The following is a 115,343-nucleotide window of genomic DNA, read 5'->3' as shown; positions in this document are numbered from 1 at the left end:
AAGCTGACCGGCGAGCAGCTGCGCAACCGCGTCATCACCGATACGTTCGAGCCGGGTTCGACGATCAAGCCGATCACCATCGCCCTGGGCCTGGATACGGGCCGCATCACGCCCGACACCGTGTTCGACAACAACCCGGGCTGGATGACCATCACCGGCAAACGCATTCGCGATACCCACAACTACGGCGTGCAGACGGTCAGCGGCATCATCCAGAAGTCGTCGAATATCGGGGCCGTCAAGGTGTCCCAGAAAATCCCGGCGCAGGAAATGTGGGAGATGTACACCAAGGTCGGCTACGGCCAGGCGCCGCGCTTCGGCTTCCCGGGCGCGACCGCCGGCCGCGTGCGGCCGTGGAAATCATGGCGCCCGATCGAGTACGCGAACATGGCTTTCGGCCACGGCCTGTCGGTCTCGCTGCTGCAGATGGCGCGCTCGTACATGATCTTCGCGCGCAACGGCGACATCATTCCGCTGTCGTTCGTGAAGGTCAACGAAGAACCGGTCGGCCAGCAGGTGATTTCGCCGAAGACCGCAGCGCAGGTGCGCACGATGCTCGAATCGGTGGTCGGCCCGCAGGGCACGGCGTCAAAAGCGCAGGTGGCCGGCTACCGCATTGGCGGCAAGACCGGTACGGCTGAGAAGATCGTCAACGGCCGCTACTCGCGCACCAACAATATCGGTTACTTCGCCGGCATCGGGCCGATGTCCAAGCCGCGCTTCATCATTGCCGTGATGGTCGACGATCCGAGCGGCGCCCTGCGCACCGGCGGCAGCGTGGCCGCACCAACGGCCGCCGACCTGTTTGCCAGCGCCCTGCGCGCGGCCAACGTGCCGCCCGATTCCTCCATCACGGACATCATCATTCCGGAAGTCCCCCTAGAGGAGAGCATGTGATGCGCCCCAGCCTGAACGACATTCGCTCCTGGATTGCCGCCGCCGCACCGGGCGGGGGCCTCGTTTCCGACTCGCGCCGCGTGCAGCCGGGCGACGTGTTCTTTGCCTACCCGGGCGACGCGCAGGACGGCCGCCGCTTCATTGGCGCCGCTGTCGCCGCGGGCGCGGCCGCGATCGTGTATGACGACCAGGACTTCGCCTGGCCTGAAACAATCGCGACGCCGCACCTGGCCGTGGCAGGCCTGAAGCAACAGGCCGGCCCGATCGCGCATGCGGTGCTTGGCCATCCTGACCGCGCCATGTTCACCGTCGCCGTCACCGGCACCAACGGCAAGACCTCGTGCGCGTTGTGGACCGCGCAGGCGCTGGCGCGCCTGGGCGAGACCGCCGGCGTGATCGGCACATTGGGCGTGGGCGTCATTGCTCCCAAGGCAAAAACCGAAGCACAGTTCGACGTCACCGGCTACACGACGCCGGACGCCGTGCTGCTGGCGCAAACGCTGGCGAACCTGAACGGCAAGGGCGTCACGGCGCTGGCGATCGAAGCCTCGTCGATCGGCCTGGTGCAAGAGCGCACCGCCGGCATGCATGTCGACGTGGCGATCTTCACGAACCTGACGCGCGACCACCTCGACTTCCATGGCGACATGGCCAGCTACGAGGCGGCCAAGGTCAAGCTGTTCGAGTGGGCGGGCCTGAAGCATGCGATCGTGAACCTCGACGACGCGGCCGGTCAGCGCCTGGTGGCACATCTGCGCGCGAACTTCCCGGCGCTGGCCGTGACGGGCTATACGCTCGACGCGGCTGCAACTGCGGCGGCAGCGCCGCTTGGTGTGGCCGTACTGCGCGCGAGCGGCATGCGCAGCAAGAACGCCGGCACCGAATGCCAGGTCGAGACGCCGGCGGGCAGCGCCACCATCCGCAGCCGCCTGGTGGGCAACTACAACGTGAGCAATATGCTGGCGGTGCTGGGCGCCTTGCTGGCGCGCGGCGTGCCGCTCAAAAGCGCGGTCGAGGCAATCGAAGCGCTGGTGCCGGCGCCGGGGCGCATGCAGCAGATGGGCGGGCAGGATGCACCGATGGTCGTGATCGACTACGCGCACACGCCGGACGCGCTGGAAAAAACCCTGGACGCGCTGCGTCAGGTAGCGAATGACCGCGGCGGCCAGTTGTGGTGCGTGTTCGGCTGCGGCGGCGACCGCGATCCGGGCAAGCGCCCGCAAATGGGCCGCATCGCGCAGGCAGCCGACCACGTGCTCGTCACGAGCGACAACCCGCGCAGCGAAGAACCCGGCGCCATCATCGCCCAGATCGTAACGGGGATGGATGCCAACGCCCCGGCATCGCGCCTGCAGACCGTGGAAGACCGCGCGTCGGCCATTCTGCTGGCCGTGAAACAAGCGGCCAAGCAGGACGTGATCCTGCTGGCCGGCAAGGGCCATGAGCCCTACCAGGAAATCAAGGGACGCAAGATGCCGTTTTCGGATACGGACCACGCTTCGCTCGCATTGACGGCGCGGCTTACCATGTTGAGGGCGCATTGATGCAAGGTACCTTGGCAAAACTCGTGGCGGCCATTCCCGGCGCACGCCTCGTCGGCGCGGATGTCGCTTTTGGCGGCGTGTCGACCGACAGCCGCAAGGTCGACGCCGGCGCGCTGTTCGTCGCGCTGCGCGGCGAGTCGTTCGACGCCCATGACTTCCTCGACCAGGTCGCGGCGCGCGACGTCGCAGCCGTGGTGGTGTCGTCGCTCCCCGAAGGCTGGACGCTGCCGGCGATTGTCGTGCCTGACACGCTGGTTGCGCTGGGCCGCATCGCGCATGCCTGGCGCACGGGGTTCGAGCTGCCCGTCATCGGCGTCACCGGCAGCAACGGCAAGACGACGGTCAAGGAAATGATCGCAGCGATCCTGGCGGCGGCAGTGGGCGAGAATGCGCGCCTGGCCACGCAGGGCAATCTGAATAACGAAATCGGCGTGCCACTCACGCTGTTCCGCCTGACGGCATCCCATCGCGCGGCGGTCGTGGAGCTGGGCATGAACCATCCGGGCGAGATCGCCCGCCTGGCGGCCATCGCCGCGCCGACGGTCGCGCTGGTCAACAATGCGCAGCGCGAGCACCAGGAATTCATGCATACCGTGGAAGCGGTGGCGCGCGAGAATGGCGCGGTGCTGCAAGCCTTGGGCCCGCACGGCGTGGCCGTGTTCCCGGGCGACGATGTTTACACCGACCTGTGGCGCGGCATGGCCGCCTGCGACGTCATCACTTTTGGCCTGAATAGCACCTGCGACGTGCGCGCCGATTACGCGAGTAACGGTTTTGGCAGTGACTTGCAGGTGAGCGCACGCGGCGCGCAGTTTGCCATCAAGCTTGCCGCCGCCGGCGAACACAATGTCCGCAACGCGCTGGCCGCGATTGCCTGCGCCGTCGGCGCCGGTGTCAAACCGGACGCGATCGTGCGCGGTCTTGAGGCCTTCGCGCCGGTTGGCGGACGCCTGCAGCGCAAGCAGTCTGCCAGCGGCGCGACCGTCATCGACGACACCTACAACGCCAATCCTGATTCGATGCGCGCCGCCATCGACGTGCTGGCCGCGTACCCGGCGCCGCGCATCCTGGTGGTGGGCGACATGGGCGAAGTCGGCGCGCAGGGCAAAGAATTTCACGAAGAAATCGGGGCTTACGCACACACGCGTGGCATCGACACCGTGCTCGCGACGGGCGAGCTGGCGCGCCACCTGGCCGCGTCGGGAGCACAGCATTACGAGCAGTTCGACGAGTTATTGGCAGCACTGGATAAAAAACTGGGCAGCAATACGGACGCGACTGTGCTGGTGAAGGGCTCGCGTTTCATGAAGATGGAACGCGTGGTCCAGCACCTGACCGGATCAACCCCCCTTGGCAAGGACGCCCACTAATATGCTTCTCTGGCTCGCACAATACTTCCAGGACTATCTCGGTCCGCTGCGCGTGTTTAACTACCTCACGTTCCGCGCGGTATTCGCCACCATCACGGCCATCACCATCGGCCTGGTGGCCGGCCCGATCGTCATCCGCAAACTGACCGAACTGAAAGTCGGCCAGGCCGTGCGCACCTACGGCCCGCAAAGCCACCTGACCAAGCACGGCACCCCGACGATGGGCGGCGTGCTGGTGCTGATCTCGATCGGCATCTCGACGCTGCTGTGGTGCGACCTGTCGAACCGCCTGATCTGGCCGGTGCTGGTCGTGACGATGGGCTTTGGCGCCGTCGGCTGGGTCGACGATTACCGCAAGGTGGTCTACAAGGACCCGGAAGGCATGCGCTCGCGCGAAAAATACTTCTGGATGTCGCTCATAGGTATCGCATCTGCTCTTTATTTGGCGTTCTCGGTCTCGGCCGCCAACCCGTGGGAAGTCGCGCAACTGTTCTACGCCTGGGTGCAGTCGGGCTTTTCGATGAGCCTGCCGCCCAAGGCCGACCTGATCGTGCCGTTCTTCAAGACCATCAGCTATCCGCTGGGCGTCTGGGGCTTTATCGCGCTGACCTATTGCGTGATCGTGGGCGCGTCCAACGCCGTGAACTTCACCGACGGCCTCGATGGCCTGGCGATCATGCCGACCGTGATGGTCGGCGCAGCCCTGGGCCTGTTCGCCTACCTCACCGGCAGCGTGACGTTCTCGAAATACCTGTTGATCCCGTACATCCCGGGCGCGGGCGAACTGTTGATCTTCTGCGGCGCGATGGCCGGCGCCGGCCTGGCCTTCCTGTGGTTCAACGCGCACCCGGCCCAGATGTTCATGGGCGACGTCGGCGCGCTGGCCCTGGGCGGCGCGCTCGGTACCATCGCCGTCATCGTGCGCCAGGAAATCGTCCTGTTCATCATGGGCGGCGTGTTCGTGGCCGAAACGCTGTCGGTGATCATCCAGGTGACCTGGTTCAAGTACACGAAGAAGCGCTATGGCACCGGCCGCCGCGTATTTTTGATGGCGCCGCTGCACCACCACTTTGAACAAAAGGGCTGGAACGAAACCAAGGTCGTGGTCCGCTTCTGGATCGTGACCATCGTGCTGATTCTGGTTGGTCTGTCCACATTGAAACTGCGCTGATGAATTACGACGGCAAACTCGCACTGGTACTGGGCCTGGGTGAATCCGGGCTCGCGATGGCGCACTGGCTCGCGCGGGGCGGCGCACGCGTGCGCGTGGCCGATACGCGCGCTGACCCGCAACGCCTGCCGGCGCTGCGCGCGGCCGCCCCGGATGCGCAATTCGTCGCCGGCGAATTTGCCGCCGACCTGCTCGATGGCGTCGACTTCGTCGCCGTCAGCCCGGGCCTGGCACCTGGCCGCGAGCTGGCCGCCATCATGCCTGCCGCTGCTGCGCGCACTATCCCTGTCTGGGGCGAGATCGAACTGTTTGCCCAGGCGCTGGCGCAGCTGCGCGACAGCAGCGGCTATGCGCCGAAAGTCATCGCGATCACGGGCACCAATGGCAAGACGACGGTAACGAGCCTGACCGGCCTGTTGTGCCGCCGCGCGGGCCTGTCCACGCGGGTGGCCGGCAATATCAGCCCGGCCGCGCTGGACGTGCTGCGCGAGTCGATCGATGCCGGCGAATTGCCGCAAGCCTGGGTGCTCGAATTGTCCAGCTTCCAGTTGCACACGACCTTCAGCCTGCATGCCGACGCCGCCACGGTGCTGAACCTGACCCAGGATCACCTCGACTGGCACGGCACGATGGATGCCTATGCGGCCGACAAGGCGCGCATCTTCGGGCCGGACACCGTGCGGGTCCTCAATCGCGACGATGCGCGCGTGATGCGCATGGCGGTCGATGCACCGCTGTTCACCTTCGGCCTTGATGAACCGGTCGACGCCGACAGCTTCGGCCTGATCGACGAGCGCGGCGTGCTGTGGCTGGCCAATGCCGTGGCGGGCGAGGCAAGCGACAAGAAACTCAAGCGCGGCGAAATCCGCGAGAAGGTCGATGCCCTCGTGGGCCGCCTGATGCCGGCAGACGCCCTCAAGATTCGCGGCCTGCACAATGCCGCCAACGCGCTGGCTGCGCTGGCCCTGTGCCGCGCCTGCGGCCTGCCGCTCGCGCCGCTGCTGCATGGCTTGCGCGAGTATGCGGGCGAACCGCACCGCGTCGAACTCGTGGCCACGATCGACGGCGTCGACTATTACGATGACAGCAAGGGCACCAATGTCGGCGCCACTGTCGCTGCGCTGCAGGGTCTGGGCAAGGCCTTTGCCGGCGCCGACCAGCAGATCCTGTTGATCGCCGGTGGCGACGGCAAGGGGCAGGACTTTTCGCCGCTGGCCGAGCCGGTGGCAGCGTATGCCCGCGCCGTGCTGCTGATCGGCCGCGATGCCCCAAGCGTGCGCGCCGCGATCGATGCGACCGGCGTGCCGGCCTTTGATCTCGACGACCTGCCGCAGGCAGTGCGCCGTGCGGCCGGTCTGGCGCGTGCCGGTGACGCCGTGCTCCTGTCCCCTGCGTGCGCCAGCCTGGACATGTTCATCAATTACGCACACCGCGCGCAGGTGTTCGTCGAGACCGTGCGCGACATCGCGCTCGACAAAGGGCAGGAGATCTGATGGCCTTCCAACTGCCCTTCAAGTTTTCTGGCAACGCCGCTGACGCCACCGTCGACGGGCGCAACCGGCCGTCGAAAATGATGGACTACGACCAGCCGCTGGTCTGGGTCACGCTGCTCCTGATGCTGTTCGGGATGGTGATGGTGTACTCGGCGTCCATTGCGCTGCCCGATTCGCCGAAATTCCGCTACCTGCAGGACCGCAACGAATACTTCCTGTACCGCCAGGCGGTGTATATCCTCGTCTCGATGGTGGCCGCTGCTGTTGTGTTTCGCGTGCCGATCGCGATCTGGCAGCGCTACGCGCCGATGATCTTCATCGGCACGCTGGTGCTGCTGGTGCTGGTGTTGATTCCCGGCCTGGGCGTGTCGGTCAACGGCGCGCGCCGCTGGCTGTCGCTCAAGGTGTTCATGGTGCAGCCATCCGAGATCATGAAGATCGCCGTGGTGCTGTACGCGGCCGACTTCACGGTGAGAAAGCAAGAATACATGCACAAGCTGACCAAGGGCTTCGTGCCGATGGTCGTGGCGATTGGCCTGGTGGGCGGCCTGCTGCTGATGGAGCCGGATCTGGGCGCCTTCGGCGTGATCGTCTGCATCGCCATGGGCATCCTGTTCCTGGGCGGGATCAACATCATCTGGTTCGGCGGCATCGGCGCGCTGCTGGTCGTGATCTTCAGCGCGATCATCGCGCTCTCGCCATTCCGGCGGGCGCGCATGTTCGCCTACCTGAACCCGTGGGAAGAGGGCAATGCACTGGACAAGGCATACCAGCTGACGCACTCGCTGATTGCATTCGGGCGCGGCGAATTCTTCGGCGTGGGCCTGGGCGGCTCGGTCGAAAAGCTGTTCTACCTGCCCGAAGCGCACACCGACTTCATCATGGCCGTCATCGGCGAAGAACTGGGCCTGGTCGGCGTGCTGATCGTGGTGGCGATGTTCTACTGGCTGGTCAAGCGCGCCTTTGACATCGGCCGCCAGGCGATCGCGCTCGAACAGGTGTTCGCCGGCCTGGCCGCCAAAGGCATCGGCATCTGGATCGGCGTGCAGACGTTCATCAATATGGGCGTGAACCTGGGCCTGTTGCCCACCAAGGGCCTGACCTTGCCGTTGATGAGCTTTGGCGGTTCGGGCGTGCTGTTCAACTGTGTCGGCCTGGCGATCCTGCTGCGCATCGATTACGAGAATCGCGTGCGCATGCGCGGAGGCCGCACATGACCAAAAAACTGATGATCATGGCCGCCGGCACCGGTGGCCACATCTTCCCCGGCATCGCGATCGCGCAGACGATGCGCGCGCGTGGCTGGGAAGTGAGCTGGCTGGGCACGGCCCACGGCATGGAAACCGATCTGGTGCCGAAGGCCGGCATCGCCATGGACACGATCGACTTCGCCGGCCTGCGCGGCAAGGGCCTGGCGCATACGATCAAGGGCGCGGTCAAGATGGCGGCCGCGTTTGCGACCTGCAGGCGGCATCTGGCCGCGCGCCGGCCCGACGTCGTGCTGGGCATGGGCGGCTACGTGACGGTGCCGGGCGGGGTGATGGCGCGCGCGGCCGGCATCCCCCTGGCCCTGATCAATGCCGACGCGGCGCTGCTGCTGTCGAACAAGACGCTCACGCCACTGGCGCAGCGCGTGCTGTTCGGCTTCCCGGCCGATTTCGGCAAGGCCGCCGGCAAGGCCGTCGTCACCGGCAATCCGGTGCGCCAGCAGATCCTCGATCTGCCAACGCCCGCTGAACGGTTTGCCGGTCGCACGGGCGTGCTGCGCGTGCTGGTCGTCGGTGGCAGCCTGGGCGCGAAGGTGCTCAACGATGGCGTGCCGGCGGCGCTGAGCCTGATCGACCCGGCTGCGAGGCCGATCGTCACGCACCAGTCGGGCAAGAAGAACATCGATGCACTGCGCGCGGCGTATGCGCAGGCGGGCGTAGAGGCCAATGTGGTCGACTTCATCGACGACATGGCGGCGGCGTATGCCGAGGCCGACCTGGTGATCTGCCGCGCGGGCGCGATCACGGTGTCCGAACTGACGGCGGCCGGCGTGGCCAGCGTGCTGGTGCCGTTCGTGGCCAGCACCACCAGCCACCAGCGCGACAACGCGATCTGGATGGCGGGGCAGGGCGCGGCCATCCACTTGCCGCAGGGCGAACTGAATCCAGAGCGTATGAAAGCGCTCATGCAAACGACGCGCGAAGCATGCCTGGGCATGGCGCAGGCAGCCGCCCGCGTGGGCCAGCGTGACGCCAACGAGGCGATCGCGCGCGAACTCGAACAACTGGCAGCAAGGGTAAAAGCAGCATGAAACACAAGATCAAGAACATCCACTTCGTGGGCATCGGCGGCAGCGGCATGAGCGGCATCGCCGAAGTGCTGCTCAATCTCGGCTACAAGGTGTCGGGCTCGGACCTGGGCAGCAATGCCGCCAGCCAGCGCCTGGCCGAGCTGGGCGCGACCGTGCACCTGGGCCACCACGAAGACCACGTGACGGGCGCCGACGTGGTCGTGACCTCGACCGCCGTGAACGAAGCGAATCCGGAAGTGGTTGCCGCGCGCGCCCACAAGGTGCCGGTCGTGCCGCGCGCGATCATGCTGGGCGAATTGATGCGTTTGAAGCGCGGCATCGCGATCGCGGGCACGCATGGCAAGACCACGACGACGAGCCTGGTCGCATCGGTGCTGGCGCAGGGCGGGCTCGATCCGACCTTCGTCATCGGTGGCCGCCTGACCGCCGCCGGCGCCAATGCGGCGCTGGGCAGCGGCGACTACATCGTGGCCGAAGCCGATGAATCGGACGCATCGTTCCTGAACCTGTCGCCGATGATCGAGGTGATCACGAACATCGACGCCGATCACATGGAAACCTACGAGCACGACTTCGAAAAACTCAAGAGCGCGTTTGTCAATTTCACGCACCGCCTGCCGTTCTACGGCCGCGTGATGCTGTGCATCGACGACAAGCACGTGCGCGAGATCCTGCCGCAGGTGACCAAGCCGGTGACCACCTACGGTTTTTCGGAAGAAGCCGAAGTGCGCGCTTTTGACGCCTACGCTGACGGCACGCACATGCACTTTTCCGTGCGCCAGGAAGGCTATGCGGACACCAAGTTCGTGCTGAACCAGCCCGGCATGCACAATGTGCTCAATGCCTGCTCGGCGATCGCCATCGCGCGCGAAATCGGTATCGACGATGCGGCCACCGCGCAGGGCCTGCTGGAATTCCGTGGCGTGGGCCGCCGCTTCACGCGCTATGGCGACGTGGCACTGGCCGCCGGCGGCAGCTTCACGCTGGTCGACGATTTCGGCCACCATCCGGTGGAAACCGAAGTCACGCTGGCCGCCGCGCGCGCCGCCTACCCGGGCCGGCGCCTCGTGCTGGCGTTCCAGCCGCACCGCTACAGCCGCACGCGCGACCTGTTCGAAGACTTCGTCAAGGTGCTGGCCACGCCGGACGTGCTGCTGCTGGCCGACGTGTATCCGGCCGGTGAAGCGCCGATCGTGGCCGCCGACGGGCGCGCACTGGCGCGCGCACTGCGCACGTCCAGCAAGATCGAACCGATCTTCGTCGAGTCGATCGCCGACATGCGCGCCGCCATCCTGAACGTGGCGCGCGACGGCGACGTCGTGCTGACCATGGGCGCCGGCTCGATCAGCGGCATTCCACAACAACTGACCACAGCGAAAGGCTGACCATGACGACGACCATTCAACTTCTCGATGCCACCGTGTTCGGCAAGGTCGGCGTGCTGTTCGGCGGCCGCTCGGCCGAACGCGAAATCTCGCTCATTTCCGGCAACGGCGTGCTGCAGGCGTTGAAAAGCCGCGGCATCGACGCGCACCCGTTCGATCCTGGCACGCACAGCCTGGCCGATCTGGCCGCGCAGGGTTTTGATCGCGTGTTCATCGCGCTGCACGGCCGCTACGGCGAAGACGGCAGCCTGCAGGGCGCCCTCGAGCAGCTGGGTATTCCGTACACCGGCAGCGGCGTGATGGCCTCGAGCGTCGGCATGGACAAGATCACCACCAAGAAGCTGTGGCTGATGGAGGGTGTACCGACGCCGAAGTACGCGACGGTCGACGCCGACACCGATCTGGATGCGCTGGTCGCCGAACTGGGCCTGCCGCTGATCGTCAAGCCGCCGCTCGAAGGCTCGAGCATCGGCATCACCAAGGTCACCGACCGCGACGGGCTGGCCGACGCGATCGCGCTCGTGGCCAGCATGGACGACGCGGTGCTGGCCGAGCAATTCGTCACCGGCCGCGAATTCACGGTCGCCGTGCTGGGCCACGGCGCCGCCGCCCGCGCGCTGCCGATCGTGGAAATCGTCGCGCCCGAAGGCAAGTACGACTACCAGAACAAGTACTTCACCGACGACACGCAATACCACTGCCCGGCGCCGCTGCCCGACGAACTGACGCAGGAAATCCAGCGTCACGCGGTGAACGCCTACCGCGCGCTCGGCTGCGAAGGCTGGGGCCGCGTGGATGTGCTGGTGCGCGAGAGCGATATGCGCCCGTTCCTGCTCGAGGTGAACACGTCCCCGGGCATGACGACGCACTCGCTGGTGCCGATGGCGGCGCGCGCGGTGGGCATCGGCTACGAAGACCTGTGCGTCGAGATCCTGCGTTCGGCGCGGCTCAAGATGGGCAACCGGGGTGCTAAACCCGAAGTGAAGGACTGAGCACAATGTGGCATGACGTCCGCTCCCTCAACGCAACCGCCAGCTTCCTGACGGCGCTGACGGTGCTCGCCGCGCTGGTGTCCGGCGTCTGGTGGCTGTCGCAGCGCCCCATGTTCGCATTGGGCTCGGTGACGGTGGAGAGCATGTACGGGATCGACCTGAAACACGTGAATGAACTGACCGTGCGCAACGGCGTGGTCGGCAAAATTCGCGGCAACTTCTTCACCGCCGACCTGGAGCAGGTGCGCGCGACGTTCGAGACCGTGCCCTGGGTGCGCCGCGCCACGGTGCGCCGCGAGTGGCCCAATGCGCTGGTGGTCGAGGTCGAGGAACACGAGGCGCTCGGCACCTGGGGTGACGAAGGCCGCCTGCTGTCGGTCAAGGGCGACGTGTTTACGGCCAATATCGCCGAAGCCGACGATGAACAGACGCTGCCGGAATTCGATGGACCGGTGGGCAGCGAGAAGGACGTGCTGGCGCGCTTCAATCAATTGCGCACGTCGTTTGCCAAGGTGGCGCTGGTGCCGCACGCGCTGTCGCTATCGAATCGCTATGCATGGACCGTGAAGCTGGATAATGGCATGAGCGTCGAACTCGGACGCGAACAGGATCGCAACACGTTGAACAAGCGCGTCGCGCGTCTGGTCGGCGTGTACCCGCAACTGGTGGCCCGGCTGCAGGAGGGCCGTATCGACACGATCGATATGCGCTATCCGAACGGACTGGCCTTGTCGTCGGCGGCGCTGACCGTGCCGTTGGATGCGACGAAGCCGGTCAAGGCAGCCAAGAAACCCAAAGCCGCACCGAATACAAAAACCAATACAACAACCAAGCAAATCTGAGCAGGCTACAGCAATGACAAAAGACGCGAAAAACCTGATCGTCGGCCTCGACATCGGCACCTCCAAGGTGGTGGCCGTGGTCGCCGAAGTGATGTCCGACGGACGCCACGAGGTGATCGGGCTGGGTCAGCACGAGTCCAGGGGATTGAAGAAGGGCGTGGTCGTCAACATCGAGGCCACCGTCGAATCGATCCAGCGCGCGCTGGAAGAGGCCGAGCTGATGGCGGATTGCAAGATCCGCAACGTCTACGCCGGCATCGCCGGCAGCCATATCCGCTCGTTCAATTCGAGCGGGATGGTGGCGATCAAGGACAAGGAAGTCACGGCGACCGACGTGGCGCGCGTGATCGAGACGGCCAAGGCGGTCAACATCCCGACCGACCAGCAATTACTGCACACGGTGCCGCAGGAATTCATCGTCGACAACCAGGAAGACGTGCGCGAGCCGATCGGCATGAGCGGCATCCGTCTCGAAGTGCGGGTGCACATTGTCACCGGTGCGGTCTCCGCGGTACAAAACATTGTAAAGTGCGTGCGCCGCTGCGGTCTCGAGGTCTCGGACCTGATCCTGCAACCGATGGCGTCCGCCGACGCGGTGCTGACGGTCGACGAAAAGGAACTGGGCGTGGTGCTGATCGACATTGGCGGTGGCACCACCGACATCGCGGTGTTCTCGGACGGCGCGATCCGCCACACGGCCGTGATCCCGATCGCGGGCGACCAGATCACCAGCGATATCGCCATGGCGCTGCGCACGCCGACCGGCGAAGCCGAAGATATCAAGATCCGCTACGGCGTGGCCAAGCAGGTATTGGCCGACCCGGGCGAGACACTCGAAGTGCCAGGTCTCGGTGACCGCGGCCCGCGCGCCTTGTCGCGCCAGGCGCTGGCGGCCGTGATCGAGCCCCGGGTGGAGGAGCTGTTCGCGATGGTGCACCAGGCGGTGCGCGAATCGGGCTACGAAGGCGTGCTGTCGTCCGGCATCGTCCTGACTGGCGGCAGCGCGATCATGCCCGGCATGATCGAAATGGCGGAAGACATCTTCCTCAAACCGGCACGCCTCGGCACGCCGGACTACCGCGGGCAGTTGGCCGATGTGGTGCGCAGCCCCCGCTACGCCACCGTGCTTGGCTTGCTGCTCGAAGCAAAGAAACAGTACCTGCGCGGCCATATCGTTACACGTCAGGATGGTTCGGTGAAGGCAGTCTGGCAGCGCATGAAGGAGTGGATCGCGGGGAACTTCTGACGCACATGCAATCGCACTAGCACTTGGTAACAAATTAGGTAGTGAAATTCCATCACCAATTACAGTTTTTTACATACAATCGCAGATACCGGTTTGAGGCGGCGGACCTTATACGCACAGGCCTCGTTCCCGGAACTGCACTTTGAAAATTAGGGAGCACATCATGGAGTTCGATATGGTCGATAACGCAGCACTGGGAACGGTGATCAAGGTCGTTGGCGTCGGTGGCGCCGGCGGCAACGCGGTTCAGCACATGATCAATAAAGGTGTATCCGGTGTCGAGTTCATCGCCGCGAACACCGACGCCCAGGCGCTGGCGGTATCGGGCGCGAACAACATCATCCAGATCGGCGACTCCGGCCTGGGCGCAGGGATGCGTCCTGAAGTCGGTCGCCAGCTCGCCGAACAATCGCGCTCGCGCATCGAAGACGCACTGCGCGGCGCGCACATGGTCTTCATCGCCGCCGGCATGGGCGGCGGCACCGGCACCGGCGCCGCACCGATCGTGGCCGAAGTGGCCAAGGCCATGGGCGCGCTGACCGTGGCGGTCGTCTCCAAGCCGTTCTCGTACGAAGGCCAGAAGTGCATGGACGTGGCCGAAGCGGGCCTCGAAGAACTGACCAAGCACGTCGACTCCCTGATCGTCATCCTGAACGAAAAACTCGAAGACATCTACGAAGACGAAAGCATGCTCGACTGGATGCAGCACGCCGACGATGTGCTCAACAACGCGGTTGCCGGTATCGCCGAGATCATCAACGTGCCAGGCCATATCAACGTCGACTTCAACGACGTCAAGACGATCATGGGCGAGCAGGGCAAGGCCATGATGGGCACCGCCACCGCCGCAGGCGTGGACCGCGCACGCATCGCAGCCGAACAGGCCGTCGCATCGCCGCTGCTCGACGGCATCGACCTGTCGGGCGCCAAGGGCGTGCTGGTCAACGTGACCGCAAGCCGTGGCCTGAAAGGTAAAGAGATCAAGGAAGTCATGGCCGCCGTGCGCGCCTTCGCCGCGCCGGACGCGTCGATCGCACAGGGTATCGCCTACGACGACAGCATGGGCGACGAGATCCGCGTGACCGTGGTCGCCACGGGCCTGGGCAAGAACAAGAAGTCGATCCAGCTGGTCCAGCCGCAGCAGGTCATGCGCACCGGTACCTACGACGCGCCAGTGATGCAGGGCGCCGCAGCGGTGGCCGGCGGCCTGACCGCCGGCAAAGTCAGCGCCGACGCGCTGGGCGGCATGAAGCAGCCGGCCGTGTGGCGCCGCGAGCAGGCCTCCGAGCAGGTGCAGGCGATGCAGCGCAATGGCGTCGAGACCTACGATATCCCGGCGTTCCTGCGCAAGCAGGCTGACTGAGTTGCACCCATGACGGCTGGCGCGAGCTGGCCGCCGTTGAAAGGGCCGGCGCGAGCTGGCCCTTTTTACATTCTCGCCCCGGATCGGCGATAATGGCAGGATTCACACAACCTCCACAGGAGCGAACATGAGCATCCAGATTGGCGAACGCCTGCCCGACGGCACGCTGGCCGAATTCATCGAGAACGAAACTGCAGGCTGCAGCCTGGGACCGAACACGTTCCAGGTCGCCGATCTGGTCAAGGGCAAGAAGATCGTGATCTTCGGCCTGCCGGGCGCGTTCACGCCGGGCTGCTCGGTGCAGCACGTGCCGGGTTACGTCAAGCACGCCGACGCGCTCAAGGCCAAGGGTATCGATGAGATCTGGTGCATCTCGGTCAACGACGCGTTCGTGATGGGCGCCTGGGGCCGCGACCAGAAAGCCACCGGCATCGTGCGCATGATGGCCGACGGTAACGCCACGTTCACCAAGGCGCTGGGCCTGGACAACGACTACTCGGCCCACGGCATGGGCGTGCGCTCGAAGCGCTACGCGATGCTGGTCGACGACGGCGTGGTCAAGACGCTGGACCTCGATGCCAAGGGCGTCGAAGCCTCGAGCGCCGAAGCGATGCTGGAAAAGCTGGGCTGATTTTTGTTGTAACGACCGGCGCGGCATCAAGCTGGCCGTAGCGTGGATGGCTGTGCCATCCACGCGTTCAGATCAAGCTGGTTTTGAGGCGCGTTCAACAAACTCTGACTGAACGACATCGGCGCCACGGCGCCGTTTTTTTTACCGCCAACCAGGAAACCTTACCGTGAAGCGCCCATCAGGAAACCTGTACAGCATCTACGCGATGCTGCTTGCCGTCTTCATGTTCGCCTTGATGGACACGACCATGAAGCTGCTGTCGGCGCGCTATCCGGCGCTGCAGGTCGCGGCGCTGCGCGCCATCTGTTCGCTGCCGCTGATTGCCCTGTACGTGGCCTGGCGCGGCGCGTTTGCCGGCATTTTGCAGGTGCGCTGGCCGATGCACCTGTTGCGCGGTGGACTGGGCATCCTGATGCTGGCGCTGTTTGCGTTCGGCCTGCAAAAGCTGTCCCTGGCCGAAGCCTATTCGATCTTCTTCATTGCGCCAGCCCTGATCACGGCCTTGTCGGTGCTGCTGCTGCGCGAACGCGTCGACCTGGCGCGCTGGCTCGCCATCGGCGTGGGGCTGGTCGGCGTATTGGTCGTGCTGCGTCCCAGCGGCGCGGGCTTCCTGACGGTGGGTGGCCTGGCGGTGCTGGGGTCGGCCGCCTGCTATGCCGTCTCGGCGATCACGGTGCGTGTGCTGTCAAGGACTGACCGCAGCGAGCACACGGTGTTCTGGCTGATCGTGCTGATCGCCATCGGCGCGGGCGCCCTGGCCGCGCCCGACTGGGTGCCGATGCCGGCCGCTGAAATCCCCCTGCTGTGCGGGCTGGCGGTATCGGGCTTCATCGGCCAGCTGGCGATCACCGAGGCGTTTTCGCACGGCGAAGCGTCGAGCGTGGCGCCGTTCGAATACTCGGCGCTGGCCTGGGGCGTGGGCCTCGACTGGCTGCTGTGGCGCGCGCTGCCCGACAGCTACACCTTGCTGGGTGCGGCAATCATCATCGGCAGCGGCCTGTATCTGATCCGCCACGAGAAAGAGCACGTGGAAGCCGAGCATCCTTGACAAGCAGGGGCGGCCGCAGCAGGGCCAGAGACGCTGGGCTATAATCGATCCATGCTGAAACAACGAACCATCAAGGAACTCGTCCGCGCCACCGGCGTCGGGCTGCACTCGGGCCGCAAGGTCGAACTCACGCTGCGCCCGGCCGGTCCGGATACGGGCATCGTGTTTCGCCGGGTCGACCTCGACCCGATCGTGTCGATTCCCAGCTCCGCGCACGTCGTGGGCGACACGCGCATGGCGTCGGTCCTGATCAAGGACGATGCGCGCGTCTCGACCGTCGAACACGTGATGTCGGCCTGCGCCGGCCTGGGCATCGACAACCTCGTCATCGACGTGACGGCCGAGGAAATCCCGATCATGGACGGTTCGGCATCGTCGTTCGTGTTCCTGCTGCAGCAGGCCGGCGTGCAAGAGCAGCCGTCGGCCCGCAAATTCATCCGCGTGCTGAAAGACGTCGAAGTGCGCCAGGGCAGCGGCGCGGCCGAAAAGTGGGCGCGCCTGTCGCCGCACAACGGCTACAAGCTCGACTTCTTCATCGAATTCAATCACCCGGCGGTCGATGGCACGATGCAGCGCGCAAGCGTGGACTTCGGCGACATCACCTATGTGCGCGACGTGGCGCGTGCGCGCACCTTCGGCTTCATGCAGGACGTCGAAAGCCTGCGCGGCATGGGCCTGGCGCGCGGCGGCTCGTTCGAGAACGCGATCGTGATGGACGAATACCGGATCCTCAATGCCGACGGCCTGCGCTACGAGGATGAATTCGTGCGCCACAAGATCCTCGACGCGATCGGCGACCTGTACCTGGTCGGCCATCCGCTGCTGGCCAGCTACACGGCCCATAAATCGGGCCATGCCCTCAACAACGACCTGCTGCGCGCCTTGCTGGCCCAGCCCGATTCGTACGAGATCGTCAGCTTCGATGCGCTCGATGCCGCGCCGCCGTCGTACGTCAAGCAGATGACGCGGGAGTGGGCGCAGAGCTGATCCTGGCTCTGCCTGCGCTTGTTTGCTCTTATTTTCTCTTTGCCGCCAGCGCCCTGAGCGCGGCCACCAGGTCGCGGTTGTGCTTGTCGTCCGGCAGCGATGCGGCCAGTTCCTCGAACGCGCGCACTGCCGTCGGTGGCAGTTCCAGCGTGCGCATCTCGGGTTTGTCGGGCAGCGCGCGCGTGACCTGCACCTTGATGCGGGTGGACTCCACCTGCCAGCCGCGCCCGATCAGCGTGCTCTGCAGCTTGGGCAGCATCTGCTTGAGCCGCGCCGCCAGCGCCGAGCTGGGTACGGCGAGAATCAACACCCCTTCCTGGAACGACAGCACATCGCAGTTGTGAAACACGGCCGGCAGCGCTGCAGCGCAATCGGCCTGCAGGCGCGCCATGCGCGTGATGGCCGGCATCAGGCTGGCCAGGCGGTCGTTCGAGCGCAGGAAGTCGGTGGCGGCGTGCGAGGTCTGCCGGTTCTTGGTGCCGAAGATATGGACCGGGCGCTTTGGGGGAGGTTGCTGCATGCTCGGAACATACCACAGCGCGCCGCAGATGGGGAAACCCCGGCACGGCGCCGGGCCCCGGACAATGCAGGGTGGGATTTTGCACGGCGCACGAGGCAGTCTGATAACGTTTCTGTCCTTGCGGGACTTGTTATCCTGCCCACGATCCCCAAGTGTGGCCGAATCGCATGATAAAATCAGTGGTTATTTGCCTAACGCGGTCTTTGGTGAAATCTTCGATCTCATCTTGGCTCCCTCATTGGCGTCTATTGCGGCGTATTTAATACTAGAAACCAAGCATGTCATTCCTGACCCAGATTTTCGGCAGTCGCAACCAGCGACTGCTCAAGCAATATCAAAAGACCGTGCGTGTCATCAACGCGCTCGAGCCACAGATGGAGCAGCTCTCGGACGCGGAACTGCAAGCCAAGACGCCTGAATTCAAGGACCGGCTGGCCAAGGGCACGACGCTCGACGAGATCCTGCCGGAAGCGTTTGCCGTCTGCCGCGAAGCGGCCAAGCGCGTGATGAAGATGCGCCACTTCGACGTCCAGCTGATCGGCGGCATGGTCCTGCATCAGGGCAAGATCGCGGAGATGGGCACGGGCGAGGGCAAGACCCTGATGGCCACGCTGCCGGTCTACCTGAACGGCTTGTCGGGCAAGGGCGTGCACGTCATTACCGTCAACGATTACCTGGCACAGCGCGATGCCGACCAGATGGGCGAACTGTACGGCTGGCTAGGCCTCACGACCGGTGTCAACCTGTCGCAGCTCGACCACGACAGCAAACAAAAAGCCTACAGCTCGGACATCACGTACGGCACCAACAACGAATTCGGCTTCGACTACCTGCGCGACAATATGGTCTACGACCTGCGCGAGCGCGTCCAGCGCGGCCTGAATTTCTCGGTGGTCGATGAAGTCGACTCGATCCTGATCGATGAAGCGCGCACGCCGCTCATCATCTCGGGCCAGGCCGAGAACCACACTGACCTGTACATCCGCCTGAACGCGGTGCCGCCGCAGCTGGTCCAGCAAATCGGCGAAGAAACCCCGGACGGCAAGGGCAAGATCGAAGTCCCGGGCGACTACCTGAAGGACGAGAAAGCGCACACCGTGCTGCTGACCGAATCGGGCCACGAGCACGCCGAAGCGATCCTGACCGAGATGGGCCTGCTGCCTGAAGGCGCGTCGCTGTACGACGCCGGCAACATCACGCTGATCCACCACCTGTACGCGGCGCTGCGCGCCCACGTCCTGTACCACAAGGACCAGCACTACGTGGTGCAGAACAACGAAGTCGTGATCGTCGACGAATTCACCGGCCGCCTGATGACGGGCCGCCGCTGGTCGGACGGCCTGCACCAGGCCGTCGAAGCGAAAGAGGGCGTGCGCATCCAGAACGAGAACCAGACGCTGGCCTCGATCACGTTCCAGAACTACTTCCGCATGTACGGCAAGCTGGCCGGCATGACCGGTACGGCCGATACCGAAGCCTTCGAATTCCAGGAAATCTACGGCCTCGAAACCGTTGTCGTCCCGCCGAACCGGCTGTCGCAGCGCAAGGACCGCCAGGATCAGGTCTACAAGACGTCCGACGAGAAGTACAACGCGATGGTCATGGACATCCGCGACTGCTACGAGCGCGGCCAGCCGGTCCTGGTGGGTACCACCTCGATCGAGAACTCCGAGCTGCTGTCAGGCATCCTGACCAAGGCCAACCTGCCGCACAACGTCCTGAACGCGAAGCAGCACGCACGCGAAGCGGAGATCGTGGCGCAGGCGGGTCGGCCCAAGATGATCACCATCGCCACCAATATGGCCGGCCGTGGTACCGACATCGTTTTGGGCGGCAATATGGGCAAGCAGATCCAGCTCATCGAAGCCGACGGCAACTTGAGCCCGGAACAGAAAGCGACCCAGTCGCAGACGCTGCGCGACGAATGGCAATCGCTGCACGACCACGTGGTCAATGCCGGCGGCCTGCACATCATCGGCACCGAGCGCCACGAATCGCGCCGCGTCGATAACCAGCTGCGCGGCCGCTCCGGCCGTCAGGGCGATCCGGGTTCGTCCCGCTTCTACCTGTGCCTGGACGACGCGCTGCTGCGCATCTTCGCGGGTGACCGCGTGCGCGCGATCATGGACCGCCTGAAAATGCCGGAAGGCGAACCGATCGAAGCAGGCATCGTCTCGCGCTCGATCGAGTCGGCCCAGCGCAAGGTCGAGGCGCGCAACTTTGACGTGCGCAAGCAATTGCTCGAGTACGATGACGTCGCCAACGACCAGCGCAAGGTGATCTATACCCAGCGTAACGAACTGCTCGAAGCGACCGACATCAGCGAGATGATCAATTCGCTGCGCGTGGGCGTGTTCACCGACCAGGTGCGCATCCATGTGCCGGCCGAATCGGTCGAAGAACAGTGGGACGTCAAGGCGCTGGAAACGACGCTGGCGGGCGAGTGGAGCCTGAACGTGCCGCTGCAGCAGATGCTGCAGGACGAGCCAAACCTGAACGACGACGAACTGCTCGAGCGCGTGCTGGTTGCGGCCGAAGCGTCGTACACCGGCAAGGTCGGCGTCGTGGGCCGCGAATCGTTCGGCGGCTTCGAGCGCAATGTCATGCTGCAAAGCGTGGACACCCACTGGCGCGAACACCTCGCGGCGCTGGACCACCTGCGCCAGGGTATCCACCTGCGCGGCTATGCACAGAAGAACCCGAAGCAGGAATACAAGCGCGAAGCGTTCGAACTGTTCTCGAACATGCTGGACCTGATCAAGAACGAAGTGATTCGCACCGTCATGACGGTCCACATCCAGTCGCGCGAAGAAGTCGAAGCGGCCGAAGCAGCAATGGCAGCGCAAGCGGCCCAGCTCGAGAACGTCAACTACCAGCACGCCGACTACAACCCGTCGGCAGCGCCGGAAGAGCTGTTCAATCCGAACCCGAACAAGGGCGGCGAAGGCGACGCGGTCTCGGCCGAAGACCACAGCAGCTATATGGGCGTGAAGGTCGGCCGCAACGACCCATGCCCTTGCGGCAGCGGCAAGAAGTTCAAGCAGTGCCACGGCAAGCTGGCGTAAGCGCAGCAGGCAGGTAGCAGGTAGAGGCGGCCGGGGAAACCCGGCCGTTTTTTATTGTGGGCGCTGATATTCTGGCGGTCTGGCGGGCGTAGGGTGGACGGCTATGCCGTCCACGCGGTGATCGTTACCGGTCGATACCACGAGAAGGCCCTTCGTTTTACTGCCGGATGACCCGGCTGCCAACCATCACCGCGTGGACGGGAAGACCCGTCCACGCTACGCATCAAGAAAAAACGGAGGGGAGCGCGGCCGGTTTATTTTGGCCCGCAATTTCGTACCGGAGGATCGTGCCGTTACAATAAGAGATTCGCAATTTTTCCAACGAGATCACCATGGCCGTCAATTCCCCCCTGCCTGTCGCAGCCGACCTGAAACCCGTCAACGGCATCGAGATCGGCTTTGCCGAAGCCGGCATCAAGAAGCCCAACCGCAAGGACATCCTCGTCATGCGTCTGGCCGAAGGCGCCACTGTCGCTGGCGTGTTCACGCTGAATCGCTTCTGCGCTGCGCCGGTGCAGGTCAGCAAGGCCAATCTGGCTGCTGTGAAGCATGGCGGCGCGCCGATTCGCGCGCTGGTGGTCAATACTGGTAACGCCAACGCCGGCACGGGCGAAGAAGGCCTGGCCAACGCGCAGGCCACCTGCGCCGAGCTGGCCAAGCTGCTGGACATCGAGCCGGGCCAGGTGCTGCCGTTTTCGACCGGCGTGATCCTGGAGCAGCTGCCGTTGCAGAAAGTCGTCGCCGGCCTGCCGGCTGCGGTGTCGAACCTGAAGGAGGACAACTGGTACAACGCCGCCGAGGCGATCATGACCACCGACACGCAGCCGAAGGCCGCGTCGCGCACCGTCACCATCGGCGGGCATACCGTCACGATGAGCGGCATCAGCAAGGGCGCCGGCATGATCAAGCCAAACATGGCCACGATGCTGGGCTACCTGGCGTTCGACGCCAAGGTCGCGCAGCCGGTGCTCGATGAACTGGTCAAGCATGCAGCCGACCACTCGTTCAATGCGATCACGATCGATGGCGACACGTCGACCAATGACTCGTTCATCATCGTCGCCACTGGCGCCGGTTCGCTCGTGATCGACAAGGCCGAAGGCGCGGATTACGAAGCTCTCAAGGACGCGGTCACCGACATCTCGCGCAACCTGGCGCAGCAGATCATCCGCGATGGCGAGGGCGCTACCAAGTTCATGACGATCACGGTCGACGAAGGCGCCGACGTCGCAGAGTGCCGCAAGATCGCGTATGCGATCGCGCATTCGCCGTTGGTCAAGACTGCGTTCTTCGCATCCGACCCGAACCTGGGCCGCATCCTGGCCGCCGTCGGTTATGCCGGCGTGGACGACCTGGATGTGACGAAGCTCGACCTGTACCTGGACGACGTCTGGGTCGCCAAGGCGGGCGGGCGCAATCCCGACTACAAGGAAGAAGACGGCCAGCGCATCATGAAGCAGTCCGAGATCACGGTGCGCGTCAAGCTCGCGCGTGGCGACGCCACGGCCACGGTCTGGACCTGCGACCTGTCGCACGACTACGTCTCGATCAACGCCGATTACCGGTCCTGATCTTGACGTCGCCACTGGACCAGTTCCTGCGCCGCGCCGAAGGGCTGCTCGAGCGCCTCGAGGCCGTGCTGCCGGCCGCGCATGCCCGTGAACCGGACTGGAAGCGCAGCACGGCCTTCCGCTGGCGTCGTCGTGCGGGCGGTGCCGGCAACTACCTGCAGCCGGTACTGCACGCCTCCACCATCAACCTGGACGACCTGCACCACGTGGCCGCGCAAAAGCGCCAGATCGAGCAGAACACGCGCCAGTTTGTCGCGCGCCGCCCGGCCAACAACGTGCTGCTGACCGGCGCGCGCGGCACCGGCAAATCGTCGCTGATCAAGGCGTGCCTGAACGGCTACGCCGACCAGGGCCTGCGCCTGATCGAAGTCGACAAGGCCGATCTGGCCGACTTGCCCGACATTGTCGATCTGGTCGCGGGCCGGCCCGAGCGCTTCGTGATCTTTTGCGACGATCTGTCGTTCGAAGAAGGCGAGGCTGGCTACAAGGCGCTCAAAGTCGCGCTCGATGGCAGCATCTCGGCGCAGTCCGACAATGTGCTGATCTACGCGACGTCGAACCGGCGCCACCTGATGCCCGAGAAAATGTCGGACAACGCCAGCTACCAGCATGGCGCCGATGGCGACCTGCATCCGGGCGAGACGGTCGAAGAGAAAATCTCGCTGTCCGAGCGTTTTGGTGTGTGGCTATCCTTCTACCCATTCCGCCAGGACGACTACCTTGGCATCGTCGGCCACTGGCTGGCCAGCTTCGGCTGCACGCCGGAGCAGATCGCGGCGGCGCGGCCCGAAGCGCTGCAGTGGGCCTTGCAGCGCGGCTCGCGTTCGGGGCGCGTGGCCTGGCAGTTCGCGAAAGACTATGCGGGCAAGCTGCCGGATCAAGCCGCATGAGTGACGTGAACATTAAACCCGTCGATGTCGCCGTCGGCGTGCTGATGCGCCCGAATGGCGACGTGCTGCTCGGCCAGCGCCCGGACGGCAAGCCATACGCCGGCTACTGGGAATTCCCGGGCGGGAAAGTCGAAGCGGGCGAAGACATCTTCGCGGCGCTGCAGCGCGAGTTCATGGAAGAACTCGGGGTGCAGGTCGTAAGCGGGGAGGCCTGGTGCTGCGTTGAACACGTCTACGAGCACGCCCACGTGCGCCTGTATTTCTACATCTGCCGCGAGTGGACTGGCGAGCCGCAAAGCCTGGAAGGGCAGGCCTTTGCCTGGCAGGGTGCGTATGGCGTCAGTCCGCTGCTGCCGGCGACGATTCCCCTGCTCGAATGGCTCGACCGCGTCCGTTTTGCGGATTCTGTCACCTAACGTTCACCGCATCAAGATCCGTCCAACGCTGGATGGGCGAATTGCCCACAGCGCCAGGCGCGTGTCGGTGGAATGCGGCGCCGGGCGCCTGTCAGCGCTGTGGTGGCTGTGGCGGTGGCGGTTCGTCAAACGGGTCGAGCGGGTCGGCCGGCACGGCGCCTGGGATGACGAATTTTTCTTCGGCCCAGGCGCCCAGGTCGATTTGCTTGCAGCGCTCGGAGCAGAACGGGCGATACTTGTTCGCCTCGGTCCATTCGACTTTCTTGTTGCAGGTAGGGCAGGAGACAACGGTCATCGTACGGTCAGTCTAAAAATTACACAGCGTCAGGTCGAACGGCACATCGATTTCGAGCGGCTTGGGCTTGCAGTCGCCCTCCTGGCTGGTAAAGCGCACCCACAGCATGTACTTGTTGGCCGAAATCTCGGGGATCGCGCCAGTCGTCTCATCGAGCGTCAGGCGCAGCATCTGGTAGATTTTACCCTGCAACATCTGCTGGTAGCTGCCGGCGGCGGCGAACATCTTGACCGATGCGCCTGAATTACGCAGCAGGCGCAGGACCAGCGACAGCGCCTCGAGCAGCGGCGAGAGCGGGCCGAACCAGCCCATGACGTCCTCGAAGCGCTTCTCGAACGGACGCTTTTGCCAGGCGAAGTACGACGGCAGATCGAATTCGCAGGCGCCGCCCGGGATGATGGTGCGGCCGCGAATGCTCATGAGCCATTCGTTCTCGCGCACGTTCTGCCCGGTCTTGCCCTGGCTTGCGACCAGGGCGCTGCTGGCCGCATCGAGTTCGGCCAGCACGGCGTCGAGGGTTTCGGCCATGACGGCCGGATTGCTGCGGTAGGCCAGCAACGACTGCTTCTGGCGTTCGAGTTCCTGCAGCAGGTCGGATTTGAGGTCGGCGCGGCCGGCCACTTCCAGCATGTCGAAGATCGTCGCGAGCGCGACATGGTGCTGCATCGGGTGTTCCTGATGCACGAAGAACTTGAATTTCTCGTACAGGTCTTCCAGCCGCAACAACGTGCGAATCCGCTCGTTGAAAGGATATTCGTAGACGATCAAAATGACATTCCTCTGAATGTAGGCGGGAAGGCAACTGCGTGATTCTGAACCATGCGGCCCGAAATTACAAACACTGCATCACTCTTGTTACACACTTAACGCGAGATACTGTTCATGCAATGCCTGCACCTGCTTTTGCAGGGCGTCCAGGCCGGCATCATTGTCGACGACGTCGTCGGCCTCGGCCAGGCGCCGGGCGCGCGTGACCTGGGTTGCCATGATCGCGCGCACTTCGTCGGCGGAGAGCCGGCTGCGCTGCATGACGCGCGCCACCTGCGTGTCTTCGCTGCAATCGATGGCCAGCACGCGCGTGACGCGTTCGCGCCAGCTACCCGATTCGATCAGCAGCGGCACGACATAGATGACATAGGCGCCCGTGGCCGCCTGGCCGGCCGCCTTGGTTGCGGCGCGGATGCGCGGATGCAGGATGGCTTCGAGCCGCACGCGGGCGCTGGCATCCGAAAACACGAGGGTGCGCATGCGCGCGCGGTCAAGCGCGCCGTCCGGCTGCGCGAAGTCGGGCCCGAATTCGGCCACGATGGCCGGCATCGCCGCGCCCTGCGGCGCGGTCAAGGCATGGGCGATGACGTCGGTGTCGACGATCGTCGCGCCCAGCGCGGCAAACAGATCGGCCACCGTACTCTTGCCGCACCCGATGCCACCGGTCAGCCCCACTGAAAACGTCGGGCTCATCCCAGCAGGCCCGCCGTGAAGCCGCCCAGCTGCGCGCCATACAGCATCGTCAGCAGGCCCGCCGCCGCCAGGTAAGGGCCGAACGGGATCGCCTTGTCGCGTGCGCGCTTGGCGAACACGATCAGGCTGATGCCCACGAGCGCGCCGACCACCGACGACAGCAGGATGATCGTCGGCAGCGCGGTCCAGCCCAGCCATGCGCCCAGGCCGGCGAGCAGCTTGAAGTCGCCATAGCCCATGCCCTCCTTGCCGGTAGTGAGCTTGAACAGCCAGTACACCGACCACAGCACGAGGTAGCCGGCGGCGGCGCCGATGACGGCGTCCTGCAGCGGCACGAAGGTGCCATGCAGGTTGATGAGCAGGCCCGCCCACAGCAGCGGATAGGTCAGGTCGTCCGGCAGCAGCTGGGTGTCGAAGTCGATGAAGGTCATCGCGATCAGGAGCCACGCGAAGACCAGGCTGGCCATGCCCATCGCGCCGCTGCCGAAGGTCCAGACCAGCAGGCCAGAGACGATGGCGGTGAACAGTTCGACGGCCGGATAGCGCGGCGAGATCGGCGTCTTGCACTTGCGGCACTTGCCGCCGAGGACCAGGTAGCTGATGACCGGGATGTTTTCCATCGCCGTGATCCGGTGCCCGCAGCACGGGCAGGCGGAGCGGGGCACCGTCAGGTTGAAGCGGTCCGTGTGCGGTGGCGGCTGGCCGCTTTCTTGCGCAACATAGTTGTCGGACTCGCGCTGCATCATCTTCGGGATGCGGTAGATGACGACGTTCAGGAAGCTGCCGACCAACAAGCCCAGCAGGGCCGCTACCAGCGTGGGTGCGAGCTGCGCAGGAAGCGCAAACAAAAGGAATTCCAGGGGCATGTCGGTCGTTTCGGGTCGGGTGGCGTGCAGTACGGGCAAGCTGCACGGTAGATTCTCTACAACAACCTTATTGTAGGGCGTTTCCCCCGTTTGGCGAAGCGCTTTGCCGGTCCCCGCGCACGATTGCGACGCCTCACGCGTGGTGCGCTGCCGCGCGCCAGACTCGATCTATCGACGCTCTGTTCCACCACGCCCATGCCAAGCCCGACCTTCACATTCCTGAACCACGCCAGCTGGTTGCTGCGCACCGATAGTGCGCTGTTGCTGGTTGACCCGTGGCTTGAAGGCACCGTGCACAACGACGCCTGCCGCCTGCTCGACGGCACTACCGGCAGCGCGGGCCTGATCGCTGCACTCCATGCCAGCGGCTTGCCGGTGTTTATCTGGTGTTCCAGTAGCCGGCCCGATCACCTGTCGCGCCTGTTCATACAGCGTTTTCGCGCCGAGTTTCGCGGCATCGCCACCTTTCTCTGCCGCGAGGGCGACTGGCGCCTGGCCCACGAACTGCGGCGTTACCGGCTGGCCGTCGCCGAATGCCCCGCTGGCGCGCCGCGCGCGCTGGCCCCCGGCCTGCACCTGACGGCCCATGCCGATGGCGAGTGCGAGTCGTATTGCCTGATCGCCTGCGGCCGATACACGCTGCTGCACCTGGGCGAACGGGTGCTGGCCACCGCCGCGGCATGCCGTCGCGCCGCCGCGCAACTGCGCATGGCGCAGGTCCGTGTCGATCTGCTGCTGACCAGCTTTGCCGACCTGGCCTGGCATGACAATCCAGACGATGCCACCGGGAGCGACGCCTTGGCCAAACGCGGCATCGCGCGCATGGCATGCCAGGCTGAAGCCTTCCGGCCACGGCTGGTCGTGCCGGTTGCCTCGTTCGCGCAGTTCAGCCGCATCGACAACGCGTGGCGCAATCACGGCCGCAGCACGCCGCTGGACGTGCTCGAGGCACCAGGGCTGGCCGGGTTGCATGGCGTCATCCGGTTCATGGCGCCCGGCGCGCAGTTCGATCTGACATCGGTGACGCCGGCCACCTTGCGCGCGCAGCACGACACTGCGCTGGCCTACTGGATGACGCGCTGGCGCGAGCAGCCCGCGCCGCTGCCACGCCCGCCCCAGGCCACGCTGGCCGCGCTCAAAGAGGCGTTCGCGAGTTACCTCGACCGCGCCGGCATGCAGTTGCATGGCCTGCCGCGCTGGCTGGAATGGCTCGGCGTCGTGCGCCCGCTGCGTCTCGCGTTGCCCGATCTGCGCCGGACGATCGTGCTGTCCTACCGGCACGGCCTGCGGCCGCTGGCGCGCGATGCACCGGCCGATATCGCGATGTGCTCGGGGACGGCGCTCTACCTGCTGGGCGCCGAAGACGGATTCGACACAACGGTTGCGGGCGGCTGTTTGCGCAGCATGCATGCGCGCGGCGTGGCGAGGTTCGGGCGTTTTTTCTTGCCTCAGCGTTTATGCCGACGCGTGCTGGAACGGCAACGGCCATCGACGTCAAATGGCGCGTTGCTGCGTGCATTATTGGCCTGGGCGTGGCAAGCAATACGTACACAATTGCCGTAAAGGCGCCAATATCAATTGGCAGCGGTACTGCCGATTACCATCAGCATGCAAGGCCGGAATGAATCCGGGTTGGTCATTTATAGTGTTTTCATCATATAACGTGATGGGATGATTAGAAATGCGCATGGTTTTGTCATTACGGATCAACCATCTATCACTGCCGAGAAAATATCGAAATATTATTGTTTCGATATTAACCGGGCTTTTTTTCGGATGTGATGGCAATTGCAGGTCGTGAATACCGCTGTAACACTGTTTCATTAATGCAACATGTGAAGGTTTTCGCCCCCACCCAGCTATCGCATGTCTCTGCGCCTCTCCCAAGCGTGTTCACGGTGTTCATTGCGATGGCTCGTCTCACCGCGCTATGCCCAGACTCCCCTCATCAAGAAACATTTGTATTGACGACGAGGCTGCTTGCATCGAGACCTGAATCACATGTGCAGCGCAGCACCCGCACAGTGGGTGCAATCCATCCAGTTTATTATAATCATTGAATTTTCTGAATATTCGAATGTTTCAATTGTAAATATGGGGAAAGCTCGGCGTTAATTTCCCAATACGGAAATTAACTGCGGCGGGATCATCAAAAACCGGCGCCAATCGGCGACTCATAATGGGTATTGCCAATACCGGTGCCGGGATTTTCAATGGCGTATCAAGGTCAGCATGGTTATCATGCCAGATGCCTGATGCATATATATCCAACATCAATACGGAGCAAAAAGACATTATGTCCGATGACCAGCAATCTCCTTCCCGGCGCCGCACGCTCATCAAGACCCTGGTCTTCGTGCCGATGGGTGCGGGCGCTGCAGCGGCGCTTCACCAGAACCTGCCCAACGCGACGGCCGCAGCGCCGGCCGAAGGCAAGCCCGACGCCTACACCCCAAAATTCTTCACCGCGACCGAATGGAAATTCGTCATCGCTGCCGTCGATCGCCTGATTCCGCATGACCAGCATGGCCCTGGCGCCGTTGAACTGGGCGTGCCGGAATTTCTTGACCGCCATATGCAGACACCATACGCCGCCGGCGCCATTTGGTATATGCAGGGGCCATTTCTCGAAGCGTCGTCCGAATTCGGCTACCAGGGCAAGCTGGCGCTCAAGGACATCATCCGCGTGGGCATCAAGGCTGTCGATGCGCACTGCGCCAGCAGCTTCTCGGGCAAGGCGTTTGCCGACCTCGACCTGCGCATGCAGGAGGCGGTGCTGAAGGATCTCGAAGAAGGCAAGATCAAGCTGGCCGACATCTCGTCGAAGCTGTTCTTTGCTGATTTCCTCGCCGAAGTGCGCGCAGGCTACTTTGCCGACCCGAGCCACGGCGGCAACAAGAATATGGGCGCATGGAAGATGATCGGCTACCCCGGCATGCGGGGCGATTATCTCGAGTGGGTCAAGATTCGCGACAAACCGTATCCGCTCGGACCGGTCGATCTGGCGGGACGGAGGGGATAAAGCATGTCAATCGTAAAACCAAAAACAGATGCGGTGATCGTTGGCATGGGCTGGGTTGGCGCCATCATGGCCAAGGAATTGACGGACGCCGGCATGAACGTCGTCGTGCTCGAGCGCGGTCCTGACCGCGACACGCAGCCCGACTTCGCCTATCCGCGTGTGATCGACGAGCTCGAAGGCTCGGTGCACCGCAAGTACCTGCAGTCGCTGGCGCAAGAGACCATCGCCATCCGCCACAATGGCACCACGTCGGCCGTGCCGATGCGCCGCATGGGCTCGTTCAAGCCGGGCACGGGCGTCGGCGGCGCCGGTTCGCACTGGTCGGGCTGTCACTTCCGCGCGCTGCCAGAGGACTTCAAGATCCGCAGCATCATGGAACAAAAATACGGCAAGAAGATCCTGCCGGCCGGCATGTCGATCCAGGATTTTCCGATCACGTATGACGATCTGGAACCGCACTTCGATCACTTCGAGTACGTGTGCGGCACCTCGGGCAAGGGCGGCATCATCAATGGTGCGCAGGTCGCCGGCGGCAATCCGTACGAAGGCACGCGCTCGCGCGAATTCCCGCTCGGCCCGAACCCGGACTACCTCGGCGCCGAATACTTCTACAAGGCCGCCAACGCGATGGGTTACCACCCATACCCGATCCCGGCCTCGAACGCCTCCGGCACCTACACCAACCCGTACGGATGCCAGATGGGCCCGTGCAACTTCTGCGGCTTCTGCTCCGACTATGGCTGCCTGAACTACTCGAAGGCGAGCCCGAACGCGAACATCCTGCCGGTGCTGCGTGGCCGCAAGGGGTTCGACCTGCGCACGATGGCGCAAGTGATGAAGGTCAACCTGACGCCGGACGGCAAGATGGCCACCGGCGTGAATTACCTCGATGCCCAGGGCCGCGAGACCGAGCAGCCGGCGGACATCGTCATCCTGGCCGCGTTCTCGCTCTACAACGTGCACTTGATGCTGCTTTCGGGCATTGGCCCGGCCTACGACCCTGTCACCAAGACCGGCACGGTCGGCAAGAACTATTCGTACCAGAACCTGAACCGCGTCTCGCTGTTTTTTGATGAGACCGTGCATGCCAACCAGTTCATGGGCATTGGCGGCGGCGGCGCCACGTTCGACGACTTGAACGGCAACCGCAACGATCCGACCAAGACCGGCTTCATCGGCGGCGGCATCATCTGGGCGCGCCAGCCGGGCGGCGGACCGGTGCGCGGCATCGCGACCGCACCGGGTGTACCGGGCTGGGGCAGCGATTGGAAGAAGGGCGCCAAGGAAGCGATGCGCCATTCGTTCTACTTCGAAGTGCAGGGCTCCTGCATGTCGTACGACGATGCCTACCTCGACCTCGATCCGAACTACAAGGATGGTTTCGGCCGGCCACTGCTGCGCATGACGTTCGACTGGCACGAGAACGAAATCATCGCGTCGCAATACCTGGTCGGCAAGGCGCAGGACATGTGCCAGGTGCTCAATCCATTGGCCATCAAGGGCGATGCGAAAAAGGCGGGCAGCCACTACAACATCAACCAGTACCAGAGCACGCACACCGTCGGCGGCGCCATCATGGGCGACAACCCGAAGACGTCGGCCCTGAACAAGTACCTGCAGTCGTGGGATGTGCCGAACGTGTTCGCGCCAGGCGCCAATGCTTTCCCGCAGAACAATGGCTACAACCCTACCGGCATGGTCGGCGCGCTGGCGTACTGGTGTGCCAAGGCGATCCGTGAGCAGTACGTCAAGAACCCAGGCCCACTGGTCCAGGCATAAGAGGACCAACAGATGACGACGAAAAAACCTGTGAAAAAAGTCCTCCTGGCCCTTGGCATCGTAGGCGCGCTGGTGGTTGCCGGCATGTACGGCTACGCCGTCGCACCGACCGAGACGCGCAAGATCGCACCTGGTCCGCAGCTGGCAGCGGGCGCCAAGCCCGATGCCGGCCTGATCGAGAAGGGGCGCTATGTCGCCACCGCCTCGGACTGTATCGCCTGCCACACGGCACCCGCCGGCAAAGCCTTCGCGGGTGGGCGCGTGATCCAGTCGCCGATCGGCAATCTGTACTCGACGAACATCACGCCGGACCAGGCGACCGGTATCGGCAATTACACGCTGGACGACTTCGATCGCGCGATCCGCCACGGCATCACGCCGACCGGCGGCACGCTGTATCCGGCGATGCCGTTCCCGTCGTATGCCCGCATGAGCGACGACGACCTGCGCGCGCTGTACGCCTACTTCATGCACGGCGTGGCGCCGGCAAGCGCCGTGAACCGCGCAGCCGACATCCGCTGGCCGCTGTCGATCCGCTGGCCGCTCGGCATCTGGCGCAAGACCTTCGTGCCGGTGCAGGGCCCGATGGATCTGTCGAAGTACGCCGACCAGCGCATCGCGCGCGGCGCCTACCTCGTGCAAAGCCTGGGGCACTGCGGCACCTGCCACACCCCGCGCGCGACCACGCTCAACGAGCTGGCGCTGGACGAGTCCGGTCCGGAGTACCTGGCCGGCGGTCCGCTGATCGACGGCTGGCTCGCGGTGAACCTGCGTGGCGACAAGGTCGACGGCAGGGGCAACTGGAGCGAGAAGGATATCGTCGATACCCTCAAGACCGGTCGCAACAGCCATTCCGGCGTGCTCGGCGAGCCGATGCAGGACGTCGTGCTGCACAGCACGCAGAACATGACGGATGCCGACCTGAGCGCGATGGCAGGCTACCTCAAGACGCTGCCGGCCACGGGCAACAAGAAAGCCAGCTTCACGGCCAGCACGGCAACTGTCGACACCATCATGAGCGGCGACGACAGCCAGCGCGGTGTCCAGCTATACCTGGACAACTGCTCGGCCTGCCACCGTGTCGACGGCAAGGCGTCGGGCAATGTGTTCCCTGCGCTGCCGGGCAACCCGACCGTGCTGCAGCAAGACCCGAGCTCGCTGATTCGCGTGATCCTGGCCGGCGCACGCCTGCCATCGACGAAGACGGCGCCATCGGATCTGGGCATGCCGGGTTTTGCATGGCGTCTGTCGGACGAAGAGACGGCGCACCTGACTACCTTCGTGCGCAATGCCTGGGGTAACAAGGCCGCGCCAGTCGGTGCAGCCGATGTGGCCAAGGTGCGCAAGGCACTGAAGGACCACGACATCCACGAGATGGACAAGGGCGATACCAAGCACTAAACGTGTGAGGGTAGCGTGACGGCGGCGCCGTCAGTACAGGGTCATTCACGTGCCCCGGTGCTGGCGGCGCCGCTTTTTTATTCACGGGTAGGGTGGGCGGGTTTCCCGCCCACGCGTTCAACGCACCTTCGCACACCACCGAGCGACGCCAGGCGTGTGTCCATCCCGCCCGACCTTCCTGTACAGTTTATGCTGTGAGACTGAGAGCCCCCGTGACGACGGCAGGTTCGACATCGGCACGCGTCGTGTTTCGCTTGAAGGTGTGCACGTGAACAAACCCCACGCCAGCGGCTGCACGCGCTGGCAACCGAGTTCAGCCTGACGGGGCTGCCGGACCATCCATGACGATCGAACTTGTTCTAGTTGCTGCCAGGAGCTTCCTGTTTGTATTGGTGACGATGTTGCCAATCCTTAATCCGGCCGCCACTGCGCCGATTTTCCTGAGCCTGACCGAAGGCGCATCGCCGACGATCCGGGCGCTGCTGGCACGCCGTATCGCCCGCAATATGTTCTGGCTGATGGCCGGTTCGATGCTGATCGGCTCGTACGTCCTCGATTTTTTCGGCATCTCGCTGCCCATCGTCCGCATTGGCGGCGGCCTGATCCTGGCGTCGGTTGCCTGGCGCCTGCTCGGGGCGACACCTGCCACGCCGGACAGCCGGGCGTCCCTGGCCGAGACCTTCACGCCGGAACACGCCCAGCGCCAAGCCTTTTATCCGCTGACCTTCCCGATCAGCTGCGGCCCGGCCTCGATCGCCGTCGCCATCACGGTCGGCGTTGCCCTGCATGATGTCAAGGTCGTGTTTTCACTGGCGCGCATGGGCGGCGCCTTGCTTGCGCTGGGCCTTATCGGCGTGCTTCTGTACCTCGCGTTCCGCTACGGCGAACATTTCCTGCGCCTGATCGGCGAAGCCGGCACCGCCGTCTTCCTGCGCCTGACCGCGTTTATCCTGTTGTGTCTGGGCGTGCAAATCGTCTGGGACGGGGTGCGTGAACTGGTGCTCGGGCTGATGCCGGTGGCCACCCATCTTGCTGCTTTAATTTGACCTTATGGTCCTGACCTCTGGAGACCATCGATGACTTTCCGTACCACCACACCTGCCTGCATGGCGTTTGCATTATCGGGTTCTCTCTGCTGCAGCGCCGCGTTTGCGCAGGACAAGCCGGAGCTCGACTTCTACGGCTCGTTGCGCACACAAGTCGAATCGGTCCATCCCGACCGCGGTGACTCCTACACCGGCCTGCGCGATGCGTATTCTCGCGTGGGCGTGAGCGGCAATTACCCGATCAATGCCGGTCTGGCGCTCACTGGCCAGGTCGAACTGCCCGTTGATGTGGCCAACGCCAGGCTGCGCGATCCCTATGACCAGGACGAGCCAATCCGCATCGCCAGCGTCGGGGTGAAGGGCACGCTCGGCGCGCTCACCTATGGCCAGCAGTGGATGCCTTACTACAACGCGGTGGCGGCGCCAGTGGACATGTTCAGCACTTACTACAGCGGCTATGCGACCTACACCGTGTTCCGGGTGGCCAAGACGCTCGCGTATACGACGCCGGCCTACAACGGCCTGTCGTTTGGCGCAGGCTATGCCCCCAGCAGCGGCAACCGCCGCTCGACCTCGCGCATCGATGATCGGCGCTGGCAGGCGGTGGCCACCTACGTCCGCGGCGACACCCGCCTGGCGGCCGGGCTCGATGACCGTGGCGACGCGGGCTATGGCAAGAACCGCATCTACGGCGTCACGCTGAGCCACCAGGCCGATGCCTTGTACCTCGCGGTGAAGTACGAGGCATTCCAGACGGGCAATCGCCAGCCAGGCAGCTTTTCGACGGACGGCAACCGCGCCGTCAATCTGTATGGCCACTATGCGCTGGGCAAGAGTACGATCAAGCTGATGATCGCGAAGGTCGACAATTACGGCGACGAGATCGTCCACCTCGGCATTGACTACGCGCTGTCGCCCGACGCCAGGCTGTTTGCCGAGCTGTATCACGAGGCCGAAACGGCGGCGCTGACGACGCGCCGTGGTGGCCTGGCCGATGTGGACGGCGGTGTGCGTGGTGGTCGTGCGCTGGCGGTTGGGCTGCGGTACGATTTTTGAGGCGGCGCGAAAGGGCGGACATTGCTATAAGCGACCAATGGCTCTGGGGACGGCTCTCTGTGGCAAGTCTGGGGCAGAGTGAATGACAGGCCTGACCCCCAAGGGGGCAGAGTTGTGATCCCCAGAGTCGCCCACGTCGCATCTGTATCGGAAAGTCCGATGTGCCAATGCTGATTGGCCCTCGTTCTACTTGCACAATATGACGGCGGCATGAAATCGATCCGGGCCGTAGATTCGGGCAGTGGATTCTGGTAGCGTGACCCGCTTGTACACGCAATCTGCGTCAGTGGCTTAGCGTCGGCCACTTCATCGACTTGCCATCGAGGGACATCATGCCAGCCGTTTCAGTCAATGATCGCCGCTTCCTGCTGACTTTGCTCGCGTTCGGCGCCGAAGCCGGCATCCTGGCATGGGAATACCTGAATGGTGGCGTTCGCTCCCACCACCTGCTGGCGAATCCGGATCTGCCCGCCGTCTCGAACTGGTGGGGGCTGCTGGTAATTCCGCTGCTGACATGGTGGACCCTTAGCCAGTTACGTCGCCGCGCTGAGAGTAGCGCTGCGCGCAGCGCGAACGGTTTTGCAGCGCTGGTCGCGTTCGTTTGCGCTCTGGCTTATGGCCTCGCATTATCGTTGCTGTTCGCGCAAGGCAGCATGCTGGTCGACTACGCCTTCTTCGGTCTGCTAGCCCTGGCGCTAGTGCTGCGTCTGTGGCATGGCGAGTATCTGCTCGGCTTCGTTTTCGGCATGGGGTTCGTGATCGGGCCGATTTTGCCAGGACTATTCGGCGCCGTGATTGCGCTGTTATCGTGGGCGGTTCATACCGTCCGGCGCGCACTGTGGCGCAAGGTCCGCTCCAGGCGCGGTCTGGCATAACTGACAGAATCGTCGCTCGAGCAGCCTTACATTAAAATATACGTGCGAACGAGCCGTGTTTGCCCAATCCTGTCCGAATCCGGCCGGTCACAGCTCAGCAAGTTGTCGAGGTGGAAAAGTCACTGACTGTTTCGACTGGCAGCCGTCGACCCGAACCGAACGGTCAACGGCGTTGTTCGATCGCTGTTATTTGTACTCGATGGGACGACAACGCACAGAGTTTGCCGCTACCCATTCAGCCGCGTTGGCAACCCGATCAACTGAGCTCTCTCCCGGGTGAATCTGGCGCATCGGGTCAATGCCTCCACGAATCACCGGCCCGTCCCCGATTGCATATCGGGATTGTGTCAGCACCAGCGTCGAGCCATCCGGTAAAGGATACGTCACGTTGGCAGTCGTCATCCCTGACGAGGTGCTGCCGAAGGTTTGCACTCTGGCCTCGCCCAGCAGAGCAATCAACAACATTTCCCCCGCACTCGACGTGCGTTTGTCGGTGACGACCGCCAGCGGTCCCTTCTCGAAGCGGCTTGACGGATTGGCGCGGCCTTCACCCGTCCTCTGGCGCATTTCTTCCAGGCCAGCACGATTTACCAGCGCCGTGCGCTTGCCGTCGCGGTCCACCCACATCGCGTTGTTGGCACCGCTGAACAATGGCGACATTGCCACCAGGGGCGGCCAGGCATTCCCACCAGTCTGCTCGCTCAGGTCAACCACCAGGGCGCAGGCATTGGCGATGTCGGGCGTTGCCGCGGCCTCGTCATGAAAGCGTGTCAGGTACGGGCCAAGGGCCGTCATGCTGCTATTGACGACAGGCGGCGGTGTCCAGCGCAGCACTTTGCCTTTGCTTGTTTGTAGCACCTGGAAGGTGGCCGGTGGAAGATCGTTTGCCTTTGATTGCGTGCGCAGTGTGGTCAACTCATGGCGTGCAGGGATCAGGAAACTATGCCCGTTCGTGTCGAGGGTCGCCAGCAGATCGGTGATGCGTGTGTACAGCGCTGTCCGGCCGATTTCCGACGGCTGACCCTCGAGTATGGCCAACAGTGCCATCCTGGCCCGGTCATATTCCGCCTGCTGGCGTGGGTACAGGCCACGGCTTTCGACAAGCGCGACCGTCTTGCTGGCGACGTCACGTGCCAATGAAACAGACAGGGTTTTGGCAGGCGCTTGTGCACCCACTGCAGGCGTGAAACACATGGCGGCCAAGACCGCGATGCCAAATGCTCGATGCATATTGAGATCCGCTTCCAGATGAGGGGAGGATCAAAAGTTTGGCACACTCAACGCGGGAAAGATGCGCACATTTTCACGAGCATCGAAAGGCTGCTCCTGGCTGAACTCAGCCGTTCAATACCAGGATTTTTGATAGGCATACTGACGCTGTAGCCTTGCCCCGAACAGAGGCGAAACTACAGCGACCTGAGTGAGCGCCACGGCGCGTTCACCCCAAAGTTTTCCGAGAACCTGCAGCGATCAATTACACCACCGACCCAAGCTTGAAAATCGGCAAATACATGGCAACCACGAGCCCGCCGATCAGCACGCCCAGAATCACCATGATCAACGGCTCCATCAGTGATGACAGCGCCGCGACAGCCTCGTCGACTTCTTCCTCGAAGAAATCGGCGACCTTGCCCAGCATGGCGTCGAGCGAGCCGGATTCTTCGCCGATCTGTACCATCTGGATCACCATGTTCGGGAACACGTCGGCATTCTGCATCGACGCCGTCAGGCTGGTGCCGGTGCTGACCTCGTTCTGGATCTTGCGCGTCGCTTCCAGGTAGACGGCATTGCCGGACGCGCCGCCGACCGAGTCGAGCGCCTCCACGAGCGGCACGCCGGCGGCGAACATGGTGGCCAGCGTGCGCGTCCAGCGCGCGATGGTGGCCTTGCGGATCACGGAGCCGAAGATCGGCAGGCGCAGCAGCAGGCGGTCCATCGCCTGCTGCATCTTGAGCGAGCGGCGCCAGGCCTGGAAGAAGAAATAGCCGGTGGCGAACATCGACCCGAAGATCAGGTACCACCAGGTGACGAAGAAGTCCGAGATCGCCATCACCACCAGCGTGGGCGTGGGCAGGTCGGCGCCGAAGCTTTCAAACACCTGCTTGAAGGCCGGCACCACCCAGATCATGATCACGGCGGTCACGATGAACGCAATGGCCAGGATGGCGATCGGGTAGGTCAGCGCCGACTTGATCTTGCCCTTGAGCGCGAGCGTCTTCTCTTTGTAGATCGCCAGGCGCGTGAGCAGGTCTTCCAGGATACCGGCCTGTTCGCCGGCCCCGACCAGGTTGCAGAACAGCGGATCGAAGTACAGCGGGAACTTGCGGAACGCGCGGTTCAGGCTGGTGCCGGTCTCGACGTCGTTGCGCAGGTCCTGGATCAGCTTGGCCATCGACGGGTTGCCGTGGCCCTTGCCGACGATGTCGAACGATTGCAGCAGCGGCACGCCGGCCTTCATCATGGTCGCGAGCTGGCGCGTGAACATGGTCAGGTCCTTGTCGGTGATCTTCTTGCCGCTGCGGTAGACCTTCTTCTTGACCTTGGTGACCATGATGCCCTGGCGGCGCAGGGTCACGTTGACGATCGCTTCGCCGCCGGCGCGCACTTCGCCGCGCACGGTGCGCCCGGTCTTGTCCTTGCCTTCCCAGGCGTACACGTTCTCCTTGACCTGTGCGCCGCGGCTCTTGGGGGATAGGGAAGTTGCCATAGGGTTCCTGTTCGCAGTCTTATTCGTTGGTGCAGCCGAGGACTTCTTCGACGCTCGTCAGGCCTTGCTTGACTTTCATGAGGCCCGAGCGGCGCAGCGAGTTGATGCCTTCCTTCTCGGCCTGGGCCGCGATTTCCATCGCGTTGCCGTTGGCGAGGATCAGCGCCTCGATCGCGGGCGAGATCGGCATGATCTGGTAGATGCCGACCCGGCCCTTGTAGCCCGAGCCCAGGCAGCGGTCGCAGCCGACCGGGCCGTAGGGCATCCAGGTATCGTCGATGTCGGTTTCGCGGTAGCCGGCGGCAAGCAGCGCTTCGTGGCTCGTCGCCAGCGGCTGCTTGCAGGTGCACAGGCGGCGCGCGAGGCGCTGGGCCGTGATCAGGATGACCGACGAGGCGATGTTGAACGGTGCCACGCCCATGTTCATCAGGCGCGTCAGCGTCGACGGCGCATCGTTCGTGTGCAGCGTCGAGAACACCATGTGGCCGGTCTGCGCGGCCTTGATCGCGATGTCGGCCGTTTCCAGGTCGCGGATCTCGCCGACCATGATGATGTCGGGATCCTGGCGCAAGAAAGACTTCAAAGCAACAGGGAAGGTCAGGCCGGCTTTTTCGTTGACATTGACCTGGTTCACGCCGGGCAGGTTGATCTCGGCCGGGTCTTCTGCGGTCGAAATATTGATGCCCGGCTTGTTGAGCAGGTTCAGGCAGCTGTACAGCGAGACGGTCTTGCCGGAGCCGGTCGGGCCGGTCACGAGCACCATGCCGTAGGGGCGGGCGATGGCGTCGAGCAGCAGCGCCTTCTGGTGAGGATCGTAGCCGAGCGCGTCGATGCCCAGCTGGGCCTGGGTCGCGTCCAGGATACGCATGACGGTCTTTTCGCCGAACAGCGTGGGCAGCGTGCTGACGCGAAAATCGATCGTGCGCGTGGCCGACATGATCAGGCGCATGCGGCCGTCCTGCGGTACGCGCTTTTCGGCGATGTCCAGGCGTGCCAGCACCTTGATGCGCGAGACCAGCTTTTCGCGGATCGCCAGCGGTGGCGACGCGTGGTCGCGCAGCACGCCGTCCACGCGCAGGCGGATGCGGTAAAACTTTTCGAAGGGCTCGAAGTGGATGTCGGACGCGCCCATCGTCACCGCGTCGATCAGAATCTTGTTCAGGAAGCGCACGATCGGCGCATCCTCGACATCGTTGGCCGCCTCGAGGGGTGGGGCTTCCTTGTCGTCGTCGGCGAACTCGATCGCCGCTTCTTCGCCGGCCAGGTCGCTCAGGTCCTGCTCGGCGCCCTTGGCGATGGTCGCCAGCAGGGCCAGCAGGGCGTCGTGCGGCACGATTACCGGTTCGACCGTGGCTTCGCTCTGGAACTTGATCTGGTCCAGCGCCTGGCTGTTGGTGGGGTCGGACAGCGCGACCGACAGCTTGTTGCCGCGCTTGGCCAGCGCGATCACGCGCTGGGCCTGCATCAGCTTGGCATCGATGGCGCTGGCGGGCAGCACGCCCACCGAAAACGCCGCCAGGTCCAGCAGTGGATAGCCGAAGGTCTCGGCGCAGAACGCGGCCAGCGCGCGCGCCTCGATTGCGCCGCTGGCCAGCAATGCATCGATGAACGCGATCTTTTCCTGTGCGGCTTTCTTGTGCAGCATGTCCGCCTGCACAGCGCTCAGGCGGTTGGCCTGGACGAGCGCGCGCGCAAGGCCCGACAACGGTGTGCCGGTGGTCGGATGAGGGAGGACTGCTGCCATATGAGCCGGGTGTGGGTACCTCAGGAAAGCGACTAGGGCGCCAGAGTCGCCGGCGGATCAAACGATGATGCCTACAGGCACTACTTTTGTAAAGGTTTTGGTGCGGCCAGCAGCAAGGTGGTCATGTGGGCAATCTGGCATGGCGGGCCGGATCGTCCACATGGCACCTGGCGCATTGACCGCGCTACAGAGTGAGCCGCATTGGCTGCGATGAAACACTCTTGGCAAAGCCATTACTGTTGTGGTTGCCTTGCAAAGCTGGGTTTTCGCAACACTTTGCCCCATGCATGATGCATGTTGCGGCCGCCCTTGCCTTGGTCTCGGTCTAGCGTGCGAGCGCCAGGCGCGGGTTCGATGCTGCGCCGGCCACGCCAGGTGCATGCGCAAGCTTGAACACCGCCAGCGCATCGGTCAGGTGGCCGGTCTGGCCCGTCAGCGATTCGGCCGCGGCCGCCGCTTCCTCGACCAGCGCCGCATTTTGCTGCGTCATCTCGTCGATGCTGCCGATGGCCAGGCCAATATCTTCGATGCCTGCGTTCTGGCGCGTACCGGCATCGCGGATTTCGAGCATGATGGTTTGCACCTTGCGCACCGCGTCGACGATCTGCGCCATCGTCGCGCCGGCTTCGTCCACCAGCGTGCTGCCGGCGTCGACCTTGGCGACCGAGTCGCCGATCAATTCCTTGATTTCCTTGGCAGCGGCTGCCGAGCGGTGTGCCAGCGTGCGCACTTCGCTGGCCACGACGGCAAAGCCGCGGCCCTGTTCGCCGGCACGCGCGGCTTCGACGGCCGCGTTCAGGGCCAGGATATTGGTCTGGAAGGCGATGCCATCAATGGTGGAGATGATGTCGACGATGCGTTTGGACGAGGCGCTGATGTCGCCCATCGTCGTGACCACGCCGCCGACGACGTCGCCGCCGCGCGAGGCGATCTCGTTGGCCGTGACCACCAGCGCACTGGCTTCGCTGGCATTGGCGGCATTCTGGCGCACTTCGCCCGTCAGTTCAGCCATGGCGCGTGTGGTGCGGTCGACGTTCGATGCCTGCGATTCGGTGCGGCTGGCCAGGTCGGCGTTGCCGCTGGCGATCTCGCTGCTGGCGCTGGCGATGGCGTCGGCCGAGGCCTTGATGTCGCCCACCAGCGTCGACAGGCGCGTGCGCATTTCTTTCAGCGCGGCCAGCAGGCTGCTGCTGTCGCCCGCCTCGGTGTGGATCTCCATCGACAGGTCGCCGGCGGCCACGGCCTGCGCGATCGTGCGCGCATAGGCCGGCTCGCCGCCGAGCTGCTGCCAGATGGTGCGCACCATGAACCACGAGATCGCCACCAGCACCGCGATCACGATCAGGGCCGACAGCACCATCGCGATGACGGTCTGGCGCACGCTGTTCTTGCTGGCTTCGATGCCGGCAGCAAACTGGCGCTGGGCCAGATCGGCCGTCTTGGCCAGGTCGGCATTGAGCGTGGCCAGTGCCTTCTGCATGGCGCCGACGGTGGCCTGCGGGTCACCTTGCTCCATCTCGAGCATGATGCGGGCCGTGGACAGCGCCGGCGTGTAGTAAGCGGCAAATTCGGTGTTCAGGCGTGCGCTCGTGTCTTGCTGGCCGGGGATTTTCCCCAACTGGTCGAGCGCCGTGCGGACCTTGGCGGCCTGGTTGTTGGCCTGGTCGACGAGCGCCTTGTCGTTCTCGGTGACGGCATCGGTCAGCATCACGGTGACGGCCCCGATGTCGAGCGACAGGACCTTGACAGCGTCCATCAGCGGATAGTCCACCGACTCGGTGGTGGTGATCGACTTCAGGGCGCCGTTCGCGATGGTCGCGCTGATGCCGGCGCCCAGGCCGAAGATGATGGCGGAAATGATGGGTAGTGCCCAGATCCTGCGCTTGATGCTCATGCTTGTCTCCAGATACCACGCCCGCCACGCGGCGCAGTGCCGGTGGCGGGCGTCGTTATTACTTGCTTATGGGGTGAGAACGACCTTGACGCTTGCATCGACGGCGCTCTTGTCGATATAGCCGATGGCCTTCGGGTTGGCGGCGACGGCCGCCTTGACGGCGGCGTGGTCGGCGACTTCCTTCGGCATCGTGGCCTTGCCGGTAAACACCAGCTTGGACCACAGTGCCTTGGCCTGGGCCGCGTCCTTGTCCGCGACCTTCTTGTAGAACTCGGCGCGCACCGCGGCGCTGTCAGGCTGGTCGATCGGCGTCATCGACGTCGATTTACCCAGGAAGAACTGGGCCACCTGGTCCTTGGTCAGCGCGCTCTCGGCGGCTTTCGGGTTGACGACGACGACGACTTCGGCCAGGGCCGGAAGGGTAGTAAAGAGCGTGCTCAGGCAGGCGGCGATGAGGATTTTTTTCATGGTCGCTCCTTAGAACACGAAGTCGAGGGCGACGGCGCCGACGGTCACAGGACCGGAGAAGCCCGGCTTGACGTTGATGAACAGGCCGTTGCCGGTTGGCTTGATGCGGTCGATCTGCACCTTCAGCGCGGCCGACTTGTAGAAGTCCCAGCGCACGCCGATGGTGTCGGTGGTCTGTTCGCCCTGGCCCACGCCCGAGACGGCGATGCGGCTCACGCCGGCGCGCAGCGCCTGCAGGGTCGGGGTGCAGGCGGCCGGGAAGCCGGCCGGGCAGGCGGTCGGCACGGTGTTGTTGATGGTGCTGTCGATCTTCAGTTCCGAGCGCGTGTAATACGGCAGGAACTTGCCGATGCGGTAGCCGCCCATCACGTACCACGACGTGGTGTCGTTGATATACGTCTCGGTCTTGCGCTTGGCAAATTCGCTCTGCAGCACGAAGTTGTTCCAGTCGGCGGTCAGGCCGATCGAGTTGAAGGTGCCCTTGTCGCCGTTGGCTTCGACTTCGCTGGCCAGCGCGGTCAGCTGGGGCAGGCGATAGCCAGCGCCGGCGGCGCGCAGCGAGCCGACCAGCGTATTGAGCGTTGGCAGGTCGTCCAGCGTGATCTTGGTGCGGGCGTGGCCGACGCGCAGCGTGAACGGACCGTTTTCGGCCACCAGGTTCAGCGCCAGGATGTCCTTGCCGCGTACGTGGAAGCTGCTCACCGGGGTCTTGGTGCTGCCGGCTGCGAACTGCGTCGTCAGGCTGGTGTTACCGAAGTCTTTGCGCCAGGTGATGTCGACGCCATCGACGCTGTTAAACGGCACTTGCGAATACACTTCCGACGGCGGGCGCAGCATCGTGTTGGCATACCCGACATTGCGGTAATCCGAGATCATGAAGATCGGCAGGCCCACGCGGCCCACGCGCACGCTCAGCTCATCCGAGATGCGGAACTTGGCGAAGGCCCAGCTCAATTCGGCGCCATAATGCTCCTCGGCGTCCTTGCGCACCAGGCCCTGGCCGGTCAGCGACAGCCACTCGTTGACGGTGTAGTCGACTTGCAGGCCGAGGTTCGAGTCGATACCGGTGCGGAAGTCGCCTGCACTGCCGCTCGCCTGGTTAGGGCGGGCGAATTCGACGCGGTCGTCATCCGAGTAGGTGGCGGCAGCGGTGCCGAAGCCGCTGATTTTTACGGCGTTCTCCTGTGCCTGTGCGACCGACGCGCACAGAGGCAGCGCCAGCAGACTGGCGATCATTGTTTTTTTCATAATAGGAATAAACTGAAACGTAGGCTGCTTGGGACGACGGCGCTAACAAGGGCAGCAGGCAAGAGCGCCGGTACATACTGGAATTTATTCTATCCACCCGGCAATATTGACAGCAACATTTTTATGACACGTGGAGAGTATTTGAGACAATTCGCGCTGTAGTGTGGCCTAACTGACACAGAAGGTGGTCAGGAGAGATTCCATTGTGGCAAGTTAATCCGTGCGATCGACAGATGGCGTGCCGCAATCGATATGCCCGGGCGCATTCTGCAAGGGAATCCGGCGGCCATCGATCTCGAGGTCTGCCAGCGCTGGCGGCGCAGTGCGCAATCTGCCGGCGCGCATGGCCTCGAACAGGGGCACGCAATCGCCAAGCATGACGGGCAGGCTGGCAGCCAGTTCCCACGCGCCGCGCCCGTCCTGGCGCAACACGGCGCCGCCTTCGCCATCGGCGCCAACGAGCACCACCTCGGGCCTGGCGTCGCCGCCCAGATCGAGCACGAACGCGTCGCATACGGCGTTCTGACTGCGCATGCAGCGCGGCAGGTTTGCCCATTGCTGCGTGCGTCGCCAATTGGTCTGCGCGAAGCCGGCCGGCAGCGTGGCGCCTGCCGGCCACACGCGCAGCTGGTCGGCGGGGTGCGCCACGCCGGTGTCAGTGTCAACGTCAGGCTGGTGCAGGCGCGCCAGTTCAGTCCGCAGCCAGGCGGCATCCGGGCCGGTCGAGTTGCTCTGCAGCCGGGCTAGTGCGGCGCGGCCGTAGCGCGCGCCGTGATGCCATAGATAGGCCACGTCCAGTTGCCGTAACGTGATCTGGCCGGCATCCAGGCGCGCCAGCTGGCTGGCCACGGCGATGCGCCCCGGATCGCCGATAGGCGAAAGCAGCAGCGCCAATGCGCCAAGCACCGTAAATGCGGCGGCGATGTTCACGCCGGCCAGCGTGGGTAGCCAGCCGCGCCGAAGGGCCGCCGCCGCGTAGCCGCCTGCATAGCATGCCGCCACCAGCAGGCAGGCGGCGGCGATCACGCGGTCAAGCGACCAGCCATGGTCGAGCACGCGCAGCGCGAGGGCATACGCCGCGAGCAGGGTCAGCGGCGCCAGCAGCAGGCTTGCCACGCGCGCCGAGATGGCGATGATGCGCGCCGGGCACTCGCTGCCGTCCTGGTACGCCGCATTGATCAGCACCACGAAGGTGGCCGCCGCCGACAGCAGCATCCCGGCGGCGCTGCGCGTGGCCCACAGCGGATCGAGCCCGGTGAATGGCAGGCTGGCCAGAAAACCGCCCACCAGAAGCGTCAGCACCGGCAGGGTCCACGACAGCAGCACGTGCAGCAGGTTGCGGATGCCGCGCACGATGGCCGGCTTGACGTCGGTCAGGTGCAGCGCGCTGGCGAAGGCGAACGTGTTGACCGGAATGAAGAACCAGGCCTTGCGCATGGCCTGGCTCAGGAAGTCGAGCCGGATCAGGTCGAACAGCGACGCACCCAGTTGCAGCACGAGCCAGGTTGCACCGACGAACAGCGCACTGAAGGCGATCTGCAGGCCAAGGGTCCAGGCCACGTCAAAATACGTGGCATACGACGCCACGCGCCGGTGCTCGCGCGCGCCGGCGAGCACCAGTGCGTGGGCAATGAAGCAGCCGGCTGCCAGGCGCACCCACAGGGCACCGGATGGCGTCGGGCGCAGCACGTCGGCGCCGCCCAGCCGGCGCCAGATGTCGTACATGGCCAGCAGCGCGATTGCGGCGGCGGCGGCGCCGGCCCAGCCTGCGAGCGTACGGCGCGGCAGGTGGCCGAGGGCGCTGCTCAGGATGACCGGCAGCAGCACGCCGAGCGCGACCAGCGGCGCGAACAGCAGTGGAACGGTCGCTGGCCACGTCTGGTCGTGCGCCGCCGTGTACAGCAGGTACAGCAGCGCGCCCTGGGCCAGGCCGATACCGATCCGTAGAGGCCCGAGCCGGTGCGGCGCCAACCTAGCTGCCCCGGTAGGTCGAGTACGACCAAGGCGTCATCACCAGCGGCACATGGTAATTCTGGTCCGTGGCCGCGATGCCGAAGCCCAGCGTGATCCGGTCCAGGAAGCGCGGGGTGGACAAGGCCACGCCCCGCGCCGCGTAATAGTCGCCCGCATGAAACACCAACTCGTACTGGCCAGGTTGCAGCGCTGCTGCATCGAGCAGCGCGCTGGCGCAGCGGCCGTCGTCGTTCGTCAGGTCGGTCTTGAGCAGCGTACGGCCCGCCGCGTCGATCATGTACAGCTCGACCGTGATGCCGGCGCCGGGGCAGCCGTGCGCGGTGTCGAGTACGTGGGTGGTGAGTTTGCCCATCCGGTCTCCCATATCTGGTTGCAGCGTTGCGGTATGCGTCGCATCTTATACCGCGGCTCGCACAGCGCTATATGATCGGGCTTATACCATTCTTCGGACTGCCGCCATGCCCGCTCCTGAGCCTGCATTCTATCCGCGCGATCTGGCCGGCTACGGCCGCACACCGCCCCATCCGCAGTGGCCGGGCGCGGCGCGCATCGCGCTGCAGTTCGTGCTCAACTACGAAGAAGGGGCCGAAAACAATGTGCTGCATGGCGATGCGGCGTCCGAAACCTTCCTGTCCGAGATGATCGGGGCCAGTGCCTTCCCCGCGCGCCACATGAGCATGGAGTCGCTCTACGAATACGGCTCGCGCGCCGGCCTGTGGCGCCTGCTGCGCCTGTTCGAGGACCGCAAGCTGCCACTGACCGTGTTCGGCGTGGCGCAGGCGCTCGCGCGCCATCCCGAGGCAGTGGCCGCGTTCCAGGAACTGGGCCACGAAATCGCCTGCCACGGCCTGCGCTGGATCTCGTACCAGAACGTTGACGAAGCGACCGAGCGGGCCCACCTGCGCGAAGCGGTGGCGATCTTCCGCGACCTGACCGGGGCGCCGCCCGAGGGCTGGTACACGGGGCGCGACTCGCCCAACACGCGCCGCCTCGTGGTCGAGCATGGCGGCTTTGCCTACGACGCCGACCATTACGGCGACGACCTGCCGTTCTGGCAGCAGGTCGATGCCGCCGGGCCGGATGGGGCAATGCGCCGCACGCCGCACCTGGTGGTCCCGTACACGCTCGATACCAACGACATGCGCTTTGCTTCGGCCGGCGGCTTCAATTCGGGCACGCAGTTCTTCGACTACCTGAAGGATGCCTTCGACGTGCTGTACGCCGAGGGCGACCCGCATGGGCTGAACCAGCCGAAGATGCTGTCGGTCGGGCTGCATTGCCGCCTGGCGGGCCGCCCGGGCCGCACGGCAGCGCTGGCGCGCTTTCTCGATTACGTGGGCCGGCACGACAAGGTCTGGGTCACGCGCCGCATCGATATCGCCAGGCACTGGAAAACGGTGCATCCCTGCCCGATCTGATATGTGTCCAGTTATATTTTTCTGGATATGAGCGATATCATCATCGGCTTATAGCCTGGATGGTGGCGGATGGTAGCCTTCCGCCTTTGGCGTCCAGCAAACCACTCACCAAAGACAGGCATGTCAGAACCGATCCGATTTCTTTACCAGGGCCAGGTGCGCGAACTGCGCGACGTGAAGCCCACGCAAACCATCCTGCAACACCTGCGGGAGGATTTGCGCTGCACCGGCACCAAGGAAGGCTGCGCCGAGGGCGATTGCGGTGCCTGCACCGTGGTGATCGGTTCGCTGGACGATGGCGAGCTGGCGCTGCGCGCCGTGAACGCCTGCATCCAGTTCACGCCGACGCTCGACGGCAAGGCGCTGTTTACTGTCGAAGACCTGGCGCAGCCGGGTGGCGCGCCCCATCCGGTGCAGCAGGCGCTGGTCGAATGCCACGGCTCGCAATGCGGCTTTTGTACGCCGGGGTTTGCGATGTCGCTGTTTGGCATGTACCTGAAACAGGAAGGGCGCGCACCATCGCGCTGCCAGATCAACGATGCGCTGTCCGGCAACCTGTGCCGCTGCACCGGCTACCGCCCGATCATCGACGCCGCGCGCCGCATGGTCGAACTGCCGCCCGTCGCCTTCGACCGCGCTGCGCTGGCCGAGCGCCTGCGCACGCTGCAACGCAGCCACGGCTTCACGTACGCCGCGCATGGCCAGCACTTCCACGTGCCGCGCACCGTGGCCGAACTGGCGGCGCTGCGCGCAGACCACCCGGCAGCCGTGCTGCTGGCCGGCTCGACCGACGTCGGGCTGTGGGTCACCAAGCAGCTGCGCGACCTGGTCGACGTGATCTATCTCGGCCAGGTTGCCGAACTCAAAACGATGCGCGAATTTGACGGCATGCTGGAAATCGGCGCCGGCGTCTCGCTGCAGGATGCCTACGAGGCACTGGCCGCGCGCTATCCGGCCGAACTGACAGAACTCTGGCAGCGCTTTGCGTCGCTGCCGATCCGCCATGCCGGCACACTGGGCGGCAACGTGGCCAACGGTTCGCCCATTGGCGACTCGATGCCGTGGATGATCGCGCTGGGCAGCCAGGTGGTACTGACCAGCAGCGCCGGTACACGCGTGCTGGCGCTGGACGAGTTTTACCTGGGCTACCAGAAGAAGGATTTGCGGCCCGGTGAATTCGTGCAGGCGGTGCGCGTGCCGCTTCCACAATCGCGTCCGGGCCTGCGCTTTCGTACCTACAAACTGGCCAAGCGCTTCGATCAGGATATCTCGGCCGTGTGCGCGGCGTTTGCCATCGTGCTCGACGGCGAAACGATCGTTGACGCGCGCATCGCGTTCGGCGGCATGGCCGCGACGCCACAGCGCGCCGCGCAGGCCGAAGCCGCGCTGCTGGGCCAGCCGTGGAGCGAAGCCGTGTTGACGGGCGCGATGGCGGCGCTGGGCCGCGACTATGCGCCGCTCAGTGACGCAAGGGCGTCCAGCAGTTACCGGATGCGCACCGCGCAGAACCTGCTGCGGCGCTTCTGGTTTGAAACGCGCCTGCACGACCCCTTGCCCGCACAGGCCGTCAATGCCTTTGCCGGCGCCTGAGGAGACGACCATGAATGACGGCGGCATCAAGAACCTGGAAGCGTGGGCCGAAGTGGGTCGCGCGCGCAAGCACGAGTCGAGCGAACTGCATGTGCGCGGCGGCGCGACCTTCACCGACGATATCGCCGAGCTGGCCGGCACGCTGCATGCGGCGCTGGGCCTCTCTGCCCGCGCGCATGCGCGCATCACCGCCATCGACCTGGCGCCGGTGCGTGCCAGCGCCGGCGTGGTCGCCGTGCTGACCGTGGCCGACATCCCGGGCCTGAACGATTGCGGCCCGATCATCCACGACGATCCGATCCTGGCCGATGGCCTGGTGCAGTACGTCGGTCAGCCGATCTTCATCGTCGTCGCCGACAGTCACGACAACGCACGCCGTGCGGCGCGCCTGGCGCAGGTGACGTACGAAGACCTGTCGGCGATCCTGACCCCGCAGGCGGCGCGCGCCGCGCAATCGTACGTGCTGCCGCCCATGCGCCTGACGCGCGGCGATGCCGCAGCAGCGTTCGCGCGCGCGCCGCACACCGTCAAGGGCCAGCTGTACGTGGGCGGGCAAGAGCAGTTCTACCTCGAAGGCCAGATCGCGTATGCGATTCCCGGCGAAGACCGCGGCATGCACGTGTATTCGTCGACCCAGCATCCGAGCGAGATGCAGCACGTGATCGCCCATGCGCTCGGCCTGCATTCGCACCACGTGACGGTCGAATGCCGCCGCATGGGCGGGGGCTTTGGCGGCAAGGAATCGCAATCGGCGCTGTGGGCGGCGGCCGCGGCCATCGCCGCCGTGCATACGTCCAGCCCCGTCAAGCTGCGCGCCGACCGCGACGACGACATGCTCGTCACTGGCAAGCGCCATTGCTTTCACTACGACTACGAGGTCGGCTACGACGACGCGGGTCGCATCCTGGCCGCGTGCGTTGACATGGTCACGCGCGCCGGCTACTCGGCCGATTTGTCCGGCCCCGTGGCCACGCGCGCCGTCTGCCACTTCGACAATGCGTACTACTTGTCCGACGTCGACATCCGCGCCGCCTGCGGCAAGACCAACACGCAATCGAACACCGCGTTTCGCGGCTTTGGTGGTCCGCAGGGCGCGATCGCCATCGAATACGTACTCGACGAAATCGCGCGCAACCTGGGGCGCGACGCACTCGATATCCGGCGCCTGAATTTCTACGGCGCGCAGGATCGCAACGTCACGCCCTACGGCCAGACCATTGTCGACAACGTCATCCCTGAACTGGTGGCCGAGCTGGAAGCGGACAGCGACTACCGCGCGCGCCGCGCGGCCGTCGACGACTACAACCGCACCAGCCCTGTGCTGAAGAAAGGCCTGGCGCTCACGCCGCTCAAGTTCGGCATCGCGTTCAATGTCACGCACCTGAACCAGGCCGGCGCGCTGGTGCACGTGTATGTGGACGGCTCCATCCTCGTCAACCATGGCGGCACCGAGATGGGGCAGGGCATCAACACCAAAGTGATGCAGGTCGTGGCGCACGAGCTGGGCGTGGACCTCGCGCGTGTGCGCGCCACGGCGACCAACACCAGCAAGGTCTCGAACACGTCGGCCACCGCCGCCTCGACCGGCGCGGACCTGAACGGCAAGGCGGCGCAGGATGCGGCCGGCAAGATCCGCGCGCGCCTCGCGCAATTCGCGGCGCAGCAGTACGGGGGCGCGGCCAGCGAGGTGCGCTTCGCCGCCGGTACCGTGTTCGTCGCGGGCCTGGCGCTGCCGTTCGAAGAAGTGGTCGCCAAAGCGTACCTGGCGCGCGTGCAGCTGTGGTCCGATGGGTTCTACGCGACGCCCGGCCTGCACTGGGACCCGAAGACGATGACGGGGCGTCCATTTTCGTACTTCGCGTACGGCGCGGCGGTGTCGGAAGTGGTGGTCGACACGCTCACCGGCGAGTGGAAGCTGCTGCGTGTCGATGCGTTGTACGACGCCGGCCGCTCGCTTAATCCGGCGATCGACATCGGCCAGGTCGAAGGCGCCTTCATCCAGGGCATGGGGTGGCTGACCACCGAGGAACTGTGGTGGAACCCGGCGGGCAAGCTGATGACGCATGCGCCGTCGACGTATAAAATTCCGGCGGTCTCGGACTGTCCCGAGGATTTTCGCGTGACGTTGTTCGACAATGCCAACGTCGAAGACAGTATCCACCGCTCCAAGGCCGTGGGCGAGCCGCCGCTGCTGCTGCCGTTCTCGGTCTTCTTCGCCATTCGCGACGCCATCTCGAGCGTGGGCGGACACCGCGTCAATCCACCGCTCAATGCCCCCGCGACGAGCGAAGCCATTCTGCATGCAATCGCGTTTGTCGAGGGCGCCGCCGGCGCGCGCGCGTGACGATGGACTGGTTGCGCGCCCGGAGCGATGTGCCGTCCGTGCTGGTCACGGTGGCGGCCGTGAAGGGTTCGGCGCCGCGCGAGCCGGGCGCGAAGATGCTGGTGCGCGCGCACGACTTTGACGACACCATTGGTGGCGGCCATCTCGAGCACCGCGCGCTGGAGATTGCGCGCGCGATGCTGGGGCTGGGCGAAGCGCGCCGCTTCGAGCGCTTTGCGCTGGGCCCGAGCCTCGGCCAGTGCTGCGGCGGCGTCGCCTGGCTGGCGTTCGAGCGTGTCGATGCCGCGCAGGTCGACCTGCTGCGCGCGCGCCGCAATGTCGACACCTGGCGCCTCGTCGCCCTGGACGGCGCGTTCGAGTGGGCCTTGTTCGACGACGCGGCGCCCCTGGCGGGTACGCCGGACGCGCCGGCCTTTGAGCGCGCATTCGAGGCGCAGGTGCTGGACGGCGAGGGCGGCCGCCGCTGGCTGCTTGACCCGGTCCTCGCCCCGCGCGCGCACCTGATGCTGTTCGGCGCCGGCCACGTGGGCGCGGCCATCGTGCGCGCACTGGCCGACCTGCCATGCCGCGTGACGTGGGTCGACGAACGCGACGCCATGTTCCCGGCATCCATACCCCCGAACGTGACGATCGAGGCGACCGATACGCCCGAGGCGCTGGTGGCACACGCCGGGCCCGGCACGAGCTTTCTCGTCATGACCCACAGCCACGCGCTCGACCTGCGCCTGTGTCACGCGATCCTGGCGCGCCCCGCGCATCCGGCGCCGCCCGACTGGTTCGGCCTGATTGGATCAAGCACCAAGCGCAGCCAGTTCGAAGCGCGCCTGCGCGCACGCGGCATCGATGATGCGCGCCTGGCCGGCATGGTCTGCCCGATTGGCCTGCCCGGCATTGCCGGCAAGGCCCCGGCCGTGATCGCGGCGTCGAGTGTGGCGCAATTGCTGGCCGTGTGGGAAGCTGCACGCCAGATTGAACATCACCCAGAAATTCAACCGGAATCTTTGTAATGCCCTCTGCATCACCCAATCTGCAGGCCTATCGCGCCAGCCTGCTGCACTTTCGCGCCGATCCGGCGTTCGACGATGGCGCCGCGCTGTTTCACGAAGATGGCCTGCTAATCGTCGAGGATGGCCGCATCAAGGCTGCCGGCGACTACGCCGCGCTCGCGTCGATGCTGCCTGCGGACCTCGAACCCGTCGACTACCGCGGCAAGCTGATCGTGCCTGGCTTCATCGACACGCACCTGCATTACCCGCAGACCGACATGATCGCCTCGCCCGCCCCGGGCCTGCTGCCGTGGCTCGAGACCTATACGTTCCCGACCGAGCGCCGCTACGAAGATCACGCCGATGGCCGCGCCACGGCCGACTTCTTCCTCGACGAGCTGCTGCGCTGCGGGACCACCACGGCGATGGTCTACTGCACCGTGCACCCGCAATCAGTCGACGCATTCTTTGCCGCGAGCGAAGCGCGCAACCTGCGCATGGTGGCCGGCAAGGTGCTGATGGACCGCAACTGCCCGGACTTCCTGCGCGACCTCGAAGGCGAATTGGGGGAGAGCGAAGCGCTGATCAAGCGCTGGCACAAGCGCGGCCGCGCGCTGTACGCGATCACGCCGCGCTTTGCGCCGACGTCGACCGAAGCCCAGCTGCGCCTGACGGGCGAACTGGCGGCGGCGTACCCGGACACCTTCATCCAGACCCACGTGGCCGAGAACCGCGACGAGTGCGCCTGGGTGAGCGAGCTGTTCCCGCAGGCGCGCAGCTATCTGGACGTGTACGACAGCTATGGCCTGATGCGCCCGCGCGCGATGTTCGGCCACTGCATCTGGCTCGACGACGAGGACATGGCGCGCATGGCGGCTACCGGCTCGGCCGCCGCCGTGTGCCCCACGTCGAACCTGTTCCTGGGCAGCGGCCTGTTCGACTTCGAGCGCGCCGACAAGGCCGGCATGCTGCTGTCGCTCGGCACCGACGTGGGCGCCGGCACCTCGTTCTCGCTGCTGCAGACGATGAACGAAGCGTATAAAGTCGCGCGCATGAAGGGCAGTTACCTGACGGCGCTGCGCATGTTCTACCTCGCCACGCTGGGCGCGGCGCGCGCGATGGGGCTGGACGACACGATCGGCAGCTTCGCGCCCGGCCTCGAAGCCGATTTCGTGGTGCTCGACCGCGCGGCCACGCCGCTGATGGCGCGCCGCACGAGCCACAGCCACTCGCTCGAAGAGCTGCTGTTCGCACTGGCGCTGCTGGGCGACGACCGCACGGTGGCCGCGACGTATTCGTTTGGTCGCCTCGTCCACGAAAGGTAGGGCTGGCAATATTGCCAACCCCGGACGAAGGCGTTAGAGTTGGGCGCTTGCCATCCATCCGTCATTCATCCTGAAAGTATCACCATGCACAAGTATTTGCCTGGCAGCGCGCTGCTGGCGCTGGCCGTCGTCGCCGCGCCCGTGTTGGCCAGGGCGCCATCGGTCACCGCCAATGAAGCGGCCACCTCGCGCCACTACGCCAGCCTGATCGAGGGCAGCACGCCGCGCCTGTCCGAGCTGACGATGTTCTTCACGCAGATGCCCAAGGGCGGCGATTTGCACCACCATTATTCGGGCGCGATCTATGCCGAGACCTATGTCGATTTCGTCGACAAGCAGGGCTTTTGCATCGACAAGAACACTTACCGCATCGAGACCGACAAGGCGACCATCGCCGCGCAGCGCGCCAAACCGGCTGCTGAACGCACCTGCCTGTCGGGCGCACAAGTCAATGCCGACGAAAACACCTGGCGCGAGCTGGTCAAGCGCTGGTCGAACAAGGACTTCGGCAACCACATCGCGATCCAGCCGGCGCCGGACCGCCTGTTCTTCGGCACCTTCGGCTACTTCGGCCCGGTCGCCAACGACAATCTGCGCGAAGGCCTGCAAGAGATCAAGGCGCGCGCCATCGCCGAGAATGTCGGCTACATCGAAACGATGTTCCTGCTCTCGCCGTTCGTGGCCAACGCCGCCTTCGACACCGGCACCCGCGCCAGCGTCAACGACGATGCGGCGCTGGACGCGCAGTTGCGCGCCGAGCTGACCGCGCTGGACGCCAACGCGGCCTACAACACGTCGATCGATACGTTCGTCGCGCAGATCAATGCGGCCTCGGAAGGCATCGACGACGAGCGCTTCACGATGCGCTACCAGAACTACACGCTGCGCCTCTTGGCGCCGTCGCAGGTGTTTTCGGCGATGGTGTCGAGCTTCAAGGCCGCTGCCAAGGGCGGACGCATCGTGGGCGTCAACATCGTCGGCCAGGAGAGTTTGCACGTGTCGATGCGCGACTACCTGCTGCACATGAAGATGTTCCGCTTCCTGAAAACGGTGTACCCGGACGTGAAAGTGGCGATGCATGCGGGCGAGCTGGCGCTGGGCGAGGTGCCACCGGAAGGCCTGAAGTTTCACATCGACAGCGCGCTGGGTATTGCCGGCGCCGACCGCATCGGCCATGGCCTGGACCTGGCGCATGAAGCCAATGCACCGGCCATCATCAAAACGATGCGCGAGAAGGATGTTCCGGTCGAGATCAATCTGACCTCGAACGCGTTCATCAGCGGCGTGGCAGGCGCGGATCATCCGATCCATCTGTATCGCAAGTATGGCGTGCCGTACGTGATTTCGACCGACGACGCCGGCGTGACCCGCCACACGCTGTCGCACGAGTACGTGCAATTTGCCAGCCAGTTCAAGCCTTCGTATGCGGAAATCAAGAAGGCGTCGTACAACAGCATCCGCTACGCCTTCCTGCCCGTTGCAGAAAAACAACGCTTAACGAAACAGCTCGATGGGCGCTACGCCCGATTCGAGGCGCAAGTCGCTGCCATGGCGACCCAGACCGCGCGCGCGAAATAAAGAGTGTGATCCGCGATCCGGCGCTCGCCGGATCGCCTGCCTGTCATAAACGACCTTCGACTTTTCGGCACGAAGTTATTCCGGAAGTAAGGTTTGTCGTCTTCTTGCTACACAATTTCCCCGTGCACCGCTGGTTCTACTGATTTTTTGCCAAAAAAATTTCACTGTGGAATGCCACGCATATAATTCCGCCATGTCATAAAGCGCGCCAAGTGACACGATTTATGTCGCGTAACGACAACGTCAATGCGGCGATTTATACGAAAAAGCTCTGAATAGCCAAGCCAAATTGAATTTGTCGGGCTGAAAACGCTGATGCATATTGGCGCAATTCTGGTGTAAATCAAACCACACATCGTGTCATTTTGTTGAAACATTGTACCGATACAATCGCAGCCGCTTGCCGGCTGAATCACTGACGCGGCAATACGAATACAACACGCAGTAAAGCAGGGGAGGACGTCCGTCGGGCGTCCAACAAACAACTTTGAAGTTCTTTTTGGGGTAATCAATGATCACTCAACAGCAGATCCGGCTCACCAAGTTGGCGCTGGCTTTGTCAGTTGCGTTGGCGGCGTCGCCGTCGTTCGCACAGAACACCACTTCGGCCGTCGGTGGCCGTATCTCGAACGTCTCGGGTCAGCCGGCTGCCGGCGCGCAAGTGCAGATCCTGCACACCGAGTCGGGTTCTGTCAGCAATGTCATGACCGACGCTGAAGGCCGCTACGTTGCACGCGGTCTGCGCGTGGGTGGTCCTTACACCATCACCATCACCAAAGACGGCATCACTGAAACGCGCAACAACGTCTTCCTCGATCTGGCCCAGACCGCCGAAGTCGACGCCACCCTGGGCGTGCAGACCGTGACTATCGCCGGTACCGCATCGCGCTCGGAAGTTTTCTCGAGCAACAACATGGGTGCGGGCACCGCCATCAGCAGCACCCAGCTCCAGACCCAGGCATCGATCCAGCGTAACCTGCAAGATTACGCCCGTGCCGACCCGCGCGTGTCGCAGACCGACAAGGACCGCGGCGAAATCTCGGTCGCCGGCCAGAACTCGCGCTACAACTCGACGACCATCGACGGCGTCGCGATCAACGACACCTTCGGCCTGGAATCGAACGGCAGCCCGACCGCGCGCCAGCCGATCTCGATCGAAGCGATCCAGTCGGTGCAGGTCAACGTCGCCAACTACGACGTCACCCAAAAAGGCTATACCGGCGCGAACATCAACGCCGTGACCAAGTCGGGTACCAACACCTACAAGGGTGGTGTGTACTACGTGTACCGCAACGACAACCTGTCGGGCGACCGTTACAACCCGATCACCGACGTCTACACCGACGCGCCGAAGTCGAAGGAAACCACCAAGGGTGTCTGGGCATCGGGTCCGCTGATCCAGGACAAGCTGTTCATCTACGCACTGGCCGAGAACTTCGAAAGCTCGCGTTCGAGCCCTGAGTTCGGCGCCATCGGCAGCGGCGCCGGCACCACCGTCGGCATCAGCCAGTCGGCTATCTCGGAAGCGCAGCGCATCGCCCAGCAAACCTACGGCGTCGACATTGGCAGCACTGCCGTGCCGACCGGTTCGATGCTGACCTCGAAAGAGCGCCTGGTGAAGTTCGACTGGAACATCACCGACGAACACCGCGCCAACCTGCGTTACGCCAAGACCGAACAGGGCGAGCCGTTCTACCCGGGCTTCTCGGCCACCGGTGTCGGCCTGTCGTCGAGCTTCTACAACCAGGGCAAGTCGATCGAGACCACCGTTGCCCAGTTGTTCTCGGACTGGACCCCGAACTTCTCGACCGAGATCAAGTTCTCGAACCGCGACTACGATTCGGTCCCGACCAACGCGACCCGCACGCCATCGATGGCCCTGCAGTTCAGCGGCGCGCTGCCAGCTGATGCACCTGCCGGCCTGTCGACCGCCAACCGTAACATCAACTTCGGTACCGAGTTCAGCCGTCACAACAACGTGCTGCGCAACAAGACCAAGGACCTGTACGCCGGTGCCAACTGGATCGTGGGCGACCATGAACTGAAGTTCGGTGCCGACTACACCAAGAACGATGTCTACAACGCGTTCCTGCAGGGTATTAACGGCTCGTACACCTTCGCCTGCCTGGATTCGGCGGACGCGAACTTCTACAGCTTCGGCGCGCTGCCAAGCTGCGCGCGCGCGACCAATGCACAAGTGCAGCAAGCCGTGCTGGAGAACTTCCGCAGGGGTCGCCCACTGAGCTACAGCCAGCAGCGCGCGCTGCCAGGCGCATCGCTGAACGATGCGGTTGCCGAGTTCTCCACCAAGAACACCGGTCTGTTCCTGCAAGACACCTGGACCGTCAACGACCAGCTGACCCTGACCTACGGCGTGCGCTATGACCGTAACGATGTCGGCGGCCGTCCATTGGCCAACACCGCTGCTGCCCAGGCACTCGTGGCCGGCAACCCGGCCACCGGCGTGCGTCAGTCCGGCGGCTTCGGTCTGGACAACACCCAGACGATCGACGGCACCGACCTGATCCAGCCGCGCTTCGGCTTTAACTACCGCTTCGACAAGTCGCCACGTCCGACCCAGATCCGCGGCGGCTTTGGTCTGTTCCAGGGCGCGGCAGCCACGGTGTGGATGTCGAACCCGTTCTCGGGCACCGGCGTGGCCACCGCCACGATCAGCTGCTCGGGCACTGGCGCAACCCGCTGCCCAACGACTGGCGGCCTGACCAGCTTCAATCCTGACAGTCAGCCTGGCATCACCGGCGCCATCCCGGCCGCCGATGTCAACTTCCTGGATCCGAACTTCCGTCAGCCATCGATCTGGAAAACCAACCTGGCGTTCGACACCGAACTGCCATGGTACGGCCTGGTCTTCGGCGCTGAAGCGCTGTACACCAAGAACAAGAACGGCATCTACTACGAGCACCTGAATCTGGGCGCAGCAACCCGCAACGGTTCGGATGGCCGTCCACTGTTCTGGAACGCAGCCGGCCTGAGCCAGGCTTGCTACGGCGTGTCGAACAACACGGCGAACATCATCACCAGCTGCGGCGCGGTCAACCGTTCGCTGAACAACCGCAGTTTCAACAACGTGCTGGTGGCGCGTGATACCGACAAGGGCGACGCGAAAGTGCTGACCATGTCGCTGTCGCAGCCGATGACGAAGGGCTTTGGCTGGTCGGTGGCGTACACCTACACCGATGCCACCGAAGTCTCGCCGCTGACCTCGTCGGTGGCCAACTCGAACTTCAACGGCCGTTCGTCGTTCAACCCGAACGAAGAAGTCGCCGCGACCTCGAGCTACGCCATCAAGAACCGCGTCAATGCGCTGATGAACTTCCAGAAGAAATTCTTCGAAGGCTACAACACGCGTCTCGGCGTCTTCTACGAAGGTCGTGAAGGCCGTCCGTACAGCTGGACGTTCAACAACGACATGAACGGTGACAATCTGGCCGGTAACGACCTGATGTACATCCCGACCGCCTTCGGCGCGAACGAAGTCGTGTTCTCGGGCGACACCGCAACGAGCCGTGCCAACGAGCAGCGCTTCTGGGACGTGGTTAACGCGAACAAGGGCCTGAGCAAAGCCGCCGGTGGTGTCGTGAAGCGTAACAACTCGACCGCCGAATGGGTCAACACCTTCGACGTGCGCATCAGCCAGGAAATCCCGGGCATCTTCGCGCGCAACAAGGCGACCTTCTCGCTCGACTTCATGAACTTCGGCAATCTGCTGAACAAGAAATGGGGCCGTACCGAAGAGATCAGCTTCCAGGGCTCCGGTGGCCAGGCACGCAGCTTCGTCGACGTCGCTGGTATCGATGCACAAGGTCGTTATGTCTACGTCGTGCGTAACGACGTCGAGCGTCAAGACCTGAAGCAAGCCAAGGGCGAGTCGCAGTGGGCCATCCAGGCAACCCTGCGTTACGAATTCTAAGCAGCGCGAATTGGTAGCCTGAAGTAGCCAGAACGGCCGGTGGAAACACCGGCCGTTTTTTCATCAAAAAAGTCGGCAGCCCTGATGCTGTAAGGATTTCCTGCGCACAGGCGGCATGGGATAATGCCGGCTGTTGCGCTTACCCAAGCCCCGTTTTTCGGGTGCCGGCCACCCCGGCCCGATTCCATACAAGGTGTTTTTCATGATCGTCTCGCGTCGCGCAAGCGCCCGTCTTTCCACGCTGACCGTTGCGCTGCTGCTGGCCGGCTGCGTGACCGCTCCCCAGGCCCCGGTTACCATCAACCTGGTGTCGCTCAACGACTTCCACGGCAACCTGGAGCCAAGCCGCTATGTGCTCAAGGGCGCTGACGGCAAGGACCAGGTCATGCGCGCCGGCGGCGCCGAAGCGGTGGCCGCGGCCCTGCAGGCCTGGCGCAAACAGGACAAAGAGTTGCTGCTCGTCTCGACCGGCGACATCGTCGGCGCCAGCCCGGCGCTGTCGTCGCTGTGGGCCGACGAGCCGACGATCGAAGTGATGAATATGCTGAACCTGCGCGCGAGCGCGGTGGGCAACCACGAATTCGACGGCGGCCGCAAGGAACTGCTGCGCCAGCAGAATGGCGGCTGCGATTCGCCGCACCCGACCAAGGCCTGCAAGCTGGCCCCGAATTTCGGCGGCGCCAAATTCACGTATCTGGGCGCGAACGTCATCGACAAGGTCACCGGCAAGCCGATCATCCCGGGCTTCACCATCGAAACCGTCAAGGGCATCAAGGTCGGCCTGGTCGGCGTGGTGCTGCGCGATACGCCGAACATGGTGGTCGCATCGGGCATTGCGGGCTTGACGTTCGGTGACGAAGCCGAAGCGATCAACAACGCGCTGCCGGCGATGCGCGCGGCCGGCGCCCAGGTCATCGTGGCTCTCGTGCACCAGGGCGGCCGCACGGCAGACTCGCCGCTGGCGCCTGGCTGCAAGCGCCTGACGGGCGACATCGTCCCGGTCGTGCAGAAGATCGACCCGTCGGTCAAGCTGGTGCTCACCGGGCACTCGCACCAGGGCTATCTGTGCGATGTCGACGGCAGGGTCGTGACCCAGGCCGATACGGCCGGCCACCTGCTCACGCGCGTGTCAATGCAGGTTGAGCCGAAGACTGGCGCGGTGTCGAACCTGACCGTCGCCAACGTGGTAATGACACCGGGCGAGTATCCGGCCGATCCGAAGATGGTCGCGTATGTCGCGCAAGTGAAAGAGCGCAGCGAGGCCGCCTTGACGCGCCCGATCGCGAAGATCGCCGTCGCGCCGCTGCTGCGCAAGAATAACGACGCGGGTGAATCGCCGCTGGGCAGCCTGGTTGCCGACGCGGCGCTGGACTCGGCGCGCAGTTTGGGCGCGCAGTTCGCCTTCATGAACAATGGTGGCGTGCGGCGCGACCTCGAAGCGCTCGCCGACAAGACCGTCAACTTCGGCCAGGCCCAGGCCGTGCTGCCGTTCGGGAATACGATCGTCGTGATGAACCTGACCGGCGCCCAGATCCGCAACCTGCTCGAACGCCAGTGGCCCGACGGCGCGGACGTGACGTCCGGCGTGCTGCAAGTCTCGCAAGGCTTCAGCTACACGTGGGACGCCAAGCGCCCTGCGGGAACCCGCCTGGTGCCGGGCAGCGTCAAGCTCGATGGCAAGCCGCTGGTTGATACCGCAACGTACCGGCTGGCGCTGAACAACTTCCTGGCCGAAGGCAGCGACGGCTATCCGGAATTCGCACTGGGCACCGAGCGCATTGACACCGGCCTGCGCGACCTGGATGGCTTCATCGCCTATCTGAAGAAACTCGAAGGGCAGGGCGCCGCGCTGGCCCCGGCTACCCCGCGCATCGTGCGCCTCAATTAAGCACCTCAGGAATCATCATGAAAAAACTCGCATGCGTGCTGGCGCTCACCAGCGCCTTTGGATTACTGGGCGCATCGGACGCCGCCGCCTGGGGCCGCGACGGCCACCGCGCCGTCGGCTCGATCGCCGACAAGCTGCTCAAGGGGACCAATGCGCAAAAGCAGATCGCGCTGCTGCTGCAACCGGGCGAATCGCTGGCGTCGGTCGCCAACTGGGCCGACTGCGTCAAGGGCACGTACTGCGGCCCGCAGACGCCCGAGATGGTGGAGTACGTCGAAGGCAATCCGCGCCACAACGAATACCACTACACCAACGTGCCGTTCCAGCTCGATCACTACCATGCGCACGGCGTGGGCACGAGCGACGTCGATATCGTACAGACGCTGGAGCAGTGCATTGCTGTCTTGCAGGGCAAGACCGATCCGGCCCTGAACCCGCACAAGTTCACCAAGCGCCAGGCCCTGATTCTGCTGGCGCACTTCGCCGGTGACATTCACCAGCCGCTGCACGTCGGTTCGGCGTTCGTGAGCAAGGATGGCAAGTTCATCGTGCCGAAATCGCGCGCCGAGATCGACGACACGCTGGTGTTCGATTCGCGCGGTGGCAACAACCTGCTGCTCGATGATGAGAAGCTGGCCGAGTTGTCGAAGGGGGTGATCCCGCCGGGTGAGCCTGTGGTCATCAAGGAAGGCGTGCCGAAGGCGCTGACCAAGCCATTCCACTCGTACTGGGACAGCACGACGGTCGACTACGCCTTCCGCCGCATCAAGACGCGCACGCCGGAACAGTTCGCGGACGTGGCAATCGCCAGCGCGCCGCTGGTTGCGAAAGCCAAAGGCGACGTGGCTACCTGGCCCGTGCAATGGGTGGAAGACGGCCTGAAGTCGGCCAAGCTGGCGTATGCCGACGTGGTGCCGGGCAAGCTGACGCCACAAACGAGCAAGAAGGGCGAAACCTATTACACCTTCGCGCTTGAAGTGCCGACCAACTACCCGGTGCCGAGCTCCGAAATCGCCAAGACCCAGTTGATCAAGGGCGGGTACAACCTGGCCGCGATGCTGCAGGCGATCTGGCCGTAAGCCCTGGCAGAATGCTGTGCGCGGATTGTTCGCGCGCGCAGTGCACTTTTGGCGCGGCCTCGGATAGAATCCGGTCATCTCCCGACCCGACTCCCGAGGCCTCATGCATTCCCCGTTCAAAGCCGTCATCGCGGCTGCCTGCCTGTTCCCCGCATTTCACGCTCACGCACAATCGCCAGCGGGCGCCAGCCTGCCGCTATGGGAATTTGGCCTTGGCGCTGCGGCCCTGAGCTCGCCAGCCTATCCCGGCGCCGATGACCGCACCAACCGCGTCCTGCCCATCCCGTTCCTGCTCTACCGCGGCGAAGTGCTGCGCGCCGACCAGTCGGGTATTGGTGCGCGCCTGTTCCGCTCAGATCGCCTCGAGTTCGACGTGGGCCTGTCGGGCGCCTTGCCGTCTGATTCGGACGACGTCGAGGCGCGCGCCGGCATGCCGGATCTGGGCGCGCTGTTCGAATTTGGCCCGCGCCTGAAAATCCGCGTGGCCGACATCGACGCGTTTGGCGATCAACGCGGCCGCCTGCGCGCCGAATTGCCGCTGCGCGCCGTGATCGAAGCACGGGGCGGCCTGCGACGCCAGGGCTGGACGTTCGAGCCGAAGCTGGCCTACGAAACGCGTGGTGAACGCGGCCTGTGGTCGTTCGAAGCCAATACGTCGGTGGTGTTCGGCGACAAGCGCATCAACCGCTACTTTTATGAAGTCGCGCCGCAGTATGCGACCGCCAGTCGCGATGCCTACAGCGCGGACGCCGGCCTGGTGCTCGCGCGCGTGGGCCTGTTCGCCACGCGCCAGCTCAATCCCGACGTGCGCCTGTTCGGCTACGTGCGCTACGAGTCGTACGCCGGCAGCGCCAACCGCGACAGCCCGCTGCATCTGAAGAATTCGGGGACGTCGGCCGGCATCGGTTTTGCCTGGACGCTGGCGCGCTCGAGCCGCCGTGCGGCGGGCTTCGAGCCGGTCGATCCGGCCACGCCCTGAGATAACGCCGGCAAGGCCGGCGTTTGGTCAAGCGTCGCCTGGCGCTGTTTCAGCGATTACTTCGGCTTGTAAGAAACACGACCCGATAACCCAATCGTACCGGCGCCGTTGGACAAGTCTTCGGTGCCGCTCAGGAAGCCGCCGCCCGTTGCGCGAACATAGGTGCCGGAGCCGCCGGTGATGGTGAAGGTGCCGCCGTTCATGACGTAGGCAGTGCCTGCGCCGGTGGGAACGAACTGGCCACTGTAGTCGGCGAAAATCTGGTCGCCGTTTGGATACAGCAGGATGAACTTGCCATTGCTGAACGTGAATGTCGTGCCAGACTGGGCGAAGCAATCGCCGCCGACGAACGCGACTGGCGTTCCTTCAGCCGTCTCACCGTGGCCGGCAAGCTTGCCGCCGAGGGTGGACGCACATTGCGGCGCAGGGCCAATTTTTTCATTGAATACGCCCTTGACTTCAAGCGCCTGGACCACGGTCGGACCGGCCGAGGCCGAGAACGAAGCGGCCATCAGGACCAGGCTGGACAAGAGGCGGATTGAGACAGTCTTCATTGCAATACTTCCTTGGTTGTTAAAAAAATGATATTGCACATACTAAGATAAATGAAGAATTTTGTTGCGCGCACAATTCATTCTTTTTACTTTGTTGCAAATTATCTACGCTTACGAGCGAGCAGTGGACGGTTTCAGTTCTCAGCAAACAGAGCGGACAGGGTCAGACACGAAGAGGGGCAGAACGAAGAGGCTCAGGACTCAGCGAAGGGGGGGCAGGCGAAGAAGGGGCGCAGGAAGAGGGTGTGGCGAAGAGGGCCAGGTCTGGCATTCCGAAACGAGCTTCACAAAAAGTATGCTGATGAATGCTCTGATGAAGGCACAAAGGAAGAGCCCTCGAATTCGCTGGGAGTCAGTTACGCTTTTTGTACCTGACTTCGCCCGAAATTTTTGGCGCGATACAAGGCGTCGTCGGCTGCTTTAATAAGTGCCTGCACGTCTTTTACAGCGTCATTTGCATCGGCTACGCCTACGCTGATCGTTACATCGAGATCGAGTTCGGCAGGCTGAATGACAAGGTTGGCAACAGAATGTCGTACCCGCTCTGCAAGAGCCTCAGCGTCTCCAATGCCAGTATCGGTGTCAAATCACGCAACTCGTCGCATGGATCATTTTTTCAGACGCGTCGATGTGCTGGTTGATGTCGCGAATCAATACTACATACGAGGACTGGTTGGACTGAGACAGTTCCGAGCCTTGAGCATGCAGTACATTCATTTCTGGGACTGAAATAATGTAGCTTGCCCAGAACATGCTGCCGTCTGCTTTTGTGCACCATTCGTTTTGTAAGGTCCAACCGCTTTTGGTGGCGTCGTATAAGAGATCGGGTAGACGATTGGAAAAGCTGTCGCCGTCTTTGAACAGGACACTGCAAGGTTTGCCAACAACCTGAGAGGCAGAAAAACCTGTCAGCTCTTTCATGGAGTCGTTCCAGTACAGCATATTCCCGTCTGAGTCCAACCCGACGACCCCATATTTGCAGTGTTCATTCAATGCTGCGTTGTAACAGGCGGCGCCTAGTCGGATTTGCTCTTCACGCATGACGGAATCAGTGACATCGGTGAGCATCCCCATCAAATTTTCTGCATCCACCTTCAGTAACGTCAACTCGTAGGTTTTGTTCTCTGCATATCGTCGTGCGCGAAAAAATGGTGCAAACCGCACCGCTTTACAGATCACACCGGTTGGGCGATCAAACTCTGCCACAATACTATTAATCTCGGGAAATGAATGGTCGATGGCTTCAAACAGGTTGGTCAGCGTCCCGTCCGCACGTAGCGGCATTAACAGATTCGCTGCCATTGGATTAATCAGGGAAATTTTACCAGTACCAGTCATTTGCACCACACCGACTGGCGCCATGTACAAGAACGCCAGCAGTGACTGCAATTCTTTTTCCGGATCAGCTTCCAGTACCATCGATTACTTCCGGCTTACGAGAATGAAGCGAATGCGGCTGGTTGGTTCTGCGAGCAAGCGTAGCGCGCATAATGTAGGCCGCATGCGAAATGTGAGGACATAGTCGAGTGTGGCATCAAGTGTCTCATGCTGCTGAAATGCATCTTTAAACCGTTGAGCGACGAGGTAATTGTTCATGCACGGTGCGACAATCTCGAACATCGACGTGCCCAATACTCTATTCTTATCCAGTCCTGCCCATCTTGCCTCAGGTACATTGTAGATATAGATTTTCTCTTCAACATCAAAACCGATGACACCGAATGGCAGTTCATCCAGTTCGCCATCCGATAATAAAAGAAGTGGTGCGAAAAGATTAGGGCTGTCGAACTGAAGGGGTGGGGTTCCGAGTTGAATCATTGCAATTCCTTATTTTCAACCGCCAAAGGTGCTCGTATACAACCACCGCAATTGCCATGATATTACAACAATCTATTTGCGCGCCATATTGCCAAACATGGTAAACCGAGCATGGTGAAGACCCCGTCTTAGCCAAATCCTGCAGGTCGAGCCAGCATAGCATGTTGCTGGTGTGAAAATTCCTCACGCGATGGCGACACGCTGCAATCGACCCAAAAGTTACGTCCACTTGAGCAAGTAATAACGCTTACTCGTATTTTGCGAGTTCTTCGAGTTCTTCTGCCCGCTGGATTCGCGCAGTCACCCCGCACTCGGCAGCAAGAATCAGCGGCCCTCGCCACGCGTCTCTCCCGTCACGCCATGAAAAACGCCGGGCGAACCCGGCGTTTGGCAAGCATCATAAAGCCCCCGCGTTATGCAGCCTCGCGCATTCCCAACGCCGGCCGCGCTGCGCTCCTGAGCGCCGGGCGCACTGGCTGCGCTTCGAAACGGAACGTCGACACCAGCTGTGACAGCGCCTTTGCCTGTTCGCGCATCGAGGTCGATGCGGCAGCCGCTTCTTCGACCAATGCCGCGTTCTGCTGCGTTACCTGGTCCATTTGGGCGATGGCCTGGTTCACCTGTTCGATGCCGGCCGACTGCTCCTGGCTGGCCATGGCGATACCCGACATGATGCTGGTCACGCGGCCGATGCTGTCGACGATTTCCTGCATCGTCGCGCCGGCGTCCGACACCAGGCGGCTGCCTTCCTCGACCTTGGCGCTTGAGTCGCCGATCAGGGTCTTGATCTCTTTCGCTGCTGCCGCCGAACGCTGCGCCAGATTGCGCACTTCGGAAGCCACGACCGCGAAACCGCGGCCCTGTTCACCGGCGCGCGCCGCTTCGACTGCCGCATTGAGCGCCAGGATATTGGTCTGGAATGCGATGCCATCGATGACGCCGATGATGTCCACGATCTTCTTCGACGAATCGGTGATCGCGTCCATCGTCTGCACGACGCGCCCGACGGTGTCGCCGCCACGGCCGGCCACGTGCGAGGCGTTCTGCGCCAGCGTGTTGGCTTCGCGCGCGTTGTCGGCGTTCTGGCGCACGGTCGAGGTCAACTCTTCCATCGAGGATGCGGTTTCTTCCAGCGCGCCGGCCTGCTGCTCGGTGCGGGCCGACAGTTCGAGGTTGCCGGCCGAGATCTGGTCGGCCGCTTCGGCGATGGTTTCGGTGCTGCTACGCACCTGGCTGACGATGCCGGCCAGATTGTCGTTCATGTCCTTGAGGGCGCTCATCAGCGCGCCCGTTTCGTTGTTGCCCTGCTCGACGATCTGGCTGCTCAGGTCGCCCGTGGCGACCGTTTGCGCAACCAGCACCGCTTGTTCGAGCGGCGTCGTGATGCGACGGCCGATCCACCAGGCGAACAGGCCACCGGCGACCAGCGCGATCGTGGCGAACGCCACTTGCAGCTTCAGGCTGGTCTGGAAGCCATCCTGGATCTGCTTCGAATCGGCGGCCACGACCTCTTGCTGGAATTTGACCATTGCTCTCAGGCTACCGAGATACGACTTTACGCGCGGCAGCATGTCGGTCGTCAGGAAGGCACGCACGGCGGCATCCTCACCGGCCGCCTTTTGCGCCATCACGCTCTTGCGCGCCTTGCGGTAGCCATCGCGCTGCTCGTCGACTTTGGCAAACAGTGCCATGGCAGCGTCGTTGCCGGCCAGGCTGTCGGTCAGGGCCTTGTGCAGCACATCGGAGCGCTTGGATGATGTCGAGATCGCGTCGAGGAAGTATTTTTCGTCGCCCGCATCGGTCATCTTGATGGCGGCAATGGTGCGCGCGGCGTTGGCCTCGATGATGGCTTGCCACTCCTGCAGCATGGCCAGGCGGTACATGCTTTCGCCGGTCAGTTTGTCGGTGAGGTCTTCGGCTTTCTGCATCTGCAGCAGGCCAATCCCCACCAGCAGCAGCATTGCCGCAAGAATAGTGGCAAAGCCGCCGAGGAGCAGCGTGCGAATCTTAAGGTTTTGAAATGTCATGACGTCCCGTGAGTCAGTAAATACAATGTCCGTAGAAACCAAAAGTTTCCATACGGAATCATATTGTTGCAGATTCGGAACGGGAAGAACTGAGAAATTGCCGTAATTGCGATAAATTCGCTCAATTGTGGCGAGATACCGACGATCAAAGTGTAAATACGACTATTGGTAGTGGTATTTGGAGAGAATCATGTCCTGCCCCCAGCAGTGGAGGGCAGGACCAGGGCATGCGCGTTAGCGCGATTTGACGAACGGCTTGCCCAGCGCCTTGGGCGCCACCGACTTGGCCATCAGGCCTGCCAGCACGACCACGGTGACGATATACGGGATCATCTGGATCAGTGAGCCCGGGATGCGGCCCACGATCGGCAGATCGACGCCCTCGATCTGGATCTGCACCGCAGCAAAGAAGCCGAACATCATGCAGCCCAGCACCGTGTGCACGGGACGCCAGTTACCGAACACCAGCGCCGTCAGTGCCAGGTAGCCGGCGCCGGCCGACATGTCGCGCAAGAAGAAGCCGCTCTGGACGATCGACAGGTAGGCACCCGAGAACGAGCACAGCACGCCGGCGATGATCATCGCCGTGTAGCGGGTGCGCTGGACCGAGATGCCGGCCGCGTCGGCCGCATGCGGGTTCTCGCCACAGGCGCGCAGGCGCAGGCCAAAGCGGCTGTAGAACAGCACCCAGTGCACGATCGGGAGCAGGGCGAAGGCGAGGTACACCAGCACCGAATGCCCGCCGATCAGGCTGCCGTAGACCCAGCCCAGCACCGGCACGTCGGCCACCAGTTCGGTGCCGGGCAGGATCACGCTCGCCAGGCGCGCTTCACCGAGATCCGGCGTACGGCCGCCCTGCTGGAAGAAGTACTGGGCCACGACGAACGTCAGTCCGCTCATGGCGATATTGATCGCGATGCCGGCCACGAGCTGGTTGCCCTTCTGCGTGATCGAGACGAAGGCCTGGATCAGCGCCAGCACGACAGAGGCGACGATGCCGGCCGCGATGCCCAGCCACGGGTCCTGGTAGGTGTAGGCGACGGCGGCCGAGACGAAGGCCGACGCGAGGATCTTGCCCTCGAGGCCGATGTCGACCACGCCGCTGCGCTCGGCGAACAGGCCGGCCATGGCCGCAAACATCAGCACCGGCGCGTTGCGGATGGTGGAGACGACGATACTGGCGAACTGGAAGTCTTCCATGGCTTATCCCTTGCTTGCGCCGTTGTTGGAGCGTGTTGCGTTGATCAGCTTGAGCACTGCCGGCGCATACATGTTTTCCATGGCGCCGCAGAACAGGATGATCAGGCCCTGGATGAAAATGAAGGTCTCTTGCGGGATGTTCGGTTTTTCGAGCGACAAGTCGAAGCCGCCCTGGATCAGCGCGCCGAACAGGATCGACGAGAGCAGAATGCCCACCGGATGCTGGCGGCCCATCAGCGCGATCGCAATGCCGATGAAGCCCGCGCCGGCCGGGAAGTTCAGGCTCAGGTAGTGGGTCGAGCCGAGGATCGAGTTCACTGCCGCCAGGCCCGCCAGGGCGCCCGAGATCAGCATCGCCACGATGATCGTGCGGCTGATGCGCACGCCCGCATAGTGCGCGGCGTGGGCGTTCAGGCCCGTGGCCTGCAGGCGGTAACCCCAGCTCGAACGCGACACCGCCACCCAGTAGACGACCAGCGCGACCAGCGCCAGCAGGAAGGCCAGGTTCAGCGGCGTGTTCTCGCCGAAGAACGGCAGCCAGTTCGACAGCAGCGGGATGGCGGCAGCGTCGGTAAAGGTGCGGCTGGCCGGATTCTGGTCGCCCTCGGGGATCATGTACTTGACGATGATGAAGTTCATCAGGCCGGCGGCGATGAAGTTGAACATGATGGTCGTGACCACCACGTGGCTGCCGCGCTTGGCCTGCAGGTAGCCGGGCAGGAAGGCCCAGGCCGCGCCGAACACGGCACTGGCGACGATCGCCAGCGGAATCAGGAGCCACGGCGAGAGCGTGGCATCGAACGCCAGCATCGCCAGCGTCAGGCCCAGGCCGCCGAGATACATCTGGCCTTCGGCGCCAATGTTGAACAGGCCCGCCTTCATCGCGATCGACACGGCCAGGCCGGTAAACACGAAGGTCGACGCATAGAACAGCGTGTACGACAGGCCTTCCGGATTGATGACGGCGCTGTTGACGAGGATCTGCAGCGACTCGACCGGGCTTTCGCCCAGCAGATGGATCACGAGCGCCGCGACCAGCAGGGCAGAGAGCAAATTCAGGACCGGCAGGACAAAGCCCGAGGCCCAGCGTGGGAGTTCAGTGGTTTTCATGATTTGTGCATCCCGCCCATCAACAGGCCAATGCGGGTCGTGTCGAATTCGTCGATCGGCAATTCGCCGGTAATGCGCCCGCCCGACATCACGATGATGCGGTCAGCCAGCGCGCGCACTTCTTCCAGCTCGGTCGAGACCAGCAGGATCGCCACGCCCTCGTCGCGCAGGCGCAGCAGTTGCGTGTGGATGCTTTCGATGGTGCCGATGTCCACGCCGCGCGTGGGCTGGCCCACCAGCAGCAGCTTCGGCGCCGCCGAGACTTCACGCGCGATGACAACCTTCTGCTGGTTGCCGCCCGAAAGCAGGCCGATGCGCACGTTGGGGTCTTTCGGGCGCACGTCAAATGCCTCGAGCAAATGCGCGCAGCGTTTGGCGATGGCGTCGAAATCGAACAGGCCCAGGCCCTTGGTGACGCGCTCCTGGTAGCCGAACACGGTGTTCTGCATGACCGAGAAATCCTTGATCACACCGTCGCGCAGGCGGTCTTCGGGGACGTGGCCGATGCCCATGTCGCGCAGTTCGGCAGGCAGGCCGTCGGCGTTCGAGCGGCCGGCGAAGGGCAGGGGTTTGCCCTCGAGTGCGACCGTGCCCGACGTCGGCAGGCGCATGCCCGACAGGATGTGCATCAACTCGCTCTGACCGTTGCCCGACACGCCGGCAATGGCGACGATCTCGCCGGCCCGCACCGACAGGGCGATGTCTGCCAGCAGCTGCACGCCATTGGCGTCCTTCAGCTGCAGGTTCTCGACCTGCAGCACCGGCGCGCCCGGCGCATAGGGCTTGCGCGGCAGATTGCCTTCGATCGGGCGGCCGACCATCATATTGGCCAGCTGCTCCTTGCTGGTGCCTGCCGTGGCGACGGCGCCGGCCAGGCGCCCCGCGCGCATCACGGTCACCTGGTCGGTGATGTCCATGATTTCGCCCAGCTTGTGGGTGATCAGGATGATGGTCTTGCCCTGTTCCTTGAACAGCCGCAGGATGTCGAACAGCGACGCGATTTCTTGCGTGGTGAGCACGGCGGTGGGCTCGTCCAGAATCAGGATCTCGGCGCTGCGGTAGATCTGCTTGAGGATTTCGACGCGCTGCTGCGCGCCCACCGACAAATCGGCAATCACGGCCAGCGGATCGACGTCGAGGTGGTAGCGCGCGCAGATTTCGCGCAGCTTCACTTCGGTTTCGCGGCGTTTCTTCGACAGCTTGAAGGCGCCCTCGGCCCCGAGCATCACGTTGTCGAGCACCGTCATGTTCTCGACCAGCATGAAGTGCTGGTGCACCATGCCGATGCCGAGCGCGATGGCCTCCTGGCTCGAGCGGATCTGCTGCTCCTTGCCGTTGATGACGAGCTGCCCGCTGTCGGCATGGTAGTAGCCGTACAGGATACTCATCAGAGTGGATTTGCCCGCGCCATTTTCGCCGATCACACCATGGATCGAACCCTTGGCGATCGAGAAGCTGACGTCGGCGTTCGCCTGCACAGGCCCGAAGGCCTTGCTCACGTTGCGAAATTCTACGGCTGGCTGCATTGCGATCTGTCGAAAAAAGGAAGTGTGCTTATCATTCAAAAGCGCGCCGGACCGGTAATCAACCGGCGCGGCGCGCTTCGAATGGAATGAAGGTGATCAGACCGGGCAGGAACTGCCGGCGCGGTAATCGATGACCTTGATCTTGCCGTTGATGATGTCCTGGCGCACGGCGTTGACGCGCTTTTCGATTTCTGGCGTGACGACGGCGCGGTTATCCTTGTCGAGCACCCAATCGACGCCGCCTTCTTTCAGGCCCTTGTAGGTAACGCCTGCTTTCCAGGTGCCTTTCTTGACGGCCATGAACGAGTCATACACGGCCACGTCGACACGCTTGACCATCGAGGTCAGCATCGTGCCCGGATGCAGGTAGTTCTGGTTCGAGTCGACGCCCACGGCCAGCTTGCCCTTGGTCTTGGCCATCTGCAGCGCGCCCATGCCGCTGCCGCCGGCCACGGCGAAGACCACGTCCACGCCGCGGTCGAACTGCGCGCGTGCCAGCTCACCGCCCTTGGCCGGGTCGTTCCAGGCTGCGGCCGTGGTGCCGACCATGTTCTGGATGATTTCAGCTTTCGGGGCCTGCGCCTTGGCGCCCTGGCCGTAGCCGCAGGCGAACGCGCGAATCAGCGGAATGTCCATGCCGCCGACAAAGCCGAGCTTCTTGGTCTTGGAGGCCATGGCCGATGCCACGCCGATCAGGTACGAGCCTTCTTGTTCCTTGAACATCACCGATTCGATGTTGGCGCCTTGCGCCACGCTGTCGATCAGGACGAAGCGCACGTTCGGGAATTCGCGGGCGACTTTTTGCACGGCCTGGGTTTGCGAGAAACCGATGGCGGCGATCAGGTCGACCTTCTTGCGCGCCAGGCCGCGCATGACTTGCTCGGCCTGGGTATCGCTATTGGCCTGGACCTCGAGCACTTTCACACCGGTCTCTTTCGAGAAGCGCTGCAGGCCCTCGAAGGCCGACTGGTTGAACGACTTGTCGAACTTGCCGCCCGCATCGTAGACCATGCCGAATTTCGGCGCGGCGATCGGTGCGGTCGACGGCGCTGCCAGCGCGCTGCCAGCAAGGCACATGGCCGCCACGGTGATGCTGAGTTGCTTGAATTTCATGGTTGAGCTCCTGGAATAGCGATATTGTACCCGCCGCATGGCTTGCGATGGGATCGGCTGCGCGATTGTCGCAGCACGGCGCCGTGCAAGTGGTTACGGTTTGTATCTGGGGAAGGGGCGTTGGGGCCAGGCCCGCGCCCTTCGGGCACAAGCTGTCAAATATGCATCAAGCTGCAAGTTGATGGCAAATACGATTTTACTTCCCAATTTATTCGCTGAAAATATAAATGCTGACACTTTCGGCAATTATTTTGCGGCGAGGACCAATTCGGGCGCTGCCGCGGCGGTTTCCACGGGTGGCGTGGCATTGGCCACGGCATCGGCCACGGCGGCTGCCGCGGCTGGCGTCACTGGCCCGCTGAACTGGCGCGTAAGAAAGCCTGCGACCATGGCGTGCGTCGCTTCCAGGTACGGGATGGTCATGTGATCGGACCCCGGCACCACCTCGTCGGCCACCAGCGCGCCCAGCTTGGCCACCAGGAGGTCGGTGTGGAAGTGGGGCACGACATCGTCGCTGGCGGCGCGCAGCACGTAGGTCGGGGCCTTGAGCATTGGTGCGTACTTGATCGACTCGAAGCGGTCGCGCAGCATGTACTCGATCGGCATCACGCGAAAGCGCCGCTTGGCAATCGCCAGGATCGAGTCGTACGGCGTGATCAGCACGACCGAATGCGCGGGACGTTCGCGGGCCACCTGCACGGCGACGCCCGAACCGAGGCTGCGGCCAACGACGGCGATGCGCTGCGGGTCGACCTGGCCGCGCGTGGCCAGCCAGTCGTAGAGCAGGGCGCCGTCCTCGATCATGTGGATCTCGGCAGGCATCCCGTGCGAGTCACCATAGCCGCGGTAATTCATCGCCAGCACGGTCATGTTGGGGAACAGCTTGCCGGCGTCGCGCGCGACCCATGACACTTCTTCGGAGCGCCCGCCGAAATACAGCACGGCCGGGCGCGGACCGGGAATGCTTGGCGTCATCAGCCAGCCGGCCAGGCGCGTGCCGTCCCTGGCGCGCAAGACGACGGGGCGGGTGCGGTGGCCGCTTGAACGGGGGCTTTTGACTTCACGCTCGAGGGTCGGATTGAACACCAGGCGGCGCTGGTTGGCCGCGACGGCAGCCGTCAGGCCCAGCCACAGCATGCTGGCCAGTCCAGTGAGTCCTGCCGCCATTTTTTTCGAAGTGTCCATGCTTGCAAGTCTACGCCCCCTGTTGAGTTTTGTTCTTAGAGGCATTCATCTATGCATGTTCCATGACGGTTTGGCAGCCTGAAAGTTGTTTTATTCCAACATGGCGGAGACGGCCGCGTGGTAATGGTTCCGCGTGCGATGCCGGACAGCATGCTTGCGCCGCCGGTTCGGCTTTCCGGTAGGATTCATGCATCCGGCCTCGCGCCATCTCCTGGAGTCTTCGTGCATTTTCTTCTGACCTATGATCTGGCCCCCGATTATCTCGAACGCCGCGGCGAATTTCGCGACGCCCACCTGGCGCTGGCGTGGGAAGCGCAGGCGCGTGGCGAGCTGATCCTTGCTGGTGCCATGGCCGAACCGGCCGACAAGGCCGTCCTGGTGTTCGACTGCCCGACGTCGGAGCCGGTACAACTGTTCGCGGCGCGCGACCCGTACGTGCTCAACGGCCTCGTGCGCGCCTTCCACGTGCGCGAGTGGAATACGGTCGTCGGCGACCTGGCGACCAATCCCGTCCGGCCCGGCTGATCATTGCAGCTGACCCTGGCTGACATCCACCTTGGCGCACCATGAACATCGGGTAAGATTGCCCGCGTTTATCACCGCCGGGGAATGCAATGCAAACTGCTGTGAATCTGTGGCCACTGCTCGGCGTGGCCGTCATCGTGGTGGGCTTTCTGCTGCGCGCCAATCCGGTGCTGGTGGCCGTTGCCGCCTGCGGCGTGACGGGCGTTGCCGCGGCGATGTCGGTGATGACGCTGCTCGAGTCGCTCGGCGCCGCATTCCTCAAGACCCGCAACCTGCCACTCATCCTGCTGCTGCCGCTGGCCGCCATCGGCCTGCTCGAGCGCTTCGGCCTGCGTGACCGCGCCCAGGCCGCCATTGGCAAGGTGCGCTCGGCCACGGCCGGGCGCCTGTTGATCGTCTACCTGTTTGCCCGCGAGAGCACGGCGGCGATGGGCCTGACCAGCCTGGGCGGCCATCCGACGATGGTGCGCCCGCTGGTCGCGCCGATGGCCGAAGCGGCGGCCGAAGCGCAACACGGCCCGCTGCCGCAGCGCATCCGCTACCGCATCCGCGCGATGTCGGCTGCCACCGACAATATCGGCCTGTTCTTCGGCGAAGACATTTTTGTAGCGTTTGGCGCGATTGTCCTGATGCACACGATTCTGCAGGCCGAGGGCATCGAGGTCAATCCGCTGCACATCGCGCTGTGGGGCATCCCGACGGCGATCACGGCGTTCGTCATCCACGCCTGGAACCTGCGCCGCCTGGACGCCGAGATTGCCCGCGCCGTGCTGGAGCAGAAGGGCGCCGCATGACGCTCTCGATCGGTCACTTCTACATCCTGGTCGGCCTGCTGCTGGCGGCCGTGGCCATCATGAACCTGGTGGACCGCAGCAATCCGCGCCGTGTCACGACGGCCCTGTTCTGGGGCCTGTACGCGCTGCTGTACCTGGCGGGCGAAGCGCTGCCGCTGGCGGCGGTCGGCGCCCTGATGATCGGCATGGCGCTGCTGGCCGGCTTTGGCGGCGTGAAAGCCGGCCAGCCGCAGGCGCTGGCGCCGCAAGCGCGCCAGGCCAGCGCCGCGCGGCTGGGCAACCGCCTGTTCATCCCGGCGCTGCTGCTGCCGCTGGTGACCGTCATCGGCGCCACCTTGCTGAAAGACGTGCAACTGGGCGGCCTGCCGCTGCTTGATCCGGCCCACATCACCATCGTCAGCATGGGCTGCGGCGCGGTCGTGGCGCTGATCGCCGCATGCTGGCTCACGCGCGCCACGCCGCTGCAGGGCGTGCGCGAAGCGCGCCGCCTGGTCGACGCCATGAGCTGGGCCGTCGTGCTGCCGCACATCCTGGCGGTGCTGGGCCTGCTGTTTTCCGAAGCGGGCGTGGGCAAGGCGGTCGCGCACCTGACGACGACGTATATCGGCCTGGATTCGGCGTTCATTGCGGTGGCCGTGTACTGCCTGGGCATGGCGCTGTTTACAATCGTGATGGGCAACGGCTTTGCGGCGTTTCCCGTCATGGCCGGCGGCGTCGGGATTCCGGTGCTGGTGGGTGTGTACGGCGCCAACCCGGCCGTGATGGCGGCAATCGGCATGTTCAGCGCCTATTGCGGTACCCTGATGACGCCGATGGCGGCCAACTTCAACATCGTGCCGGCGGCGCTGCTGGAACTGCCCGACAAGAACGCCGTGATCCGGGCCCAGATCCCGAGTGCGCTGCCGATCCTGGTCGCCAATATCTTCCTGCTCTACTTTTTGATGAACCTGTGATGATCAAGACTGTTTTGCTGACGGGCTTCGAGCCGTTCAATGGCGCCACCATCAATCCGGCCTGGGAGGCCGTGCGCGCGCTGGAAGGCTGGCAGGGCGAGGGCTTTCAGGTCGAGGTGCGCCAGTTGCCGTGCATTTTCGGTGATGCCAATGAAGACCTGGTGGCATTGATCGACGAGCTGCATCCGGACGTCGTCATCGCCGTCGGCCAGGCGGGCGGGCGCCCGGATATCTCGGTCGAGCGGGTGGCGATCAATGTCGACGATGCGTCGATTCTGGATAACGGCGGGCAGCAGCCGGTCGATACGGCGATTGCCGCCGACGGCCCGGCCGCGTATTTCTCGACACTGCCGATCAAGGCGATCGTGCACGCGCTGCGCGAGCGGGGATTGGTGGCGGGGGTGTCGCAAACGGCCGGCACGTTCGTCTGCAACCACGTGTTCTATGGCTTGATGCACCACGCGGCGGCGCAGCCGCAGCCGATCAAGGCGGGATTCATCCACGTGCCGTATTTGCCGGAGCAGGCAGCCGTGCGGCTTGACGCGCCACCGTCGATGGCGTTGGAGGACATCATCGCCGGGGTCAGGCTGGCGGTGGAAGTCACGCTCGGCGCCGACACCGACCTGCGCGAAGCGGGCGGCGCGACGCACTGACAGCGATCAGCGCAGCTTGATCGTGGTGACGGCTTTTTCGTCACGCACCTCGAACGCCGCATCTTCGAAGCTCGGCGGACCGAAACGGCCACGGGCATCGCGGCTGAACGCGTACGGCTCTTTCGGGATGCCCAGCACGTTGCGATCGAGCTTGCCGTTGTCGTTCTCGTCCTGGTACGACAGCACGGCCCACGAACCGGTCGGCACGCCATCGACCGTGACGATCGTCTCGCCCGCCTTGGCCGGGGCCGAGCCGGAATAGGCGCAATCCTTCAGGAAGGTCGTCTTGTCGCACACGGCGACGAGCACCTTGCCCTTGGCCGTGACGCCCTGAACGCGCACTTCGATCGAAGCGGCCGAGGCGCTGCCGGCAGCGCAGAACGCTGCGCCGAGCAGAAGGGTACGGAAAGTCGATTGCATGTAAACTCCAATGGTTGAATTGATTGTGTATCGTGTTTGACCGCCTGCCGCCATGGCTGCGCGGCCGTCGCGCTACCGTACACGCCGGCCGCATGATAGGCTGTCGGCATCCGTTTCCATGCCCGCCACCCCATCAAGGCGCTTATTTCATTATGCTGCTCAACGCGCTCATCGTTCTGGCCACCATCGCCTTCATGGAACTGTTTTCCATCGTCGCGCACAAGTACATCATGCACGGCTTTGGCTGGGGCTGGCATCGCTCGCACCACGAGCCCCGCACCGGCTGGTTCGAAAAGAACGACCTGTACGCCGTCGTCTTTGCCGGCGTTGCGATTGCCCTGATCTGGTTCGGCACGCGCGGCTACGGGCGCATCGAATGGATCGGCGCCGGCATGACCGGCTACGGCCTGCTGTACTTCATCGCCCACGATGGCCTGGTGCACCAGCGCTGGCCGTTTCGCTACGTGCCGCGCAGCGGCTACTTCAAGCGCCTGTACCAGGCTCACCGCATGCACCACGCGGTCGAGGGCAAGGACGGCGCCGTGTCGTTCGGCTTTTTGTATGCGCCGCCCGTCACGAAACTCAAGCAGCAGTTGCAGGCGCAGCAGAACCAGCTGCGGAGTCCGCGCGGCCAGGCCGCTGCCACAGACCACGCCGCGCCGGCAGGTCGCGACTAGAGGTCAGGCGCGAGGCCAGCGCCTGCAGGCCGCCCAGCGCGAGCAGGCGCAGCTTGGTCGCCTTCGACGTGCCAACCCGCTTGTCCCACGCGCGCGGCCCGCGCCGTTTCACTTCCACCCCGATCTGGCGATACACATTGCGCGCCGTGGCGATCGCCCACGCCGAGCGTAGCGGCAGCGCCGCCAGGCCAATCGACGCCGACGCGTAGTACGGCTCCGCCTGGTCCACCAGGCGCGCGGCGACCGTGGCCAGTGCGGCCCGGTGGCGCGGCAGCGCGACCAGGTCGGGCGGAATGCCGGCTTCGAGCAGCCAGGCGTCGGGCACATAACAGCGGCCGATGGCCGCGTCGTCGATGATGTCGCGCGCAATATTCGTCAGCTGAAACGCGAGCCCCAGATCGCAGGCCCGGTCGAGCACCGCCTCGTCGCGCGCGCCCATGATCGACGCCATCATCAGGCCGACGACGCCGGCCACGTGGTAGCAGTAGCGCAGCGTGTCGTCGATCGTGCGGTAGCGCGCTTCGTTGACGTCCATCGCAAAGCCGGCCAGGTGGTCGTACGCATAGCGTGGTGCGATCGCGTGGCCCAGGGCCACTTCCTGGAACGCGGCAAAGGCCGGGTCGCGCATCGGCTCGCCCTCATAGGCGCGGCGGGTGTTGTCGTAAAGCCGATCGAGTTCGAACGGCGCATCGTGCGTGAGCTGGGCCACCGGGGTGCTGGCAAAGCCCAGTTCCTGGCCGTCGACGACGTCGTCGCAGTGGCGGCACCATGCATACAGCATCAGCACGGCGCGCCGGGTGGCCGGCGGGAACAGCCTGGCCGCTGCCGCAAAACTCTTCGACCCGACTTCGATGGTCTGGGTCGCGTGCGCCATCAGGTTCCCGTCGACCTGCGTCGTCATCGCAGACCGCCCGCGTGGGCCCCGGCGTTGACACCTTCGAGCATCAGGCCGGCCGTGGCCTTGGCCGAACCGATCACGCCCGGCAAGCCTGCGCCGGGATGGGTGCCGGCACCGACCAGGTACAGATTCGGCAGTTCGGCGTCGCGGTTGTGCGGGCGGAACCAGGCACTTTGCGTCAGGATCGGTTCGAGCGAGAAGGCCGAGCCCACGTGCGCATTGAGCTCGTCGCGGAAGTCGTTCGGCGTGAAGATGCGGCTCGTGACCAGCTGGCTGCGCAGGCCCGGCATGTAGCGCTGTTCGAGATAGTCGAAGATGCGATCGCGGTAGCGCGGCCCTTCGACGTCCCAGTCGATCGGCGCATTGCCCAGGTGCGGCACCGGCGCGAGCACGTAGTGGCTGCCGCAGCCCGGTGGCGCGAGCGACGGGTCGGTCACGCACGGCGCGTGCAGGTACAGCGAAAAGTCGTCGGCCAGCGTGTCGCCCTTGAAGATTTCGGTGATCAGCTCCTTGTAGCGCGCGCCGAAACAGACCGTATGGTGCTGCAACTGCTCGTGATGCTTGTTCAGGCCGAAATAGATCACGAACAGCGAATTGCTGAAGCGCTTCTTGCGCAGCGACTCGGCCTGGCTGCTGCCGCGACCGTGGTTGCTCAGCAGGTTGGCGTAGGTGTGCACGACGTCGGCATTCGACGCGACGGCGTCGGCCGGGAACCAGCGGCCGTCTTCCAGCCGCACGCCGCTGGCCAGGTTGCCGACGGTTTCGATGCGCGCCACCGGGGCGTTCAATTCGAGCTTGCCGCCCATGTCCTGGAACAGGCGCACGAGGCCATTGACGAGTGCACCGGTGCCGCCGCGCGGGAACCACACGCCCCAGCGCCGTTCCAGCGCGTGGATCAGCGTGTAGATCGAGCTGGTGGCAAACGGGTTGCCGCCCACCAGCAGCGAATGGAACGAGAAGGCCTGGCGCAGGTGCTCGTTCTTGATGAAGCGCGAGACCATGCTGTAGACGTTCTTCCACGCTTCGAGGCGCGCCAGCTTCGGCCCGGCATTGATCATGTCGCGAAACGACAGGAACGGCACGGCGCCCAGCTTCAGGTAGCCCTCTTCGAACACGGCTTTCGAATAGGCGAGAAAGCGCTGGTAGCCAGCCACGTCATCGGGATTGAGGGCGTGGATCTGGCGGTCGAGCGATTCCTGATCGTTCGCGTAGTCAAAGAAGCTGCCGTCTTCCCAGCACAGGCGGTAGAACGGCGCGACCGGCAGCATCTCGACGTAGTCGCTCATCTTCTTGCCACACACCGCGAACAGTTCTTCGATCGCGGTCGGATCCGTGATGACGGTGGGGCCGGCATCGAACGTGAAGCCCTGGTCTTCGTAGACGTAGGCGCGGCCGCCCGGTTTGTCGCGCTTTTCGAGCAGGGTGGTCTGCGTGCCGCCGGCCTGCAGCCGGATTGCCAGGGCCAGGCCACCGAAGCCGGCGCCGATCACGACGGCGCGCTTGGGTTCGATTTTCATCTGGTTCATTCGGGATTCCTGATCTGATGGGGTTGTGTCTTGCGAACGGCCGTAAAAGCTTCGAGCACCGGCACCGGCGGCTTGCCGGTCAACAGGCGCAGCTTGTCGGCAAAGGTAAGGCGGCCGGCATAAAAGCGCGCGATCATCGGCGCGCCCAGGCGGTAAAAGCGTTGCATCACGTGCCAGCGGTGGTCGGGGCTGCCGGCCATGAACAGCATGCGGTTGAGCATGCGGAAAAAACCCTGGCGCTGCCATTCATCGCGTGCCTCGATGCGGATCGCGGCAAACAGTGATTGTGCCGCAAATGGCGCTGCCAGGTCGGGCAGGGCCGCAATACGTTCGGCCAGGCGCACGGCCACCGGCAGCGAATAACCGGTGGTCTGGTGAAACAGGCCGGCGCGCAGGCCCACAGTCGGCTGGCCGTCCAGCGCATCCCAGAAGCGCTCGAAGTCGCCGGCCAGCACGATCGGCAACGAGCCTTGTTCTTCACGCAGCACGTCGCGGATCTGCCAGCCGCGCCCTGCGGCGTAGGCGGCGATATTGGCGCGCAGCCGCTCCGGTTCCCAGGTCGCGCTGTCGACGTAATGGGTGTCTTCGATCAGTACGCGGTCGGGGCCGAACGGCAGCAGGTAGACGAAGCGGTAACCGCCTTGCTGGGCCACGCTCGCATCCATGATCACCGGCTGCGTCAAGCCGTGCGGCGCATGCAGGCGTACCTCCTGGCCCATGAAGGTCTGGTAGCCCAGCGCCAGGTGCGGGCTGGCGCTGGGGCCGCGCCCGTCGATGACGGCGTGTGCATGGAGCAGCATGCCATCGGCCAGGCGCACGCTCGTGGGTGTCACGGTGTCGATCCGCACGCCGGTGCGCAGCAGCGGACCCAGGGCGGCTTCGATCGTGCGCGCAAAATCGGGCGAGGCAATGCTGGCATACCCGCCGCTCAGGGCGCGCGCATGCTCGGGAAAGACGACGTCGTAGCCCGGCCAGCGGTGCGAGACGAGCGGCGCGATCCAGTGCAGCTGGTCTGCGGTCAGGTCGCTGTCGTGGAATGACCAGGTGTGATTGCCGCCCAGATGCCGGCCCTGCTCGAGCAGCAGGATGCGCAGTTCGGGGCGCTCGGTGTGCAGGCGCCAGGCGATCAGGCTGTTGGCCAGACCGCCGCCGACCAGGATCAGGTCATGGTCAACGCTGTCACGATGACCGTTGTTGCGCTCATCCATGGCTGGCCACCGCCGTCGGCAGGTGCAGTGCGGTCTCGATGATGGCGGCCGCGCGCGGCGCGCCACCGGCAACGCGGATCGCGTCGGATAGCGGCGCCATGCGCGCGGCGAAATCGGGCTCGGCCAGCAGCCGGCGCAGCTTGCGCGTCAGGTCGGCCACGCTGCTCATGCGCGGCGAAGCGCGCAGCCCCACGCCGGCATACTCGACCCGCGCGGCGCCGCCCGGGTGGTCGAAGGCAATCGGCAGCGCCAGGATTGGCGTGCGCGCCGCCACTGCTTCCATGATGGTGTTCGCACCCGCATGCGAGACGATCGCGTCGGCGCGCGCCAAGACGGCCAGTTGCGGCACGTAGGCATGTACGCGGGTGCTGCCGATGGCTTCGAGCGCGCGCACCTGCGCGTCATTCAGGCCGCCGCAATGGGCGATCAACAGGTCGGCATCGAGCTGCTTGCAGGCCTTGGCGATGCGCTTGAAGAGCGGGTAGCGCTCGCTCACCAGCGTGCCGAGCGATGCGTAGATGAACGGGCGCGTGCTCGCTGACGGCGGCAGGAACGGCGTCAGTTCTTCGGGCTTCAAGGCCGGCGCCACATTGGCCGCGTGCAGCGGCCCGACATGGTGGAAGTGCGCCGGCAGTTCGCGGCGCGGAAAATCGAAGCCCGGCACGATCTGCGCGATCTGCGCCAGCGGCGACAGGCATTCGTGCAGCATGCTGCGTGGCGCCAGGCCAAGGCGTTCGGCCTGCCCCGCGATCGCGCGGTGATGCGGCCCCATCATCCAGTCATAGACGCGCGTACTGCCTTCGACGATCTTGAAGGCACGCTCGCTGTCTTCGTACACAAACGGCATCACCGGCAGCGGGATACCCGGCTCGCGGTTGACGGGCAGGGCGCACGCGATCGAGATGAACGGCATGCCCAGGCTCTCGGCGACCATGCCGCCGGCCGCCTCCATCTGGTCGGCCAGTACGCAGTCGACCTGCAATGCCTTGAGCGCGGCCGGCAGTTCGCGGCACAGCATTTCGGTGCTGGCGGCCATGTCGAGGATTACGCGGCGCAGGCCCAGCGGGCTGCCGGGATTGGCCACGCGCGCGAGCATGGCGGGCAGCGAGCCGGCCGGATGGGTGGCCGCGCCGATGGCGTGAAAGCCGATGCGCGCATCCTTCACATAGGCGGCAGCATCCGGGCGATGGATGAAGGTGACGCGGTGGCCGCGCGCGACGAGTTCGCGCGCCAGCACCATCAGCGTATTGAAGTGGCTATACAGGGCCGGAGCCACGACCGCGAAGTGCGTCATGCTAGGGTTGGTCAGTTCAGGAGAATTCAGTTCAGGCGCAACTCTGCCAGCTGGGGACTCGGGCGCAGTTCGCGCGGCTTGGCGGGTTCGGCGACGAAGCGCGCGCCCTTGGCTTCCTTGGCAAACAGCGCGCCCATGAAGTGCCGCGTGCGGCCCTTGCCGCCAATGGCCTCGCCCAAGCAGCGGTCGGCCTCGGTGAGGCAGGCCGACAGGCGGCGCTGCGCTTCGTCGAAGCCGAGCGTGTTGATCAGGGTGGCCTTGCCGATGTCCTTGCCGGTGTCCTTGCCCGTGATCGCGCTGTCGTTACCGGCGCCGTCCAGGAAGTCATCCTTGATCTGGAATGCCTGGCCGGCCGCCAGCGCAAAGGCGCGCAGCTGCTGCGAGACGCTCTCGTCGGCGTGGCACATGATCGCCGCCATGTCCACGGCGACGCCCAGCAGCAGGCCGGTCTTGAGTTCATTGGTGGTGGCAATCGCCTCGGGCGAGCGCACGCCGCCATGCAGGTCTTCGAACTGGCCGCGCACGAGACCCTGGTCGCCCACCGTTTGCGCCAGCGTCGCGACCAGGCGCGCGCGGGTGGCCGGCTGGATATCCTGGGATTGCGACAGCACGCCAAAGGCGCGACTGAGAAGGGCGACCGACGCCAGGATGGCGACGTCCTGGCCGAACTGGATGTGGATGGCCGGTTTGCCGCGGCGCAGGCTGGCGTCGTCCATGCATGGCAGGTCGTCGAGAATCAGCGACGCCGCATGCACCAGTTCGACCGAGCAGGCCACGTCGATCAGGGCAGGGGAGGCGCAGCCGAGGTCGCGCGCCACCAGCATGACCAGCAGCGGACGCATGCGCTTGCCGGCCGACAGCGCCGACGTACGCATGGCCTTGGCCAGGCTGTCGGACTGGCCGTTCGCGCTCAGCAGTTGTTCAATGCGGTCGTCGATCGCCGAGCGCAGCGTGTCGATATCATCGAACACGGCGTCGTCGAATTTTTTCAGGCGGAGCCCGTCGTAGCGCGGCGTTGCTGTAGTCATACGAGCTCCTCTGGAAAATTGATGGTCTTGATAACTATCATACCGGACCTAAAGTTAGAAAATAATTAATTGGCCTCAATCGTGCATGGTTTTCTGCCTAGAAATTATACACAGGCTTGCAGAACTGCAATACATGGCGGGACAAAAACGGTTCGATGGTTCACGTCGCTGGTGGATCGGGGAACAGGATCTTCAAAAACGCCCGCACCACCGGCGCATCGTCCTGCGCCGGGTAACTGATATACAGGTTGGCGGACGGCGCATGCTCGTTGATCGGCAGGAAGCGCACCCCCGGCCAGCCGATGCGGCTCGTCGTTTCCGGCATCAGGGCCACGCCCAGGCCGGCCCCTACCATTGCCAGCAGTGTCTGCGGCTCGGCCGCTTCCTGGAAAATGGTCGGCTCGAAGCCCGCATTCACGCAGCACTGCATCAGGTAGCGCGGCTCGGCCGACTGGTCCAGGTGCAGCGTCAGCATCGGTTCGCCAGCGATGTCGAGTAGCGAGATCGCATCGCGGCCCGCCAGCGGATGGCGCGCATTGACTGCCACGCAGAACTGCTCTTTGAAGCACAGCTCCTGGTGCAGGTTGGCCGCTTTCAGCACGTCCGGCTCGATGCGCGGCTCGCGCCAGAAACCCACGTCGATCTGCTTGTTGCGCAGCGCTTCCCACTGGTCGTTCGGGCCCAGCTCGTGGATCGTCCACGTCACGCGCGGGAAATCGGTCTGGAAGCGTTCGAGCAGGCCAGGGATCGGCCCCCACATCGCCGAGCCGACGATGCCAACGCGCAGCCGGCCCACCTGGCCACGGTCGATCTGGCGGATGGTGTCGATCGTCATGCGCATCCGGCCCAGCAGGTCGGCCGCCTCGACCATCAGCGCGCGCCCGGCCACGGTCAGCTCGAAGCTGCGCGTGGTGCGCGTAAACAGACGCACGCCCAATTCGCTTTCGAGCTTCATGATCTGCTGCGACAGCGGCGGCTGCGAGATGTGCAGGCGCTCGGCGGCGCGGCTGAAGCTCTTTTCTTCAGCCACCGCCAGGAAGTACTTCAGTTGTTTCAGGTCGATCGACATGGGCGGCTACGCTGGCGACTCAGGCCGCGCGCTGGTTCAGCGCCACTGCCAGGCGGGCGCCGATCAGCGCGTTGTGCTTGACCAGCGCAATATTGGTGGCCAGGCTGCGGCCCTCGGTGAGTTCCTTGATGCGCCCCAGCAGGAACGGCGTGACCTTCTTGCCGGTCACATTCTGGCTTGCAGCTTCGTCCAGCGCCTGCGTGATGATGGCGTCGATCTCGGTCGGCGCCATCGCGGCGTCGGCCGGGACCGGATTGCTCACCACCACGCCGCCGGCCAGGCCGAGCTGCCACTTGGTGCGGATGAACGCCGCCTGCTCTTCGGGTGAATCGATCTGGAAGTCGGCCTGGAAGCCGCTCTCGCGCGTGAAGAAGGCGGGAAAGCCCGGCTGGCCGACGCTGATCACCGGCACGCCATGCGTTTCGAGGTACTCGAGCGTCAGGCCAATATCAAGGATCGATTTGACGCCGGCGCAGACGACGGCCACGCTGGTCTGCGCCAGTTCCTGCAGGTCGGCCGAGATGTCGAAGCTCGTTTCGGCGCCGCGGTGCACGCCGCCGATGCCGCCGGTGACGAACACCTCGATGCCGGCCAGCTGCGCGCAGATCATCGTCGCCGCGACCGTCGTTGCGCCCAGGCGCGCCTGCGCCAGCACGTAGGCCAGGTCGCGCCGGCTCACTTTCATGGCGTCCGGCGAAGAGCCGAGCAGTTCGAGCTGCTCGTCCGACAGGCCGATGCAGATCTTGCCGGCGATGACGGCGATCGTGGCCGGCACGGCGCCGGCGTCGCGGATGATCTGCTCGACCTCGCGCGCGGTGCGCACGTTCTGCGGGTACGGCATGCCGTGCGAGATGATGGTCGACTCGAGGGCGACGATCGGTTTGCCGGCGGTGCGGGCGGCGGCCACTTCGGGCGAGAGCAGGAGGAAGTTGTGCATGAGATTTCTCGGGTTAATCAGCAGTAGGGAGTAGGCGGTCGGCAGGTTCGTCGAGCAAGCCGGGCGCAATTTGTGGGCAGACGGTCTGCGCGCAGCCGATGGTCATGGCGGACAGCGCCAGGCCGCGGCGGCAGGCCAGGTTGAGCGAGGTGGCGCCGCTGTACAGGCTCCAGCAGACGGCGGCGGCAAACGCGTCGCCGGCGCCGGTGACGTCAACGACATCAACGGCCTGCGCGGCCAGGCTGCGCAGGCCATCGGGCGTCGTGAACATGACGCCCTGCGCGCCGCGCGTGACGATCACGTCCTGCGCGCCGTCGGTCTGCAGGTTGGCGCAGGCGCGCGCGATCGCGGCCTCGCTGTCCAGCGCGCGGCCGTCACGTTCTGCCAGTTCGCCCAGGTTCAGGATCAACAGGCGCAGGCCGCGCAGGTCGCGTGGCAGGCGGTTGATCTTCGGTTCGGACACGGCGACGACGACCATCGGCACGCCGCCCGCCAGCGCGTCGCCCAGCAACCCGGCCACCGCATCCTGCGGCAGGTTCAGGTCGGCCACGATCAGCGCGGCGCTGGCGCGTTGCGGCGCGCGGCTGGCGAAGAACGCGGGCGTGAGCGCGTCGTTGATCGCCATGTCGGCCAGCGCCACGCGCATCTCGCCATCCTGGTCGAGCACCGCCGTGTAGGTGCCGCTGGCGGCGCCGTCGACCAGCAGCACGCTGCGCGTGTCGATGCCCGCTTCGTCGGCATGCGCGAGCAGCGCGCGGCCCGAGGCGTCCGGGCCGACTGCCGTGATGAGGCTCGTCGGAGCGCCCAGGCGCGCTAGGTTTTCGGCGATATTGCGCGCCACGCCGCCGAACGACTCGCTCTGGCGCGCGGGATTCGACGTGCCCAGTGCCAGCGGGCCAAGCGTGCGCAGCTTGCGGTCAAGGTTGGCGGCGCCGATGCAGACGATCGGACGGTGATCCGGCAGCACGTAGGCGCGGCCCAGGATGCGCCGCTCGCGCACGAGCGTGGCGATGTAATTGGCCACGGCCGAGCGCGACAGACCCAGGCGCGCCGCCAGGTCCTGCTGGGAGATGAAGGGATTGGCGCGAATCAGCTCGTACAACTGGTCTTTTTTGGGCATCGTTCGGCAAACTGTTTTAAACTTATGTCTGGCAATGCTAGACATTTGTCATGGCGCCGTCAATCTCGGCGTGGTCGTGCTAATTTATCGCGAAAACATATAAATCGGGAAGAAAAAGTGTATTTGCCATACATATCGGGATTCATGCATAGTTATAATATTCAGCTGACCAGATGCCGCCGCGCCTGCGAACGCCGCTTCAGCCTCCATCCCATCTCCCCACATCACCAGAAATCACAAGGAATAACATGTCCAGCAATCTCCCGTTCGACGCCGCCGACATCATCCGCGCCCGCAAGCCGGGCTTTGCACCGCGCGTCGCGCTGATCCTCGGCTCCGGACTGGGTGTGCTGGCCGAACAGATGACGGACGCCGTCTCGATCAGCTACGCCGACCTGCCGGGCTTCCCGATCAGCACCGTGCACGGCCACGCCGGTGAACTGGTGCTGGGCAAACTGGCCGGCGTGCCGGTTGCCTGCATGAAGGGCCGCGGCCACTTCTACGAAGGCTACGGCCCTGGCGTGATGACCAACGCCGTGCGTACCCTCAAGCAGATCGGCTGCGAACTGCTGTTCGTGACCAATGCGGCCGGCTCGCTGAACATCGAAGCCGATGCCGGCTCGCTGGTTGCGATCACCGACCACATCAACTTTTTGCCGGGCAGCCCGATGTCGGGCCCGAACGACGAGCGCTTCGGCCCGCGCTTCTTCAGCATGTCCAATGCCTACGATGCCGAGACGCGCGAGCAAATCAAGGCCGTCGCGAAAGAAAAGGGCATTGCCCTGAACGAAGGCGTGTACCTGGCCGCCGCCGGCCCGCACTTCGAGACGGTCGCCGAAATCCGCGCCTTCAAGACGCTGGGCGCCGATGTCGTTGGCATGTCGCTGATCCCCGAAGTCATCGCGGCGCGCCACTGCGGCCTGAAAGTGACGGCGGTTTCGGCCATCACCAACCTGGCCGAAGGCCTGTCGCCGTTCGCGCTGTCGCACGAGCAGACCCTGAAGTACGCGGCGATCGCGGCCAAGGACATGGTCACGCTGATCCACGCGTATATCGAGCGCCTTGGTTCGACCCCACGCGCAGACGCTTAATCACACTTACCGAAAGCGAGCGATCCAATGTCCCGTGCATTCATCCTCCTGCTGGACTCCTTCGGCCTGGGCGCGCTGCCCGACGCCGACAAATATGGCGACGTCGATGCCAACACCTTCGGCCACATCGCCGAATGGGCCGCGAAAGAAGGCAAGCCGATGGCGCTGCCGAATCTCGAGCGCCTCGGCCTGGGCGCGGCCGGCCACAAGGCCAGCGGCGAATGGGCGCCGGGTTTCAGCCAGCGCGACGGTTTCACCGGCGCCTGGGGCATCGCGCGCGAACAGTCGACCGGCAAGGACACGCAAAGCGGTCACTGGGAAATCGCCGGCGTGCCGGTGCTGTTTGACTGGGGTTATTTTCCGAAGACCGTGCCGTCGTTCCCGCAAGAGCTCACTGACAAGCTGCAGGAACTGACCGGCGTACCGGGCTGGCTGGCCAACTGCCACGCCTCGGGCACCACCGTCATCAACGACTTCGGCGATGAACACGTCGCCAGCGGAAAGCCGATTCTGTACACGTCGGCCGACTCGGTGCTGCAGATCGCCGCGCACGAAGAGCATTTTGGCCTGGAGCGCCTGTATGCCGTCTGCGAAGCGGCCTATGAACTGGTCAAGCCATACAACATCGGGCGCGTGATCGCGCGCCCGTTCACGGGTGCCAATGGCGACTACAAGCGCACGGCGAACCGCCACGACTACGCCGTGCCGCCGGTTGCGCCGACGCTGCTCGATCATGTCAAGGATGCGGGCGGCGACGTTTTCGCTCTTGGCAAGATCAGCGACATCTACGCGGGGCAGGGCGTCACGCGCCTGATCAAGGGCCCGGACAATATGGCGCTGTTCGATCGCCTGCTCGAAGTAGCCGACGAAGCGGGCGACAAGTCGCTCACGTTCGTCAACTTCGTCGACTTCGACATGCACTTCGGCCACCGCCGCGACGTCGCCGGCTACGCCAATGCGCTGCACGAACTGGACGCGCGCCTGCCGGCCTTCATGGCCAAGCTGAAGGACGGCGACCTGGTCGTGATCACCGCCGACCACGGGTGCGACCCGACCGCGCCGGGTTCGGACCACACCCGCGAATACATCCCGATGATCTTCTTCGGCCCGAACGTCGCGCCGCAAGAGCTGCCGGTGGCCGACACGTTTTCAAGCATCGGCGCCACGCTGGCCAAGCACCTCGGCGTCAAACCACTTTCGAACGGAATCGCACAGCTATGAGCCAGCCGCTGGACTTCAAACGCAACGTCGCCATGGACCTGGACCTTGGCCTGATCAACAGTCTCAAGGTCAACCGCAACGCGGCCGACCGCCGCGCCGCCAGCCTCGCGAACCGCCGCACGGTGAAGAAGGAATACCAGGCCGCGTGGCTGGTGCGCGCGATCGAGTGCATGGACCTGACCACGCTGTCGGGCGACGACACGCCGGGCCGCGTCGAGCGCCTGTGCATGAAGGCGATGCGCCCGCTGCGCGCGGACCTGATGCAGGCACTGGGTCTCGAGACCCTGAGCACCGGCGCTGTCTGCGTGTACCACGAGATGATCACGCCGGCCGTCAAGGTGTTGCAGGGCCGCTTGCCGATCGCCGCGGTGTCCACGGCATTCCCGGCCGGCCTGTCGAGCATGGAAACCAAGCTGCGCGAGATCGAGCTGTCGGTCGCTGCGGGCGCCACCGAAATCGACATCGTCATCACGCGCCAGCATGTCTTGCTGGGCAACTGGCAGGCGCTGTACGACGAGATGGTGGCGTACCGCCAGGCTTGCGGCGACGCGCACGTGAAAGCCATCCTGGCCACGGGCGACCTGGTCACGCTGGAGAATGTGGCAAAAGCCTCGTGGGTCTGCATGATGGCCGGCGCGGACTTCATCAAGACCTCGACCGGCAAGGAAGGCGTCAATGCCACGATCCCGGTGTCGCTGGTGATGGTGCGCGCGATTCGCGATTACCACGAACTGACCGGTTTCCAGATCGGCTACAAGCCGGCGGGCGGCGTCTCGACGGCAAAGTCGGCGCTGCAGTACCTGACCGTGATGAAGGAAGAACTGGGCAACGACTGGCTGCAGCCGCACCTGTTCCGCATCGGCGCGTCGAGCCTCCTGACCGACATCGAACGCCAGCTCGAGCACTACGTGACCGGGAACTACTCGGCCGCACATCGTCACGCGCAACCCTAAATCCGGATACGTCATGCCAACAATTAAAGAGATTCTTCAGACCATGGACTACGGCCCCGCTCTCGAGACCACCAAGGAAGCGCAAGCATGGCTGGACGGTCACGAGCGCCGCTTCGGCCTCTTCATCGACAATGCCTGGAGCGATGCGGGTGAAACGTTCGCCACGACCAATCCGGCCGATGGCGTCGAACTGGCGCAGGTCACGCAGGCGACGAACGACGATGTCGAGCGCGCCGTCGCAGCCGCGCGCCGTGCGCAGCCGGGCTGGGTCGCGCTGGGTGGCCATGGCCGCGCCAAGATCATGTACGCGCTTTCGCGCCTGCTGCAAAAGCATGCGCGCCTGTTCGCGGTGCTCGAAACGCTCGACAACGGCAAGACGATCCGCGAAACGCGCGATGCCGACCTGCCGCTCGTGGCCCGTCATTTTTACTATCACGCCGGCTGGGCGCAGTTGCAGGCCGAAGAATTCGCCGATTACCGCGCCGTCGGTGTCGTTGGCCAGATCGTGCCGTGGAACTTCCCGCTCCTGATGCTGGCGTGGAAGATCGCGCCGGCGCTGGCCGCCGGTAACACGGTCGTGTTCAAGCCGGCCGAGTACACGCCGCTGACCGCCTTGCTGTTTGCCGAACTCTGCCAGCGCGCTGGCGTGCCGGCTGGTGTGGTCAATATCGTCACGGGCGATGGCCGCGTGGGCGAGGCCATCGTCAACCACCCCGGCATCGACAAGATCGCGTTCACCGGCTCGACCGAAGTCGGTCGCCTGATCCGCAAGTCCACCGCCGGCAGCGGCAAGAAGCTCTCGCTCGAGCTGGGCGGCAAGTCGCCGTTCATCGTGTTTGACGATGCCGATCTGGACGCCGCCGTCGAAGGCCTGGTCGACTCGATCTGGTTCAACCAGGGCCAGGTCTGCTGCGCCGGTTCGCGCCTCCTGGTGCAAGAGTCGGTGTACGAGCGCTTCATCAAGAAGGTCAAGGCGCGCATGGAAACGCTGCGTGTCGGTTCGCCGCTCGACAAGTCGAACGACATCGGCGCACTGGTCGATCCGGTGCAGCAGCAGCGCATCCACGGCCTGGTGGAATCGGCCCGCGCCGAAGGCTGCGAAGTCTGGCAACCGGCGGGCGAATTGTCGACGACGGGTTCGTGGTACCTGCCAACCCTGATCACGGGCGCGTCGACGTCGGCCGCCGTGGCGCAGGCCGAAATCTTCGGGCCGGTGCTGGTGGCGATGAGCTTCCGCACCCCGGCTGAAGCGGTCCAGCTGGCGAATAACACCGTCTACGGTCTGGCTGCCTGCGTCTGGAGCGAGTCGATCAGCCTGGCGCTGGACGTCGTCCCGCAGATCAAGGCCGGCGTGGTCTGGATCAACACGGCGAACCAGTTCGATGCAGCCTGCGGTTTCGGCGGCTACAAGGAATCGGGCTATGGCCGCGAAGGCGGCAAGGAAGGCATGTACGAATACCTGACGCCGTTGTCGGAAGATGCACGGCCTGCCGCGCCGGTGTTTGCCGCCAAGGGCGCGGCGAAGGGCCCCATGAAAGCAGCCGACGCCGACAGCCCGTTCGCGATCGACCGCACCGCCAAGCTGTACATCGGCGGCAAGCAGGCGCGCCCTGACGGCGCCTATAGCCGCGCGATCAATGGCGCGAACGGCGCGTTCCTGGCCGATATCGGTGAAGGCAGCCGCAAGGACATCCGCAATGCGGTCGAAGCGGCGCACAAGGCCGCCGGCTGGGCCAAGGCCACGGCGCACAACCGCGCGCAGGTGCTGTATTACATCGCCGAGAACCTTGCGATCCGCGCCGACGAATTTGCCGCGCGCATCGCGCAGCAGACCGGGTCGACCGACGCGGCGCGCGAAGTGGCGGCCTCGATCGAGCGCCTGTTCTACTGGGCCGCGTGGGCCGACAAGTACGACGGCCAGGCGCACCAGCCGCCGATGCACGGCATCACCGTGGCGCTGAACGAACCGGTGGGCGTGATCGGCATCGTGTGCCCGAACGAGAACCCGCTGCTGGGCTTCATCTCGCTGGTCGCCCCGGCGCTGGCGCTGGGCAACCGCGTGGTGGCGGTACCGTCGGAGCAGCATCCGCTGTCGGCGATCGACCTGTACCAGGTGCTCGATACGTCGGACCTGCCGGGTGGCGCGCTCAATATCGTCACCGGTTCGGCCGACGAACTGGCGCGCACGCTGGCCTCGCATGGCGAGATCGATGCCGTGTGGCGCCATGACGGTTCGCTTGACGGTTGCGCCGAAGTCGAGCGCCTGTCGAGCGAGACGCTCAAGCGCACCTGGACCGGCGGCGCGAAAGGGCGCGACTGGTTCGATCCGAAGCAGGCTGGCGGCCGGGTCGTGCTGCAGCATGCGAGCCAGGTGAAGAACGTCTGGATTCCTTACGGCGTCTGACGTCCTGCCTTCTCTCCCTTAACTTCCTGACGACGTAGGGTGGGCGGGTTCCCCGCCCACGCGGTGATGGTTGGCTTGTGCCAGCTCGCGCACGAGAGCGGCGCCACTACCGATCACCGCGTGGGCGGCATAGCCGCCCACCCTACAACGCGAAAGCACCAATATGTTCCTCCCCCAAGAAATCATCCGCAAAAAACGCGATGGCGGCATCCTGTCGGCCGAAGAGATCCAGTTTTTTGTCCGTGGCATCCCTGACGGCAGCGTGACCGAAGGCCAGATCGCCGCGCTGGCGATGGCGGTCTACTTCAACGACATGACGATGGATGAACGCGTCGCCTTCACGCTGGCGATGCGCGACTCGGGCCAGGTCATGGAATGGAAGTCTCTGGACCTGCCAGGCCCGGTCGTCGACAAGCACTCGACCGGCGGCGTCGGCGACGTCGTCTCGCTGATGCTCGGCCCGATGATCGCGGCCTGCGGCGGCTTCGTGCCGATGATCTCGGGCCGCGGCCTGGGCCACACTGGCGGCACGCTCGACAAGTTCGACGCGATCCCCGGCTACAGCACCGTGCCTGACCCGGCCACCTTCCGCAAGGTGGTGAAAGACGTGGGCGTGGCCATCATCGGCCAGACCGCCCAGCTGGCGCCGGCCGACAAGCGCTTCTACAGCATCCGCGATACCACGGCGACCGTCGAATCGGTGGCGATGATTACTGGCTCGATCCTCTCAAAAAAGCTGTCGGCGGGTCTGGATGCGCTGGTGATGGACGTGAAAGTGGGCAGCGGCGCCTTCATGCCGACGGCGGAGAAATCGCTGGAACTGGCCGAATCGATCGTCAGCGTCGGCAATGGCGCCGGCACCCGTACCTCGGCCATCCTGACCGGCATGAACGAGTCGCTGTGCCACGCGGCCGGCAATGCGGTCGAAGTGCGCGTCGCGATCGATTACCTGACCGGCAAGGCGCGCCCCGCACGCCTGCACGAAGTGACGATGGCGCTGTGCGCCGAGATGCTGGTGATTTCGGGCCTGGCAGGCACGGACGCCGAAGCGCGCGCCAAACTGCAAACTGCGCTCGATTCGGGCGAAGCGGCCGAGCGGTTCGCGCGCATGGTCGCGGCGCTGGGCGGCCCGGCCGACCTGATGGACAAGCCGGACGCGCACCTGGAAACGGCGCCCGTCATCGTGCCGGCACCAGCCCTGCAGGCCGGCTACGCCGTCTCGGTCGATACCCGTGGCCTGGGCCTGGCGGTCGTCGCGCTGGGCGGTGGTCGTGTGCGCCCGCAGGACACCATCGACTTCGCCGTGGGCTTGACTGGCCTGGTTGAACTGGGTGACGGGATCGCCGTCGGCCAGCCGCTGGCAATGGTGCATGCACGCTCGCCCGAAGCAGCCGAGCGCGCCGTGCGCCAGGTGCAGGCAGCTTACCTGATCGGTGACACGCAACCCGCCGCCGCGCCGATGATTCACCGCTTTGTCCGTCCTTGAGAGCATCCCCATGACTTATACAAAACTGATCGACGAAGCGCGCGCCGCGCGTGAGCTGGCCTACGCGCCGTATTCCAAGTTCCAGGTGGGGGCAGCGCTCGAATGCAAGGATGGCCGCATCTTCCGCGGCTGCAATGTGGAAAACGCCGCCTACGGCCTGTGCAATTGCGCCGAGCGCACGGCGTTCTTCAGCGCCATTGCCAACGGCTACAAGCCGGGCGACTTCGCGGCACTGGCCGTGATCGGCCAGACCGAAGGCCCGATCGCGCCGTGCGGCGCCTGCCGGCAAGTGATCCTGGAATTGGGTGGTAATGAATTGCCGGTAATTCTGACCAATCTGACCGGGGCCGTGTTCGAGACGACGGCAGCGGCGCAGTTGCCGAATGCATTTGGTGGACAGGACTTGCAGTCCTGAAGGAAAGCGTTCATGGCGCGCAGAAACGTTTGCGCTCCATGATGGCGGCGTCGATCAATCAGCTCTTGTAATCGCCACGTTGAGCACAACGTGATGATATATACATATCGGATTGGAGCTTGCCATGAAAAAATTGATCGTTCTACTCAGCGGCGTCGTCATCGCGGCAAGTGCCGCAGCCCAGACCACCCCGACCACGCCGCAGCCAGCCAAGGCAGCAATGGCTGACCGCCAGGCGCCGGTAACGGCCAACGCAGACAAGCGGGCTAACCCGGCAGCAGAGCCGGAAGACAGCGCGAATTCGGTCTCGACGGATTTCCAGGGCAGCAGCAAGCAGGAAACCACGTCGGCAGGCATGGGTCAGCCGAAGAAGCAGACCGAGCGTACCGCGAGCGCGACCCGGACCGGGACGAGCACGCAGGACGTCGAAGACAAGACCAAGAAGTAAGTTAGTGCCGGAACAGCGTCGCAACGCCGTTCCAACCCCGCATCACCACATCAGATCGTCCGGAATCTTGAAATCCGCGTACGGATCGTCTTCTTCCACTTCCTGTACTTTCTTCTTGATCTGCACGACGATCGATGCATCGCGCTGGGCGATCTTCTCGCCAATGATGCGCGGCACCAGCTCGAAGCTGCCGTTCATGTGCACGATCACCAGGCGGCCTGCGACCAGGTGCTCGACGATCTGCGCCGTCACGTGGAGGCGCTCGATCTTGGTGCCGAACGTGAAGTTGTAGGGCACGTCGCCCTTGCCCTTGGGCTGCTTGTTCTTTTGCACCATCTGCGCGATCTGCGCCAGGATGGCTTTTTGCGCCGCGGCAGCATCGCGCTGCGTGTTCAGTTCGCGCGCACGCTCGGCGTTCTTGCGCTGCAGCTCGAGCGCCGCTTCGCGCGCCACGTTGACCGATTCCACGCCCGTGCGCAGCTCGTGCTTGTGTTGCTTGCTTTTCTCTTGCGTGGCCTGCTTGACCTTCTTCTTGTCGACCAGGCCGGCCTTGAGTAACTGCTCTTGCAGCGAAACCATAATGTGCTTTCCCTAAATATGACGGGCCGCCCGTCGAGCAAGGCGGCGCAAGGGCGCTAGCATAGCAAACAAGCGCGTCCAAACGAATGCTTGAAATATCGATAACTAGTCCACAACATAAGCTTATCCCACCTTCCAACCGGAGACCATCATGAACCCGTCAGACGAAAAAACCTTGCAGGACTTTCTGGGCCAACTGGTCCAGGCCCGTGGCGTGACGAAAGATCCGCAAGCCGATGCGCTGATCCAGCGCGCTGTGGCCGAGCAGCCGGACGCTGCCTACCTGCTGGTGCAGCGCGCGCTGCTGGTGGAGCAGGCGCTGGGCAATGCCAAGGCGCGCATCGTCGAGCTGGAACGTCAGACCACGAAGGGCAGCGGCGGGTTCCTTGACGCGAACACGTGGGGCAATTCGGCGCAAAGCAATCCATCGACGCCAGCGCAGGCACTGGTGCAGGGCACGCAGAGTGCAGCGCAAGGCGTGGCGCCACCGGCACGCAGCGCAGGCTTCCTGGGCGGCGCTGGCGGCGGCATGCTGGGCACGATCGCGGCCACGGCAGCCGGCGTTGCGGCGGGTAGCTTCCTGTTCCATGGCATCGGCAATCTGCTCGATCATGGTGGCGCCGGCGCCGGCGCCGGTGCGGAAGGTGGTGCCAATCATTTGCTGGCCGATGCTGGCGCAGGCGAGGCGAACAGCGGTGGCGCCCTGGCCGACCAGGCGGGCATCGGCGCCATCGATGAACCGAACGCGGCCGATGATCCGCTGGCCGACAACAACCATGGCGACGAGCCGGGCGGGTTCTTCGATGGCGACGGGTCGGATGAGGGCGTGTTCGGCTAAATCAGCGTCATCAGTACGCCGGTTGCAGCGGCCACGACCACGACCAGCCAGGCCGGCGCGCGGCACGTCACCAGCAGCACGAAGCAGGCCACAGCGACGGCGGCGTCACGCAGGTCGAGCACGGCGCTCGTCCAGGCCGGGTTGTACAGCGCCGCACCGAGAATGCCCACGACGGCAGCATTCGCGCCCATGACGGCGTGGCGCAGCGCACGCTGGCGCTGCAGCCGCGCCCAAAACGGCAGGGCGCCGTAGACGAGCAGCAGCCCAGGCAGGAACAACGCCACCAGCGCCACGCAGGCGCCGCCCACGGCGGTGGCGCTCATCCCGGCCTGCGCGCCCAGGAATGCCGCGAACGCGAACAGCGGCCCGGGCAGCGCTTGGGCCATGCCATACCCCGACAGGAATGTTTCGCTGGTGATCCAGCCGCTGGCAACGGTCTCGGCCTGCAGCAACGGCAATACCACGTGGCCGCCGCCGAACACGAGCGCGCCCGAGCGGTAGAAGGCGTCGAACAGCGCGAGCGGACTGTATTGCGTGGCAGTGGCGGCGATGGGCAACAGCCCGAACAGCAGGGCGCACAGGACCAGCGCGGCCACGCCGCCCGCCACGCTGACGGGAAACGCAAGCGGGGCGGCACCGTGCGGGGTCTCCCCGCGGCACCAGGCCCAGCCGGCCAGCGCGCCGGCCCCGATGGCGACGAGCTGGCCACCGGGGCCGGCAGCAACGACGACGATCGCAATGGCGGCCAGGGCAATTACCTTGCGTTGCCAGTCGGGCGTCAGCGTGCCCGCCATCCCCCACACGGCTTGCGCGACGACGGCGACCGCCACCAGTTTCAGCCCGTGCACCGCGCCAGCGGCCAGCGGGCCGGTCGTGACGGCGGCGCCGAGCGCCCAGGCGAGCATCAGCAGCGCCGACGGCAAGGTAAAACCGAGCCACGCGGCGCAGCCGCCCAACACGCCCCCGCCGCGCAGCACGCCGAGCGCGAAACCGACCTGGCTCGACGCCGGACCGGGCAGGAACTGGCACAGGGCGACCAATTCGCCATAGCGCGCGTCCTCCAGCCAGCGGCGGCGCAGGACGAATTCGTTGCGCAAGTACCCCAGGTGGGCAATCGGGCCACCAAACGAGCGCAGACCCAGCATCAAAAAAATCCAGAAGATGGCAAGCGGCGAACTGGCGCCTGCACCATCGGTCGCAGTGTGGGTCATTAGGTCGGGTTGGTCGTGCACGACTACATCTGCTGGAACAGCGTACTGTGATTGCGGCTCACTTCCAGCGCCTCGGGATAGCCATGCAGCGTGAGCATTTGCCGGCCGCGCAGGTCGCGCCGTACTTCGGCGATTGCATCGACCCGCACCAGCGTCGAGCGGTGGATGCGCCAGAATTCGTCCGGATCGAGCGCTTCTTCGAGTTCCTTGAGCGTCTTGCGGATCAGGTGCTGGGCGGTGGCCGTCTGCACCCGCGTGTACTTGTCGTCGGACTGGAAGAACAGCACCTCGGACGTCGCGACCATGCGCAGGCTGGTGCCCGACTGGGCCTGGATCCAGCGCAGATACGACGGTTTGGTCGATGGCGCCGCGCGCCCCAGCAGCTGGTCGCCCAGTTGCGCCAGCCGGGCCAGCTGCGCGCCGATGTCCTGCGGCTTGTGGTCAAGCTGGCGGCGCAGGCGCGCCACCGTGGTATCGAGCCGCGCCAGCGTCACCGGTTTGAGCAGGTAATCGATCGCGCCATGTTCGAACGCTTCGACCGCGTACTGGTCATAGGCAGTAGCGAACACGATGTGGCAGTCGGCGTACAGTTGCCGTGCCGCGTCGATGCCGCCCATGCCCGGCATGCGGATGTCGAGGAACGCGATGTCCGGCTTGTGCTGCGCCGCCAGCGCCACCGCCTCGACCCCGTTGGCCGCTTCGGCAACGATGCGCAGCTCGGGCCAGGCCTCGTGCAGGCGCGCGCGCAACTGGTCGCGCATCAGGGCTTCGTCGTCGGCAATCAGGGCGGTGGGCATGGCGGAATGCATGGCAATATCAACCGTCTTCGGTCATCCGGTACGGCAGGCGAATCGACACGCAGGCGCCGCCCGTCAGGGGTGCTTCGATCACGAGTTCGGCCGCTGTGCCGTACAACAGCGCCAGGCGTTCGCGGATATTCGCCAGGCCCACGCCGCTGCCGGCATGCAGGTTGAAGCCGACACCGTCATCGCACACATCGACATGCAGCGTGGCGCCTTCGACCCGCGAACGCACGACGATCGTGCCGCCCGCGACCTTGGGCTCGAGCCCGTGCTTGATCGCGTTCTCGATCAGCGTTTGCAGCATCATCGGCGGGAACGGCGCGCTGCCCAAAAAGTCGGGCACCTCGAAGCGTACCTGGAGCCGCTCTTTCATCCGCGCCTGCATGATGGCCAGATAGGCGCGCGAGAGTTCGACCTGCTTGCCCAGCGTGCCGCCGGTGCCGCCTTTGCCCATCGCGCCGCGCATCTGTGGCAGCGATGCACGCAGGTATTCGATCAGGTGGCCGTGCACGCGCGCGGCTTCTTTCTGGTCGGTTTCGATCAACTGGCCGATCAGCGCCAGTGTGTTGAACAGGAAGTGCGGCTCGACCTGGGCCTGGAGCGTGGCCATCTGCGCCTCGGTCAGGCGCCGTTCGAGATTGGCCACGTCGGCCTTGCTCGACGCATCGCGCGCCAGCAATTCAGCGCGGCGCTTGCCGCCGGCGAGCACCTTCACGCCGAACGACACCAGGATGAACCAGATCGCCGGTTCGACCAGGTTGACGAACAGGCCCGCGACGAACCCGAGGAACCAGACCAGGTACAGCTGGCGCCATTCGATCAGCGCGAGCCAGTCGAAGAAGCGCCACCACAGGGCGCCCGCTTCGCGCATGGCGTCGCGCACGAAGTCGAGCGCGCGGTTGATCTGGACCGCTGCCATGGCTTATTCCCCGCTCGTGTGGCGCAGGCGGCGCTGTGGGCAGCCAAACACGGCCACAGCGACGAACTTGAGCACCAGGAGGCCAACGAACAGGGCCAGCACGATCGGCACGATGGTGACCAGCGCGGCGAGTGCGATGGCAAGTACCAGCAGCACCGGCCATGGCATGCGGGTCAGGTAGCGCGCGCCTGACTTTGCCAGGCGCCAGGTGGTGCGGCCGGCCACTTCGGCGTTGCGCAGGATCGACTGGAAGCGGCTGGTGGGCGTATGAATGGTTTTCACGGGCATTCCTTTCAAAGAGTGATGACCCTACTGTAGGGATGCAACCGGTCCAGGCCAAGGGCGATCCGACGAACGGTGCGAATTTTGGGGCGGGCGGTCGTGAGCGTGGATGAGCGGGGCACGGTTTTGCGTGTGAGTACGGCGGCGCTGCACGATGGGGCTACGGCGCGATGAGCTTGAGCGCTTCCTGGCGCAACACGTCGAGCATGCCAGCCTGCGGCGTGCGGGCGCACGCGGCCAGGGTCGCGTCGAACAGCGTGTCGGCCGGCGGAAAGGTGCGGCGTTCACCTTCACGTTGAAAGCTGTAAATCAGTTTGCCGACGCTCTCGTAGAACACCGGCAGTTCGCGCAGGCTGCGCTCCGGGAACGTTGCGCTGTGGTAGGCCACATCGACGTTCAGGTCGGCGCAGGTCTTGGTGGCGATGGTCGACGGGTGATCCTTGCGGAAGCGGTACGTGACCATCCCACTGGTGGCGCCGTCCGCGCCGGAGATGACGAGCTGCCTTGCCATGCCAAGGGCGAGCGCATCGAGGTCGGCCGAGCGCGATGAATCACGCACCGTCGCTGCGGCCTTGCGGCCCCGCGTGCCGGGCGTGAGTTCGATCGTGACCGCGCCCTGGACCCCGCGTCGCACGAGTGCCTGCGGATAGCTGGCGTCGCTGGCGTAGATCGTGATCTCGCGCCATGCAGGTATCGTGGCCTGGGCCGCGACCGATTGCGGGGCCAGTCCAAGAACCCCAAGCGCCAGGGTCGAACACGCTGCGATGGTTTTCATGGAGGGCCTTTGCATCGTCGTCAGGACGCCTTGCGGTCGTTCCAGTAGTCGCGCAGCAGGCCGTAGAACACGGTATCGGCGTATTCGCCGTGCACGCGCCAGCGCTGTGGCATGAAGCCTTCCTTGCGAAAACCGAGTTTTTCCAGCACGTGGGCAGACGCGTCATTGCGCGGGTCGATGTCGGCCTCGACCCGGTTGATGCCGACCTCGTTGAAGCCGTGATCGAGGACCGCTTCGATCGCTTCGCTGGCATAGCCATTGCCCCAGTGGCCGCTGGCGATGGCGTAGCCCAGTTCGCAGCGGTTGTTCTGGTTGAAAAAGTGGTGCAGGGCGACGGTGCCGACCACCTCGCGGCTGGCAGCCAGTTCGATCGCGAAGCGCAGCTCGGTCTCGTCGCGGTAGGCTTCAAGCGCGCGCGCGATCGCGGTTTCGGCCATCGAGATGTCGGTCCACGGCTCGGCGCTCCAGTAGCGCACGACGGCAGGGTCGGAAAAAATGGCATACAAGGCCCGTGCATCGGTGGTGGCCAGCGGGCGCAGCATCAGGCGTTGGGTGGTCAGAACAGGAGTGCTATAAGTCGACATGGGTTTGTATTGTCATCGTTGTAAGCGTTAGCATACCATCGACTCGGGGCGTGCCGACACGCGCCGTATTGTTTGCCGTCGCCATCGAGGTCGCAGATTCGTCATGCACCAGGCCAGGCCCGGCACCATGGCATCCTTCTGGATGCCGTTCACGAACAACCGCGATCTTAAACGCGACCCGCGCCTGCTGGTGTCGGCCAAAGGCATGTACTGACGCGACGTCGACGGCAATCAGGTACTCGACGGCGCCGCCGGCCTGTGGTGCGTGCCGTGCGGCCACGGCCAGCCGGAGATCGCGGCGGCGATTGCGCATACCTATTCGGGCCACCCGCTGGCGTGCGCCGCGGCGCTGGCCACGCTCGACGTGTTTGCCGAGCAGGGCGTACTGGCCAATGGGGCGGCGATCCAGCCGTACTTCGACGAAGCGCTGCAATCGCAGCAATCGCTGCGCGGCCTGCCGCACGTGATCGACCTGCGCTCGATCGGCATCATCGCCGGCATCAAGCTGGCCACGATCCCGCGCCAGCCGGGCGCGCGCGGTTATGCGGCGCTCAAGGTGGCGTTCGCGTGCGGATCTGTTGATCCGCACGACGGGCGACATCATCACCCTGTCGCCGCCGCTGGTGTTGGGGCGGCAGCATGTGGATGCATTGTTCGGCAAGCTCGCTGCGGTGCTGAAACGGCTGGCTTGATGACGCGGGCGCGGGTCAGTCTGCGTTGGTGCGAAGGCGCGCGACCGCAGCGTTGATGCGAAGGCGCGCGACCGCAGCGTTGATGCGGGCTGTGGCCGCGTCGGCATCGGGCACGCCGATGACGAGGCGAGTCCATTCATTGTCCGCCAGTTCGATGACGATGGGGTGCAGCTTGCGACGCGTGAAGACGAATTGCCTGTCGCCGTTCTTGAGAAAGGTTCCGGCTGCGACAATAAATGGGACGTGCGTGCCGGGAATGCGCAGGCCAAGCTTGAATCCGCTTGCTCCGCCAAAACCGGCGTCTTCAGTCGCGCCGCGTACCTGCTGCAGGGGGACGCGTATGTCGGTGTGCAGTGCCATCAGTTTCTCCCATTTGCCCAGATGGACGATGAGCTCGCTGTCGGTCAGTTCCAGTCGTGGCATTGTCATTCCTTGCGTGGTAGATGGTCGAGTAAGCGGGAGCCGAGCAATTCTGCTGCGTTTGATGCATGTGCCGCCAATGCGCAACGACACAGTTCAGCGACGGGGAGGTCGAAGCTCGCCAACTCCCGCAGCGCCGTAATCATCAAATCCAGGGATGCGCCATCATTTGCCCAGTTGCCGGCCAGCGTCTTTCGCAATACTTTTTCAAAGAGACCCCGCTTGGAACCGAAGGCTTTGTAGAGGCTGCCCCGTTGCAGTCCTGTCGCTTCGACGAGATCGTCGATCGAGCACGCTGTATAGCCGAGGCGGCCGAACACCGCCGCCGCGTTGTCTATGACATCTTCTTCAACAAAATTTCTCGGGCGGGCCATGGGATAGGATCGGTTGTTGAACGGTTGTAAGATAATGACAATGTAAGGATATTTGAACGATCAGTCAAGAACCATCGACGGATCGAGCCTTACCGGTCGATTCATTGTTACCTCGAACAGGCACGTTCACATGACGAAATCATTTCGCACCATCGGCATCCTCGCGTTGTTGGCGCTCGGCGCCTGTGCCCAGGATCCGCACCCGATCGATCGCCAGCTGTCGCAATTGCGCCCCGACGCCGTCGTACCTCTGGTGGATCTGGCGTGGCCCGCTGGTACCTTGCTGTGTCCGCTGACGCCGTACCAGGATAGAGTGCCCGACGGTGCTTTCGCGGCGGCGCGCGTGAATGACTTCTTGAATCGCAAGCAATTTGTCGGCGATGAAGGTCACTGGTCGCTGGTCGTCGTCAAGCCGGCGCCAGCTGGCGACGATGGCATCGAGCATCTGATCTTCAAGCGCGGGAACTATGACGTGGTAACGGAAGAGAAACTCGTTGCAGAGGCTGCCAAGGCGCATTCCCGGACATTCACGCAGCAAGCATGTGTGCCGGTGGAACTGGCCCGCGTGCTGGTGACACGCGACCAGTCGCAACGCAACCTCGTCAGTTTTGGAACGTCTTGAGCACGGCGCTGCACGCAGAACGCGCCCGTGGCTCGCTCAAGATGCGGGCGCAGGCTTGACGTCGATCGGTATGGTCACCACGGGCGTTTGTCCGGACGCGCTGCCGGGCTTCCAGGGCGGATTGATGACCTTGATATCGCGTACGCCCAGCCGGGTAAAGTCGTCGAGCGAATAGGTCCAGCCGCGTGCGTCTGGATTTCGGTCGTAATACGGTTTGTACTGATCACCTTGCCCGAGTGTGCTGAGATCGGTGCGCACGCCCCCGGCAGCGAGCGTAGAAAATGAAAGTCCCATGAGAAGAGAGCCGTACAAAGCAGGTGTGCGCATGTGATCCTGACTGATGTGACGGTTCAAACATAGTAGCAAACGCGCATCCATGCGGCGAAGGGAAATTGATCACCTCCGGAAGGTGCTCACCCGTGCGTATCGCTACATTGTTCCAGAAAGTCCATCAACACCCGTCCCGCGATATCGGCATCATCGGCCGTCATCGTCTCGAGCGGATTGTGGCTGATCCCGCCGTTGCCGCAGCGGACGAACAGCATCGCGACGTCGGTCAGTTGCGCCATGCGCATCGCGTCGTGACCGGCGCCGGACGGCAAATCGAAGCGCGGCAGGCCGGCCCGTTCCACCGCGGCACCCAGTTGCGCCATCAGGCGTGGCGCGCATGGCACGGCGTCGATCTCCAGCAGCTTGACCAGCCGTTCGCCGATGCCGCGCGCAGCGCAGATGGTGCTGATGCCGGCCAGGATATCGGCCACTGCGGCCAGGCGCACCGCATCGTCGGCGGCGCGGATATCGAGCGACAGGCGGCACGCGCCGGGGATCACGTTGACCGAGCCGCCCTGCACCTCGAGCTGGCCGACCGTGCCGACCAGGGATGCGCCCTGGCGGCAGCGCGCTTCGACCAGCAGCACGATCTCGGCGGCGGCGACGGCCGCATCGCGCCGCATGCCCATCGGCGTGGTGCCGGCGTGGCTGGCCACGCCGCGCAGTTCGACGATATAGCGCGAGCTGCCGGCAATCGCGCTCACCACGCCCAGCGGCAGGCCGCGTTCGAGCAGCACCGGGCCTTGCTCGATGTGGACTTCGACAAAGCCGAGGAGCAGCGCCGGATCGCGCGCGATGGCGGCGATGTTGGCAGCATCGTGACCGGCCTGCGCCAGCGCCTCGCCCAGCGTGACGCCATCGCTGTCGAGGGTGCTCAATAAACCCATGTCGAAGCTGCCGGCAATGGCGCTGCTGCCCAGGAACGTGCTTTGATAGCGCACCCCTTCTTCTTCGGCAAACGCGATCACCTCCAGGTCGTACGGCAGGCGCTGGCCGCGCGCGTGCAGCTCGGCGACGACCGCGATCGGCAGCAGGATGCCCAGGCGCCCGTCGTATTTGCCGCCATCGCGCACGGTGTCGTAGTGCGAGCCGGTTGCCAGCGTTCGGGCGCCCGGCCCTGCGGCGGCGTAACGGCCGACGACATTGCCCACCGCGTCGATCTGGACCGTCATGCCGGCCTCGCGCATCCAGCCGGCGATGCACGCGGCGGTGCGCTGGTGGGCCGGCGTCATGTAGGCGCAGGTCAGGTTCGTCTCAACGTCGCTGATGGCGCCGAGCGCTTCGCACCAGTCCATCACACGCGCGCCAAGCGATGGCGTCACGCCCAAGAGCGCGTTCAGGCGAATCTCGGCGATACGGTGCACCTGGCGCAACCCTTCGTGCAGTTCGTCTACGCGCGCATTGCCGATGCGCCGCTCGAAGGTGGCGATGATGGCCTGGCGCGACAGGCCCTGGCCGGTCGGGCCCTTGACCGCGAGGATGAACGGAAAGCCGAAGCGGCCGTTGTAGTCGGCGTTGAGCGCATGCAGCTGCGCATACTCGTGCGGCGTGCAGCGGTCCAGCCCCGAGCTGGCTTGCTCGTTTGTCGATTCGGCCGTCAGGGCGCCGGCGATCGCCGCCTTGCCGGCCAGTTCCGGGTGCGCGCGCAGCAGCGCCAGTTGCTCGTCGATGCTGGCCGCATCCACCACCGACTGCAAGGCGCGCTTGAGCGCGGCCAGGCTGGCGAACGGACGGGCGTGCGCCGCGCGCGCCGCGATCCATGGCGAATGTTCGTAGATGCCGCGCAGGGCCTCGACAAAGCCGGCGGCCTCGCATGCATTCAGCGTTGCTATCGTGGTCATCTGCGCTCCCTGGTGGTCAAGCGATCGATCATACGGGCTGGCGGTGGCTGCGCCCATATCGGCCGGCGGATGGCTGCCAGCAGCCGGCGCATATAGACTAGCCCTGTACCAGCGCGCGCGCGGCGCTGCTGACCTGGTCGCGCAGCCATTTGTGCTCGGTCGACTGGTGCACGCGCTGGTGCCACAACTGATAAAAGCGCATCGGCGGAAACTTTACCGGCACCGTGAAGCTTTTCAAAGGCAGCGTCTTTTCGTAGGCGCGGATGAACTGGCGGCCGGTGGTCAAGACCAGGTCACTTTGCGTGAGCATGTACGGGATCACGCCAAAGTAGGGCGACTCCACCGCCACGCGGCGCTGCAGGCCCAGGCGCTCCAGATGCGCATCGATCACGCCGTGATACCCGGGCAGCATCTGGGTCGGGGCGACATGGGGCAGGTCGAGGTAATCTTCTAGCGTCATCGCGTCCGGCGCCGTGCGCCGCGCATACGGACTATCGGCGCGCATCGTGCAGATGATCGGGTCTTCGAACAGCTTCGAGATGTGCAGGTGCGCCGGCGGCTCGTCCCAGTTGGCGATCACCAGGTCCATGTCGCCGTCGGAGAGCATGCGCAGGTAATCCTGGCCCGGCCCCAGCGCATGGATCACGACCTTGCTGCCGGGCGAGCCGCGGCGCAGCAGCGCCACCACATTGGGCAGGAAGCGCGCATCGAGGTAATCCGGCGCGGCGATGTGGAAGGTACGCGTGGCTTCTTCGGGCACGAACGGCGCCTTGCGCACGAACAGGCTCTCGGCTTCGTCGAGAATGCGCTTGGCGGGCTTGAGCAGACCCTCGCCGTGCTGCGTGGGCACCATGCCGCGCGCGCCGCGCACCAGGATCGGATCGCCCGTCAGTTCGCGCAGCTTGCGCAGCGAGGCCGAAATCGAGGGCTGCGGCTGATTGAGTTTGAGCGCCACGCGCGAGACGTTTTTCTCCACCAGCAGCAGGTAGAGGATGCGGATCAGGTGCAGATCGAGGTTGCGGGGAAGGCTGGACATGGCCGTGCAATCTTGGTTGTATATCGAGTCGGATATGTCGAATATACGCCGATTTTGTTGTTGCAGAAATGGAAATCAGCGTATCGTCAAGCCGTCGGTCGCCATGGTTGCACTGGCGTGCGCGCGTATTTCCCCTTGAATCTGCGACCCTGAAGGACGCCCATGTTCGACCCCGGATACCTGGCCCCCTACGTTCTCGAATGGCTCAGTCTGCTGGTGCGCTGGCTGCACATCATCACCGGCATTGCCTGGATCGGCGCGTCGTTCTACTTCGTCTGGCTCGACAACACGATCAAGCCGCCGGCGCCTGGTTCGGACCTCGAGCGCAAGGGTGTCGCAGGCGAGTTGTGGGCGGTGCACGGCGGCGGCTTCTACAACCCGCAAAAATACCTGGTGGCGCCTGCCGAACTGCCGAAAGAGCTGCACTGGTTCAAGTGGGAAGCCTATTCCACCTGGCTGTCGGGCTTTGCGCTGCTCATCATCGTGTATTACCTGAATGCGAAAGCGATGATGATCGACCGCAGCGTGGCCGATTTGTCGAGCGGGCAGGCGATCGGGATCGGCATGGGCAGCCTGGTCGTCGGCTGGATCGTCTACGACCTGCTGTGCCGCTCACCGCTGGTGCAGCGCCAGTTGGCCTTCGGCGCGACGATCTTCCTGTTCCTGGTTGGCAGCAGTTGGGTGCTCACGCACCTGCTCAGCGGCCGCGCGGCGTACCTGCACGTGGGCGCGATGATCGGCACGATCATGGTGGCGAATGTCGCGATGCTGATCATTCCGGGTCAGCGCAAGATGGTGAATGCCATGCTGGCGGGGCAGAAGCCCGACCCGGTCCACGGCGTCAAGGCCAAGCAGCGCAGCGTCCACAATAATTACTTCACGTTGCCGGTGCTGTTCATCATGATCAGCAACCACTACGCGATGACCTACAACCACCCGCACGCATGGGCGGTGCTGGGCGTGATCATGCTGGCCGGCGTGTTGATCCGCCATTTCTTCAACCTGCGCCACAAGGGCCGCATCGAATGGCGATACCCGGTGGCGGGTATCGCGCTGCTGCTCGGGCTTGGCGTGCTGCTGGCGCCAGCCCGGCCGGTGCGCATTGCACCGGTCGTCACCACCGCGACGGTCGACGCTGCACGCTTTGCCGAGGTCCGCACGATCATGGCCGCGCGCTGCGTCTCATGCCATGCGGCGCAGCCGACGCAGCCCGGCTTTGCGGCCGCGCCGCTGGGCGTCATGCTCGAAACGCCGGAACAGATCGGCCAGCACGCCGCGCGCATCTACCAGCAGACGGTGCAGACCCGTGCCATGCCGCTGGCGAATCTGACGCACATGACCGATGCCGAACGCGCCGCGATTGGCGCCTGGTTCGAGGCCGGCGCCAAAACAGGAAACACACCATGAACGCATTACAGACACGCCTGACCGACTGGATCGACGCGCATTTTGACGAAGAAGTGGGCTTCCTGCAGGCCGTCGTGCGGATCCCCACCGATACGCCGCCGGGCAATAATGCGCCGCATGCCGAGGCCGTGGCGGCCATGCTGGAGGGGGCCGCCTGGCCGGTCGAGCGGCACGCGGTGCCAGCGCAGCAGGTGATTGACTATGGCCTGGAAAGCATCACGAACCTGATCGTGCGTCGACCATACGGCGGAGACGGGCCGACGCTGGCGCTCAATGCGCATGGCGACGTGGTACCGCCGGGCGAGGGCTGGACCCATCCGCCGTATGGCGCCGTGATCGAAGACGGCTACCTGTACGGGCGCGCGGCAGCGGTATCGAAAAGCGACTTTGCCACCTATGTGTTCGCGGTGCGCGCGCTCGAAGCCCTGGGCGCGCCGCTGCGTGGCGGCGTCGAGCTGCACTTTACGTATGACGAAGAATTCGGCGGGCTGCTGGGGCCGGGCTGGCTGCTCGAGCAGGGCCTGACGCAGCCCGACTACGTGATCGCCGCCGGTTTCGGCTACAGCATCATCACCGCGCACAACGCCTGCCTGCAGCTGGAAGTGACGGTGCATGGCAAGGCTGGCCACGGCGCGATGCCCGAAACAGCGGTTGACGCGCTGCAGGCAGCCACGCGGGTGCTCAATGCCATCTACGGCGACCTGCCACGGCTCAAGACCATCAAGTCGGGCGTGCCCGGCATCGATTCGCCGACCATGCTCGTCGGGCGCATCGACGGCGGCACGAATACCAATGTGGTGCCAGGCAAGGTGGTGCTCAAGCTCGACCGGCGCATGATTCCCGAAGAAGACCCGGTCGCGGTCGAAGTGCAGGTGCGCGCGCTGGTGGGCGACGCGGTGGCCGGCATGCCCGGCATCCGGCTCGAGATCCGGCGCCTGCTGTTGTCGCAGGCGCTACGGCCGCTGCCCGGCGCGCAGCCGCTGGTCGAGAGCCTGCGCCGCAATGCGCACGCCGTGCTCGGCGAAGCGATTCCCGCTGTCGGCACGCCGCTGTATGCCGATGCGCGCCTGTATGGTGAGCGTGGTATTCCGGCCGTGCTGTATGGCGCCGGGCCGCGCACGGTCACGGAAGCGAACGCGAAAAAGGCCGACGAGCGGCTGGCGCTGGCCGATCTGCGCAGCGCCACCAAGGTGGTGGCGCTGACGCTGCTGGACATGCTGGGCGCGCCGTGAACGATCAAGGCCGCCCGGCCGCCCCGGCCTGGCCCAACGACTCGGCCATCCGCACCAGCTTGACGAACTCGGCGCGATAGCCGTCCGGATCGGCGCCGCGGGCGTCGCTGGCCAGCGTGGCGATGTCGGCATAGCTGTAGTCACTCACCTGCGGCTCGCCGCGCAGGCGCTGGCCGAAGGCGGCCACCGCCGCCGCGAAGCGCTGGTCGGCCGGCGCGGCGGCCAGCGTGGCGCGCGCCGACCCCTGGCGCACCGGTTGTTCGGCCAGGCGGCTCTTGCTCGCGCCCGGCAGCTTGTAGCGCACCCGCACGAACGCCAGTTCGTCACCTTTGCCCACGGGGGCGGCTTTCTTTGCGGTGCCGTAGCGCAGCGGGTCGACCAGTTTGGCAGCACCCGCCGCCGGCGTGATCTCGTAGATCGCGGTCACCGTGTGGCCGGCGCCCATGTCCCCCGCATCGACCTTGTCGTCCTTGAAGTCCTGGCGCGCCAGCATGCGCGTCTCGTACCCGATCAGGCGGTAAGCCGCCACGCGGGCCGGGTTGAACTCGACCTGCATCTTGACGTCGTTCGCGATCGGGAACATCGTCGAGCCAAGTTCACCCTGCAGCGCCTTGCGCGCTTCGAGCAGCGAGTCGATGTAGGCCGCGTTGCCATTGCCCGACTGCGTCAGGCGCTGGATCAGCGCATCGTTCAGGTTACCGTCGCCGACACCGAAAATCGACAGGTAGACGCCGCTCTTGCGCTTGCCGGCAATGAAGGTTTCGAGCTGGCGCGGATCCCTCACACCGATATTGAAGTCGCCGTCGGTGGCCAGGATGATGCGGTTGACGGCTTTCGCATCGAAGTGGCGTTCGGCCATGGTATAGGCGCGCTCCAGGCCATCGCGGCCGGCCGTACCGCCGGCTGCCTGCAACGCATCGATGGCGTCCAGGATCTTCTGCTTGTCGCTGCCCGTGGTCGGTTCGAGCGCCACCGTCGTGCCATTGGCGTAGGTGACGATCGCCACCCGGTCCTGTTCGCGCAAGCCCTGCGCAAACAGGCGAAAGCCCTGCTTGAGCAGCGGCAGGCGGTCTTGCGGGGCCATCGAGCCGGACACGTCCACCAGCAGCACGACGTTCATCGGCGGCCGTTCGGCGTGCTGCAGATCGTAGCCGCGCACGGCCACGTGCAGCAGCTGGTTGTCCGCATTCCATGGGCTGGGCATCAGACCCGTGGCCAGCGCGAATGGCTGGCTGGCCTTGCCAGGTGCGGCATAGGTGTAGGGGAAGTAGTTCACCATTTCCTCGACCCGCACAGCGGCCGGTGGCGGCATCCGGCCCGCGCTCAGCTGGCGCCGCACGTACGCGTACGAGGCGGTATCGACATCGCTGCTGAAGGTGGATACGGGCTGCTCGTCGACCAGCACCGCGCGGTTGGCCTGTGCATCGGGAAAGCGCTCGGCGCCGGTTGCATAGCTCGGGGACGGGTGAGGCGTCGGATAAGGCACTGCAGCGAGGCGACGCTGGAAGGTGGCCGGGGGCACGCCGGTGTAGCCTGAATACGAGGAAATCGCGCTGCCGGTCATCTCGACCCGCGTCCCGGGCGCCGGCGGCGGCGCTGCGGCCTTATCCGCTTGCAGTTGCTGGGGTGCGCTGCAGGCGGCCAGCAGCAGGGTCGCCGCAAGAAGTGGTAAAGCGGCGGGGAGGGTAGCGCGCGAGCGTGACATGGCAGGACCTCATGAGGTGATGGTTGTCATAAGGTGCACCAGCCGCGCGCCGCCGGCAATCGCGCTTACATCCTGTAATGCCTATGCAAAAAGGATATGCACAGCGGTTGCCGGCGCGGGGATTACTTCTGCTTTAGCGAGCGCTCGAACAGCTGATAGATCCGGCGGTACTGGTCGTACCACGCCTCTGGCTGCACGTAGCCGTGGCGTTCGAGCGGGTAGCTCGCCAGTTCCCAGTGGTCCTTCTTCATCTCGATCAGGCGCTGCGCCATGCGCACCGAATCCTGATACAGCACGTTATCGTCGATCATGCCGTGCGAGATGAGCAGGTGGCCCTTGAGGTTCTGCGCGTATTCGATCGGCGACGATTTTTTATACGCTTCCGGGTCGATGTCCGGCGTGTTGAGGATGTTGGCCGTGTACTCGTGGTTGTAGCTGGTCCAGTCGGTTACGGGGCGCAGCGCGGCGCCGGCCTTGAACACGTCCGGCGCGCGCATCAGGGCCATGAAGGTCATGAAGCCGCCGTAGCTGCCGCCATACACGCCGATATTGTTCGCGTCGCCCTGCTGCTGGCCGACCAGGTACTTCACGCCGTCGAGGTAGTCGTCCAGTTCCGGGTGCCCCATCTGGCGGTAGATCGAGGTGCGCCATTTGGCGCCGTAGCCTTTCGAGGCGCGGTAGTCCATGTCCAGCACGATGTACCCCTGCTGCACCAGCAGGTTGTGGAACATCTGTTCGCGGAAGTACACCGGATAACGCTTGCTGACGTTCTGCAGGTAGCCCGCGCCATGCACGAACATCACGACCGGGTAGGTCTTGCCAGCTTCGAGCTGCGCAGGCCGATACAGCTTGGCGTGCACCGGATCGCCGCCGGCGCTCGATGGCACGGCCACGTATTGCGGCTCGATCCACTCGCGCGCCTTGAAGTCGGGCGTGCGGGTATCGGTCAGTTTGGTGGCCGCGCCGCCCGAGACGGGCACGGTCGCGATCTGGATCGGCGTGTAGCTCGACGACCAGTGCACCAGCAGCTTGTTCTGGTCCGGCGACAGGTTGAAGCGTTCGACGCCGTCGAGCTTCGTCACTTCGCGCACCGCGCCGCCCTTGGCGCTCACGGCGCAGACTTCGTAGTCGCCCGGTGCTTCGTGGTTGCACAGCATGTAGGCGGTGCTGCCGTCCGTGTTCCAGCGCACGTCGCTGGCTTCCCATTTGCCCGAGGTCAGCGCGCGTGGCGCGGCCGATCCGGCACCCATGGTGTCCTGCGTGTACAGGTGCGAGTAGCCCGATTCTTCCGACAGGTACCACAACGTGCGGTTGTCCGGCAGCCAGCCGAATTCGGCGTTGTCGTAATTGACCCAGGCGCCATCGGTCACGCGGTTCAGGGGTTTCAGCTTGGCGTCACGCAGGTCGACGCTGGCGATCCAGCGATCCTTGTTGTCGACTGAGCGCAGCATCACCGCGACGTTGGCGCCATTGCTGCTCCAGTCGATCGCATTGCGGCCACCCGAGACCACCACCGGGCGGTTGCCCTTGAGTGGATCCTTTTTTGCGGCAGCGCGCAGCGCGGCCAGCGGATCGACGGTGATGCCGGGCAGGGTGTCGAAGCCGATGTCCTTGACCGTATTGGTGCGCAGGTCGACCAGTTTGAGCGTATGCGCCGGCGGCATGTTGCGGCCCACGCGCGTGCGCACGTCTTCGGTCTCTTCGTAGCCCGATTCGTTCACGTAGCGCGGCATCTTGCCCACGCGGCCCTTGTCGGCGCTCTTGGCGGCGGTGACGACCAGCAGCCAGCGGCCGTCCGGCGACAGCGAACTGGCCTCCAGCGTGACCTTGTCGCCCAGGTAGACGGGCGTTGGCGCCATCGAGGCATCGACCCGGCGCAGTTCGTCGTTGCGGGCGCGCAGCGCGTCGCGGTCATCCTTCTGGCGCTTGAGGTGCTCGATCAGGCGCAGCTCGGTCGCGCGGTAGGCGTCGTCTTCCGGCGCGTTCGGGTCCTTCGCGGCGCGCGGCAGCGCGGCTGGACCGGTGACCCGGGTGACGCGGTCCCACACATACCAGTCGGTCCCGATGCGGTACTGCACCGAGCGTTCGTCGGCCGCATACTGCGCGTTGCCGATGCGGCTCGCGCCCCGCGTGACCTGCACCAGCTGGCCCGATTTCAGATCGCGCTCGAACAGATCGTTGTTGCGGATGACCAGCATGCGCGTGTTGTTGCGGTTGTAGACGACGTCGGTGCTGTCGATCTTCGCCAGCTCGGCGTCGCCCACCATCTGCGCCTTGCCGGCATTCGAGCCGGCCTGGAACGTGTCGCGCAGGGGCGAGCCGGTACGCTTCTGCTTGTAGTACACCTGCTTGCTGTCCCAGCTGAACCACGCGTCTTCCACCGGCGTGCCGATCCAGTCGGGATGGCTCATGGCCTGGTCGAGGGTGATGGGTGTCGGTGCTGCTGCCGCCGGCAGTGCGAACGATGCCAGCGAGGCGGCGAAGGAGGCCGCAAAGAGGGTAAGTGCAGGTGTGCGCATGGGTATGTGGTAAGTGAAAGAAGGGCTTTCTGGCCAGAAATGCGAATGCATTCTAGCGCAGCCACTTGCCACGGCGCGCGGATTGGAAAAGGTTTTTTTACTATAAATACAAACGCCGGCAGTATGTCAATACGGCCAGCGTTGGGTACAACAGGCGGATTGTTCCGCCCTGAATGGGGCGTGCCCTGCTGCTTACATTGCCTTGAACGGGCCTTTGGGCGGGCGTGGCAGGTGCATCGAGATACGGGCGGCAACGGTCAGAACTGCCAGCGCGATGGTCAGGTATTCGAGTGGATGCATGATTAACCCCGCACCGAAGGAGCGTAACCGCCGTGGGCGATGTACAGGTCTTGCGAAAAACTACGGATGGCGGCGATCGCCGCTGCGAAGAAATTGGTTTGCTGGATAGCTGCAATCATAGTGCGCTCCTGGTTAAATACTGTCATGTTGCGTTGCAGTATAAAAGGCATCGAGTCATAAGAAAACTTTTCATTCGTGATTCCCGCGATTCACAAAACGAATAATTGTCGCGTTGCTCATTGGAAAGATATGCGGCTGACGTATATCTCGACAGTCAGCACACGCATAAGAAGGGCATTGCCTCAGTGCATCACCTCGTCAAGGTATGATTCTTGCATGCAGAAACAGCATGAAATCGCGAGAGACAGCATCCCCACATTTGCGCATTGTCGTTGTGCTGTCCGCAACGGCGCCCGACGCCGACCCCGACGCTGCCCACGCAGCGCAGGCCCGGCGCAGCACCGCGCTGCGTATTGGCCTGCTCGAATCGGGCTACGACCTGATCGCGTCGCTCCCGGCCGACGTGTTCCTGCCCGAGCGCATCGCGCAGTTGCAGCCCGACCTGATCATCCTTGACAGCGAGTCCGATGCACGCGACGTGCTCGAACATATCGTGATCGCCACCCGCGATGCGCGCCGGCCCATCGTGCTGTTCACCGACGACGCCGCGCCGGCCAGCATGGACGCCGCACTGGAAGCGGGCGTGTCGGCCTACATCGTCGCCGGCCTGCAGGCCGAGCGCGTCAAGCCGGTGCTCGACGTCGCGCTGGCGCGCTTCCGGCGCGAGCAGCGATTGCTCGACGAATTGAGCGATACCCGGCAAAAGCTGGCTGAGCGCAAGGTACTCGACCGCGCCAAGGGCATGTTGATGACGCGCTACCAGCTGACCGAAGACCAGGCCTATCAGCGCCTGCGCACGCTGGCCATGAACAAGAACATGAAGCTGGTCGACGTCGCGCAGCGCCTGATCGACGTGGAAGACCTGCTGGGCTGAGCGCCCGCAGCTGACAAGAACACCAGGATACCTATGACATTGGCAGGCAAGGGCGCATGGATCGCCGGTACCGACCGTCCCGAGATCGAGACGATCCGCATCGGCTTCATGCCGCTGGCCGACTGCGCGCCGCTGGTGATGGCGTCGGTGCTGGGCTTCGATGAGCTGTATGGCGTGCGCTTTGCGCTGAGCCGCGAACAATCCTGGACCGGCATGCGCGAGCACCTGGTGGGCGGGCAGCTCGATGCAGCGCAGGCGCTGTACGGCATGGTCTACGGGATCCAGAACGGCATCGGCACCGGCCAGTGCGACATGGCGGTGCTGATGAACCTGAACCAGAATGGCCAGAACATCACGCTCTCGCGCACCTGGGCGGCAGCAGCAGCAGAGCCGGGCGGGCTCGCGCGCCTGCTGCAGGCAGGGCAGCGCCTGACGCTGGCACATACCTTCCCGACCGGGAACCACGCGATGTTCCTGTATTACTGGCTCGCGGCGCACGGCGTCGATCCGGTGAAAGACTGCCAGGTGGTGACGGTGCCGCCGGGGCAGATGGCAGCGAGCCTCGCGGCCGGTCATATGGACGGTTTCTGTGCGGGCGAGCCGTGGGGCGAACGCGCGCTGCGCGACGGCGCCGGCGTGCAGGCCGCGTCGAGCGAACAGGTGTGGCCGAACCATCCCGGCAAGGCGCTGGGCACGCGCGCCGCCTTCGCCGCCACCCATCCGAATGCCTGCCGCGCGATGATCGCCGCGCTGCTGCAGGCCGCGCGCTGGCTCGACGCGTCGCGCGCCAACCGCGAAGCGGCGGCCGAGGTGCTGGCCAGTCCTGCGTATGTCAATGCCAGCCGCGAGACGCTGCAGTATTGCCTGGCCGGACCTCTGGATGGCGCGGCCTGGCGTGGCCACAACGGCCTGCGCTTCCACGCGGATGGCGAGGCCAATTTTCCATGGCTGTCCGACGGCATGTGGTTCATGACGCAGCACCGCCGCTGGGGTTTACTGCGTACCGATCCCGCTTACCTCGCGCTGGCGCAGCAGGTCAACCGCATCGACCTGTATCGCGAAGCGGCCGAGCGCACCGGCACGCCGCTGCCGTCTGCTGCGCTGCGCACGTCCACGCTCATGGATGGCCGGGTCTGGGATGGCGGTGATCCGCACGCCTATGCGACCGGCCTTGCACCGGCTTGACGCCGGCGAAGGTGGTGGTGCACGCCGGTGCATCATCTTGGGGAATGGCGCACCGCAATGCAGCATTTGTAATGCGCCTGTTGGCGGCCGCGCCCTGAACAGCGTGTGGCACGTCTCTTGCTGATACAGAGCACAGGATCAATGACGATCTCCTTCATATAACGCCAGCCCAACGACGGGCCGGCACCAGGACAACGGCGTCCGCAGCTTCTGCCCCAGGCAGCAGCGCGGACGCCTTTTTGTTTTCCAAGGACGAAAATCATGACCGGCAAAGCAGACAGCATCAACCTCTTCTCGTTCCAGGGCGCGCCGATGCGCGCCTTCCACCTGACCTGGGTGGCCTTTTTCATCTGTTTCT

At 64.5% G+C, this 115,343-nt stretch carries 102 protein-coding genes (2 of these 102 cut by a window edge); 56 read left to right on the top strand and 46 right to left on the bottom strand.

Annotated features, from left to right (window positions below; all coding sequences use genetic code 11):
• The 15 genes from RCH14_RS03555 to lpxC all read left to right on the top strand — a co-directional run.
• On the top strand, positions 1–897 hold the 3' portion of the coding sequence (locus RCH14_RS03555; protein WP_343024771.1) for a penicillin-binding protein 2. 879 nt of this gene lie to the left of the window's left edge; 897 of the gene's 1,776 nt are visible here — the last part of the coding sequence; its start codon lies off the left edge, out of view; it ends in the stop codon at positions 895–897.
• Positions 897–2,441: a UDP-N-acetylmuramoyl-L-alanyl-D-glutamate--2,6-diaminopimelate ligase gene (locus RCH14_RS03550; RefSeq protein WP_343024770.1), complete on the top strand. Its 1,545-nt coding sequence runs from the start codon at positions 897–899 to the stop codon at positions 2,439–2,441. Before RCH14_RS03555 ends, RCH14_RS03550 begins: the two co-directional genes overlap by 1 nt.
• Positions 2,441–3,811 (top strand): UDP-N-acetylmuramoyl-tripeptide--D-alanyl-D-alanine ligase, encoded by a 1,371-nt coding sequence (gene murF / locus RCH14_RS03545; protein ID WP_343024769.1) that lies wholly within the window; start codon positions 2,441–2,443, stop codon positions 3,809–3,811. The genes RCH14_RS03550 and murF overlap by 1 nt, the downstream gene beginning before the upstream one ends.
• Position 3,812: 1 nt before the next feature.
• Positions 3,813–4,982, top strand: a complete 1,170-nt coding sequence (gene mraY / locus RCH14_RS03540; protein ID WP_343024768.1) for a phospho-N-acetylmuramoyl-pentapeptide-transferase — start codon at positions 3,813–3,815, stop codon at positions 4,980–4,982.
• Positions 4,982–6,475, top strand: coding sequence for a UDP-N-acetylmuramoyl-L-alanine--D-glutamate ligase (gene murD / locus RCH14_RS03535; RefSeq protein WP_343024767.1), 1,494 nt, complete (start codon positions 4,982–4,984; stop codon positions 6,473–6,475). Before mraY ends, murD begins: the two co-directional genes overlap by 1 nt.
• Positions 6,475–7,692: a putative lipid II flippase FtsW gene (gene ftsW, locus RCH14_RS03530; RefSeq protein WP_343024766.1), complete on the top strand. Its 1,218-nt coding sequence runs from the start codon at positions 6,475–6,477 to the stop codon at positions 7,690–7,692. The genes murD and ftsW overlap by 1 nt, the downstream gene beginning before the upstream one ends.
• Complete coding sequence (gene murG / locus RCH14_RS03525; RefSeq protein ID WP_343024765.1) at positions 7,689–8,774, top strand: undecaprenyldiphospho-muramoylpentapeptide beta-N-acetylglucosaminyltransferase; 1,086 nt, start codon at positions 7,689–7,691, stop codon at positions 8,772–8,774. Before ftsW ends, murG begins: the two co-directional genes overlap by 4 nt.
• Positions 8,771–10,159 (top strand): UDP-N-acetylmuramate--L-alanine ligase, encoded by a 1,389-nt coding sequence (gene murC, locus RCH14_RS03520; protein ID WP_343024764.1) that lies wholly within the window; start codon positions 8,771–8,773, stop codon positions 10,157–10,159. Before murG ends, murC begins: the two co-directional genes overlap by 4 nt.
• Before the next feature lie 2 nt (positions 10,160–10,161).
• A complete protein-coding gene (locus RCH14_RS03515; RefSeq protein ID WP_343024763.1) occupies positions 10,162–11,151 on the top strand; it encodes a D-alanine--D-alanine ligase in 990 nt (329 codons plus the stop codon).
• A gap of 5 nt (positions 11,152–11,156) precedes the next feature.
• Positions 11,157–11,993 carry a cell division protein FtsQ/DivIB gene (locus tag RCH14_RS03510; protein WP_343024762.1) on the top strand — a complete coding sequence of 279 codons (837 nt, stop codon included), beginning with the start codon at positions 11,157–11,159 and terminating at the stop codon, positions 11,991–11,993.
• A 13-nt stretch (positions 11,994–12,006) separates the two neighbouring features.
• Positions 12,007–13,239, top strand: a complete 1,233-nt coding sequence (gene ftsA / locus RCH14_RS03505) for a cell division protein FtsA (protein ID WP_343024761.1) — start codon at positions 12,007–12,009, stop codon at positions 13,237–13,239.
• Between the two features lie 163 nt (positions 13,240–13,402).
• Positions 13,403–14,602, top strand: a complete 1,200-nt coding sequence (ftsZ, locus tag RCH14_RS03500; protein WP_343024760.1) for a cell division protein FtsZ — start codon at positions 13,403–13,405, stop codon at positions 14,600–14,602.
• Between the two features lie 127 nt (positions 14,603–14,729).
• The gene (locus RCH14_RS03495; RefSeq protein ID WP_183557230.1) at positions 14,730–15,233 is read left to right on the top strand and encodes a peroxiredoxin; all 504 of its coding nucleotides are present in this window, start codon (positions 14,730–14,732) and stop codon (positions 15,231–15,233) included.
• Positions 15,234–15,438: 205 nt separating this feature from the next.
• Positions 15,439–16,281, top strand: coding sequence for a DMT family transporter (locus RCH14_RS03490; RefSeq protein WP_343025040.1), 843 nt, complete (start codon positions 15,439–15,441; stop codon positions 16,279–16,281).
• A 51-nt stretch (positions 16,282–16,332) separates the two neighbouring features.
• Positions 16,333–17,268, top strand: coding sequence for a UDP-3-O-acyl-N-acetylglucosamine deacetylase (gene lpxC, locus RCH14_RS03485; protein WP_343024759.1), 936 nt, complete (start codon positions 16,333–16,335; stop codon positions 17,266–17,268).
• A 28-nt stretch (positions 17,269–17,296) separates the two neighbouring features.
• Here the strand turns inward: lpxC and RCH14_RS03480 are convergent, their stop codons facing one another.
• Positions 17,297–17,788, bottom strand: coding sequence for a DciA family protein (locus tag RCH14_RS03480; protein WP_343024758.1), 492 nt, complete (start codon positions 17,786–17,788; stop codon positions 17,297–17,299).
• Positions 17,789–18,066: 278 nt separating this feature from the next.
• Here RCH14_RS03480 and secA point away from each other — a divergent pair, with 278 nt between their 5' ends.
• From secA to RCH14_RS03460, 4 genes are all read left to right on the top strand, one after another.
• Complete coding sequence (gene secA, locus RCH14_RS03475) at positions 18,067–20,853, top strand: preprotein translocase subunit SecA (RefSeq protein WP_343024757.1); 2,787 nt, start codon at positions 18,067–18,069, stop codon at positions 20,851–20,853.
• Positions 20,854–21,185: 332 nt separating this feature from the next.
• Positions 21,186–22,424 carry a bifunctional glutamate N-acetyltransferase/amino-acid acetyltransferase ArgJ gene (gene argJ / locus RCH14_RS03470; protein WP_343024756.1) on the top strand — a complete coding sequence of 413 codons (1,239 nt, stop codon included), beginning with the start codon at positions 21,186–21,188 and terminating at the stop codon, positions 22,422–22,424.
• Between the two features lie 2 nt (positions 22,425–22,426).
• Positions 22,427–23,314: an ATP-binding protein gene (locus RCH14_RS03465; RefSeq protein ID WP_343024755.1), complete on the top strand. Its 888-nt coding sequence runs from the start codon at positions 22,427–22,429 to the stop codon at positions 23,312–23,314.
• Entirely contained in the window at positions 23,311–23,730 is a 420-nt protein-coding gene (locus RCH14_RS03460; protein ID WP_343024754.1) for an NUDIX domain-containing protein, read from the top strand. Before RCH14_RS03465 ends, RCH14_RS03460 begins: the two co-directional genes overlap by 4 nt.
• 91 nt (positions 23,731–23,821) lie before the next feature.
• Here RCH14_RS03460 and RCH14_RS03455 read toward each other — a convergent pair whose 3' ends face one another.
• The 4 genes from RCH14_RS03455 to RCH14_RS03440 form a co-directional block, all read right to left on the bottom strand.
• Positions 23,822–24,025: a DNA gyrase inhibitor YacG gene (locus RCH14_RS03455; RefSeq protein WP_343024753.1), complete on the bottom strand. Its 204-nt coding sequence runs from the start codon at positions 24,023–24,025 to the stop codon at positions 23,822–23,824.
• 12 nt (positions 24,026–24,037) lie between these two features.
• On the bottom strand, positions 24,038–24,793 hold the full coding sequence (zapD, locus tag RCH14_RS03450) for a cell division protein ZapD (protein WP_343024752.1): 756 nt from the start codon (positions 24,791–24,793) through the stop codon (positions 24,038–24,040).
• An 87-nt stretch (positions 24,794–24,880) separates the two neighbouring features.
• Positions 24,881–25,486, bottom strand: a complete 606-nt coding sequence (gene coaE, locus RCH14_RS03445; RefSeq protein ID WP_343024751.1) for a dephospho-CoA kinase — start codon at positions 25,484–25,486, stop codon at positions 24,881–24,883.
• Positions 25,483–26,352: an A24 family peptidase gene (locus RCH14_RS03440; protein ID WP_343024750.1), complete on the bottom strand. Its 870-nt coding sequence runs from the start codon at positions 26,350–26,352 to the stop codon at positions 25,483–25,485. Before RCH14_RS03440 ends, coaE begins: the two co-directional genes overlap by 4 nt.
• Positions 26,353–26,547: 195 nt before the next feature.
• On the opposite strand from RCH14_RS03440, the gene RCH14_RS03435 reads away from it, so the two are divergent.
• The 7 genes from RCH14_RS03435 to RCH14_RS03405 all read left to right on the top strand — a co-directional run bounded on the left by RCH14_RS03435 (position 26,548) and on the right by RCH14_RS03405 (position 35,531).
• Positions 26,548–27,915 carry a hypothetical protein gene (locus tag RCH14_RS03435; RefSeq protein ID WP_343024749.1) on the top strand — a complete coding sequence of 456 codons (1,368 nt, stop codon included), beginning with the start codon at positions 26,548–26,550 and terminating at the stop codon, positions 27,913–27,915.
• A gap of 733 nt (positions 27,916–28,648) precedes the next feature.
• Positions 28,649–29,374 (top strand): gluconate 2-dehydrogenase subunit 3 family protein, encoded by a 726-nt coding sequence (locus RCH14_RS03430; RefSeq protein ID WP_343024748.1) that lies wholly within the window; start codon positions 28,649–28,651, stop codon positions 29,372–29,374.
• A 3-nt stretch (positions 29,375–29,377) separates the two neighbouring features.
• Positions 29,378–31,153, top strand: a complete 1,776-nt coding sequence (locus RCH14_RS03425) for a GMC family oxidoreductase (protein WP_343024747.1) — start codon at positions 29,378–29,380, stop codon at positions 31,151–31,153.
• A 12-nt stretch (positions 31,154–31,165) separates the two neighbouring features.
• Positions 31,166–32,554: a c-type cytochrome gene (locus RCH14_RS03420; protein ID WP_407070047.1), complete on the top strand. Its 1,389-nt coding sequence runs from the start codon at positions 31,166–31,168 to the stop codon at positions 32,552–32,554.
• 341 nt (positions 32,555–32,895) lie between these two features.
• The gene (locus tag RCH14_RS03415; RefSeq protein WP_183557277.1) at positions 32,896–33,600 is read left to right on the top strand and encodes a MarC family protein; all 705 of its coding nucleotides are present in this window, start codon (positions 32,896–32,898) and stop codon (positions 33,598–33,600) included.
• 30 nt (positions 33,601–33,630) lie between these two features.
• Complete coding sequence (locus RCH14_RS03410; RefSeq protein WP_343024745.1) at positions 33,631–34,656, top strand: porin; 1,026 nt, start codon at positions 33,631–33,633, stop codon at positions 34,654–34,656.
• 332 nt (positions 34,657–34,988) lie between these two features.
• Entirely contained in the window at positions 34,989–35,531 is a 543-nt protein-coding gene (locus tag RCH14_RS03405; RefSeq protein ID WP_343024744.1) for a hypothetical protein, read from the top strand.
• Positions 35,532–35,717: 186 nt separating this feature from the next.
• On the opposite strand, the gene RCH14_RS03400 is transcribed toward RCH14_RS03405, so the two are convergent.
• From RCH14_RS03400 to uraH, 8 genes are all read right to left on the bottom strand, one after another.
• Complete coding sequence (locus RCH14_RS03400) at positions 35,718–36,761, bottom strand: S41 family peptidase (RefSeq protein ID WP_343024743.1); 1,044 nt, start codon at positions 36,759–36,761, stop codon at positions 35,718–35,720.
• 244 nt (positions 36,762–37,005) lie between these two features.
• Positions 37,006–38,238 carry a type II secretion system F family protein gene (locus RCH14_RS03395; RefSeq protein WP_343024742.1) on the bottom strand — a complete coding sequence of 411 codons (1,233 nt, stop codon included), beginning with the start codon at positions 38,236–38,238 and terminating at the stop codon, positions 37,006–37,008.
• A 19-nt stretch (positions 38,239–38,257) separates the two neighbouring features.
• Positions 38,258–39,982, bottom strand: coding sequence for a type IV-A pilus assembly ATPase PilB (pilB, locus tag RCH14_RS03390; protein ID WP_343024741.1), 1,725 nt, complete (start codon positions 39,980–39,982; stop codon positions 38,258–38,260).
• 325 nt (positions 39,983–40,307) lie between these two features.
• Positions 40,308–41,876, bottom strand: coding sequence for a methyl-accepting chemotaxis protein (locus RCH14_RS03385; RefSeq protein WP_343024740.1), 1,569 nt, complete (start codon positions 41,874–41,876; stop codon positions 40,308–40,310).
• A 66-nt stretch (positions 41,877–41,942) separates the two neighbouring features.
• The gene (locus RCH14_RS03380) at positions 41,943–42,344 is read right to left on the bottom strand and encodes a hypothetical protein (RefSeq protein ID WP_343024739.1); all 402 of its coding nucleotides are present in this window, start codon (positions 42,342–42,344) and stop codon (positions 41,943–41,945) included.
• 9 nt (positions 42,345–42,353) lie between these two features.
• Complete coding sequence (locus RCH14_RS03375; RefSeq protein WP_343024738.1) at positions 42,354–43,580, bottom strand: hypothetical protein; 1,227 nt, start codon at positions 43,578–43,580, stop codon at positions 42,354–42,356.
• A gap of 225 nt (positions 43,581–43,805) precedes the next feature.
• Positions 43,806–45,563: a DUF4153 domain-containing protein gene (locus tag RCH14_RS03370; protein ID WP_343024737.1), complete on the bottom strand. Its 1,758-nt coding sequence runs from the start codon at positions 45,561–45,563 to the stop codon at positions 43,806–43,808.
• A 1-nt stretch (position 45,564) separates the two neighbouring features.
• Positions 45,565–45,918: a hydroxyisourate hydrolase gene (gene uraH / locus RCH14_RS03365; RefSeq protein WP_343024736.1), complete on the bottom strand. Its 354-nt coding sequence runs from the start codon at positions 45,916–45,918 to the stop codon at positions 45,565–45,567.
• 106 nt (positions 45,919–46,024) lie between these two features.
• Between uraH and puuE the strand changes: the two genes are divergently transcribed.
• The 10 genes from puuE (at position 46,025) to RCH14_RS03315 (ending at position 62,684) form a co-directional block, all read left to right on the top strand.
• Positions 46,025–46,984: an allantoinase PuuE gene (puuE, locus tag RCH14_RS03360; RefSeq protein WP_343024735.1), complete on the top strand. Its 960-nt coding sequence runs from the start codon at positions 46,025–46,027 to the stop codon at positions 46,982–46,984.
• Positions 46,985–47,104: 120 nt separating this feature from the next.
• A complete protein-coding gene (gene xdhA / locus RCH14_RS03355) occupies positions 47,105–48,574 on the top strand; it encodes a xanthine dehydrogenase small subunit (RefSeq protein ID WP_343024734.1) in 1,470 nt (489 codons plus the stop codon).
• Positions 48,575–48,584: 10 nt separating this feature from the next.
• Positions 48,585–50,918: a xanthine dehydrogenase molybdopterin binding subunit gene (gene xdhB / locus RCH14_RS03350; RefSeq protein ID WP_343024733.1), complete on the top strand. Its 2,334-nt coding sequence runs from the start codon at positions 48,585–48,587 to the stop codon at positions 50,916–50,918.
• Positions 50,919–50,920: 2 nt separating this feature from the next.
• Positions 50,921–51,925, top strand: coding sequence for a xanthine dehydrogenase accessory protein XdhC (xdhC, locus tag RCH14_RS03345; RefSeq protein WP_343025039.1), 1,005 nt, complete (start codon positions 50,921–50,923; stop codon positions 51,923–51,925).
• On the top strand, positions 51,925–53,229 hold the full coding sequence (gene guaD, locus RCH14_RS03340; protein WP_343024732.1) for a guanine deaminase: 1,305 nt from the start codon (positions 51,925–51,927) through the stop codon (positions 53,227–53,229). The genes xdhC and guaD overlap by 1 nt, the downstream gene beginning before the upstream one ends.
• An 84-nt stretch (positions 53,230–53,313) precedes the next feature.
• Positions 53,314–54,807 carry an adenosine deaminase gene (locus RCH14_RS03335; RefSeq protein ID WP_343024731.1) on the top strand — a complete coding sequence of 498 codons (1,494 nt, stop codon included), beginning with the start codon at positions 53,314–53,316 and terminating at the stop codon, positions 54,805–54,807.
• Between the two features lie 511 nt (positions 54,808–55,318).
• Complete coding sequence (locus RCH14_RS03330; protein ID WP_343024730.1) at positions 55,319–58,738, top strand: TonB-dependent receptor; 3,420 nt, start codon at positions 55,319–55,321, stop codon at positions 58,736–58,738.
• A 202-nt stretch (positions 58,739–58,940) separates the two neighbouring features.
• Positions 58,941–60,626, top strand: a complete 1,686-nt coding sequence (locus RCH14_RS03325; protein ID WP_343024729.1) for a bifunctional metallophosphatase/5'-nucleotidase — start codon at positions 58,941–58,943, stop codon at positions 60,624–60,626.
• 17 nt (positions 60,627–60,643) lie between these two features.
• Positions 60,644–61,705 carry a S1/P1 nuclease gene (locus RCH14_RS03320; protein ID WP_343024728.1) on the top strand — a complete coding sequence of 354 codons (1,062 nt, stop codon included), beginning with the start codon at positions 60,644–60,646 and terminating at the stop codon, positions 61,703–61,705.
• A 103-nt stretch (positions 61,706–61,808) separates the two neighbouring features.
• Positions 61,809–62,684, top strand: coding sequence for a MipA/OmpV family protein (locus RCH14_RS03315; protein ID WP_343024727.1), 876 nt, complete (start codon positions 61,809–61,811; stop codon positions 62,682–62,684).
• A gap of 56 nt (positions 62,685–62,740) precedes the next feature.
• On the opposite strand, the gene RCH14_RS03310 is transcribed toward RCH14_RS03315, so the two are convergent.
• The 10 genes from RCH14_RS03310 to RCH14_RS03270 all read right to left on the bottom strand — a co-directional run bounded on the left by RCH14_RS03310 (position 62,741) and on the right by RCH14_RS03270 (position 73,217).
• The gene (locus RCH14_RS03310) at positions 62,741–63,238 is read right to left on the bottom strand and encodes a hypothetical protein (protein WP_343024726.1); all 498 of its coding nucleotides are present in this window, start codon (positions 63,236–63,238) and stop codon (positions 62,741–62,743) included.
• A 356-nt stretch (positions 63,239–63,594) separates the two neighbouring features.
• Positions 63,595–63,807: a diguanylate cyclase gene (locus RCH14_RS24020; protein WP_407070052.1), complete on the bottom strand. Its 213-nt coding sequence runs from the start codon at positions 63,805–63,807 to the stop codon at positions 63,595–63,597.
• A gap of 13 nt (positions 63,808–63,820) precedes the next feature.
• A complete protein-coding gene (locus RCH14_RS03305) occupies positions 63,821–64,657 on the bottom strand; it encodes a PAS domain S-box protein (protein ID WP_343024725.1) in 837 nt (278 codons plus the stop codon).
• 3 nt (positions 64,658–64,660) lie between these two features.
• Positions 64,661–65,056: a phosphonate transporter gene (locus RCH14_RS03300; RefSeq protein WP_343024724.1), complete on the bottom strand. Its 396-nt coding sequence runs from the start codon at positions 65,054–65,056 to the stop codon at positions 64,661–64,663.
• Between the two features lie 413 nt (positions 65,057–65,469).
• Positions 65,470–67,083 carry a methyl-accepting chemotaxis protein gene (locus RCH14_RS03295; RefSeq protein WP_343024723.1) on the bottom strand — a complete coding sequence of 538 codons (1,614 nt, stop codon included), beginning with the start codon at positions 67,081–67,083 and terminating at the stop codon, positions 65,470–65,472.
• A gap of 234 nt (positions 67,084–67,317) precedes the next feature.
• On the bottom strand, positions 67,318–68,283 hold the full coding sequence (locus RCH14_RS03290) for an ABC transporter permease (protein WP_343024722.1): 966 nt from the start codon (positions 68,281–68,283) through the stop codon (positions 67,318–67,320).
• Between the two features lie 3 nt (positions 68,284–68,286).
• Entirely contained in the window at positions 68,287–69,393 is a 1,107-nt protein-coding gene (locus RCH14_RS03285; protein ID WP_343024721.1) for an ABC transporter permease, read from the bottom strand.
• Complete coding sequence (locus tag RCH14_RS03280) at positions 69,390–70,919, bottom strand: ABC transporter ATP-binding protein (protein ID WP_343024720.1); 1,530 nt, start codon at positions 70,917–70,919, stop codon at positions 69,390–69,392. The genes RCH14_RS03285 and RCH14_RS03280 overlap by 4 nt, the downstream gene beginning before the upstream one ends.
• A 96-nt stretch (positions 70,920–71,015) precedes the next feature.
• A complete protein-coding gene (locus RCH14_RS03275) occupies positions 71,016–72,032 on the bottom strand; it encodes a BMP family ABC transporter substrate-binding protein (protein ID WP_343024719.1) in 1,017 nt (338 codons plus the stop codon).
• Positions 72,033–72,278: 246 nt separating this feature from the next.
• A complete protein-coding gene (locus RCH14_RS03270; RefSeq protein ID WP_343024718.1) occupies positions 72,279–73,217 on the bottom strand; it encodes a serine aminopeptidase domain-containing protein in 939 nt (312 codons plus the stop codon).
• Positions 73,218–73,439: 222 nt separating this feature from the next.
• Between RCH14_RS03270 and RCH14_RS03265 the strand changes: the two genes are divergently transcribed.
• From RCH14_RS03265 to pcp, 4 genes are all read left to right on the top strand, one after another.
• Positions 73,440–73,742 carry a YciI-like protein gene (locus RCH14_RS03265; protein WP_343024717.1) on the top strand — a complete coding sequence of 101 codons (303 nt, stop codon included), beginning with the start codon at positions 73,440–73,442 and terminating at the stop codon, positions 73,740–73,742.
• A gap of 89 nt (positions 73,743–73,831) precedes the next feature.
• Positions 73,832–74,536 (top strand): DUF969 domain-containing protein, encoded by a 705-nt coding sequence (locus tag RCH14_RS03260; RefSeq protein ID WP_343024716.1) that lies wholly within the window; start codon positions 73,832–73,834, stop codon positions 74,534–74,536.
• Positions 74,533–75,489 carry a DUF979 domain-containing protein gene (locus RCH14_RS03255; RefSeq protein ID WP_343024715.1) on the top strand — a complete coding sequence of 319 codons (957 nt, stop codon included), beginning with the start codon at positions 74,533–74,535 and terminating at the stop codon, positions 75,487–75,489. Before RCH14_RS03260 ends, RCH14_RS03255 begins: the two co-directional genes overlap by 4 nt.
• Positions 75,489–76,142 (top strand): pyroglutamyl-peptidase I, encoded by a 654-nt coding sequence (gene pcp / locus RCH14_RS03250; protein ID WP_343024714.1) that lies wholly within the window; start codon positions 75,489–75,491, stop codon positions 76,140–76,142. Before RCH14_RS03255 ends, pcp begins: the two co-directional genes overlap by 1 nt.
• Before the next feature lie 6 nt (positions 76,143–76,148).
• Here the strand turns inward: pcp and RCH14_RS03245 are convergent, their stop codons facing one another.
• Positions 76,149–76,562, bottom strand: a complete 414-nt coding sequence (locus RCH14_RS03245; RefSeq protein WP_343024713.1) for a DUF2141 domain-containing protein — start codon at positions 76,560–76,562, stop codon at positions 76,149–76,151.
• A 152-nt stretch (positions 76,563–76,714) separates the two neighbouring features.
• Here RCH14_RS03245 and RCH14_RS03240 point away from each other — a divergent pair, with 152 nt between their 5' ends.
• The gene (locus tag RCH14_RS03240) at positions 76,715–77,239 is read left to right on the top strand and encodes a sterol desaturase family protein (RefSeq protein WP_343024712.1); all 525 of its coding nucleotides are present in this window, start codon (positions 76,715–76,717) and stop codon (positions 77,237–77,239) included.
• Here RCH14_RS03240 and crtB read toward each other — a convergent pair.
• From crtB to RCH14_RS03200, 8 genes are all read right to left on the bottom strand, one after another.
• Positions 77,145–78,140 carry a 15-cis-phytoene synthase CrtB gene (gene crtB / locus RCH14_RS03235; protein WP_343024711.1) on the bottom strand — a complete coding sequence of 332 codons (996 nt, stop codon included), beginning with the start codon at positions 78,138–78,140 and terminating at the stop codon, positions 77,145–77,147. The genes RCH14_RS03240 and crtB overlap by 95 nt on opposite strands.
• Positions 78,137–79,663 carry a phytoene desaturase gene (locus RCH14_RS03230; RefSeq protein ID WP_343024710.1) on the bottom strand — a complete coding sequence of 509 codons (1,527 nt, stop codon included), beginning with the start codon at positions 79,661–79,663 and terminating at the stop codon, positions 78,137–78,139. Before RCH14_RS03230 ends, crtB begins: the two co-directional genes overlap by 4 nt.
• Positions 79,660–80,871: a lycopene beta-cyclase CrtY gene (gene crtY, locus RCH14_RS03225; protein WP_343024709.1), complete on the bottom strand. Its 1,212-nt coding sequence runs from the start codon at positions 80,869–80,871 to the stop codon at positions 79,660–79,662. Before crtY ends, RCH14_RS03230 begins: the two co-directional genes overlap by 4 nt.
• Positions 80,864–82,165 carry a glycosyltransferase gene (locus tag RCH14_RS03220; RefSeq protein WP_343024708.1) on the bottom strand — a complete coding sequence of 434 codons (1,302 nt, stop codon included), beginning with the start codon at positions 82,163–82,165 and terminating at the stop codon, positions 80,864–80,866. Before RCH14_RS03220 ends, crtY begins: the two co-directional genes overlap by 8 nt.
• A 26-nt stretch (positions 82,166–82,191) precedes the next feature.
• On the bottom strand, positions 82,192–83,193 hold the full coding sequence (locus RCH14_RS03215) for a polyprenyl synthetase family protein (RefSeq protein ID WP_343024707.1): 1,002 nt from the start codon (positions 83,191–83,193) through the stop codon (positions 82,192–82,194).
• Positions 83,194–83,353: 160 nt separating this feature from the next.
• A complete protein-coding gene (locus tag RCH14_RS03210) occupies positions 83,354–84,262 on the bottom strand; it encodes a LysR family transcriptional regulator (RefSeq protein ID WP_343024706.1) in 909 nt (302 codons plus the stop codon).
• Between the two features lie 19 nt (positions 84,263–84,281).
• The gene (locus RCH14_RS03205; protein WP_343024705.1) at positions 84,282–85,199 is read right to left on the bottom strand and encodes a pseudouridine-5'-phosphate glycosidase; all 918 of its coding nucleotides are present in this window, start codon (positions 85,197–85,199) and stop codon (positions 84,282–84,284) included.
• 13 nt (positions 85,200–85,212) lie between these two features.
• Positions 85,213–86,319, bottom strand: a complete 1,107-nt coding sequence (locus RCH14_RS03200; RefSeq protein WP_343024704.1) for a carbohydrate kinase — start codon at positions 86,317–86,319, stop codon at positions 85,213–85,215.
• A 248-nt stretch (positions 86,320–86,567) separates the two neighbouring features.
• Between RCH14_RS03200 and xapA the strand changes: the two genes are divergently transcribed.
• From xapA to RCH14_RS03165, 7 genes are all read left to right on the top strand, one after another.
• Entirely contained in the window at positions 86,568–87,410 is an 843-nt protein-coding gene (gene xapA / locus RCH14_RS03195) for a xanthosine phosphorylase (protein ID WP_343024703.1), read from the top strand.
• A gap of 27 nt (positions 87,411–87,437) precedes the next feature.
• Positions 87,438–88,631 (top strand): phosphopentomutase, encoded by a 1,194-nt coding sequence (locus RCH14_RS03190; RefSeq protein ID WP_343024702.1) that lies wholly within the window; start codon positions 87,438–87,440, stop codon positions 88,629–88,631.
• Complete coding sequence (gene deoC, locus RCH14_RS03185; protein ID WP_343024701.1) at positions 88,628–89,584, top strand: deoxyribose-phosphate aldolase; 957 nt, start codon at positions 88,628–88,630, stop codon at positions 89,582–89,584. Before RCH14_RS03190 ends, deoC begins: the two co-directional genes overlap by 4 nt.
• A 13-nt stretch (positions 89,585–89,597) precedes the next feature.
• A complete protein-coding gene (locus tag RCH14_RS03180; protein WP_407070046.1) occupies positions 89,598–91,988 on the top strand; it encodes an aldehyde dehydrogenase family protein in 2,391 nt (796 codons plus the stop codon).
• A gap of 163 nt (positions 91,989–92,151) precedes the next feature.
• Positions 92,152–93,474: a thymidine phosphorylase gene (gene deoA, locus RCH14_RS03175; RefSeq protein WP_343024700.1), complete on the top strand. Its 1,323-nt coding sequence runs from the start codon at positions 92,152–92,154 to the stop codon at positions 93,472–93,474.
• A 10-nt stretch (positions 93,475–93,484) separates the two neighbouring features.
• On the top strand, positions 93,485–93,889 hold the full coding sequence (locus RCH14_RS03170) for a cytidine deaminase (protein WP_343024699.1): 405 nt from the start codon (positions 93,485–93,487) through the stop codon (positions 93,887–93,889).
• Positions 93,890–94,013: 124 nt separating this feature from the next.
• On the top strand, positions 94,014–94,337 hold the full coding sequence (locus RCH14_RS03165; RefSeq protein WP_343024698.1) for a hypothetical protein: 324 nt from the start codon (positions 94,014–94,016) through the stop codon (positions 94,335–94,337).
• Positions 94,338–94,379: 42 nt separating this feature from the next.
• On the opposite strand, the gene RCH14_RS03160 is transcribed toward RCH14_RS03165, so the two are convergent.
• On the bottom strand, positions 94,380–94,916 hold the full coding sequence (locus RCH14_RS03160; protein ID WP_343024697.1) for a DUF2058 domain-containing protein: 537 nt from the start codon (positions 94,914–94,916) through the stop codon (positions 94,380–94,382).
• 151 nt (positions 94,917–95,067) lie between these two features.
• Here RCH14_RS03160 and RCH14_RS03155 point away from each other — a divergent pair, with 151 nt between their 5' ends.
• A complete protein-coding gene (locus tag RCH14_RS03155; protein WP_343024696.1) occupies positions 95,068–95,754 on the top strand; it encodes a DUF2076 family protein in 687 nt (228 codons plus the stop codon).
• On the opposite strand, the gene chrA is transcribed toward RCH14_RS03155, so the two are convergent.
• The 6 genes from chrA to RCH14_RS03125 all read right to left on the bottom strand — a co-directional run bounded on the left by chrA (position 95,751) and on the right by RCH14_RS03125 (position 100,328).
• Entirely contained in the window at positions 95,751–96,965 is a 1,215-nt protein-coding gene (gene chrA, locus RCH14_RS03150; RefSeq protein ID WP_343024695.1) for a chromate efflux transporter, read from the bottom strand. The genes RCH14_RS03155 and chrA overlap by 4 nt on opposite strands.
• Before the next feature lie 23 nt (positions 96,966–96,988).
• Entirely contained in the window at positions 96,989–97,774 is a 786-nt protein-coding gene (locus RCH14_RS03145) for a LytTR family DNA-binding domain-containing protein (RefSeq protein ID WP_343024694.1), read from the bottom strand.
• Between the two features lie 7 nt (positions 97,775–97,781).
• On the bottom strand, positions 97,782–98,687 hold the full coding sequence (locus tag RCH14_RS03140; RefSeq protein ID WP_343024693.1) for a histidine kinase: 906 nt from the start codon (positions 98,685–98,687) through the stop codon (positions 97,782–97,784).
• A gap of 3 nt (positions 98,688–98,690) precedes the next feature.
• Positions 98,691–98,975 carry a hypothetical protein gene (locus RCH14_RS03135; RefSeq protein WP_343024692.1) on the bottom strand — a complete coding sequence of 95 codons (285 nt, stop codon included), beginning with the start codon at positions 98,973–98,975 and terminating at the stop codon, positions 98,691–98,693.
• 154 nt (positions 98,976–99,129) lie between these two features.
• A complete protein-coding gene (locus RCH14_RS03130) occupies positions 99,130–99,744 on the bottom strand; it encodes a TonB family protein (protein WP_343024691.1) in 615 nt (204 codons plus the stop codon).
• 20 nt (positions 99,745–99,764) lie between these two features.
• Positions 99,765–100,328, bottom strand: coding sequence for a GNAT family N-acetyltransferase (locus RCH14_RS03125; protein ID WP_343024690.1), 564 nt, complete (start codon positions 100,326–100,328; stop codon positions 99,765–99,767).
• Positions 100,329–100,593: 265 nt separating this feature from the next.
• Between RCH14_RS03125 and RCH14_RS03120 the strand changes: the two genes are divergently transcribed.
• Positions 100,594–101,076, top strand: coding sequence for an aminotransferase class III-fold pyridoxal phosphate-dependent enzyme (locus RCH14_RS03120; protein WP_343024689.1), 483 nt, complete (start codon positions 100,594–100,596; stop codon positions 101,074–101,076).
• On the opposite strand, the gene RCH14_RS03115 is transcribed toward RCH14_RS03120, so the two are convergent.
• A complete protein-coding gene (locus RCH14_RS03115; protein ID WP_343024688.1) occupies positions 101,036–101,443 on the bottom strand; it encodes a hypothetical protein in 408 nt (135 codons plus the stop codon). The genes RCH14_RS03120 and RCH14_RS03115 overlap by 41 nt on opposite strands.
• 2 nt (positions 101,444–101,445) lie before the next feature.
• Positions 101,446–101,814, bottom strand: coding sequence for a helix-turn-helix domain-containing protein (locus RCH14_RS03110; protein ID WP_343024687.1), 369 nt, complete (start codon positions 101,812–101,814; stop codon positions 101,446–101,448).
• Positions 101,815–101,866: 52 nt separating this feature from the next.
• Between RCH14_RS03110 and RCH14_RS03105 the strand changes: the two genes are divergently transcribed.
• Complete coding sequence (locus RCH14_RS03105) at positions 101,867–102,436, top strand: hypothetical protein (protein ID WP_343024686.1); 570 nt, start codon at positions 101,867–101,869, stop codon at positions 102,434–102,436.
• Between the two features lie 36 nt (positions 102,437–102,472).
• Here RCH14_RS03105 and RCH14_RS03100 read toward each other — a convergent pair whose 3' ends face one another.
• From RCH14_RS03100 to RCH14_RS03090, 3 genes are all read right to left on the bottom strand, one after another.
• The gene (locus tag RCH14_RS03100; protein WP_343024685.1) at positions 102,473–102,763 is read right to left on the bottom strand and encodes a hypothetical protein; all 291 of its coding nucleotides are present in this window, start codon (positions 102,761–102,763) and stop codon (positions 102,473–102,475) included.
• An 86-nt stretch (positions 102,764–102,849) separates the two neighbouring features.
• Positions 102,850–104,607, bottom strand: coding sequence for an allantoate amidohydrolase (locus tag RCH14_RS03095; RefSeq protein ID WP_343024684.1), 1,758 nt, complete (start codon positions 104,605–104,607; stop codon positions 102,850–102,852).
• A 97-nt stretch (positions 104,608–104,704) separates the two neighbouring features.
• Entirely contained in the window at positions 104,705–105,643 is a 939-nt protein-coding gene (locus RCH14_RS03090; RefSeq protein WP_343024683.1) for a LysR substrate-binding domain-containing protein, read from the bottom strand.
• Between the two features lie 162 nt (positions 105,644–105,805).
• Between RCH14_RS03090 and RCH14_RS03085 the strand changes: the two genes are divergently transcribed.
• Together RCH14_RS03085 and RCH14_RS03080 are read left to right on the top strand one after the other, a co-directional pair.
• Positions 105,806–107,050 (top strand): urate hydroxylase PuuD, encoded by a 1,245-nt coding sequence (locus tag RCH14_RS03085; RefSeq protein WP_343024682.1) that lies wholly within the window; start codon positions 105,806–105,808, stop codon positions 107,048–107,050.
• The gene (locus tag RCH14_RS03080; protein WP_343024681.1) at positions 107,047–108,282 is read left to right on the top strand and encodes a M20/M25/M40 family metallo-hydrolase; all 1,236 of its coding nucleotides are present in this window, start codon (positions 107,047–107,049) and stop codon (positions 108,280–108,282) included. Before RCH14_RS03085 ends, RCH14_RS03080 begins: the two co-directional genes overlap by 4 nt.
• Before the next feature lie 4 nt (positions 108,283–108,286).
• Here the strand turns inward: RCH14_RS03080 and RCH14_RS03075 are convergent, their stop codons facing one another.
• Positions 108,287–109,987: a VWA domain-containing protein gene (locus RCH14_RS03075; protein WP_343024680.1), complete on the bottom strand. Its 1,701-nt coding sequence runs from the start codon at positions 109,985–109,987 to the stop codon at positions 108,287–108,289.
• 122 nt (positions 109,988–110,109) lie between these two features.
• Positions 110,110–112,506 (bottom strand): S9 family peptidase, encoded by a 2,397-nt coding sequence (locus RCH14_RS03070; protein ID WP_343024679.1) that lies wholly within the window; start codon positions 112,504–112,506, stop codon positions 110,110–110,112.
• A gap of 649 nt (positions 112,507–113,155) precedes the next feature.
• On the opposite strand from RCH14_RS03070, the gene RCH14_RS03065 reads away from it, so the two are divergent.
• From RCH14_RS03065 to RCH14_RS03055, 3 genes are all read left to right on the top strand, one after another.
• Positions 113,156–113,800 carry an ANTAR domain-containing protein gene (locus RCH14_RS03065; protein WP_343024678.1) on the top strand — a complete coding sequence of 215 codons (645 nt, stop codon included), beginning with the start codon at positions 113,156–113,158 and terminating at the stop codon, positions 113,798–113,800.
• 33 nt (positions 113,801–113,833) lie between these two features.
• Positions 113,834–114,985 (top strand): CmpA/NrtA family ABC transporter substrate-binding protein, encoded by a 1,152-nt coding sequence (locus RCH14_RS03060; RefSeq protein ID WP_343024677.1) that lies wholly within the window; start codon positions 113,834–113,836, stop codon positions 114,983–114,985.
• Positions 114,986–115,246: 261 nt separating this feature from the next.
• Positions 115,247–115,343, top strand: the start of a protein-coding gene (locus RCH14_RS03055; protein ID WP_343024676.1) for an MFS transporter. 1,199 nt of this gene lie beyond the right edge of the window; only the first 97 of its 1,296 coding nucleotides appear in the window; its start codon is at positions 115,247–115,249; its stop codon lies beyond the right edge, outside the window.

It is taken from the genome of Massilia sp. MP_M2, from assembly GCF_039123635.1.
Taxonomy (GTDB): Bacteria; Pseudomonadota; Gammaproteobacteria; order Burkholderiales; family Burkholderiaceae_D; genus Telluria.
This window is presented reverse-complemented; position numbering and strand designations above follow the sequence as displayed.

Coding starts and splice junctions, on each gene's coding strand:
- RCH14_RS03440 (WP_343024750.1), bottom strand. CDS start 26,352: ATGCCCCTGGAATTCCTTTTGTTTGCGCTTCCTGCGCAGCTCGCACCC.
- RCH14_RS03515 (WP_343024763.1), top strand. CDS start 10,162: ATGACGACGACCATTCAACTTCTCGATGCCACCGTGTTCGGCAAGGTC.
- RCH14_RS03200 (WP_343024704.1), bottom strand. CDS start 86,319: ATGCCCAAAAAAGACCAGTTGTACGAGCTGATTCGCGCCAATCCCTTC.
- RCH14_RS03220 (WP_343024708.1), bottom strand. CDS start 82,165: ATGACGCACTTCGCGGTCGTGGCTCCGGCCCTGTATAGCCACTTCAAT.
- guaD (WP_343024732.1), top strand. CDS start 51,925: ATGCCCTCTGCATCACCCAATCTGCAGGCCTATCGCGCCAGCCTGCTG.
- secA (WP_343024757.1), top strand. CDS start 18,067: ATGTCATTCCTGACCCAGATTTTCGGCAGTCGCAACCAGCGACTGCTC.
- RCH14_RS03300 (WP_343024724.1), bottom strand. CDS start 65,056: ATGATTCAACTCGGAACCCCACCCCTTCAGTTCGACAGCCCTAATCTT.
- uraH (WP_343024736.1), bottom strand. CDS start 45,918: ATGGGCAAACTCACCACCCACGTACTCGACACCGCGCACGGCTGCCCC.
- crtB (WP_343024711.1), bottom strand. CDS start 78,140: ATGACGACGCAGGTCGACGGGAACCTGATGGCGCACGCGACCCAGACC.
- RCH14_RS03305 (WP_343024725.1), bottom strand. CDS start 64,657: ATGGTACTGGAAGCTGATCCGGAAAAAGAATTGCAGTCACTGCTGGCG.
- RCH14_RS03310 (WP_343024726.1), bottom strand. CDS start 63,238: ATGAAGACTGTCTCAATCCGCCTCTTGTCCAGCCTGGTCCTGATGGCC.
- RCH14_RS03460 (WP_343024754.1), top strand. CDS start 23,311: ATGAGTGACGTGAACATTAAACCCGTCGATGTCGCCGTCGGCGTGCTG.
- RCH14_RS03125 (WP_343024690.1), bottom strand. CDS start 100,328: ATGTCGACTTATAGCACTCCTGTTCTGACCACCCAACGCCTGATGCTG.
- RCH14_RS03080 (WP_343024681.1), top strand. CDS start 107,047: ATGAACGCATTACAGACACGCCTGACCGACTGGATCGACGCGCATTTT.
- deoC (WP_343024701.1), top strand. CDS start 88,628: ATGAGCCAGCCGCTGGACTTCAAACGCAACGTCGCCATGGACCTGGAC.
- RCH14_RS03205 (WP_343024705.1), bottom strand. CDS start 85,199: ATGCACAACTTCCTCCTGCTCTCGCCCGAAGTGGCCGCCGCCCGCACC.
- RCH14_RS03400 (WP_343024743.1), bottom strand. CDS start 36,761: ATGCATCGAGCATTTGGCATCGCGGTCTTGGCCGCCATGTGTTTCACG.
- RCH14_RS03480 (WP_343024758.1), bottom strand. CDS start 17,788: ATGCAGCAACCTCCCCCAAAGCGCCCGGTCCATATCTTCGGCACCAAG.
- chrA (WP_343024695.1), bottom strand. CDS start 96,965: ATGACCCACACTGCGACCGATGGTGCAGGCGCCAGTTCGCCGCTTGCC.
- RCH14_RS03270 (WP_343024718.1), bottom strand. CDS start 73,217: ATGGACACTTCGAAAAAAATGGCGGCAGGACTCACTGGACTGGCCAGC.
- RCH14_RS03495 (WP_183557230.1), top strand. CDS start 14,730: ATGAGCATCCAGATTGGCGAACGCCTGCCCGACGGCACGCTGGCCGAA.
- puuE (WP_343024735.1), top strand. CDS start 46,025: ATGCCCGCTCCTGAGCCTGCATTCTATCCGCGCGATCTGGCCGGCTAC.
- RCH14_RS03165 (WP_343024698.1), top strand. CDS start 94,014: ATGAAAAAATTGATCGTTCTACTCAGCGGCGTCGTCATCGCGGCAAGT.
- RCH14_RS03335 (WP_343024731.1), top strand. CDS start 53,314: ATGCACAAGTATTTGCCTGGCAGCGCGCTGCTGGCGCTGGCCGTCGTC.
- RCH14_RS03145 (WP_343024694.1), bottom strand. CDS start 97,774: ATGCATTCCGCCATGCCCACCGCCCTGATTGCCGACGACGAAGCCCTG.
- ftsZ (WP_343024760.1), top strand. CDS start 13,403: ATGGAGTTCGATATGGTCGATAACGCAGCACTGGGAACGGTGATCAAG.
- murG (WP_343024765.1), top strand. CDS start 7,689: ATGACCAAAAAACTGATGATCATGGCCGCCGGCACCGGTGGCCACATC.
- RCH14_RS03385 (WP_343024740.1), bottom strand. CDS start 41,876: ATGAGCATCAAGCGCAGGATCTGGGCACTACCCATCATTTCCGCCATC.
- RCH14_RS03255 (WP_343024715.1), top strand. CDS start 74,533: ATGACGCTCTCGATCGGTCACTTCTACATCCTGGTCGGCCTGCTGCTG.
- xdhC (WP_343025039.1), top strand. CDS start 50,921: ATGGACTGGTTGCGCGCCCGGAGCGATGTGCCGTCCGTGCTGGTCACG.
- RCH14_RS03510 (WP_343024762.1), top strand. CDS start 11,157: ATGTGGCATGACGTCCGCTCCCTCAACGCAACCGCCAGCTTCCTGACG.
- RCH14_RS03375 (WP_343024738.1), bottom strand. CDS start 43,580: ATGATCGCCAGTCTGCTGGCGCTGCCTCTGTGCGCGTCGGTCGCACAG.
- RCH14_RS03395 (WP_343024742.1), bottom strand. CDS start 38,238: ATGGCAACTTCCCTATCCCCCAAGAGCCGCGGCGCACAGGTCAAGGAG.
- RCH14_RS03325 (WP_343024729.1), top strand. CDS start 58,941: ATGATCGTCTCGCGTCGCGCAAGCGCCCGTCTTTCCACGCTGACCGTT.
- RCH14_RS03405 (WP_343024744.1), top strand. CDS start 34,989: ATGCCAGCCGTTTCAGTCAATGATCGCCGCTTCCTGCTGACTTTGCTC.
- RCH14_RS03070 (WP_343024679.1), bottom strand. CDS start 112,506: ATGCGCACACCTGCACTTACCCTCTTTGCGGCCTCCTTCGCCGCCTCG.
- RCH14_RS03320 (WP_343024728.1), top strand. CDS start 60,644: ATGAAAAAACTCGCATGCGTGCTGGCGCTCACCAGCGCCTTTGGATTA.
- RCH14_RS03060 (WP_343024677.1), top strand. CDS start 113,834: ATGACATTGGCAGGCAAGGGCGCATGGATCGCCGGTACCGACCGTCCC.
- RCH14_RS03435 (WP_343024749.1), top strand. CDS start 26,548: ATGCCAAGCCCGACCTTCACATTCCTGAACCACGCCAGCTGGTTGCTG.
- RCH14_RS03245 (WP_343024713.1), bottom strand. CDS start 76,562: ATGCAATCGACTTTCCGTACCCTTCTGCTCGGCGCAGCGTTCTGCGCT.
- pilB (WP_343024741.1), bottom strand. CDS start 39,982: ATGGCAGCAGTCCTCCCTCATCCGACCACCGGCACACCGTTGTCGGGC.
- RCH14_RS03065 (WP_343024678.1), top strand. CDS start 113,156: ATGAAATCGCGAGAGACAGCATCCCCACATTTGCGCATTGTCGTTGTG.
- RCH14_RS03210 (WP_343024706.1), bottom strand. CDS start 84,262: ATGTCGATCGACCTGAAACAACTGAAGTACTTCCTGGCGGTGGCTGAA.
- RCH14_RS03260 (WP_343024716.1), top strand. CDS start 73,832: ATGCAAACTGCTGTGAATCTGTGGCCACTGCTCGGCGTGGCCGTCATC.
- RCH14_RS03315 (WP_343024727.1), top strand. CDS start 61,809: ATGCATTCCCCGTTCAAAGCCGTCATCGCGGCTGCCTGCCTGTTCCCC.
- ftsA (WP_343024761.1), top strand. CDS start 12,007: ATGACAAAAGACGCGAAAAACCTGATCGTCGGCCTCGACATCGGCACC.
- RCH14_RS03380 (WP_343024739.1), bottom strand. CDS start 42,344: ATGAAAAAAATCCTCATCGCCGCCTGCCTGAGCACGCTCTTTACTACC.
- murF (WP_343024769.1), top strand. CDS start 2,441: ATGCAAGGTACCTTGGCAAAACTCGTGGCGGCCATTCCCGGCGCACGC.
- RCH14_RS03190 (WP_343024702.1), top strand. CDS start 87,438: ATGTCCCGTGCATTCATCCTCCTGCTGGACTCCTTCGGCCTGGGCGCG.
- xdhB (WP_343024733.1), top strand. CDS start 48,585: ATGAATGACGGCGGCATCAAGAACCTGGAAGCGTGGGCCGAAGTGGGT.
- coaE (WP_343024751.1), bottom strand. CDS start 25,486: ATGAGCCCGACGTTTTCAGTGGGGCTGACCGGTGGCATCGGGTGCGGC.
- RCH14_RS03085 (WP_343024682.1), top strand. CDS start 105,806: ATGTTCGACCCCGGATACCTGGCCCCCTACGTTCTCGAATGGCTCAGT.
- RCH14_RS03090 (WP_343024683.1), bottom strand. CDS start 105,643: ATGTCCAGCCTTCCCCGCAACCTCGATCTGCACCTGATCCGCATCCTC.
- RCH14_RS03135 (WP_343024692.1), bottom strand. CDS start 98,975: ATGCCCGTGAAAACCATTCATACGCCCACCAGCCGCTTCCAGTCGATC.
- RCH14_RS03100 (WP_343024685.1), bottom strand. CDS start 102,763: ATGCGCACACCTGCTTTGTACGGCTCTCTTCTCATGGGACTTTCATTT.
- RCH14_RS03180 (WP_407070046.1), top strand. CDS start 89,598: ATGCCAACAATTAAAGAGATTCTTCAGACCATGGACTACGGCCCCGCT.
- RCH14_RS03275 (WP_343024719.1), bottom strand. CDS start 72,032: ATGAAATTCAAGCAACTCAGCATCACCGTGGCGGCCATGTGCCTTGCT.
- RCH14_RS03095 (WP_343024684.1), bottom strand. CDS start 104,607: ATGACCACGATAGCAACGCTGAATGCATGCGAGGCCGCCGGCTTTGTC.
- RCH14_RS03285 (WP_343024721.1), bottom strand. CDS start 69,393: ATGAAAACCACTGAACTCCCACGCTGGGCCTCGGGCTTTGTCCTGCCG.
- RCH14_RS03280 (WP_343024720.1), bottom strand. CDS start 70,919: ATGCAGCCAGCCGTAGAATTTCGCAACGTGAGCAAGGCCTTCGGGCCT.
- mraY (WP_343024768.1), top strand. CDS start 3,813: ATGCTTCTCTGGCTCGCACAATACTTCCAGGACTATCTCGGTCCGCTG.
- murD (WP_343024767.1), top strand. CDS start 4,982: ATGAATTACGACGGCAAACTCGCACTGGTACTGGGCCTGGGTGAATCC.
- RCH14_RS03295 (WP_343024723.1), bottom strand. CDS start 67,083: ATGACATTTCAAAACCTTAAGATTCGCACGCTGCTCCTCGGCGGCTTT.
- RCH14_RS03160 (WP_343024697.1), bottom strand. CDS start 94,916: ATGGTTTCGCTGCAAGAGCAGTTACTCAAGGCCGGCCTGGTCGACAAG.
- pcp (WP_343024714.1), top strand. CDS start 75,489: ATGATCAAGACTGTTTTGCTGACGGGCTTCGAGCCGTTCAATGGCGCC.
- RCH14_RS03420 (WP_407070047.1), top strand. CDS start 31,166: ATGACGACGAAAAAACCTGTGAAAAAAGTCCTCCTGGCCCTTGGCATC.
- RCH14_RS03130 (WP_343024691.1), bottom strand. CDS start 99,744: ATGAAAACCATCGCAGCGTGTTCGACCCTGGCGCTTGGGGTTCTTGGA.
- RCH14_RS03455 (WP_343024753.1), bottom strand. CDS start 24,025: ATGACCGTTGTCTCCTGCCCTACCTGCAACAAGAAAGTCGAATGGACC.
- xdhA (WP_343024734.1), top strand. CDS start 47,105: ATGTCAGAACCGATCCGATTTCTTTACCAGGGCCAGGTGCGCGAACTG.
- deoA (WP_343024700.1), top strand. CDS start 92,152: ATGTTCCTCCCCCAAGAAATCATCCGCAAAAAACGCGATGGCGGCATC.
- RCH14_RS03155 (WP_343024696.1), top strand. CDS start 95,068: ATGAACCCGTCAGACGAAAAAACCTTGCAGGACTTTCTGGGCCAACTG.
- RCH14_RS03330 (WP_343024730.1), top strand. CDS start 55,319: ATGATCACTCAACAGCAGATCCGGCTCACCAAGTTGGCGCTGGCTTTG.
- RCH14_RS03110 (WP_343024687.1), bottom strand. CDS start 101,814: ATGGCCCGCCCGAGAAATTTTGTTGAAGAAGATGTCATAGACAACGCG.
- RCH14_RS03430 (WP_343024748.1), top strand. CDS start 28,649: ATGTCCGATGACCAGCAATCTCCTTCCCGGCGCCGCACGCTCATCAAG.
- xapA (WP_343024703.1), top strand. CDS start 86,568: ATGTCCAGCAATCTCCCGTTCGACGCCGCCGACATCATCCGCGCCCGC.
- RCH14_RS03075 (WP_343024680.1), bottom strand. CDS start 109,987: ATGTCACGCTCGCGCGCTACCCTCCCCGCCGCTTTACCACTTCTTGCG.
- RCH14_RS03115 (WP_343024688.1), bottom strand. CDS start 101,443: ATGCCACGACTGGAACTGACCGACAGCGAGCTCATCGTCCATCTGGGC.
- argJ (WP_343024756.1), top strand. CDS start 21,186: ATGGCCGTCAATTCCCCCCTGCCTGTCGCAGCCGACCTGAAACCCGTC.
- RCH14_RS03550 (WP_343024770.1), top strand. CDS start 897: ATGCGCCCCAGCCTGAACGACATTCGCTCCTGGATTGCCGCCGCCGCA.
- RCH14_RS03230 (WP_343024710.1), bottom strand. CDS start 79,663: ATGAACCAGATGAAAATCGAACCCAAGCGCGCCGTCGTGATCGGCGCC.
- murC (WP_343024764.1), top strand. CDS start 8,771: ATGAAACACAAGATCAAGAACATCCACTTCGTGGGCATCGGCGGCAGC.
- lpxC (WP_343024759.1), top strand. CDS start 16,333: ATGCTGAAACAACGAACCATCAAGGAACTCGTCCGCGCCACCGGCGTC.
- RCH14_RS03290 (WP_343024722.1), bottom strand. CDS start 68,283: ATGGAAGACTTCCAGTTCGCCAGTATCGTCGTCTCCACCATCCGCAAC.
- RCH14_RS03140 (WP_343024693.1), bottom strand. CDS start 98,687: ATGGCAGCGGTCCAGATCAACCGCGCGCTCGACTTCGTGCGCGACGCC.
- RCH14_RS03415 (WP_183557277.1), top strand. CDS start 32,896: ATGACGATCGAACTTGTTCTAGTTGCTGCCAGGAGCTTCCTGTTTGTA.
- RCH14_RS03490 (WP_343025040.1), top strand. CDS start 15,439: ATGCTGCTTGCCGTCTTCATGTTCGCCTTGATGGACACGACCATGAAG.
- RCH14_RS03240 (WP_343024712.1), top strand. CDS start 76,715: ATGCTGCTCAACGCGCTCATCGTTCTGGCCACCATCGCCTTCATGGAA.
- RCH14_RS03215 (WP_343024707.1), bottom strand. CDS start 83,193: ATGACTACAGCAACGCCGCGCTACGACGGGCTCCGCCTGAAAAAATTC.
- RCH14_RS03170 (WP_343024699.1), top strand. CDS start 93,485: ATGACTTATACAAAACTGATCGACGAAGCGCGCGCCGCGCGTGAGCTG.
- crtY (WP_343024709.1), bottom strand. CDS start 80,871: ATGGATGAGCGCAACAACGGTCATCGTGACAGCGTTGACCATGACCTG.
- ftsW (WP_343024766.1), top strand. CDS start 6,475: ATGGCCTTCCAACTGCCCTTCAAGTTTTCTGGCAACGCCGCTGACGCC.
- RCH14_RS03425 (WP_343024747.1), top strand. CDS start 29,378: ATGTCAATCGTAAAACCAAAAACAGATGCGGTGATCGTTGGCATGGGC.
- RCH14_RS03410 (WP_343024745.1), top strand. CDS start 33,631: ATGACTTTCCGTACCACCACACCTGCCTGCATGGCGTTTGCATTATCG.